Below are 114,871 nucleotides of genomic sequence, written 5' to 3'. Positions count from 1 at the left end.
TGTCCTTACTATCGATCTGCGCGACCTGTTCCGCGTGGATGTGCGCAACGCTACCCAGCGCCGGAACGGCCGCAAGCAGATCCTGAACGCCAAGCGCCCCGGCCTGGTAAGCGGAGGTGCGCGTCGCGTCGGCCGCGCTGCCCGCGATCGTGCCGCCCGTGGCGAGCAGCGCGATGCGCGGCAACTCGCCCGAGGACACGGTGTAATGAGGAATCGGGTTGAATGAAGGCAAAGTCATGCCACCGATTGTATCTAATACTGCTCGGCTTCCCAATTGCTGAAAGTATCGATCCCGGCGCAGCCGGCGAGATCGTGGACATGCCACGCCCAAATGACGCAAGCGCGCAAGCGTGCCGAACAAGGCGCTCAGTTCAAACACGCTCTCGAGCCGAAGCACGGTGGGCTCCCGCCATCGGATATCTCCAGACATCGATCGGAACGCCCGCTCAAACGAGCACTGGCCGAACACCGGCGCGGCGAAATGGGTCACAAGCAATCCCCGGCACAGCGAGAACTTCGCGCTTGACATGAAGTTTTCCCTTGCCTTTTTTTAAACACTGTACAAAAATACAGCCACCTGTGCTTCCATACAGTGATCCCATGATCAAACTTACCGCACGTCAACAGCAGGTCTACGAACTGATCCGACAAGCGATCGAGCGCTCCGGCTTTCCGCCCACACGCGCAGAGATCGCGGCCGAACTCGGCTTCTCCTCCGCCAATGCTGCGGAGGAGCACCTGCGGGCGCTGGCGCGCAAAGGGGTGATCGAACTGGCCGCCGGTCAATCGCGCGGCATCCGTCTCAAGCGTCTGGACGAAGCTGGCGGAGCGCATCAGTTCACGTTGCCCCATATGGGGCTGATGCAACTGTCGCTGCCGCTCGTCGGGCGCGTGGCTGCCGGTAGCCCGATCCTTGCGCAGGAACATATTGAACGCAACTTCCAATGCGATCCGAACATGTTCGCGCGCCAACCCGACTACCTGCTGAAGGTGCGCGGAATGTCGATGCGCGACGCAGGCATTCTCGATGGCGATCTGCTGGCCGTACAGAAGGCCGCCGATGCGCGCGAGGGCCAGATCGTCGTGGCGCGAATCGGCGACGATGTGACCGTCAAACGTTTTCACCGTGTGCCGGGGGGCGTCGAACTGATTGCGGAGAACCCGGACTTCGAGAACATCGATGTCAACGAAGGTAGCGGTGACTTTGCGCTGGAGGGGATTGCGGTCGGCTTGATCCGCAATAACGATCTCTAGGCGCGCCCTCGGGGATTGCGACTCGCGAGTGCATTCATCGCGCAGTCCCTGACGTTCTGAACATTTGCATTTCCGACTGCGCCGGGCTCGGTCCGGCGCCTGTGCCCTGCTTCGCCCGCGATTTGAGAAATACGTGGCAGGACGCGTCCCTCTGACCGGCATTGGAGAAAGGATCGCATCATGGCTCGACTCTTTGGTTTGCTGCGTACGTCATTTGGTCAAACGCGTGTCCGGGTGTCGTCGCAGGCACGGCTCTCGGCCGTGTACGGGCTGTCGGCCTTGTCCGGGCCGTTTGCCGCTGCACCGGCGATTGCGCGCTCCTACACCGTGCCTGCGCGAGCGCGCAGCACCGCCCTGCCCCGGACGCTCGCGGCCGCCGTGGCGTTGGCATCGCGTCGCGCGTGCCCCACCGGGAACGCCGTCAAAACATCGCGCAATGTGCGGGCCCTTCAACGGTGCGAAACGCTCGGCAGGCCGGGCAGGCACGCGGGCTACGAGGGCTTCAAGGACCACAAGGACCACGATGTGCGCGATGTGCGCGTGTATCGCGACGTGTCGCACATCGTGATGGTAGGCAGCATGGCCGATATCTGCCGCAAACTCGATCAGGCCGTCGGCGAGCAGTTCTGCCTGGCGGCGGTGTAGGCACTCAGGCAAGCCTGCCGCCGCGTTTCGCGACGACTTACTTACCGTCCGAGTTCGCGCAACGGATTGTCCGCACCAAGACGCTCGCCGTCGAAGAATCGCGCAACGTCAGCAGGCTTTACCGCTTCGATGCTGGCGTGCTGCCATTGCGGCGCGTGATCTTTGTCGACAACCATCGCGCGTATGCCTTCGACACCTTCCGCGCCTGTACGGCCGTCGAGATTAAAGACGCTGCGCATCATCAGCCACTCTTCACGCAACTCGTCTGCCAACGACAGCTTGCGCGCCCGTCGTACCTGCTCCAGCGTGACGCAAACCATCAGCGGCGAACGCTTGGTGCGCAACAGGTCTTCAGTCTCCTGCGCCCAACCGGAATACTCGCAGCGGGCTTCGCGCTTGAGCGACGCCAGGACAGTCGGCATATCCGGCAAGCCGAAATGCCGATCGATCACGTCGCGCAGCGGTGCGAGCTTGCCCGCGGTCAACCCGGCAGGCGGCAAGCAATCGCGGACAAAGGCCCGCGCAGCATCGAGTACCGCTTCGCTGTTCGACCAAACGCCGTTCGCCAGCAACTCACAAAGCGCAGGCAACGAGCCGCGCGGGACGACCCCGTCGGCCAGACCGATTTCGCACGCATCGACGGCACCAAACACGATGCCAGTCGTGCCAAGGTACTCACCCAGATGGCCCGCAAGATTTGCAAGGAATATTCCGCCACCAACGTCTGGAAACAGGCCGATAGCCGTCTCCGGCATGGCCATTCGCGTGGCCTCGGTGACGATGCGCAGTGCCGCCCCCTGAGAGATTCCCATGCCCCCCCCCATCACCACGCCGTCCATCAACGCAATGTAAGGCTTCGGGTACGTGGCGATCGTGTAGTTGAGCGTGTACTCGTCCGTGAAGAAATCCATGATGTCGGTACGCCCGGCGCTAATGGCCTCATGGAAATGGCGAATATCGCCACCCGCGCACAAACCCTTTTCGCCCTCGCCTTGCAAGACGACACCGAGCACGCTCGGGTCGTCACGCCAAGCATCGAGCGCCGACGCCATCGCACGAATCATGTCGTGCGAGAGGGCATTGAGTGCCTTCGGGCGAGTCAGGGTAATAAAGCCAATGCGGCCACGGATTTCGGTTCGAACAAATTCGGTCATGTCTGGCGTGTGCTTCAGAAACGTCAACGGAACGGACGCGCTAACAGCGCAATCCTCGGGGGCTATCGACAGCATGCGAACGCCGATGCACCGCATTTCAGCGACCGCAACAAAAACAAAAAAGCCGGCGCGAAGCACCGGCTCTTTCTCCAACAGACTGGCGCCGGCGGGCAGCGGAGGGTCATCCGCTACGCCGCTTTGCCATTGCCGGCTTTACTTCTCTTCACGCGAAGCGCGTTTGCGCTCGTGTTCCTTGAGGTAACGCTTGCGCAAACGAATCGTCTGCGGCGTGACTTCGACCAACTCGTCGTCGTCGATGAATTCGACGGCGTATTCGAGGCTCATCGCGATCGGCGGCACCAGACGCACGGCTTCGTCGGTACCCGACGCACGCACGTTCGTGAGTTGCTTGCCCTTGATCGGGTTGACCACGAGGTCGTTATCACGGCTGTGGATACCGATGATCATGCCTTCGTACAGGGCGTCGCCCGGCGACACGAACATGCGGCCGCGATCCTGCAGCTTCCACAGTGCGTAGGCCACCGCAGCACCGTCGTCCTGCGAGATCAGCACGCCATTGCGACGCTCACCCAGCGTACCGTCCTTGAGCGGCGCGTAGGCATCGAAAATGTGGCTCATCAAGCCCGTGCCACGGGTCATCGACAGGAAGTCGCCCTGGAAGCCGATCAGGCCGCGCGCCGGAATGCGGTACTCGAGACGCGTGCGACCACGACCGTCCGACACCATGTCCAGCATTTCGCCCTTGCGACGGCCGATTTCCTCCATGACCGCGCCCTGGTGATCGTCTTCCACGTCGATGGTCAACATTTCGTACGGCTCGTGCTTGACGCCGTCGATTTCCTTGAGCACCACGCGCGGACGCGACACGGCCAGTTCATAGCCTTCGCGACGCATGTTCTCGATGAGAATCGTCAGGTGCAGTTCGCCACGGCCCGACACTTCGAAGATGGAATCTTCATCCGTGTCCTTCACGCGCAGCGCCACGTTGTGATTCAGTTCCTTGTTCAGACGGTCGCGGATCTGACGGCTCGTCACGAACTTGCCTTCACGGCCGGCCAGCGGCGACGTGTTCACGCAGAAGTTCATGGTCAGCGTCGGCTCGTCCACGGTCAGCAGCGGCAAGGCCTCCGGCGTGTCCACGTCGCAAATCGTCGCGCCGATGCCCACGTCTTCGATCCCGTTGATCAGCACGATGTCGCCCGCTTCGGCGCCGTCAGACATCACGCGCTCCAGACCCTGGAACGTCAACACCTGATTGATCTTGCGCTTGAGCACTTCGCCTTCCGGACCGAAACGCATCACCACTTGCTGGCCCGGCTTGATGCGGCCACGCGTGATACGGCCAATACCGATGCGACCGACGAACGTCGAGTAGTCGAGCGAGCTGATTTGCAGTTGCAGCGGCGCGTCGACATCGGCCTCGCGCACCGGAACGTGCTCGAGAATCGCGTCGAACAGCGGGCGCATGGTGCCTTCGCGCGCCTCCGGATCGAGGCTGGCGAAGCCATTCAAGGCCGAGGCATAGACGACCGGGAAGTCGAGTTGCTCGTCGGTGGCGCCCAGCTTGTCCATCAGGTCGAACGTCTGGTTGATCACCCACTCCGGACGTGCGCCCGGACGATCGATCTTGTTGACCACCACGATCGGCTTCAGACCGAGGCCAAGCGCCTTGCGCGTCACGAAGCGGGTTTGCGGCATCGGGCCTTCGACGGCGTCGACGAGCAGCAGCACGCTGTCGACCATCGAAAGCACGCGTTCCACTTCACCGCCGAAGTCCGCGTGTCCGGGTGTGTCGACGATATTGATGTGCGTGCCCTCGTATTCGACGGCGCAATTCTTGGCGAGGATCGTGATGCCGCGCTCTTTTTCGATGTCGTTCGAGTCCATCACGCGTTCAGCGATCTGCTGATTTTCGCGGAAAGTGCCCGACTGGCGCAGCAGTTTGTCGACGAGCGTGGTTTTGCCGTGGTCGACGTGCGCGATGATGGCGATATTACGGAGAGCGCGGGTCATTGAAGAGATGCTCGAAAAAGCCTTTGGAGAATCCGCGATTCTACCACTTGCACGCTACTCACGTCATGGTCTTTCTGCAATGCAGCAACGGCATGCCCTCCTGGATCGACAACCACGCGACATCCGTCGCCGCCTCGCCCCACCCGCTGGGGCATGCACGCCCTTACGCACCGCCTCCAGCGCCTGCCTCCTCAATCCCAGTGAAATAATTGCCTAGTCCACTATTGCATGGCCTTGCATTTAATTAAATAGTCCCTATAATCGTGACTAGTCAACTATTGCAGCAGCACGAAAATGAACGAACCTCCTACCTCCCTTTCCGACACGGTGCCGGCGCCTGCGCCAGACGCGCCGCACAGCGATCCGCCGCGCAATGACTACGACATCGACAATTCCCTCGGGTATCTCGTTGCCCGCGTGCGGCAGTTGATTCTGGCCGAACTGACAAAGGAAACGTCGCAGTACGGCCTGACGAGCACGCAGGCAACCATGCTTTACAAGGTCGCCACGGGCAAGAGCAAGACGGCGGCCGATCTGGCGCGCGATTACTGCATCGACGCGAGCGCTGTCACCCGTCTGCTCGACCGGCTCGAAGCGCAGGGCTTGCTGGTGCGCGAGCGCAGCAAGATGGATCGGCGCACCGTCAATTTGCGCGCAACCGAAGCCGGCAATGCGATGGCGGATCGGATGCCGGATATTTTCGTGCGTGCCGCCGACCATTTGATGGGCGGCTTCACCGTTGAGGAAGTCGGGTTTTTGAAAAGCCTGCTGCGGCGCGTGATTGCCAACGGCGAGGCAGGATGACGGCCAATCGGCGCTCACCCGCGTTAGAAAAGCATGTCGAGTCCACTATTACATGGCCTCGACATTGTGTGATTCCCAATAATAGTCAGTACAAAACATCACTCGTAAAGGTTTTGCGATGAAAGCGGTCTCACCGTTCCTCCCGCGCCTGCGGGCCCGCTCAGCGATTTCCGCCGTATGTTTGGCCGCGCTGACGCTGGGCTTTGCCGGTTGCGCCAACTTCGCCGGCATCCACAGCGACAAGCAGATCAGCACCCCCGACCAGTACGCGACCCAGCGCAGCCTGCCCGCCGAGGGCGGCCAGTGGCCGGGCACCGATTGGGCGCAGCGGTTCGGCGACCCGCAACTCGTCTCGTTGATCGACGAAGCCCTGGCCGGCAACCCCGACCTGGCCATGGCCGCCGCGCGCCTCAAGGCAGCGCAGGCACAGACCGAAGGGGCCGCTGCGGCGCTGCTGCCGTCGGCCGGATTCTCCGGCGATATCTATCGCGAAAAGTTCACCGAAAACACCATCTACCCTCCGGGCTATGGTGGGACATGGTTCACGCAGGGCGACCTCACGGCCTCGTTGGCATGGGAACTCGATCTGTGGGGCAAGAACCGCGCGGCACGGGCACAGGCCACCTCGGCCGAGCGTGCCGAAGCTGCGGACGATCAGGAAGTGCGCCTCGCGCTGGCGACCGCCGTGGCGCGTTCATATAACCAGCTCGCGCAGCAATACGCGCTGCGCGACGTGTTCGAACGCGTCAGCAAACAGCGTCGGACCCTCGGCAATTTGACGGCAGACCGCGTGAGGGCGGGTCTCGACACCCAAGTCGAGCAGAAGCAGGCCGAGAGCAATAGCGCCGATATTCAGACGCAGATCGAACAACTCGATGGTCAGATCCTGCTCACGCGCCATCAACTCGGTGTGTTGCTTGGCAAGGGGCCGGATCGCGGTCTTGAGATTACGCGTCCGAAGCTCGCACAATTGGCAACCCCCGCCCTGCCTGACAATCTGCCGCTCGCCTTGCTCGGACGTCGCCCGGACATCGTCTCGGCACGCTGGGGTGTGGAATCACAGCTCAAAGGCGTGGATGTCGCGAAAGCACGCTTCTATCCGGACGTGAACCTGAACGCTGCGTTCGGTTTCTCCACTTTCGGCCTGGGCAAGCTGATCGATCCGAGCAGTCAGAACATTCAGTACGGTCCGGTGATATCGCTGCCGATCTTCGACGGCGGCCGCTTGCGCGCCAACCTGAAGGGCCAGTACGCGGCGTACGAAAGCGCTGTGGCGAACTACGACTCGACCCTCAACAAAGCGCTCGGCGACATCGCGGATCGCATGTCATCGATCCGCTCGGCCGACAAGCAGATGGTGTCGCAGCGCGTGGCGCAGAACGCCGCGCAGCGTGCCTACGATCTGGCCGTCGACCGGTACCACGCGGGGCTCGCGCCGCAGTTGACCGTGCTCACCGCCGAGTCTTCGCTGCTCGCGCAGGAACAGGCGCGCGTGAACATCGAGGGCGCCCGCCGCGACCAGCAAATCGGCCTGATCAAGGCGCTGGGCGGAGGTTTCGATGCCCAGGCGGCAGGTCTCGTCGTGGGTCAGGAACGCTCGGCCAAGGCCGAAGACAACGCCGTGCAGACCCACTGACCGGCCGCCGCAAGTCACATACGTCACACACACACAACAGACAAGACAACGTCAACGCACATTGAGAAATGAGTACGGAGCGAATGATGAGCGAGAACCAACAACAAGCCGCTGCCCAGCCGGCTCAGGGCAATGGCAAGCGCCGCCGCATGATGCTGACGCTGACGGCCGTGATCGCGATCGCGGCCATCGCCTACGGCGCTTACTACGCGCTGTATGCGCGCTACTACGAAGACACCGACGATGCGTATGTCGCGGGCAACGTGGTGCAGATCACCCCGCAGGTATCGGGCACCGTGACCGGCGTCAAGGTCGACGACACCCAAATGGTCAAGGCGGGTCAGGCGCTGGTCACGCTCGACCAGACCGACGCGCGCGTCGCATTGCTGCAAGCCGAGGCCAATCTGGCGCAGACGGTGCGTCAGGTGCGCACGTACTTCGTGAACAACGACGCGTATGCCGCTACCGTGGCGATGCGCGAGTCGGACCTGGCCCGGGCACAAGCCGATGTGAAGCGCCGTGAGATGGCGATTGCCTCGGGCGCCGTGTCGCGCGAAGAACTCGCCCACGCGCAGGACGCCGTGAAGTCGGCGCAGGCCGCACTCGAGCAGGCTCGCGCGCAGTGGGTGTCGAACCGGGCGCTGACGGACAAGACGTCGGTGACCACGCACCCGAACGTGCAACAGGCAGCGGCAAAGGTACGCGCGGCGTATCTCGACTACGCCCGCACGTCCATCCCGGCACCGGTCGACGGCTATGTCGCCAAGCGCTCGGTGCAGGTGGGACAACGCGTGGCAACCGGCGCGCCGCTCATGGCACTGGTGCCGCTGAACCAGGTCTGGGTCGACGCCAACTTCAAGGAAGTGCAGATTGCGCACATGCGCGTCGGTCAGCCGGTCACGCTCACGGCCGACGTGTACGGGTCGGCGGTGGAATACAAGGGCACGGTAGCGGGCTTCTCCGCAGGCACGGGCAGCGCCTTCTCGCTGCTGCCGGCGCAGAACGCGACGGGTAACTGGATCAAGGTTGTGCAGCGTCTGCCGGTACGTATCGCGCTCGACGCGAAGCAATTGCAGCAGCATCCGCTGCGCGTCGGTCTGTCGATGCAGGTCAAGGTCGACGTGCGCAATTCCGACGGCAAGGAGCTGGGCGAAGCGCCTGCGATGCCGGCGTACTCGACCGACGTGTACGACAAGGTCGGACACGACGCCGACAATATCGTCGCCAAGATCATCACCGAAAACGCGGGTGCTGCGGCTGCCTCTGGGGCAGGCGGCGCCAGCGACACGCGCAACCAGCCGGCTCGCGCTCGTCCCCTGTAAATCGGAGGGGGGTGCCCCCCACCCCCTTTGACATCTCATGGCAACTCAAAACGCTCCTGGCCCTCTTTCGGGGGGTCAGTTGGTACTCGGCACCATCGCGCTGTCGCTCGCCACGTTCATGAACGTGCTCGACACATCGATTGCCAACGTATCGATTCCCGCCATTTCCGGCGACCTAGGCGTCTCGTCGAGCCAGGGAACGTGGGTGATCACGTCGTTCGCCGTCGCCAACGCGATTTCGGTGCCGCTCACGGGCTGGCTGACTGAACGATTTGGCGCGGTGCGGCTGTTCATTTCGTCGATCCTGCTGTTCGTGCTGGCGTCGTGGCTGTGCGGCATGGCGCCAACCCTCGAATTCCTGCTCGCGGCCCGGGTGTTGCAGGGCGCCGTCGCCGGACCGATGATTCCGCTCTCGCAATCGCTGCTGCTCTCGAGCTATCCGAGCGCGAAGAGTTCGATGGCGCTGGCGCTATGGGGCATGACGACGTTGGTCGCCCCAGTGATGGGCCCAATTCTCGGCGGCTGGATTTCCGACAACTATCAGTGGCCGTGGATTTTTTATATCAACATTCCCATCGGCATTGCTGCGGCCTACGTTACCTGGCTGATCTACGCCAAGCGCGAAACGCCTACACAACGCAAGCCGATCGATACGGTCGGGCTCGCCTTGCTCGTGCTGTGGGTGGGTTCGCTGCAAGTGATGCTCGACAAAGGCAAGGAACTCGACTGGTTCAATTCTTCGACCATCGTCGTGCTGGCGCTCGTGGCGCTGGTGTCGTTCTGCTTCTTCGTCATCTGGGAGATTACCGAGAAGCATCCGGTGGTCGACCTGACGCTCTTCAAGCGGGTCAACTTTACCGGTGGCGTGGTGGCCATCTCGGTCGGTTACGGCCTCTTCTTCGGTAACCTCGTGATTCTGCCGCAATGGTTGCAGATCTACCTCGGCTATACGGCAACGCAGGCCGGTCTGGTGCTCGCGCCGGTGGGACTGTTCGCCATCATTTTGTCGCCGGTGATCGGCAAGACGCTGCCGAAGCTCGATGCACGCTGGGTCGTCACCGTCTCGTTCGTGTTGTTCGCGGTGGTGTTCTTCATGCGCTCGCACTTCAACACCCTCGTCGACACACGCACCCTGATGATTCCGACGTTCCTGCAGGGGGTGCCGATGTCGATGTTCTTCATCCCGCTCACGGCGATCATCTTGTCGGGCTTGCCGCCGGAGCGCATTCCGGCAGCGGCGGGTTTGTCCAACTTCGTGCGGATTACGTGCGGTGCCGTGGGTACGTCGATCGCAACGACCATGTGGGATAACCGGATCACGTTGCACCATGCACAGTTGACGGAGCATTTGACGCCGTACGATCCCACGTTCAATGCATCTGTGCAAACGCTCAACCAACTCGGCATGTCGACACCGCAAGCCAACGGTTACATCGACCGGCTGGTGACACAGCAGTCGGCGATGCTCGGTGCCAACGACATTTTCTGGATCTCGGCGTTGCTGTTCGTGCTGATGATCGCGATGGTGTGGATCACCCGACCGATGAAGGGCGGTGGCGGCGGCGACGCAGCAGCGGGTGCGCACTGAAACAACGACTTCCCCCCGAGTGCCCGGCCCTGCGCTGTCCGGCCGGGCACTGCTTGAACCCCGCTGAAGTTGGCGGGGTTTTTTTACAGGGGCAGTCGATAAAGCGGACGGGGCGGACGGGGCGCGGGGGGGCGTGCCGTGCTTGAGCGCCGGCACGCCCCCTCGAATTCGCAGTATCATTGCGCCTTTCCTGGGCACTTTCCCGACCACCGCACTGTGCTCGGGAAAACACCCTTCGCACGCCAACAATCGAACACCATGACGACCCCGCAGACCCCGAACGATCGCTCAGAAGTCACTTTTCGCTTTCTGGCCGAGCCGGCCGCCGTCAATTTCGGTGGCAAGGTCCACGGGGGCTCTCTGATGAAATGGATCGACGAAGTGGCCTACGCATGCGCCGCCACTTGGTCGGGCCGCTATTGCGTGACGGTCAGCGTCGGCAACATCCGCTTCCGCCGTCCGATTCTGGTGGGAAATCTGGTGGAACTGCGCGCGCGTATCGTGGCGACGGGCCGCACCAGCATGCATATCCACGTATCGGTGCACGCGGGCGACCCCAAGTGGGGCGAACTGCGCCAGACGACCGATTGCCTGATGGTGTTCGTCGCCGTCGACGAGAGCAATCACCCGGTCAGCGTACCGTCTTTCGAGCCGAAAACGGACGAACAGAAAGCGCTGGCCAAGTACGCCATGGACGTCAAAGCAGCGCTGGACGCCATCGTCGAACTCAAGCCGGAAAACGTCGCGCAGTAAGCGCTACGCCGCAGCGAGTGTCGTAAAAAAGGCGGCGAACAGCCGCCGAGCACCAGCGGCGGCGCATACCGGCAGCGCCGTACCGGCCGTGCCCTCCCGACATCCGCTGACTGCGTCGGCTTACTGCATCGGCTTACTGCATCGGCTTATTGCATCGGCTTATTGCGTCTTCAGAAGACGTTGCGGCGTCAGCAGTGCCTCATGGTCAAGCCGCGCAACGCCCAACAATCGGGCGCCAGCGTCGCCATCGGCTTCGGCATAAACCTTCACTTCGATAGCCTCGCCCGCAGCGGCACAGGCCCTCAGCGCCTGCGGACAGCGGGTCTCGTCAAGCCGCAGGCGTTGCCCGTGGCTGAAGCGCTTGGCGAGTGTGTCATCGAGCCAGATAGCCGGCAGCGTCTTCAGCAGCGCATCGACGGGCGCCAGCTTCTCCACGCGTTGCGCGTGCTCCATCGCGCCCAGGGCATCCAGCGTCACCGCATCGTCGAGCGTGAGCGGACCGACTGCGGTGCGTCGCAGCGCACGCAAATGCGCCCCACAGCCCAGCGCTTCGCCAATGTCTTCTGCCAGCGTGCGCACATAAGTGCCTTTGCTGCAGGTCACGCGAAACGTGAACTCGGCGACATCGGGCAACGAGCACGCCGTGAGTTCCAGACCATGGATCGTGACCTCACGTGCTTCACGCTCGACGGTCTGCCCCGCGCGAGCGTATTCATATAGCGGCCGGCCGTCACGCTTGAGGGCAGAGTACATCGGCGGCACCTGAGAGATCGCCCCCGTGAAACTCGGCAACACGGCACGAATCGCCGCTTCGTCCACCGTCACCGGACGCGTTTGCAGTACCTCGCCTTCCGCGTCTCCCGTTGTCGTCGTTTCTCCAAGGCGCACGAGCGCCTCGTAGGTCTTGTCGGCCTCGAGCAAGTCCTGCGAGAACTTTGTTGCCTCGCCGAAGCACAGCGGCAACAAACCCGTCGCCAACGGGTCGAGCGTGCCGGTGTGGCCGGCCTTGAGGGCCTGCAATAATCGCTTGGCCTTGATCAGCGCGTCATTGGAGGACAGGCCCAGCGGCTTGTCCAGGAGCAACACGCCATCGAGCGCGAAACGGGGAAGTTTTTGGCGGGGTGCCTGCGAACGCGGGTCCGTCATGATGCGGGGATTGCTCGAGAGATTCTTAAGGGATTCACATCCTGGCACCCATCACAGGTGCGCAGGCATTGCAGACAGCCGGGCTCGCCCTCGGCCAACCCGGCAGACTGCGTCGTCAATCGACGTCTGACTTGCGGTCGCTTTCCTTGCCATCGTCGTCGCCGTCTTGCGCAAGGCCGTCGCTGGCTTCATCACCGGCTTCATCGCTCGCCTCGTCTCTCGCTCGCGTGGCGTTGGCCGTATCGATCAGTCGCGACATCTCGATGGCACGCTCGATCGACTGATCGAAATGGAAATGCAACGTCGGCACGGTGTGGATATGCAACCGCTTGAACAGCAGATTGCGCAGGAAACCCGCCGCCTCGTTGAGCGCCTCGCCGGTCGCTTTCGGATCGCCGGTCAGCGTCGTGTAAAACACTTTTGCATGCGCATAGTCCGGCGTCACCTCCACGCTTTGCAGCGTGACCAGACCAATACGCGGGTCTTTCACTTCGCGCTGAATCAACGCCGACAGATCGCGCTGGATCTGATCGTTGATGCGAAGGTTCCGACCCGGAACGCCACGTTTCTTTGCCATAACATACTCGCTAGTAATGCAATGGCCCACGCCACCGGTTTCCCGGCTTGGTGGGCCATTCCACATCAATTGTGCAGATCGCGTTACAGCGAGCGCGCAACTTCCGTGATTTCGAACGCTTCCAGTTGGTCGCCTTCCGTGATGTCGTTGAAGTTCTTCACCGACAGACCGCACTCGAAGCCCGACTTGACTTCCTTCACGTCATCCTTGAAGCGCTTGAGCGAATCGAGCTCGCCCGTGAAGATGACGACATTGTCGCGCAACACACGCACGTGCGACGAACGCTTGACGAAACCGTCGAGCACCATACAGCCGGCGACCTTCCCGATCTTCGGCACGCTGAACGTCTGGCGCACGTCGATGAGACCCGTGATCACTTCCTTCTTCTCCGGCGCCAGCATGCCCGACATGGCCGCCTTCACCTCATCCACAGCGTCGTAGATGATGTTGTAGTAACGGATGTCGATCCCGTTCGACTCGGCCAGCTTGCGCGCCAGTGCATCGGCACGCGTGTTGAAACCGATGATGACCGCCTTCGACGCCGTTGCCAGGTTGACGTCGCTTTCGCTAATGCCGCCCACCGCCGCGTGCACGATCTGCACACGGACTTCCGGCGTCGAGAGCTTGTTGAGCGACTGCGCCAACGCTTCCTGCGAACCTTGCACGTCCGCCTTGATGATCAGCGGCAGCGACTTGATTTCGCCGTCGGCCATCTGATCGAACAAGTTCTCGAGCTTCGCGGCCTGCTGCTTGGCCAGCTTCACGTCACGGAACTTGCCCTGACGGAACAGCGCGATTTCGCGCGCCTTGCGCTCGTCCTGGACCACCAGCACTTCTTCACCGGCACCCGGCACTTCCGAAAGACCCTGAATTTCCACAGGGATCGACGGACCGGCTTCCTTCGCGCTCTTGCCGGTTTCATCCAGCATCGCACGAACACGACCGTACGCTTGACCGGCCAGCACCATGTCGCCGCGACGCAGCGTGCCCGACTGCACGAGAATCGTCGCCACCGGACCCTTACCCTTGTCGAGCTTCGCTTCAATCACGAGCCCCTTGGCCGGCGCTTCCACCGGCGCCTTGAGTTCCAGCACTTCCGCCTGAAGCAGCACGTTCTCGAGCAGGTCGTCGATGCCCGCCCCCGTCTTCGCCGACACCGGCACGAACGGCGAATCGCCACCGTACTCTTCCGGCACCACGCCCTCGGCCACGAGTTCCTGCTTCACACGATCGAGGTTCGCTTCCGGCTTGTCGATCTTGTTGATCGCCACCACGATCGGCACACCGGCCGACTTCGCGTGCGCAATCGCTTCCTTCGTCTGCGGCATCACACCGTCGTCTGCCGCCACCACGAGAATCACGATATCCGTGGCCTGCGCACCGCGTGCACGCATCGCCGTGAAGGCTTCGTGACCCGGGGTGTCGAGGAACGTCACCGTGCCGCGCGGCGTATCGACGTGATACGCGCCAATATGCTGCGTAATACCGCCCGCTTCGCCCGCCGCGACCTTGGCGCGACGGATGTAATCCAGCAGCGAAGTCTTGCCGTGGTCGACGTGACCCATCACGGTCACCACCGGCGGACGCGGCAGCGCTTCGCTGTCGGTCACTTCGTTGCCCAACGCCAGCAGCGTTTCCGGATCGTCCAGCTTGGCCGCGATCGCACGGTGGCCAAGCTCTTCCACCACGATCATCGCCGTTTCCTGATCCAGCACCTGGTTGATGGTCACCATCTGACCCATCTTCATCATCAGCTTGATGACTTCCGAGGCCTTCACCGACATTCTGTGCGCCAGATCGCCGACACTGATGGTTTCCGGGATATGAACATCACGCACGACCGGCTCGGTCGGGGCCTGGAACGCTTGACGGTCGTCCTGCGAATGACGGTCGCCACGACGGCCGCCACGGCCACCGCCGCGCCAGCCATCCGAGCCACCGCTCGTGTCGCCGCGCGTCTTCATACCGCCACGCTTGTTGCGGTTATCGGCATCCTTCTGCCACGCGCCGGGCTTCTTGTCCTTCTTGTCCGCAGCGCCTGCCGTGGTCGACGCCGGTGCCGCAACCGCCGGCTTCCGGTCCGCCGGCTTGGCGCTCGCCGCACCTTCCGGCTTGGCCGGCTTGTGCAATGTCCCCTTGGCTTCGGGCTTGGCCGCTGCCGCCGCTGCGGGCGCCGGCTCAGGTGCCTTGAGCACGCGACGCGGCGCATTCAGCATCTCGCGAATGGCGCGTGCCTCGGCTTCCGCCGCGGAACGACGCTTGCGGATCGCTTCTTCCTCGGCGCGGGCCTTGTCGGCCGCCGCGCTCGCCTTCTCGGCAGCCGCGCGCGCCGCTTCGCTGGCCTTGCGGGCCTGCTCGCGTTCGGCTTCGGCCTTGGCCGCGGCCGCCTTCTCGGCTTGCTCCGCCTTTTCGGCGTCTGCCTTGGAAGCCTTCTCCGCTTCGGCATCGACCTTGGCTTCGGCGTCGACCTTGGCTTCGGCCTTCGCCTTTTGCTCTTCAGCCACCTTGAGCGCTGCGGCGCGCTCCGCTTCCTCACGCGCACGGCGCTCGGCGGCATCCTTCTCTTCACGCTCGCGACGCTCGGCCTCTTCGCGCTCCAGTTCCTCCTGGCGACGCTTCAGCTCGGCAGCCTCGGCCGCCAGACGCTCCGCTTCACGGCGCGCATCTTCCTCACGCTGGCGCAGCGCTTCCTCTTCGGCTGTAGCCGCCGCGCTGTTCGCGCCTTCCGCGATGTCGTCGCGCTTGACGAAGGTGCGCTTCTTGCGCACTTCGACCTGAATCGTGCGCGCCTTGCCGGTCGCGTCGGCTTGCTTGATTTCCGAGGTCTGGCGACGCGTCAGAGTAATCTTCTTTTTGTCGCCGTCGTCAGCGCCATGCGACCGGCGCAGGTGCTCCAGCAGACGGGCCTTGTCGGCGTCCGTCAGCGAATCGTCGGCGCTGAGTTTGTCCACGCCGGCGGCTTTGAGTTGCTCCAGCAACACGCCGGCCGGCATTTTCAGTTCTGCAGCAAATTGGGCTACGTTGATGCTCGCCATTCAAACCTCTTCAAGCAAGGCCAGGCGCCTTGCGGTTAACTTCAAAGTTCACTGTTCCATATGCGTGCCGGGGCAGGTCATCATTGGAACCAGTGCTCTCGCGCTTTCATGATCAGGACCTTCGCAGCTTCCTCGTCGACGCCGGTCATCTCGGTGAGTTCGTCGACAGCCAGCTCGGCCAGATCATCGCGCGTCTGAATTTCATGCTCGGCCAGTTGGGCCAGCAACTCGGGCGTCATGCCCTCGAGGCTCTTGAGATCGAGCGCAACGCCCTCGACCCGCTCCTCGCTGGCAATCGCCTGCGTCAGCAGTGCGTCGCGCGCACGATTGCGCAGCTCGTGCACCGTGTCCTCGTCGAATGCTTCGATCTCGAGCATTTCGTTCAAGGGCACGTAGGCGATCTCTTCCAGGCTCGAGAAACCTTCCTCGATCAGGATGTCCGCCATTTCTTCGTCAACATCGAGACGCTGCATGAACAACGTGCGCAGCGTGCCGCGCTCTTCGTTCTGCTTCTCGGCCGATTCATCCGGCGTCATGATGTTGATCTGCCAGCCGGTCAGCTCCGACGCGAGTCGCACGTTCTGGCCGCTGCGACCGATCGCCACCGCCAGTTCGTTCTCGTCGACGACGACGTCCATGCTGTGCTTCTCTTCGTCGACGACGATCGACTGCACCGCCGCCGGCGCCAACGCGCCGATCACGAACTGCGCGGGGTCTTCCGACCACAGCACGATATCGACGTTCTCACCGCCGAGCTCATTACGCACCGCCTGCACGCGCGTGCCGCGAATGCCCACGCACGTACCGATCGGATCGATGCGCTTGTCGTACGCCACCACGGCGATCTTCGCGCGCACGCCCGGATCGCGAGCGGCCGACTTGATCTCCAGCAGACCCTGCTCGATTTCCGGCACTTCCATGCCGAACAGCTCGATCAGAAATTCCGGTGCCGTACGCGAGAGTTCGATCTGGGGACCACGCGCCGTGCGGTCGACCTTCGCAATGTACGCGCGGACACGGTCGCCGATACGCAGGTTTTCCTTCGGGATCAGTTGATCGCGGCGCAGCAGCGCTTCGACACGCCCCGACTCGACGATCAGGTTGCCCTTGTCGAGACGCTTGACCGCGCCGGTCATGATTTTTTCGCCGCGATCGAGGAAGTCCGTCAGGATCTGCTCGCGCTCGGCATCGCGGATGCGCTGCAGAATGACCTGCTTGGCCGCCTGCGCGCCGATACGGCCGAACTCGACCGATTCCACGGGTTCTTCCACGTAATCGCCAACCTCGATCGACGGATCGTCTTCCTTGGCTTCGAACGAGAGAATCTGCTTGTCCGGCTCTTGCAGGCCGGCTTCGTCCGGCACGACAACCCAGCGACGGAAGCTCTCGTGCTCGCCCGACTCGCGGTCGATGTGCACGCGAACGTCGACGTCCTCGGTATAGCGCTTCTTGGTGGCCGAGGCCAATGCAGCTTCAAGCGCGGCGAACACGACGTCCTTGTCGACGTTCTTTTCGCGCGCGAGCGCATCGACCAACAGCAATACTTCGCGACTCATCGTTTGCGACTCCTAAAATCAATCTGCGGCACAAGGCGCGCACGGTCAATATCCGCGAGGGTGAAATCGAGCAGCGCCGGGCCGCCCTTGCCTTCGAACTCCAGGCTCAAGTTCTCGCCTTGCGGCGCTTGCAAAATGCCGCGAAACTGCTTGCGGCCTTCAAGCGGCACACGCAACGTAAGACTCACTTCCGCACCGGCAAAACGCTCGAAGTCCGACAGCTTGCGCAGCGGACGATCCAGCCCCGGTGACGACACTTCGAGTCGGTCGTAGTTGACGTTCTCGACCATCAGGACGTGCGAGAGCTGACGGCTCACTGTCTCACAGTCATCGATCGCGATGCCCTCCGGCTTGTCGATGTAGACGCGCAGCAAACCCCCGCCGGCGCGTTCGATATCAACCAGCTCGTAACCCAGGCCTTCGACCGTGGTCTCGATCAGTTCTGGCAATTGCAACTTTGCTCACCCTAGAAAAACTCGCGCGCATTAGCAGCGCCCGACATGTCTGCGCGTCCCGCATGGGACGCCGCACGATACCTACCTCGACCGTCCGGGCCGGCGTGCCGGTGTTGACACGCCCACTCCCCAACGCGGCGGCATCGGCCACGTGCAAAACGCTCGCGGCAAAAAAAAATGGGCGAAACGCCCATTTCTTACAGCCTCATTGCGCATGAGGTGCGCGCCGCAACAGAACCGGTGGCACGCAAACCAGCTTATTCGTTGATTTTATATGATTTTGGGCCGATCTGCAACGCTTGGGGCCCTAAATCCCCACCGCGCAGGTGTCAATTCGACCTTGGTGCAGGGCAAAGTGAGCGAATGACGAAAACCCTCTCATTTTGCCAAGCGGGGCCGTCATACCGAGGCCCCTGCTCGGCCCCGGCCCTGCGACCGGCAGCGCGCAGGCAAAATCAACGCGACCGGTTGCCGCCGCGATTGCCTCGGCTGCCCTGATTGCCACCACCGCCACCACCGCCGACGCTACCGCCAGCACGGTTGCCGCCACGACTGCGATTGCCGTTGACGTTACCGTTGCCGTTACCGTTACCGCCACGCGACTGGCCGCCAAAGCCCCCGCCGCCGGTCGCATTGCCACCGCCGAAGCGCCGCCCTTCCCCTCTGGGCGAAGGCGTTTGATAGCCACCGCTCGGGCCGACAAACGTCGTCAGCGGATTGACCCGGGGACGACGCGATTGACCCGGTTCGCGGCTGAAAACGCCCAGGGCCGTCTGCATCGGATCCGGCTGACGGCGCGGCTCCTTCGGGGCGCCCACCTTGCCGCCACGCCCCCCCTTGCCGCTTTCGTCCGAGCTGGCGCCCGGCACCTTCATCCCCACGGACGCAAACAGGGCGCGCACCTGCGCGTCGTCCAACTCTTCGTAACGACCGCGCTTGAGACCGCGCGGCAGCGTCAGCGAGCCGTATCGCGTGCGAATCAGACGGCTCACCATCAGGCCCGCCGCATCGAACATGCGACGCACTTCGCGATTACGACCCTCGGTCAACGCGACGTGATACCAATGATTCGAACCTTCACCGCCCCCGTCCTGAAGACGCAGGAAGTTGGCCCGCCCATCGTCGAGCTCGATGCCGTGCAGCAGTTGCTGGCGCGACGCCTCGCTCAGTTGCCCCACGGTGCGAACGGCGTACTCACGCTCGATGCCGTAACGCGGGTGCATGAACCGGTTCGCCAGATCGCCGGACGTCGTCAGAATCAACAGCCCTTCCGTGTTGAAGTCCAAGCGCCCGACGGCGAGCCACTTGGCCGTCTTCATCGGCGGCAGACGGTCGAACACCGACGCACGACCCTCCGGATCGGCATGGCTGACGATTTCGCCCGCCGGTTTGTGATACAGCAGCACGCGCGGCGGTTTGCTGGTGATGCGGCGCTTGACGAGCTTGCCGTTGATGCGAACCTGATCGGTCGGCAGAATGCGTTGACCGATGTGAGCGGGTTCGGCGTTGACCGACACGCGCCCGGCGAGAATCAGTTCCTCCATCTCGCGACGCGAACCCATACCGGCTTCGGCCAGCACCTTGTGCAGCTTCGGCGCCTCGTCGTCCGGCGACAGCACGCGACGATCGGCCGGACGGCGGCCGCGCTTGGCAGCCGCCTTGGCATCGCCGTCGGACTCGTCGCTATCGAAGCCGCCGGAGGTCACGAACGCGAACAGATCGTCGTCCCCGCCCTTGCCGCCCCTTGCGCCCTTGCCTGCGCTACCGCCCTTCGCGCCTTGGTTGCTCTTGCTTGCTCTGGCGCCATTACCGTTGGCGCCCTTGCCACCACCGCCGCCGTTACCGTTACCGCCGTTCCCCGCTCTACCGCCGCCACCGCTTCGGGGGCTTCCTGCCGCCTCGTTGCGGCGGCGCCCCTTGGCCCCGTGCGGCGCTTCACCCGCTTGCGCTGCATCATTGGCATCGGCTTGCGCCGGCTGAGCGACCTGAGCGACCTGAGAGGTATCGTCACGCTTGCCGCCGCGCGGCTTGCGTGCCCCATTGCGGCTGCGTCCCTGCGCGGCTGACGGCGCACCGTCGGCCCCCGACGCGCGTGCGTGCGGCGCGTCGCCGGACGGGTCGCCCTGCGGGGCGTCGTCCGCTGCCGTAACTTCGGCGGTGCCGCCGTCCTCGCCTTCACGCTTGGCTTGTTGGGCCGCACGACGGCGGGCGATCAGACTGCGCGGACCACGGCGCAAACCGCGGCGCGATGCCTTGTCCTCGCTGCCATCGCCTTCCGGCGCACGGGATTCGGCACCGGCATCGCGGGCGTGCAGGTCCTGGGATTCTTCGTTTTGTTTCAACACAACCTCATTGGAAAACGGGATCGTGACGGGCAGGCGTAAATGGCTGCTCTGATCCGTGTCCACACCATGAATGCGCGGCAAATCCTTGCCGCGGCTTCGTTCTTATCGCTAACGGCCCTGCGGGTGCGCGACGCTAAGCGCCGGCGCCTCAGGTGCCCGTGACGAGATTCTTGCCGTCCCCGTCGTTCTCGTCGTCTTCCCTCGCACCGGGCATGGGCTGCCCAGTGGCGGGTTCATTCGCTGCCGAGTCGACAGCGTGCGGGGAAACCTCCTGCGTTACCGGCGCTGCGGGATCTGCCGCCTGCGTCGCTACGTCCTGCGCATCTTGCGGCGGATCGTCGCCGACCGACACCGCAGACTCCGATTCTTCGGAATATTCCTTGTCCTGCACCTCACCGTCCGAAAGACCGCTAGCAGCGTCATCCGAAGGCTTGGCGTCGATGAATGCCGGTCCGTCGCCTTGCCTGACGTCGCCAGACATCACACCCGCCGTGTCAGGCGCCTCAATCGTTTCAGGCACCTCAGCCGATTCAGCCGCCTCGGCCGCTACGTCACCTGTCGCGTCCACCCGCTCACTGACGTGCGCCATGTCTGCGAGTTCCGCGACATTCGACGCAATTTCCGCCGATGCCTCGACCGGCAGTTTCGCCGCCTCCTCGCCCTCTGCCATCACAGCGTCCAGCAAGGCGTCGTCGGTTGGCGCATCGTCCGGCGGCGGCAACGGACGCTGATCGGCCGGGAGCCCCTGTGCCAGCGGTAGGTCGTCGGCACGCGACTGCGCCAGGCGGGCCAACGCCTCGACATCCGCGACGGGCATGTCGTCGGACGACGTTTCATCTCCCGCGTCGGCCTCGGCACGCTCGCCGAACTCGATGTTCTGCTGCGCGAGCAGGTCGATCTGCGCTTGCGCGGCCGGATCTTCGAGTGGCGGCAGCGCATCGAGCGCGCGCAAGCCCAGATCGTCGAGAAAGTCCTTGGTCGTCGCATACAGGCCGGGGCGCCCCGGTACATCGCGATGACCGATGACCTCGATCCAGCCACGATCTTCAAGCTGTTTGATGATCTGCGTGTTCACCGTCACGCCGCGAATCTCTTCGATGTCGCCACGCGTGACCGGCTGACGATACGCAATGATCGCAAGCGTCTCCATGACGGCGCGCGAATACTTCGGCGGCTTCTCCGGATTGAGACGGTCAAGGTATTCACGCATGCGCGGACGGCTCTGGAAACGCCAGCCGGTGGCCAGTGCCACCAACTCCACACCTCGGCCATCCCATTGCACGCGGATTTCCTCGAGCAGCGCACGCACCGTGTCACCGGACACAGCGTCATTGAAGAGCTTGCGCAGATCGCCGACCTTGAGCGGCTCCTGCGCGCAAATCAACGCGGTCTCGAGGACGAGTTTCGCCTCTTGGGTATTCATGTGCGACTAAGCAGACCGGGGGCTTGGCGACCCGGTATCAGGAATAAATGGATGCTTGGAACACGAGAAACGGTCGTAACCGCTTCGCATAAGCGCGCGCCCGATTGTGTTCGGTCGTAGTGACGGCGGCGCGACCTGAATGCTTCGAAACGACCTGCCGGGAAAAAACGCCCAGGCCGATAGTGCGGCGAGACGGACGTCCGGTATGTGCGCAATTATTACTGAAACACCGACGCGCGTAAAGCGCCGTCGAAATCCTGACGACTTCGCAGGGGAAAACGATAGGCTAACGCCCCATGGTAGACTCTCAAAAAAAATCGCCAGGGGCCCCCATGACCACAGAAATCGGTCGCATTCCTATCGCTCAGCCCCGTTGTTCCACATGCTCGCTTGGGCAGTTCTGCCTGCCGGTGGGCATTCCGGAGCCCGAGCTGGAACGACTGGATGCACTCGTGAACGAGCGCCGACGCCTCAAGAAGGGCGACGTGCTGTATCACGCCAATGATGATCTGAACGCTGTCTACGGCATTCGTTTCGGCTCACTCAAAAGCTGCATCACCGCGTCCGACGGGCGCGAACAAGTCGTCGGCTTTCATCTTCAGGGCGAACTGATTGGCCTGGACGCTGTCGCCGACAATCGTCACCCGACCGCCGCCATCGCGCTCGAAGACAGCGAACTGTGCATTGCCCGCTTCGGCGAACTGGAGACGCTATCGCGTCAGGTGCCAACGCTGCAACGTCAACTGCACCGTCTCATGAGCCAGGAAATCCGCAACAAGCACCAGCAACTGCTCACGCTCGGCACCATGCGCGCCGAAGAGCGTCTGGCCGTCTTCCTGCTCAACCTCTCCGAGCGGCTTGCCGCGCGCGGCTACTCAGCCAACGAGTTCGTGTTGCGCATGAGCCGCGAGGAAATCGGCAGCTTCCTCGGTCTCAAGCTTGAAACCGTCAGCCGTCTGTTTTCGCGCTTTGCGCAGAACGGCATGATCGAAATACGTCAGCGCCATGTGAAGATCGTCGACGGGGCCGCGCTACGAAGCCTCGCAGGCGTTCCCTGCTGATGCTTGCCGGCGGGGGCGCCCGAGCGCCTTCGCCTGTCGTCGGTGCTCTGCATTTCCGATAAGCTACCGCTTCGGCCCTGGCGTCGCCTTGCGCCAGATCAAGAGTTGCTCGTCGGCGGCGACTCGATCCCAGCGTTCGACAAGCTCGGGCAAACCCTCCATAATCGGCGCGTTCGCCGGCCGGCACACCGGGTGTCCGGCGCATCACCCCGACGGAGGCCGTATTATGCCCGCTGCCATTTTCCTGAGTCCGGAAGACGCCGAACATGCATACTACGAGGCGCTTCGCGCCGGTGATACCGATGCGCTGATGGCGGTCTGGTCGGAAGATGAAGAGATCGCCTGCATTCACCCGTCGGGGCCACGGCATGTCGGCCCGGCGGCCGTTCGCACCAGTTGGCAGCAGATTCTCGCCAACGCCGGGCTACAGGTGACGGTCAGCCAGCTTCAAGTCGCTCGCAACCCGTTGTGCGCGGTCCACAGCGTGCTCGAACAAATTCAGGTCGAAGCGCGTCCGCAAGCGCGCTACGCCTTCGTGCTCGCCACCAACGTCTATATGAAGGAAGCCGACGGTTGGCGGCTCGTGCTGCATCACGCCAGCCCGGCGATCGGTCACGAGGACACCGGCGCGCAACTCGCGCAGACCCATCGCCTGCACTGACGCCCCCCCCGGCACGTTACGGCGACGGACGATGCTCGCCCGACGGCGTCGGCGCGTCATCCCAATACGGCGCAGGCCCGAAGCGCGCCTGCAGGAATTCGATCAGCGCGTGCGTCTTCGGCGGCACGAACGCCCGGCTCGGGTACACGGCCCAGATCGCCACCTCCTCCGCCAGTGGATACGCCGACAGCACCGGCACCAACGCCCCGCGCAGCAGATGGGCGCCAATGTCCCACGTGGACTTGAGCGCGATGCCGCAGCCCGCCAGCACTGCATCGCGAAGCACCTCGCCGTTATCCGACGCAAGACGCCCGCCGACGCGCACGCTCAGCATGCCGCCCGGCGTCACGAATCGCCAGTCGCGTTGCTCCCCCAGAATCAGGCATTCGTGTGCAGTGAGGTCGCCAGGATGCTTAGGCACTCCACGTGCCGCGAGATACGCGGGCGACGCGCACAACGTACGCCGGTTCGACGCCAGCTTGCGGGCGATGAGCGTCGAGTCGCGCAACGCCCCGACGCGAATCGCGAGATCGACGCCCTCTTCGATCAGGTCGACAACGCGATCCGTCAGCCGGAAGTCCAGCGAAATACCTGGGTACCGTTCGAGGAATTCCGGCAACGCGGGAGACACGTGCTGACGTCCGAACGACGACGAACACGACACCCGCAGCCGCCCCTGAGGCGCCGTGCGCCCCTGTCCGACGCTCGCCAGCGCTTGCGCCTCGGCCTCGAGCAAGGTCTGCGCCTGACGCAGAAACACCTCCCCCTCCTGCGTCAGCGCCACGCGTCGCGTTGTCCGATGCAGCAACCGTGCGCCCAGAACTCCCTCAAGCTGTGCGAGACGCGTGCTCGCCGTCGCCGGAGAGAGCCCTCGCTCACGCCCCGCCGCCGACACATTGCCAAGCGCGGCCGCACGCACGAACAACGCCAAAGTATCGAGGTCCAACGCCATTTGATGGATATTCCAAAAGATCTTTTCGTCATTATGCGAATTATCAAAGCAATCGGCCAGGCGTAATCTCTCGCTAACGGATTGGGCACGTGGCCGATCTGCCTCACGCGACGCACCGAACTCTCTGGAGAAACAGGATGAAAGCCATTGGACTGACGCATTACCTGCCGATTGACGACCCGAAGTCGCTCGAAGACATCGAACTGCCGACGCCAACCCCCACGGGGCGCGACGTGCTGGTCAAGGTCGAAGCGATTTCCGTGAACCCGGTCGACACCAAGGTCCGTGCCCCGAAGGCGCAGGTCGAGTCCTCACCGCGCGTACTCGGCTGGGATGCGGCTGGCACCGTCGCGGCCATCGGCCCGGATGTCACGCTCTTCAAGGTGGGCGATGCCGTGTATTACGCGGGCAGCATTACCCGTCCCGGCGCGAACAGCGAGTTCCATCTGGTTGACGAGCGCATCGTCGGCCACATGCCTGCGTCGCTCGACTTCGCGAGCGCCGCTGCGCTGCCGCTCACGACGATTACCGCGTGGGAAGCGCTTTTCGACCGGCTCGGCGTTGCCCCTGACGGCAGCGACGAAGGCAAGTCGGTGCTGATCGTCGGTGGCGCCGGCGGCGTCGGCTCGATTGCCATTCAGCTCGCCCGCCGCCTGGGGCATCTGACGGTCGTGGCAAGCGCATCGCGCCCCGAATCGGCCGACTGGTGCCGCCAACTCGGCGCGCAACACGTGATTGACCACTTCCAGAACATCCCGGCGCAATTGCAGGCGATCGGCATGCCGCAGGTGGATTTCGTGCTCTGCCTGAACGATACCGACAGACACTTCCCCGCCATGGCGCAAGCCGTTGCGCCGCAAGGCAAGATCTGCTCGATCGTGGAGAACGCGGGCCCGCTCGAGATCGGCCTGCTCAAGAGCAAGAGCGCCACCTTCGTCTGGGAATTCATGTTCACGCGCGCGATGTATGAAACGCCGGACATGATTGCGCAGCACAAGCTGCTGACCGAAGTCGCGCGGCAGGTCGACGCCGGCACGCTGCGCACGACCGTGGGCGAGGTCATCGGCCCGATCAACGCGCAAAACCTGCGTCGCGCGCACGCACAGCTCGAAGGCGGACGCACCATCGGCAAGCTCGTGCTCGCCGGGTTCTGATCGGCGTACGCTGCGCTTACCGCGCTTACCGCGCTTACCGTGTAGAACGCGTTGAATGCGTTTAATGCCTTGAATGCGTTTAATGCGCTTAATGCGCTTAATGCGTATAACGCGCGCGCCCACGCAAGAAAAACGGCGCTGGCCCTTCCGCGCGGGCGAGCGCCGTTCCCATTCGGTCGAATTCAGCCCGTCACTTTGCCGACGGCACCGTGCCTTCCGGCAACGCGGCCGCCTCGACCGGATGCACGATCTCGCCGCCCAGCGCCCTCACCCCGGCAAGCAGGCGCTCGAACGCCGCCCCAACCAGCGCGGGATCGCCCTTCACGCCAAGATCGATGTGACGGCGCGCATAGATCTCCCCGCGCTGCGCGTCGCCCACACTGGGCAGGCTGAACACCTTCACACCCCCGTACTCGGCTTCGATGGTCTCCATGAGCGGCGTCAGCGTCGACTCTGCGAGCCCGAACACCAGCACCGATCGCTCGGCGTGCTGGGTCAGGTGATGCAAATCCGCGTAATGCGTGTCGAGCACCCACGCCATCATCGGCCACGCCATGACGGGGAACCCCGGCATGAAGTGATGATGCTCGACCGAGAAACCGGGGATCTTGTTGTACGGGTTCGGCAGCACGCGCGCACCGACCGGAAACTCCCCCATCTTCAGGCGATGGCGGTTGTCGGGCAGGCTCATGTCGGCGCGTCCGTCGGGACTCGTTTCCGCAATACGCGCCATGATGAGCGCCTCGGCCTCCGGTGTGAGGGCGAGTGGGACGTTGAGCGCCGCCGCAGCGCACTGACGCGTGTGATCGTCGGGCGTCGCGCCGATGCCCCCTGTCACGAAAACGATGTCGTCGCTCGCGAACGTGCGTTGAAGCGTCGCGGTGATTCGCGCCGGATCGTCGCCCACATACTCGGCCCAGGCGAGCTGCATGCCGCGCTCGGTGAGCAGTTCGATGAACTTGGGGAGGTGCTTGTCTTGACGGCGCCCGGAGAGGATCTCGTCGCCGATGATGATGATGCCGACCGCCATGATGCTTCCTTTGTTGTCTCGTCAGGGCCTGGGGGAAAGCGCGGCGCCGCCCGGCGGCAGCGCGCAGTGTCAGAATTGTGCCACTTTCACGGCGAACCGTTCGATGGCCCGCTTCCCGGCGCCGGAGGCGTGGGCGCCGGCAAGGCCCGCGGCAGGTCTTCGCTCTCGCGCCAGGGCACGCTCGCTACCGGCAACTCCGTCCCGGCGAGCGTCGGTTCGTGGCGGGCGGCCTCCGCCGCGCGCAACCGCGACAACGCACGCAGGCAATAGTGCGCAAACCACAGCGCAGAGAACACGAAGATCACCACATAGAGCCAGATCGCCAGCAAAGCGATGACCGGGAACAGCACGATCATGATGACGGATGAGACCCACAGCAGCGTTGGCAGCGAACCGAGCAGCCCGGTCGCCACACCGATCACGAGCAGCGGCAGGCGCCGCTCGCGCACGATACGCCGGCGCTCCTCCGCACTCGCGTGATAGGCGAGCGCGTCATACGTCATGACGCGATACGTCAGCCAGCCCCACAACAGCGGTGGCACGATAGCGAAGAATGGCGGCACGAGCCACAGCGGCAGCGTGAGCAGCGCGGCAATGAGAAAGACCAGGGTTGCGCCCAGCGACTGGCCGAGACTGCCCCAGAACGATCCGCCCTGCCGCGCCTCGAGATGAATGAAATGGCGGCGCGAGAGGTGGCGCAACACCGCAGGCATCGACCATCCCGCGATGAGCAGCAGCGCCGTCACGACGATCAATGGGATGAGCAGCGCCACGAGAATGAACGGCGCAAGCGCCATGCGTACGCTGTCCACGCCAAAATAGCCGAAGAAGCGGTAGATCCATTGGGTGAAATGCCACTGCTCGAGCCAGACGCGCAGGAAATCGGTGAACGGCTCCCAGCCAAACCAGATCACGGTGCCCCAGATAAGACCCGAGACGACAAAAGGCATTGCGGTGAGCCACAACATGCGCGGATGCAACAGGCTCACGAGCGCGCGGCCAAGCGCGCGAAGAATATCGTTCATGCAGAGTCGATGCGGTCGATGCCGTCAGTACGAGAAGCGAAATCCATCGAGTTGAGGTCGAAGCGCCAAATCCAGCGCACGCGCGCAGATTTTCGCCCGCACCGCCGCCACGGCGGTGGAGCAACGTCGAGCCGGGCATCGAACACGTTATCGGATCGGGTGCCGCAGCGACGATGCCCCGATGTTACAGCACCGGCGCGCGGTCGAAGAAATAGATGCCGTGCGGCGATCGTCCGACCGGGATGGTGTTGATCAGCTTGCGCTGTGCCAGATCGATGATGCCGACCTTGCGAGCCCAGCGGAACGTGACCCATAGAGTCTTCCGATCGGCCGAGAGTTCCATGTCGTCCGGTCCCGGCAGCAGTCCGGTGATATTGCCGACATTGGTGAGCGAGTCCTGATCGACGATGCTGATGGTGCTCGAGACGCGATTCGAGATCAGCACATGCTTGCCGTCGGCCAGCGACCGGAAGTTGTGCGCGCCCTTGCCGGTCGGGATCGTCTTGATCACCCGCCGATTGCGCCAGTCGACCACGGCCGCATAGTCCGCCCCGGTCATCCCCACGAGCAGATACTTGTCGCCCGGCGTGAGCCACACACCGGCGGGGCTGTCGCCCACCGGCAACGTCCAAAGCACCTTCTGGGTGGCCAGATCGATGGCGGCAATCTCATTGGACTGCTGCAACGAGATGAAAACGAGCTTGCTGTCCTGCGTGAAAACGAGATGGCTCGGCATTTTCTTGAGCGGAATGCGCTGGGCCACACTCAGATTCTTGCCGTCGTAGCGATATACGTCCACGCGGTCCAGGCGCAGGGCGTTGGCGACAAACCACTTCTTGTCCGGCGAGAAACCGATCTGATACGGATCTTCGATGTTCTCGACCTTGCGCTGGATCTGGCCCGTCTTCGGATCGAGGAATACGAGGTTGTTGCCCACCGAGTTCGCCACGATGAGCGACTGATTGTCGGGCGTGGCCATCAGATGATGCGGCTCCTTGCCGACCGGGAACGTCTGGATGACCTTCTGCGTCGCCTTGTCGATCAGGCTGACGCTGGCGTCGGCCGAGTTGAGCACGACGACCACGCTGTCAGGCGTTGTCGCAGCAGCCCACACCGGCCCGAGGAGTGCAGCAAGACCGAAGGAGGCGACGAGGCTGACAGCGATCAGGCGTTTGCGCATTGCATAATCTCTTGGGCGAAAAGGTCGGAAATGGACAGAAAAAGGGCAGAAAAAGCCGACACTGAGGTGGAAACGGGGGCTGAAATGGGGGCGACGCGCGCGGGGACGATGCCTGCGAAAAGTATCGCCATTGTAGGCCGGGAACGCCTCGTGAACGCGGTTCCGGCCTACATTTTTTCATCTGGCGAAACACAATTTCCACACTTTCTGACATAGCGCAAACCGACGCACGGATTGCACGCCCAATGGCGTCCGAAGCCGCCCGCCTTCCGCAGGAGGCCATGGTCAGGCAGGCGGTGCAGCGGTCGCAAAGCGGAACGCCGCTCGTCCCGGCTTCGTCCCGGCTTCGTCCCGGCTACCCCCGGCTCACCCCGGCTCCCCCTGGCTCGTCCGGGCCTCATCCCGTTCGTCAGCGCTGCAACGCTTCCCAGACCTTGTGAAGGCGTTTGACCGACACCGGCATGGGCGTGCGTAGCTCCTGAGCGAAGAGCGAGACACGCAACTCTTCGAGCAGCCAGCGAAACTCATCGAGTCGCGCATCGCCCTGGTCCCGGCGATGCGACGCCGCGCGCTGCCAATTTTGCAGCAATGGCCCCAGTTCGCTCATCGCACGGGCATCGCGTGTCGGATCGGCCTTGAGCTTGTCGATACGCCCGGCCATCGCCTTCAGATAGCGCGGGAAATGCGCCAGTTGCGCGTACGGCGTATCGATCATGAATCGCTTGCCGATGAGCCGTTGCAACTGTGCCGTCAGGTCCGCATACGCTTGTGCAAACGGCTTGGCCTGCGCCAGCTTCTTCTGCAACGCCGCGTACTCGGAGAGAATCTGTCCGGCCAGACGCGCAATTTCCTGCGCCAGCAGCGTAAGACGTCCGCGCCCCTCATCCTTGCGCGCGATGAACGACGCATTGTCGCTGGGCCATGGCAACGCAAGGCACGCACGCTCGAGTGCCAGATCGACGATCTGTGCACGCAACTCCTCTTGCGTTCCCAGATTCATGTATTGCATCGCCATCTGTTGCAGGCCCGGGATGTTCTTCTCCAGATACTTCACCTGCTCACGCAATTCAATCGCGAAGAGCCGGCGCAGGCCCGAGCGATGTTGACGTTGCGCCTCGTCCGGATCGTCGAACACTTCGAGGTCACAGCGATCGCCGCGGTCGACCAGCGCCGGGTAGCCGAACAGCGTCTGGCCGCCGCGACGGATCTCCAGCATTTCCGGCAGTTCGCCAAAGCTCCATGTTGTCAGGTTGTCGTAGCGGCCGGGCTCGGCGCTGGCCGCAGAAGACTTTGCAGGCGCTGCTGGCGTGACCGCCTTCCCCGCGCCGCCGGCCGAAGTACGCGCCGCCTGCGCCGCGCCCGGCAACGCACCGCGCGCTTGCTGCGCGGGCGCGACGCCGCCGGTCGGCGTTGCGCCGCTCTTCGCCGCAATCTGCTGGAACGTGCGCTGCGCCTGCTGACCGAGTTCGGCGCGCAGTTGCGCAAGATTGCGGCCCATGCCGAGTTGGCGGCCGTGCTCGTCGATCACCTTGAAGTTCATCGACAGATGAGCCGGCAGCATTTCGCGCTTGAAGTCGCCGGTTGCCAGCATGACGCCCGTCTGTTCGCGGGCGTCGGCCATGAGCGCGTCGAGCAGCGCGCCCTGCCCGAACGTCGCACGCTCGACAAAGGTCGCCGCGTACTCCGGCAACGGCACGAAGTGACGCCGCAATTTCTGCGGCAGCGACTTCATCAGCAGGTGCGCCTTCTCCTTGAGCATGCCCGGCACCAGCCACTCGCAGCGGCGCGCATCGACCTGATTGAGCGCATAGAGCGGCACGGCGAGCGTTACGCCATCGCGCGGCGAACCCGGCTCGAAGTGATAGGTGAGCGCCATCTCGATACCGGCGATGACCGTCTTCTTCGGAAACAGATCCGTCGTGACGCCCGCCGCTTCGTGACGCATCAGATCATCGCGCACCAGGTAAAGCAGCTTCGGTGTGCCCTTGGCCGCTTCCCGATACCAATGCTCGAAGCTCGCGCCGTCGTGGAGATCCGCGGGTACGTGAGCATCGTAAAACGCATAGATCAACTCGTCGTCGACGAGCACGTCCTGGCGACGCGACTTGTGTTCAAGCTGTTCGATGTCGGCGATCAGCTTGCGATTGTGCGCGTAGAACGGGAGCTTCGTGTCCCATTCGCCTTCCACGAGCGCGCTGCGCAGGAATATCTCACGGGCACGACGCGGATCGCGCGGACCGAAGTTCATCCGGCGGCGCGCATAGATCGTCAGGCCATACAGCGTGCCGCGCTCGTACGCGACGACTTGCGCGGCCTTCTTTTCCCAATGCGCGTCGGAGAGCGACGTCTTCACCAGGTGCTTGCCCGCGCGCTCGATCCATTCCGGTTCGATACGCGCGATGCACCGTGCGTAGAGGCGGCTCGTCTCCACGAGTTCGCCGGCCATGACCCAGCGCCCCGCTTTCTTCACAAGCGCCGAGCCCGGCCAGAGATGGAACTTGATGCCGTGCGCGCCGAGGAAGTGCGGGTCGTCGTCGGCTTTGCAGCCGATATTGCCAAGCAACCCCGCGAGCAGCGACAGATGCAGTTGCTCGTAGGTCGCCTCGGATTCGTTGATACGCCAGCCCTGCTCGCGCACGACCGTGAGCAATTGGCTGTGAACGTCGCGCCATTCGCGCAGGCGCAACTGCGACAGGAAGTTTTCGCGACAGGCCTGCGCCAGGAGTCGGTTGGACTTCTTGTGCGCGATCGCCTCTTCGAACCACCGCCAGATCTTGAGCCATGAGAGAAATTCGGACTTTTCATCGGCAAACTTGCGATGTGCGTTGTCGGCGGCGTCCTGGGCCTCGATGGGCCGATCGCGCGGGTCCTGCACCGCCAGCGCGCTCGCGATAATAAGCACTTCGCGAAGCGCCTGCTGGTCGCGCGCGGCGAGGATCATGCGTCCCACGCGAGGGTCGAGCGGCAGACGTGCCAGTTCGCGCCCGAGCGGCGTGAGCTGGTTGGTGTCGTCGACCGCCCCCAGTTCACCCAGCAACTGATAGCCGTCGGCAACGGCCCGCCCTGGGGGCGGTTCGATGAATGGGAAATCTTCGACTTTCGCGAGCCGCAGCGACTGCATGCGCAGAATGACGGCGGCGAGCGACGAGCGCAGGATCTCCGGATCGGTGAACCGCGCCCGCGCCTGAAAGTCCGCTTCGTCGTACAGCCGGATACACACGCCGTCGGCCACGCGGCCGCAGCGCCCGGCCCGCTGGTTGGCTGCGGCCTGCGAGATCGGTTCGATCTGAAGCTGCTCGACTTTGTTGCGGTAGGAGTAGCGTTTCACGCGCGCCGTGCCCGCGTCGACCACGTAGCGGATGCCCGGCACCGTGAGCGAGGTTTCCGCCACGTTTGTCGCCAGTACGATGCGCCGCGCGTTGGACGGTTTGAACACGCGCTCCTGCTCTGCCGCGGAGAGCCGTGCGAACAGGGGCAGAATCTCGGTGTGCGGCGGATGATGCTTGCGCAACGCCTCGGCTGCGTCGCGAATTTCGCGCTCGCCGGGCAGGAACACAAGCACGTCGCCCGACCCTTCGCGGCAGAGTTCGTCGACGGCATCGACGATGCCGTCCATCAGGTCGCGCTCTCGATCGCGAGCACTCGCGCGGCTGCTCTCACGCCCCTCGGCATTGGCAATGCGCGCGTCGTCCTGTATCGGCCGGTAGCGCACTTCCACCGGATACAAACGGCCACTGACCTCGATGACCGGCGCGGGGCGCAGGTCGTCGCCCTCGCCCGTGCCGAAATGGCGGGCGAAACGATCCGCGTCGATGGTGGCCGACGTGATGATGACTTTCAGATCGGGGCGGCGCGGCAACAACTGCTTCAGGTAGCCGAGCAGGAAATCGATGTTCAGGCTGCGCTCGTGCGCCTCGTCGATGATGATGGTGTCGTACGCGCGCAACAGCGGATCGGTCTGCGTCTCGGCAAGCAGAATGCCGTCGGTCATCAGTTTGACCGACGCGCCATTCGACAGCGTGTCGTTGAAGCGCACCTTGAAGCCGACGATCTCGCCCAGCGGTGTATTCAGCTCGTCTGCGATCCGGCGCGCCGTAGCGGACGCGGCGATCCGCCGCGGCTGCGTGTGCCCGATCAGTCCGGTGCCGCCCGCACCGATACCGCGCCCGAGCGCCAGACAGATTTTGGGAAGCTGCGTGGTCTTGCCCGAGCCTGTCTCGCCGCTCACGATCACGACCTGATGGCCCGCGATGGCGCGTGCGATCTCCTCGCGCCGCCCGGAGACCGGCAGGGCTTCGGGGAAGACAATCTCGGGAACCCGGTTGGCGGCGGCCAGGCGAGCGGCCAGACGTTCGGCCTCGCGCGCGTTGCGCTCGGCCGGCGTCATGCGGCGTGCGCCCGGCGGCTTCGCTGCGCCGCCATGTCCCGCGTTGGCAGCCTTGGCAGGTTGGGAGGGCCCGGCAGCAGGCGCCCGCGTGGACGCGGCGACCGTGGATTGGGTGCGCGTGTGCCCCGGCGCCATCACTTTCGGCTTCGGGGGCTTAGATTGTCGATTTCGTTCGTCACTTGCCATGGGCGCGCATTATATAATCTGCGCATGTTTGCGCACGTACACCCATGCTGACCGAACCCGACCCCGCCCTGCAAGACGAAGAGACCGCCCACCAAGCCCAGTTCGTGGACTGGCTGCGATCGGTCGCCCCTTACATCCATGCGTTTCGCGACAAGACCTTCGTGGTGGCCTTCGGTGGCGAACTCGTTGCGGCCGGCGGACTCGACACCCTGATTCAGGACGTCGCGCTGCTATGCGCCATGGGCATGCACATCGTGCTGGTGCACGGCTCGCGACCGCAGGTCGAAGAGCAAATGCGCCTGCGACACATCGAATCGCACTTCGCCCAACAGTTGCGCATTACCGACGCCGCCGCACTCGAAGCCGTCAAGGAAGCCGCGGGGGAATTGCGCCTGGACATCGAAGCCTCGATCAGCCAGGGCCTGCCGAATACGCCGATGGGCAACGCGCGCATCAGCGTCGTGTCAGGCAACTTCGTCACCGGGCGGCCCGTGGGCATCGTCGACGGCGTCGATTTTCAACACACCGGCGTGGTCCGCAAGGTCGACGCCGAATCGATCCGCCTCTCGCTCGCCAGCGGCAAGATCGTACTGCTCTCGCCGCTAGGCTTCTCGCCCACCGGCCAGTCGTTCAACCTGACGATGGAAGATGTCGCGTCGTCGGCGGCCATTGCCCTGCGGGCCGACAAGCTGATCTTCATCACCGAGACGGCCGGCGTTCTCAACGAATACAACGAGCTGCAGCGCGAACTCACGCTGGAAGACGCCCAACGCCTCCAGTCACAAGGCACGCTCGACCGCGACTCCGCGTTTTATCTGAAATACGCCACTCGCGCCTGCCGGGCAGGCGTCGGGCGCGCCCACATCGTGCCCTTCGCCCTCGACGGCAGCATGCTGCTCGAACTGTTCTCGCACGACGGCGTGGGCACCATGATCTCGTACGAAAACCTCGAGAGCCTGCGCGAAGCCACCATCGACGACGTCGGCGGCATCCTGCAACTCATCGAACCCCTCGAAGCCGACGGCACACTGGTGCGGCGCGGTCGCCACCAACTCGAACGCGATATCGATCATTTCTCAGTCATCGAGCACGATGGGCGCCTCTTCGGATGCGCGGCACTCTATTCCTATCCGTCCGAGCGCATCGGCGAAATGGCCTGCCTGACGGTCGATCCCGAAGCCCAAGGATCCGGCGACGGCGAACGCCTGCTCAAACACATCGAGCAGCGCGCACGCGCTCGTGGCCTGGAACGCCTGTTCGTGCTCACCACGCGCACCGAACACTGGTTCCTCAAACGCGGCTTCGTCAAGGCCGGTGTCGACGATCTACCCGCCGACCGCCGCCGACTCTACAATTGGCAACGCCGCTCACTTGTGCTCATCAAGAAACTATAACCAAGGACCGGCAGGCGGCGCACACTCCCATACCCCCCCATCCCTTGTGCCCCGCCCCCTCCGCCCCCATATCCGGATTTCGGCCGCGTCGCTTCCGCAAGAAGCCCGTCGGTCACTTTGGGTTGACGTCGCCAGCGCGTCATTCATTCACACTACACCAAGCCTACGAAGGAGTTCCCCATGGCTCGCATGGTTCAATGCGTCAAACTCGGCAAAGAAGCCGAAGGTCTCGATTTCCCCCCCATGCCCGGTGACCTGGGCAAGCGCCTCTGGGAAAGCGTCTCGAAGGAAGCCTGGGCCGGCTGGCTCAAGCAACAAACCATGCTCATCAACGAAAACCGACTGAACATGGCCGACCCCCGCGCTCGTCAATACCTCGTCAAACAAACAGAAAAGTACTTCTTCGGAGAAGGCGCCGACGTCGCACAAGGCTATGTGCCGCCTCCGTCTGCTTAATTATTACCCCGTATATCCCGCTTCACCCCGCCTAAACACCTCCCCCCAGACGGATCGGGGCCCCTTTCCGCCACTCAGACATAAACCCCCCTCCCCCCCACACCCACAACCCCCCCCCCCCCCCCACAAAGGGGCCCCGATCCGTCCCCGCATACGCCCCCATCCATCACCCCCACCCTTCCCCCCCTCCTTCCCCCACCCAACCACAAAAATGGGCACGCGACTCGCATCGCATGCCCATTTCCTATTTCCTATTTCTGCTTCCTCACAATCTCAAACCCGCACGCCCCTCCTCACCCCTCCTCACCCCGCCTGCCTCGGCCCGCCCTCAACCTGCGCTCCGCTCGAACGTGCGCCGCAATGGTGACAAAAATGCGCAAAGGCGTTCTTTCGCGCCCCACACCCGCCACACCGGTCAAATAAGCAAATCCCACAATGCACACAAAAGTCCCGCTCTACATCGTCCAGCCTCACCGGCCGCTCACACCCCGGACACACCGACTTCGCCCATCGCGCCTGCGCCAAATCATACGAAAGCGTCTTGCGACGCTCCTCGTCCGGCAACTGCTCCTCCGCCTTTTGTCGCGCCAAATATCGCTGCAATGACACAACGGCATATCGACCAATCAACACCGTCAACCCTATCCCTACGAGATAACGTACGTAACCTCCGTAGTCCGGCAGATACGGCACCAACTCGACAAAGAACGTGAACACCGCAAAGAAGATGAAACCCCACACAAACGGCCACCAGGTGCTCTTTCGCTGACGCACAAACAGCCAGCCAGCAACGACCAACAACGGCAACGTCAACGCAAGCCGAATGCCAAAAACCTTCAACTCCTGCGAACGCGCAATCGCAGCAAGCCGCTCTCCCGCCACCCGATCGAGCGCCTCACGCGCCGCACCGGCCGACTGAACCGCGCGCTGCGCATCCAGCCGCTTCGCCTCCAACGTGTCAATCTGCGTCTGCGCATCACGCTCGGCCGCCTTGAGCCCGTCAAGCGCCTGCGTACGCGCAACGAGCTCCGCATCCTGACTGGCCTGCGCCGTCGCCGTGCGCGTGGCCACCCAATCGTTGAACAACTCTCGCGCATTGCGATACGCTGTAGTGCGCGCCTTCAGTTGCAAACGCGCCGTCTCGAGCTGGCTATCTATGTCCTCTCGCTGCAAGCGCGCCTGCTTGATGGCCGCGTCAGCACGCTCAGCCTGTCCCCGGTCAACGAACGAATCAAGCGTAGGCGCAGGGGCAACCCCCGGCAATCTGTCAACGACCAGCCCGCCAAGACCCATCAGAAACGCCGCAAACAATACGGCGATCAACCACAGGCCACGACGAAACCAGGTTTCGGGTAGACGACGCGATCCAGCCATCCTGCCCTCCCGCGATCAGTTTTTGTAGTCGATGGTACGCACTCCTTCCGGCGTACCCATCAGCGTAATGTCCGCCCCCCGCTGCGCGAAGAGCCCGACCGTGACCACCCCCGGGATCTGGTTGATCCGCGCTTCGAATGCCACCGGGTCCAGTATCTGCAAACCATGGACATCGAGGATCGCGCACCCGTTATCCGTCACGTACGGACTGCCGTCGGCGCGTACACGCGCCTGCGGCTCGCCACCGAGCGCAGCCAGCACGCGCGCCACACTCGCCTGTGCCATGGGAATGACTTCCACCGGCAGCGGGAATACGCCGAGCACAGCGACTTCCTTGGAGGCGTCGACCACGCAAACGAATTCCTTCGCCACGGAGGCAACGATCTTCTCGCGCGTGAGCGCCCCGCCGCCGCCCTTGATCATGTGACCGAGCGCGTTGATTTCGTCGGCCCCGTCAACGTAGACGGGCAGGCTTTCGATCTGGTTGAGGTCGAATACTTCAATACCATGTTTGCGCAAGCGCTCGGTACTGGCTTCGGAACTGGAGACGGCACCCCGGTAGCGACCCTTGTGGGCCGCGAGCGCTTCGATGAAGCAATTGGCGGTGGACCCTGTGCCCACGCCGATCACGCTGCCCTCGGGCACGTGCTGGTTCACATAGTCGGCGGCTGCCTGGCCGACCAAGCGCTTGAGTTCGTCTTGGGTCATGGGATTTCCGGCAAAGTTTGGTAAAGTCGGAAGTTTACCGGAGTCAGGCATGCCGCGCGGTTTTTCGTCGCCCGTGCGCGTCCCGGACTTCATGCCACGCAGTGTATTTCTCGCAAGGGCACGCTCATGAATCAGCTCGATCAGCTCAAACGTCATACCATCGTCGTGGCCGACACCGGCGACTTCCAGGCCATGGACGCCTACAAGCCACAAGACGCCACCACCAATCCCTCGCTGATCCTCGGCGCCGTCCAGAAAGACGCCTACCGCCCCATGCTCACGCGCGTTGTCAGCGAACATCGCACCGACGCCACCGCAGAGATCATCGACCACCTGCTGGTCGCCTTCGGGCGGGCGATTCTCGATATCGTGCCGGGGCGCGTGTCGACCGAAGTGGACGCGCGTCTGTCGTTCGACACGGCCGGCACCGTGGCCCGCGCTCGCAGGCTTATCGCGATGTATGAGGCGCAAGGCATCGAGCGCGACCGCGTGCTCATCAAGATCGCATCGACGTGGGAAGGTATTCGCGCCGCCGAGATTCTCGAGCGCGACAAGATTCGCTGCAACATGACGCTGCTCTTCTCGCTGGTGCAGGCGGCGGCCTGCGCCGAAGCGGGCGCCCGGCTGATTTCGCCGTTCGTCGGGCGGATCTACGATTGGTACAAGAAGTCGGCGGGCGCGAATTGGATCGAGGCTGACCATGCCGGGGAAAACGACCCGGGCGTGCGCTCGGTGGCCGCGATCTATCGCTACTACAAGCACTTCGGCCACGACACGGAAGTCATGGGCGCGAGCTTCCGCTCGACCGGGCAAATTCTGGCACTGGCGGGCTGCGATCTGCTCACGATCAGCCCAGCCCTGCTCGAGCAACTGCGCACGACGCAAGGCGATGTGCACCGCCAGCTCGACGCAAAAGACGCCCGCGCTGCAAGCGTCGAACGCGTGAAAACGGATGAGTCGTCGTTCCGCTTTGCCCTCAACGACGACGCCATGGCAACCGAAAAACTCGCGGAAGGTATCCGCGCGTTCGCCGCCGATGCCGTCAAACTGGAAGGATTGATCGAGGCGGCCCGCTAAGCGAACACGTAAATTTGCCCGGCGCTCTCACGCCGGGCATCACGTTTTTTTCGTTACGCCGCTGTCGTCATGCCGCTGTCGTCACGCCGCTTTCGTTGAGCCTCTCTCGTCACGCCATTTCGTTACGCCATTTCGTTACGCGTTTTCGGCCCACCGTTTCATTTCGCCTTTTGCGTCGCGCCCTTGGCGGCCACGGTGCGCTGGCGCACCGCCTCGTAAAGGCATACGGCGCTGGCCACCGAGACGTTCAGGCTTTCGCAGCCGCCCGCCATTGGAATGCTCATCAGCACATCGCAGTGCTCGCGCACCAGACGGCGCATGCCCTCACCTTCTGCGCCCATGACAATCGCCATCGGTCCGGTGAGTGGGGTGGCGTAGATGTCGGCGGGTGCGTCGTCGGAGGTGCCGACGACCCAGATACCGCGCGCTTGCAATTCGCGCAGCGTGCGCGAGAGATTCGTCACCATGATGTATGGCACGGTTTCGGCTGCGCCGCTGGCGACCTTGGCGGCGGTCGCATTCAGACCGACGGCGCGGTCCTTGGGCGCGATCACGGCGTGAGCGCCTGCCCCATCCGCGACACGCAGGCATGCGCCGAGGTTGTGCGGATCGGTCACACCGTCGAGCACGAGCAGCAGCGGCGGCCCCGAGATGCCGTCGAGGAGTTCGTCGAGGTTCAGCGCCAACGAGACTTCCTGAGCGCGTGCGACGACCCCTTGATGGCGAGACGAACCGGCCATGCCGTCGAGGCGCTTGCCGTCGGCCTGAATGACCTTGATCTTCACGCCCGGTGCGCCCTTGAGCGATTCCACGTACTTCAGAAAGTCGGTCATGCGGCGGTCGCGCCGGCTTGGGTCGTAGTAGATCTCTTCGACGCTGAGCGCATCGTGACGCAAGCGCGCGGTCACGGCGTGGAAGCCGAACAGCAGTTTCAATTGACTCATTTCACATCCTCAAAATAGCGTGCGCCTGCGCGACCCTTCGCAACTGTTGCCGCACAAAGCACGACGGCGGCGGAGCCCGCATGGGCTACCGCCGCCGCAATCCATCGCGGGCGTCAGATGCCGGTCGCTGCCGGCAACAAGGCGCCCATCTTACTGCAAACCGCCCGCAGCTCCCCCAGTCGACGCTGAACCCCGTCGATCACCGGTCGTCTGGCGTGCGCGAATCAACGACGCGGCTTCTTTGTCTGGCCTCCCGGACGCTTCGCCGGCGCCTTGCCGCCAGCTTGTTTGGCAGGCGGCGCAGCGCCGCGCTCGGCACGGGCGGCGTTCACTTTTGCCGATTTCGGCTTGGCGGGATGCTTGCCGGCCGGCGCAGGTTGCACGCCGTTGAGCAGCGCGCCGCCCTTGGGCAATTGGCGAATGCTCGGCCTGGCATTCGCGGAGCCGGCCAGGCCGGGCGCACCTGCGGCCGGCGCCGGTGTCGGCGCTGGCACCGGCGCGCCTCCGCGCTCGGCGCGGCCCGACGTTTTCGCCAGCGTGCGCACGTTCGGTTCGCGTACGAGTCGGAAGTCGATCTTGCGGGCATCGAGGTCCACGCGGCTCACCTGCACGCGAACGCGGTCGGTGAGGCGATAGCGGATGCCGGTGCGTTCGCCGCGCAGTTCGTGGCGGACTTCGTCGAACTGGAAGTAATCGCTGCCCAGTTCCGTGACGTGCACGAGGCCTTCGATAAAGAGATCGTCGAGTTGCACGAAGATGCCGAACGACGTGACGGCGCTGACCGTGCCGCCGTATTCCTCGCCCAGCTTGTCGCGCATGAAGTAGCACTTGAGCCAGGCCTCGACGTCGCGCGAGGCTTCGTCGGCGCGACGTTCGTTGGCGGAGCAATGCAGGCCGAGTTCGTCCCAGACCGCATCGCGCTTCTTGGCACCGACCGACTTCTTGTTCTTCGCGGCGGCGGATTCGTCGTTCTTCTGGAGTTTGCGCGCGTGGGGCGACAGACCGGTCGTCAACTCGACCGTTGCCGGGACTTCCGGCTCGTACTTCTTACCGGCGAGGACGGCCTTGATTGCGCGGTGCGTGAGCAGATCCGGATAGCGGCGAATCGGGCTGGTGAAGTGAGCGTAGGCCGGATAGGCCAGACCGAAGTGGCCGATGTTGTCCGGGCTGTAGACCGCTTGCTGCATCGATCGCAGGAGCATGGTCTGGAGCATGGGCGCATCGGGGCGGGACTCGATCTGCGTCATCAATTCCGAGTAATCGGACGTGGCGGGTTCATCGCCACCGCCGAGCGAGAGCCCGAGGGTTTTGAGGAACGTGCGCAGCACCTGAAGCCGCTCGCCCGACGGTCCGGCGTGAATGCGGTACAGGCCGGGCTGTTTGTGACGCTTGAGAAGATCGGCGGCGCACACGTTGGCCGTGAGCATGCATTCTTCGATGAGACGGTGGGCGTCGTTGCGTGTGCGGGGCAGAATCTGTTCGATCTTGCCTTGCGCGTTGCAGACGATATAGGTCTCGGTCGAATCGAATTCGATGGCTCCGCGAGACTTGCGGGCCTTGGCCAGTACCTTGTAGAGGTCGTACAGATTTTGCAGATGCGGCAGCAGTGCGGCGCGGCGTTGGGCTTCGGCGCCTTTCGTATTACCCAGGACGGCGGCCACTTCCGTGTAGGTCAGGCGTGCGGCCGAGTGGATGACGGCCGGATAGAACTGATAGGCCTTCACTTCGCCGTTCGGCATGACGAGGGCGTCGCACACGAGGACGCAGCGATCCACGTCGGGGTTGAGCGAACACAGGCCGTTCGAGAGCTTCTCCGGGAGCATCGGAATGACGCGTCGCGGGAAGTAGACCGAAGTACTGCGTGTGAGGGCGTCGGCGTCAAGGGGACCGCCGGGGGTGACATAGTGCGACACGTCGGCGATGGCGACGATCAGGCGGAAGCCGTCGGTGCGACCGATCTTGGCGGGTTCGCAGTAGACGGCGTCGTCGAAGTCGCGGGCGTCTTCCCCATCGATGGTGACGAGTGGCACATCGCGCAGGTCGATGCGGTTTCGCAGATCGGGGGCGCGGACTTCGTCGGGAAGCGCGCCGGCGGCGGCGAGCGCTTCGGCGGAGAACTGATGAGGCACGCCGTACTTGCGCACGGCGATTTCGATTTCCATGCCGGGGTCGTCGATATCGCCGAGGATTTCGGAGACACGGCCGATGGGTTGACTATATCGGCTGGGGTAATCGGTGAGTTCGACGGAGACGACCTGCCCGACCTTGGCTTTCCCTTGGGCACGAGGCGGGATGAGGATATCGTGGCCGATGCGTTTATCTTCCGGGGCAACGACCATGACACCGTTTTCGTTGAGCAGGCGGCCGATGACGTGGGTATTGGCGCGGCTCACCACTTCGACGATATGCCCTTCTGGGCGGCCACGGCGATCGTAGCCGGCGATACGCAGGAGGACGCGATCGTTGTTCATCACCTTCTTCATCTCTTCGGTGGAGAGGAAGAGGTCGTCGCCGTCGTCGTCGCGCACGGCGAAGCCGTAGCCGTCGCGGTGGCCGATGACACGGCCGGCGATGAAATTGGAGGGGTGGGTCAGTTGATAGTAGCCACGGCGGTCGAGGCGAATTTGGTCATCGCGCTCCATGGCGGCGAGGCGCTTGAAGAACCCTTCACGTTCCTGCTTTTTGATGGCCAGGGCTTCGGCGATGTCGTTGGCGGACAGTGCGGAGTCGGCGGTGCGCAGGACACCGAGGATTTCTTCGCGGCTCGGGATCGGATAGGGATATTTGCTCAAAGGTCGGTAGCGTTACTGTGCCGGTGGAGTCCGGCCGAGTGGCGCACCATGCGCCCGACGGTCCGTGGTGTTGTGCGATGCCCGCATAGCGGGGGTCGCACGATCAGAGACAATCATACGGCAAACCTTGCGAAAACTGCCACCTATGCGGAATTTGAGCGTGGTGTTGGCGGTGTATGAGAGAAAGCGAAATTTGTTCCGCGCAAGTGTTGACAGTCCCGCACGGCATCAGGATAATCTCATTTCTTCGCAGCGCGCAGGCAGTTGAGCGCGCTGACGGGGCCCAGATGGCGGAATTGGTAGACGCACTAGTTTCAGGTACTAGCGGGTAACACCGTGGAGGTTCGAGTCCTCTTCTGGGCACCAAAAATTTGTTCAAGGCAGTCCAACAAAACCCCGCAAAGCGTAGTCGCCGCGGGGTTTTTTGCGTATATGGCCGATCGTTGCTCCGTTGAAGCGCGTTTCTACGTATGGCGATGAGCGCCACATCGATAGGTCGACCAGACTGGCATGGACTACCATGCCGCTGACTGCCGACAGGTCCGACTGGCCAAACCAGCCGTGACGGCACACTCAAGGGCCGCTGCGGCCTGCCATGCCCTACCAGGCTACGCCCCCCGCCACCTCGATCACCCGGGACGCCGTCTCGGTGAATTCGGCCATGGTCCCCCGCGCGCCAAGCCCAACCGATGTCGCGCGTCGAACACGAAATCGACCTCGCCAAACACCAGCAGGCGGGTGAGTCCGTCGGCGCCAGGTAAGCCGCCTCTGCTCAGGTCATGGCCCGGCGTCGAATGTCGCGCGGACGCTGCCGAGCCCCCCAATCTGCGCAGTGAACGTGCCCGCTTCCTTGACGACCACCATCGGACCAAGCGCACCGGTCATCACGACATCGCCTGCGCGCAGCGGTGTTCCAAGCTGCACCATGCGATCTGCAAGCCAGACGGCTGCGTTGAGCGGATTACCCAGGCACGCACCGCCCTCGCCGCGGGACAGCACCTCGCCGCCGCGCTCCAAGGTCATCGCGCACGCGCCAAGATCCAGTCGCGACAAAGGCACCGGCCGGCTGCCGAGCACAAAAAGCGCGCTCGACGCGTTGTCCGCCACGGTATCGACAAAGCGGATGTCCCAGTTCCGGATGCGGCTGTCGACGACTTCGATCGCCGCCAGTGCGTAAGCACTCGCGCGCAGGATATCGACGAATGTGTGCTTCTCGTCCGTGAGATCGCGATCGAGCACCAACGCGATCTCGGCTTCGACTTTCGGCTGGATCAGCGCCGGAAGCGGCATCGGCTGACCGTCGCCGTATGCCATGCTGGCGAACAGCGTACCGAAGTCAGGCTGGTCCACGCCCAGTTGCTTTTGCACCGCGAGGGATGTGAGGCCAATCTTGCGGCCGACGATGCGCTCGCCGTTCGCGACACGCCTATCGACGTTCGCCTGCTGCACTGCGTATGCCGTCGCGATATCGTCAATCGCGACCTCGCCGCGCACCGGCTCGATCGGCTCGCGCGCTTGTTGCGCATGCCGAAGGCGCGCAGCGATTTGCGCGATTGCGTCGGACATCAGGAACTCTCCTTGTTATACCGTGCCAGGTAGCCCGGCAGCCGATGCAAAGCTGCCGGCTACCTGACGTTCAAACATTGACCGCGAACTGACTCGAACGCCCGAACGCGTCTGCTATTTCACTTCGGTGTACGGGGCCGAACCTTCCTGGAAGTCCACACCGTGCGGCAGCACGACCCCGGCGGACCGCACCTTGTATAGCTCTGCCTGCTTCGCCACCGCGACGTCTCCCGTCGTTTCCAACTCGTCGGAAATGCCAAGCAGCAGGCGCCGGAAGCGCACGATCGCGGCATCACCCGAGCCAAGGTTTTCCAGCGAACGGTTGACGATCGGCCCCATGCTCTCCTGCACGGCGGTGTCCTGCATCCCGATTCCCTCGATGCCGGTCATACTGCGCAGACGCTGCACGTCACGGTCGAGTCCGTAGTCGGCGGCCGCGCCAACAAGCGGCTCGTAGCTACCATCGTCCTTCGTGTCCGAATGCACCGCACCATAGTCCAGCTCGTCTGCGGACAACGGGCGCTCGCCATTCCAGGTCATGGTGAACACCCAGCAGTTGTGGTCGTCGATCGGCGTCCACGAATGCCCCATGACGGTGCCGTCGTTCCTGCTCGGGGCGATCATCGTGTAGAACGGCAGCAGGAACTGCGTGATGCGCCAGTAATACTCGCTCTCCGATGCATTGCGCCGCGCACCAATGGTCATGCCGTGGCGCGTAGGACGCACGAAGAACTTCGGCGCCGTGTCCATTGCCAGGTATGGCACTGCGGACAGCGGAGACACTTGCTTCTGCCGGAAAGGCAAATCTTTCTTGTCCGGATCCAGGAGACTGTGCAGGATGCCAACATGGCTCGAATCGATCCCCCCCTCGACCCCCTGGGCGTAGTTCGTGCGCTGCAAGCGCTTGGTGATATAGCGGTGCGTCGAAGGCACGGTGGCCCACTCCATCAGCGGAGGTTGCGCGGGCTTGTGCGCCGGGTCGCCCATGTACGCCCAGATCACTCCGCCCCACTCGATGATCGGATAGTGCTTGATGCGTGTGTCCTGCAGCATCTGCGAGTTTTCCGGCTCGGCCGGCATTTCGACGATTTTGCCGTCCGTATCGAACTTCCAGCCGTGATACGGGCAACGCAGCCCGCACTGCTCGTTGCGCCCAAAGAACAAATCGACCCGCCGATGCGGGCAGTACCGGTCAAGCAGACCGAGCTTGCCCTCGGTGTCGCGAAAAGCGATCAAATTCTCGCCCAGCAGACGTACGCGCACCGGCGCGCCGTCGGCGCTCAGTTCTTCGGGCAGCAGGAACGGGATCCAGAAGCGGCGAAAGGCCTCGCCCATGGGCGTGCCGGGACCGACCCGACACAGACGCTCGTTATCTTCTCTCGTAAACATGATGTGCTCCTGGGACCTGGATCCCGTTACTCGCCGTACAGACAGTAGACGTCGTCGTTCTCGACCACGACCTCGTACGTCCTGAGCGGTGTGGTGCAGGGTTTCTCTGTGGCTTTCCCCGAGCAAATGTCGAAGGCGCCGCCATGCAATGGGCAATAGACGGTGGTCCCCTCGAGATCGCCGCCCGTCAGCGCGACCATGCCGTGCGTGCACAGGTCGTCGGTCACGTAGATTGAGCCGTTGACCCGGTACACGGCCAGTTCACCGTCGATCCCGCGCGGACAGACCTGGCGCATCGAGCCGTCGCCCATTTCGCTTTTCCGGCACAGAAAAATCTTTTCAGCCATTCCATTCATCTCCCGACCGGTTACATGTGCTCGGGCTTTTGCACGCCCCGCGCATGCTGCTGGCACAGCTCGCGCCATCGGATAATCGGCGCATCGCCTTCGATCAACATCTCGTCCAGCCAGGAACTGTCGTTCCTGTAGTACTTCTGGAGAGCGACACGCGCGGCGATGTCCTGCGCGTTGAAACCCTCAAAGCCAATCGGCTTCCAGCGGGATTGAAATTCGTGCTCGAATGCTGCACGGTCCTCCTCAGACGACACGCGCTTGCCGACGGTCATCACATACAGGTGCTTGTCTGCCGAAACAGGCACATACCATTCGAACTGCGTGATCTCCTGGTCAGGGAAGTTGTCTACGCGCAGCACGCACGGCAGCCAGATCGATGCGGCGGTGGTACGTGTGGGCTTGTCCGACACACGCTTGGTGCCCGTGATGACGGTTTTTCCATCGACCTTCCCTTCCCAGACGCTCACATGGTTGGCGAACAGATCGTAGACCCCCTTCGGCCCCCCCTGCGCATCGATGATTTCCACCTTGGCTGAATCGGACAGGTGACCAATGGGCAGCGAGCGCTGTGTGTTGGACACCAGCTCCGCCGTACGATGGATGTAGACGTGCAGACCGTCGAAGCCGTTCTCTGCCCCCACGCGCCAGTTCGAATCGACGTCGTAGATCGCGCCGTGAACACTCATGTCCTCATCGAGAAAGGTCGGCGGAACATCCTCGGCCAGCGGCGGCACCTTGACGTCATCGTCTCCCACGAAGACAAACACCAACCCCTTCGCTTCCTGCACAGGGTAGGACTTGATCCCGCGTCGCCCGATGGCCTTGCTGTCGGGCGCAGCCAAGATATCGCAGAGCCTGCCGTCATCCCACTTGTAGGTGAAGCCGTGGTACCAGCAGGTGATCGTATCCTTGGTGTAACACTCCACCTTCTCCGAGAATTTCACCCCTCGATGCAGGCAGCGGTCGCGGATCGCCTTTACCTTGCCATCTACCCGCTTCAGGAGAATCTCCTCACCGCACACGGTGACCGACACCACCTGCGCTTCCTCAATATCGCGAGAGAGGTGCACCGGATACCAGTGATTGCGAAAACCAAGCTTGGCTTCCAGGTACTTGCTCCATCGCGGCACACGCTTGAGCAAAGCTTCATCGACGAAACTGTTTTGGGATTCCATGTTCATTCCTGACGATATAAGGATGATTCGTGATTCTTTGTGTACTGTATGCAATGGATCCGTCGAAACGTGGTCCGCATACATCAGTCTCGAAAATAAGTGGCTGATAAATACGCCACAAACGATTTCTTCGAAGGATATGAATGCATGAAACTCATGCATCGGATCGGCAAGACAAAAAAAGCAAAGCGGACCGGAGTCCTTCCCGGTCCGCCTCACGCACCAAGCCCTGCACGACGATCAGAAGTCGTGGCGTATCCCCGTTGCAGCGTCAAGCTGCCGGTTCGTGCCGGATAGTTCCAGGGGGAGCCGCACGCCCACCTGCGCGAAGGGCATGGAAGTCATGGACACATGGCCCGTTGGTGCTTGCCCATGCGTGCTTCCAGCCAGTCGCCAACCTGCTTATTGAAAGACTCGGGTGCCTCGAAATAGGCAGAATGCCCCGCCCTGTCGAGCATTATCCAATCTGCCCCGGGCACTTCCCGCCATGCCTTGCGCATCAATTCCGGGGGAAAAAGCACATCTTCCTCGCCGACCACGAACAGCGTCGGGACGCCGGTCAGCGCCAACGCCTGCGGCCGATAGCGGGTCTGAGTGCCGATAAGCGACGCGACCGTATAGCGGTTGAAACCTGCAATCTGAAGATACAGTTCGCTGAGCGCAGGCTGTGCGGCCCGGAAAGTCGCGCCAAGCACACGTTCGAGTTGGTTGAGGTTGCGCGTTCGCTCCTGTACAGCCGAGAATTCTGCAGCCATCTCGGGCGGCGGATCAAGCCACACAAGCGTATCGGCGAGCACCAGCGCCTCCACACGCTCGGGGAAGCGGCACGTGACGTCAACTGCGGTCCCGCCCCCCATCGACTGGGCAACCAGCGCAACACGCGCGATTCCCAGATGATCAAGCAGCCGGATGAGGTCATCGGTAAAGGCGCTGCGCCCGAGTGACTCCGCATCTGTCGATCGGCCGAATCCACGAGCGTCAAAGGTAATCAACTGGAAACGCTCAGCCCACTGCGCCAACTGGTAGAACCAACTGGCGTGATTGCCGCCAACCCCGTGCAACATGACAATTGGATCGCCGCTGCCGTGGATTTCGTAATAGATGCTACTGCCGCCTGTCTGAAAATATGGCATGGAACTCCTTCGGTCGTGATGCCGGTACGCGGTCCGCTTACAACCACCCCGCGCAGCCGGAAATCATTTGGATCTGAAACGTGACGGTGCATATGGAACGAGAAGCGCATGGCGGCGTCCGAAGACGATCTCATCGGCGATCAGTTGCCCCATCAGCGGGGCCATCGTGACGCCACTCATCATTACCGCCACATAACAATTGGCAATGCCGTCCAGAAAACCCGTAATCGGCTGCGTGTCCTCCGGGATCGGCACACGGCCGTGCGTGACCCGATGGAGCTCAAGTTCCGGCAAACCGGGCAACAATCCACGCGCCTCTGCAAGCAACGCCTTGCCATAAGCCTCGCTCGTGTCGTCGCAAGCTGCATTCGGCGCGTAATCGAGCCCCGCGACGATGCGGCCGTCTGCGTTCTGTTTTACGGAAATTCCTGGGCCGACAAGCGCCGGCAGCGCGCGCCACGGTATGGGCTTACTGTGCGCCAGGCTCCCCGACGCGATCGTATAGGCGACTTCGGCGCCCTGGGTTGCAGCGAGTGCCGCCGTACCTTCACCGGCCGCGAGCACGAGGACTTCAGGCACTGGCAGGCCCTCGACATAGGCATGCGGTAGGCCGCTGCCTGTCGCGCGCACATTGATCTCGCTGACCGTGCGAGTCACAAACGTCACACCGAGCGCGATACAGCGGGCACGCATGATTTTCCACACGTGCGCCGGATCCACCACGCCGTGACGTGTTGAGCAGTAGCCGGCGGCAACCGGTCCCGTCTCCACACCGTCGCAATACGACGCGAAATTCCGGGCGTCGATGCGCTCGACCGCACTGCCCCATTGTGAAAGCCGCGCATACTGTTCGTCCAGATGCCGCGCGGCGTCGCCTCCCGCAGCCCACATCAGCGCGCCTTCCCAACGCACGTCAAGTGCGCCGTCGAATTCGTCATCGAAGCGATGCCATGCGTCGATGGCGTGGCCATACAGCGTATTGAACTCGGGAGGACCGTCAGGCTGCGTGGCAATCAACATTGCAAAGGCACCATCGGTGCAGGGCGAAATACTGTCCCTCTGGTCAAGCACCGTGACATGAGCACCGCGCTGCGCGAGGTGCAGCGCAATCGACATGCCGACGATGCCCGCGCCCACCACCGCGACCGTCTTCGCGCCGTCCGTGTGACGGCAAGGCGTTGTGACGCTCATGACGCGTCTGGGCGCAGGCCGAGTTTGCACAGCAGCCGTCCGGCTTCCAGCGCGCGATGTGCGTCTGCCACGCACGACATCGGAAATACTTCTCCCAACGCCAATAGCGGACGCGTGGCGAGCCATTCCAGCATCGCCTCGGTCGCCGCCGAAAAATAAGGCGTACTCAGATAGTCGGTTGCGGAAAAGAGCTTCAGCGTCCAGGTTTTATCGACGTCGAACGGCTCCAGGGGCGTCTTTCCCGCCACGTAACCATAAAGGATCACTTCGCCGAACGGCTTGACGATCAGCGGATCCCGGTTGATGGTCGGGCCACCCACACCATTGAATGCGAAATCGACACCTTCGCCATCCGTTGCTTTGAGCACCGCCTCGACATAGTCGCAGCCCAATGTATCGATAGCGCGCGTTGCACCGTTCTCCAGACAGAATGCGACTTCTTCGGTCCCCCGGCACAGCGCCGTTATCGCACAACCTAGCGAGGCGGCAATCTGCGTAATCATCGTGCCCATGCCACCTGCCGCGCCATGAATCGCAATGCTGGCGCCCGGCGGCACTTTCGCGAGCGCGTGTACGACAAGGTGAGCAAGACGGAAGTTGACGAGATAAACAAGCCCCTGTTCGAACGCGACGTTATCCGGCAGCTTCACGATATCCGCACCAGGCGCGCGCACGCCATTGTCGGAAACGTGTTCGTGTGGCGATGCGAGCACGTATTCCGCGTAGCAGCCGCCCGCAAGCACCAGTGCCATCACGCGGTCACCCGGCGCGTATCCTTTGACCTCCTCGCCGCACGCCACAACGGTACCGGCGACCTCGCGGCCAGGGAACCAGGGCAGAGGCGTGGCATTGAAATAGGTGCCTTTCCGGGCTTCGGCATCAGCGTAGATCATGCCGGACAGCGCCGTACGGATCAGCACGTCACGTGGCCCGACCGAAGGGACCGGACGATCGACAACGCGCAGATTCTCTGGCGGACCAACTTCGTCGAGGCGCACCGCGCGCATCATCGACGGCAGAGCTTCGTCGTATTTCATGGTAACGGAATCCAGATATTGCAGTGAGTTGGAACGGGATGCGTCATGGCCGGGTGCGACCTCGCCATGACGCGACAGCATACGGACGGTGGAAGCAGGTATCCCGCTTCGTCAGCGCGTCACCTCGGTCGCACCAAGCAGCGCGCGCCGTGCGACGCTACTGTCACCGAACGTCCGGCGCATCGCGACCCAGCGCACGACGCCGATCACGCCCCAAGCGGCAAGAATCTGCCACGAGAGTGGGATGCCGCCGTTCGAAAGCATGAAGGGCTGCACGCAAGCGACAAGCGAGAGCGAAAGCGTGCTCACGAGTGCGATCACTATCGTCGGCACACCACCCGGCACGCTCCAGGCGGGAGCCTTGGCACGCGGGGCGTGTTTGTCTCGCTTACGCAGCACCAACAGCGCAATCGGCGCGCTCGCGATGACGATGCCGACACACACGGCGGCCGCATCGAGAATCGGCAGAATCGCCCCCGGTCCGAGGCAAATGCCCGCGAAGCTCACGAGGCCAACGAGCCACACGGCACGGGTCGGCGTACCGTACTTCGGATGCACCCTGCTTAGCGAAGCAGGAAGGAAACGCGCACGTGACTGCACCAGAATCACACGTGTCGCCCACACGAATGCACCGTTCCAGACCTTGAGAATGGAAATCGTACCCGCCACCAGCACAGCCTTCGCAAGCCAGCCGCCCGGCGTCAGGCTGCCAAAGGCAGTGGCCGTCAGCATGTCAGTCTTGAGCATACCGACCCACGGCTGTGCCATGCCGACCGCGACGATCACAAGTGCATAGAACACCGCAGCGAACAGGATCGAGATCACCATGACCCGTGCTACCAGAGCGAACGACACATTGTCGTTACGCTCTTCGATCACGGGCGGAATCGACTGGAACCCCGAGAACCAGATGAGACCCGACGAGAAAATCGCGAGTGCCCCCGACCACCAATGCGCGCCTGGGTGGGCCGAGTAGAAGAGTGGCGCAAGATTTGCAACATTGCCCTTCGAGAGGGCAATGAAGACGGCGCCGAGTGCAATCAACAGGAACGAAACGGTGAGCAGCTTCTGCGAACCCGCCGCAAACTTCGCGCCAAAGTAGTTCTGCACCATCATGAATACGGTAATGGCCGCGCCCAGGCCCACCTGCCCAACCGACACATCGTGGCCGAGGACATGGTAGAGCACGGTACTGCCGAACTGCGGCACGAGGGTATTGACCATCCACGTAAGCGCGATGCCTTCGAACGCAGTGACGGTGAGAATCGGCACCGTGTAGATCCACGAGACCCAGAACGCGCTCGATGCGCCAAACGCCTCGAATGTGTAGACGATCTCGCCGCCCGAAGCCGGAATGCGTGCAGCGAGCTCGGCATAGACGAGGCACACAATACACATCATCAGCGCCGCCGCAGAGAGCCCGACGATTGCACCAAGTGGACCCGCCTTTCCAAACCAGTCGCCGATGATGACGATCCAGGCGGAACCGACCATCACGCCGAACGACAGCGTGAAGAGCGACATCGAACTGAATGTTTTCTTCAACGAACCCGTCTCTTCGACGTGCTCGAACGCAGTGGAAGACATATCGTTTCCTTTGACAGATTGAATGTGGCGCATGCGCCGACCGGACTCAGAACGCATGGAAAATTCCGCTGAGCACCGAAACCTGATTCTTCGAGCTGCTCGCCTCGCATGACGAACCCGCACATTCGATGTTGGCGTTGGTTGCGTCGCCAGCGGCACGCTGATAAATGCCTGCGAGATACAGGATGGTGCGCTTCGAGAGGAAGTAGTTCACGCCCGCATTCACCTGGTGATACTGCGGCGCGAAGCCCGTCGTGTTGACCTTGCCGATGGTGTAGGTGTAGGCGCTCACAAGTTGCACCTGCGGCGTGACGTTGTATGCGACGTTGGCTTCGATGTTGTCGAAGCGCACGTTCGTGTCGGCAAGACCGCCTGCGGCATCGCCGATCTTCTTGTAGTCGCTGTGACTCCACAGCAGGCCGAGCGTCGTCTTGCCGACCTGATACGTCCCCCCGATGCCGTAAATGTCCATGCTCGACGGGTTCAGTGCGTCGTTATTGAGTGGCGAAGTCGGCGAGATCTGCGGAAACAGAATCGTGCTCCAGTTCCCCTCGGAAGCCGCGAGCGCCGGGTGATTCATGTGGAAATACGCGGCCTGGATCTTCGCGGGCCCGCGCTCGTACTTCGCGCCGAAGCTCATCGCGCTCTGGTTACCGAAGCTGCCCGCTACCCCACCCAAACTGTACATCGCGCCGAACTGCAAGCCGTTCAGATCCGGGCTCACGTACTTTGCCCCGTTATTCACGCGAAACTGGTAGTTGAAGTTGTCGTTGTCGCCCGGGTGCGCAAAGTAGCCGTTCCAGCGATACGTCGCACTCGTCTGCGCGAGCCAGCTAGCGGCAAAGTCGTATTGCCGGCCAAGCGTGAGCGTGCCCCATGCATCACTGCTCAACCCGACATAAGCCTGGCGCCCGAACAAACGTCCGCCCTGAAACGACTGCCCCGTACTGGGCGCGAAGCCGCTTTCCAGTTGAAACACGGTCTTCATGCCACCGCCCAGATCTTCCTTGCCTCGCAAGCCCCAACGGCTCGGCCCTTCGGCCATGCCGATGCTCTTGCCACCTGCCACGTTGTTCGTCCAGATCACGCCACTCATCACAATGCCGTAGAGATCGACACTGCTCTGTGCGTGCACTGTTGGCAGGTAGCCCAGGATCGCTGCGGCGGCAACGCCGGTTTTCGCCATCGCGCACTTGATGTGCATGTTTCTCCGAGTATGTTTTGTTTGCATGATTTCAGTGTTTAGGGAAGGAAACGGCGCCGTCTGCTGCTCTTCACTGGCGTTTTTTTTCCGTGCGTGGCCGCACCGGAGTCGGGTCGGATATTCCCCCAACATCGGGGAATCCCGTTGTGCTCTGCGTTGATCGCGCTGCGTGTTTCACCGGGTCATCTACGCCGGGCCGCCCAGCGCGGGACCACCGGGCGAGCCGGAACGGGGAGATGTCCATATCCGGAACGCTCCCCGTCACGAGGGAAGCGATGAGTCTGCCCGCTGCGAGACCGGTGCCGAGTCCGCTACCGTTCAATCCGGCGACGACGTATAGCCCGGGCGTTCGCTCAGCCGCGGAAATCACCGGCAAGCCGTCAGGCGTCATGTCGAGGTAGCCAGCCCAGCTCTCAAGCAGTTCGATATTGCCCAGCGATGGGAAGAGCTCGGCAAAGCGGCGTGTCGTCAGTTGGGTCAACGCTTGCCCGGGCTCGGGGCGCAAGGTGCGTTTTTGCTCGTAGACAGACGTCTGATCCTGATAGCGCTGATGGCCGACACGCAGTTCGTCGAAAAACGCCCGCCCGAACGACGATTTGATTTCCCCGCGATGTGCCCACCACATCGGCAGATATCGCGACGCGAAACGCAATGCGTCGGGCGTCACCTCCAGCCGGTTGTTGCTCTCCAGTCCAACGACAAAGGTGCCGTCCGGCGCCGCTCGATAGCCAACGCCCGCCACACCGGCGCAGCCAATGCATCCCGGCGGCAAATGAGCGGAAGTGCGAATACGCACGAGAGAGGAACGTACCTTCACTGACGGCAACGTGTACCCCGCATCGCGCAGCATCAGACGTGTCCATGCGCCGGTTGCCAGAACGACGGACGCGCCGCGCTCGATTCCCCACTCAGTGATAACGCCGCGGACTTCCCCCGCTGCCATGTCGAGTGCGCGCACCGCACAGCGGGTGCGAATCTCGACACCCAGCGCGGCCGCGCGCGAGAGGAGCACCTGCACGAGGTGTCGTGGATCGATCGACGTGTCCACTTCAGTCAGAAGGCCGCCCACCGCTCCTGCGGTGCAACCCGGCAGGCGTGCGGCCGTATCCGCAGCGTCAAGCAGGCGCGTCTTCACGCCGTACCGGGCCGCACCATCTGCCCATTGCTCGAGCCTAGCCAATTGGGCCTCGTCCTTCGCGCAAAACAACACGCCGTATGCAAGTTTGGCGGCATCCGGCATCAATGCATCGAAGCGATGGCGGTTAAGCAGGCTTAACGGAATTTCGACGGGTTGGCGGCCCGTTGTTCGCACCCATCCCAGGGCAAACTGACTCTGCTCACCGCCGACATCGCCCTTTTCCACGACCAGGACCGGCACACCTGCTTCTGCAAGCTCAATCGCCGCTGACAGGCCGGTCAGGCCCGCCCCCACGACAATCACGCGAGATTCACTCGAGACGGAGAAGGCGTTGGAATATTCCGGCATGGGGACGTAATTTAATAAATTCATTTCACAGGATGGGCGAAATCTAGCCCCGCCGAAATTGGTGGACAACAGAATTAAAGTGTCATCATGGATTACGTTGAGTCATGCATCAAAATCGACGTTTCGCGTGAACCCGCGCAGTGCATAATTCCCTGGTTTTTATTGATACCCGAGCTTCGCTCATGCGTAATACGTGCATAAATCGTTTGTACGTGTGAGGTGCGAAAGATTAGGGTTGGGAGAGCAGGCTGCTGACCAATCCGGCCATCTGCTTCTCCACTCATCTACGGGTATTTTTTTATGGATAGCGACGTCTCCCAGAAGCTGTTTTCTTCACGCCGTCTCGCGCACGCGAATTTGTTTGTCTCCGATTATGTCAAGGCGTGCGATTTCTATCGCAATGTATTCGGCTTTGCCGAGGCTTACCGGCAACCGGATAACCTCGCCAGTTTCCTGAGCAACGGCAACACCTATCACGACTTCGCGCTCGTCGATATTCAGAGCAAATACGCGAAAGCAGGCCAGCAGCCGGGCCTGAATCATCTGGCTTTCGAGGTCGACTCGGAGGCAAATCTCGTCCACGCATACAAGGCGGCACTTGCTGCCGGCATCCGGTTCATCGGCCCGGCCGACCACGACGTCGCCCACTCGATCTATCTGAAGGATCCGGACGGAAACGAGGTTGAGTTCTATGCCGACGTGGTAGAAAACTGGGAAGAAGCGCGCAAGGGGATCATCGTCAAGCAAAAGCCGAAGTGGGTGCCTGGCGAGACGAACGTGCCCGACACGCGGCACCTCTACAACCCGAACCCGAACCTCAAACGCCTTGCGGACACGCTGATCCACGGCAAACGCGTCACCCACATGGCACTGGTCACGCGGGATTTCGCAGCCATGTTCCGGTTCTATACCGAGGTGGCCGGCCTGCAGCCGTTCTTCAGCAGCCGGGATGGCACCTCGGTACTGCTGGCGGGGACGGTGAGTACCGGTGACATCGCACTGATCCGCGACGAACGGGCCACCCCCGGCCTACGTCATGTCGGCGTGGAAGTCTGGTCGGAGGAAGATCTTCGGGCAGCGGTGGAAGGTGTCGCCGAATTCGGCGGGAAGGTCGTCCGTGACGTGAATCACGCATCGCGTCACGCGGTCTGCGTCAAGGATGCCGACGGACTCGTGATGCAGTTGTACGTCAACAAGGACTGGACGCCGGGGACCATTGCCACGGCCAGCAGCGAGGATCTGCCGTTCCTGCTCTGACGCGCCCCTCAATGCAAAAAAGCGCCGCCATCCCCTTGAAGGGGTGACGGCGCCGGCTGCCGTATCCGGCCTAAGCCGTTCTATTCCGCCCAGTTCTCGAGCAGGAACTTCGTCGTCACGCCGACGAATACTTTGGGCGCCTCCAGCATGACCCAGTGACCCGCGTGTGGAATGAAAAAGCCCCACGAGTTTTCGATCAGCTCGAGATAGCGGAAATTTCGCGCAGGCACTGCGATCTTGTCCTCCTTCCCGCCTACCACGAGCGTCGGTGTCGTGACGCTTGCGATGCGCTCCTCGGGGTAGCTCAGGTCCGAGCGAACGATCCTGACAATCGCCGCTTGGGCGGCCGGGTCCTGCATCAGAGCATGCCGGTATTGCAATACATGCGCCTCCACCTTGAACCGGGATCCGGTCAGCGTCTCCATCACCGCTCGCATCGCCCCGAGCGAGTAGTCATACTGCTTCAGGATCTCCTTGGCGCCCGGGTCCGGATTATTGACCGCGAGTCCTGCGCTGCCCATGAGAATCAGCTTGTCGACCAGATCCGCACGCTCGATGCACACGCCTAGTGAAGTCGCCCCCCCCATCGAATTGCCGATCAGGTTGACCGGCGCCAGCTTGAGCGCCTCGATAAGGCCGATCAGATGCCGGTTGCGGCTCGCCTGATCATATGGGTAGAGCTCCGGCGACGGTTTGGACGAGCGCCCGAAACCTGGCATGTCGTACGCGATGACCCGGAAGTTCTTCGCATATTCCTGCAAGCACCCATGCCAGTTGCCCCAACTGTCCGCGCCCGGACCGCCGCCGTGGATCAGGATCAGGGTCGGCCCGCTGCCGAGTTCAAAGTAATGTGTCTCGATCCCGTCCACGGTGATCGTTCGGGAAGCACTCTCTGCCCAGGCTGGCAGTTTCAGTTCATTCATCGCACTCATGTCCAGAAAATTAGTTCCTCGCTTGTACCGACCGTCAGGCGGCCTCGCTACCGAGGTTCATCAATACGCCACCCATGCCTGTCCACCACGAAGCCAGCGGTTCGTAGTAAACCTCGCGGCCGTTCGCATTCCCCGCCACACCTGCCGCAAATGCCCAGGCGGCAATTTCGAGTCCCCCATTACCGCCCTCCTCGAGAATGTCGGATCGCGTGAGCCCTGCGAGCTCAGCGCCCTGACCAGAGACCATGCTGGCGATCACGCGCCGGTCCCACGCCTCGTTGACCTCGCCGGAGCGGGGATGACAGACCCAGTGCGACAACCCGCCGCTGCCGATAACGGCCACCCGCTCCGCTTCCGGACGACACGTCTGCACGAATCGCCGCAGCGCCAGACCCAATGCGTATCCGCGCGCGCAAGATGGCGCCGGCGACATCACGGTATTCAGATAAAGCGGCACCAGTGCGGCTCGCCCGTTCGGGTTGCTTAACGCGTTGGGGAATGCAATGCCATGGTCGGGGAGAATGTTCTCGACCGGCGTGAGGTCGAAACCGGCTTCCGCACAGAATTCGGCAAAGCCAGCACCGAACTCGCGATTGCCACGCAGACATGTTCGCGGCACCCCCATATCACCGAGCGGCTGATACTCGTCAGCAATCCCCACCGCCAATGCGATCTGCGCATCCAATGTGAAGTTGTTCAGATGATCGCTCGATGCGATCACCAAGACATCCGGCCGACTATCGGCAACCGCCCGCCCGATCTCCGCCATGCCGGCACTCACTCGTTCCACGGCCTCTGGAGCATCCTCCGATGTCCCGAATGTATGAGAGGTAGCCGCTACACCAACGATTCGTCCCATGGCGTTCCTTCAGTGGCGCGCTTTCAGCGAGTCGAGAAAAGATGCTACCGAGACGGACTTCAATTGAAGCTGTCCCTGCAGCGCGAGAAACTTGAAGCGCAGATTCGGATGAACGCCAATCTGCTCCATGGCCTCGGACAGACCAGCGCCCAGCAGCGCCTGCTGCCAGTCCGGTACACGATAGGCCGCGTACACTTCGCCCGGGTTTGCACGAAGCCGGGCCGTCAAATCGCTGTCTCGGAGCGCCGCCGAGATGAGGCGATGAAGTTCGACAGGAGGTCTCATGGAGCAAGCCTCCTCAGGTGCCCACGCGAAGCGGCGCACCCATCTTGCGCAGCGCTGCCAGCACGCTTTGCGCCGTGATGCGTCCGGTCTTCGGGTTTTCGGTCGGTATGTTCTCGATCGTCATCTCGAAGCGAGCCGAATCGGAGTCGACCACGATCGTATGGGTATTCCGCGTCAATGCCGGATCCGCCCAGATTTCGAGCCGCGTCTCGTCCGGGCCAATGCCAGCCAGCGAAAGCGCCACCGCAACGTTGAGGTTGGCGGGGAAACCCACTGCCGCCTCGCGAGCCGTACCAGCGAAGATCTGCATCGGCGCCCGGATGTCGCTGATGTCGATGTTGTTTTCCTCAAGGAACGGCGCTCCGACCAGGCCCTTCACAGGCTTGCGCGTGATCATCCGGACCGAGGAGATCTTGCCCTCCGCCGCTGCGGTCACCGCGTCGAGGCCGAGCAAGGCACCGGTCGGCACCTGAATATGCCCCCCCGTCTCGCGCGCGAGGTCGATCAGGTCCGGGCGAGCCAGCAGCGCACCGCAACTGAGCACAACAACCGTCTTGCCGGCACGCAGAGCCGGTTCGACGATATCGGGCAGCAGAACCGACGGCGCGCACTCGACGATGACGTCGCACTCCTGCGCCATTTCCTCAAAGGACATCAGGCGAGGCTTGCTGTCCAGCTGCGCGAGCCACGCCCGTGCCGCCTCGGTGTTGCGCGCTGCCGCGCCCACCAGACTGACGCCTGGCACGCCCTGATCGATTGCGGCGGCCACCTTCTTGCCAACCGTACCCAGCACTGCGATCCCAACCTTCGTTACCTGTCTTTGCATGTTCTTCCCACATCCAGAAAATAGGATCCGTTCCCCGATACGCTCTCCGGGAACGCGTGCAGCGATGGTAGAAGCGCGCAAACAGGGCGACAAACCATTTGTTGGTCGTGATGCATTCCTCCCAGTCATGGATCAGATCGGGACTTTCCCCAATGCCACCCCAATGAGTCAATTTTCCACTTTTCCTTTTATTGTGTGCTGTATACAGTGACATGCATGGCGGCACGATTTCGCGTGCATACCCTGGAATCCCCACGCTAGAGGCTCACCATGGCGCAACGTCTTCCACCACTTCTTGCACTACGTGCGTTCGAGGCGGCTGGCCGCCTGCTCTCCTTCACGCTGGCTGCAGACGAGTTGCACCTGACGCAGGGCGCCATCTCCCGGCAGGTACGCCAGCTCGAAGAGTTCCTGCGCCAGAAGCTGTTTATCCGCCTCACTCGACGCATCGAGCTGACGGACGCCGGGCGAGACTACTTGGAATCGGTGCAGCTCGCGCTCGGCGTGGTCGAGAACGCGACGCGGCGGTGCCTGCGGGACAAGCACCGGATCCTCACGATCGACGTGCTGCCGACCCTCGCGTCATACTGGCTCATGCCGAGGCTCGCCAGGTTTACGAAGATGCATTCCGATATCGAGGTGCGACTGGTTTCGTCGATCGAACCGGCAAACCTGCAGAACAAGGAGATCGACATCGCCATCCGGGTGGGTAGGCTGCCAGGGAAGCGCTACAATCCGTCCTGCCCGCGCATTGATCTGGTCATGACAGACCACTGGCGGGGCCTCGACGCATGGCCGCTGTTCGACGACACGCTGGTGCCTGTCATGTCGCGCCACCTCGCGACTCAGATGTCTCCGATAGTCGAGCCTCTCGACCTGCTGAGATTCCGGCTGATCAACAATGCCACCCGCAAGAACGCCTGGCACGACTGGTTTGCCTTCCATGGGGTCGGCCCGCTACCCTCGCTCAACATGGTCGACTATGGCCATTTCTTCATGGCACTGCAGGCCGCACGCGAAGGCGAAGGCGTTGCACTGGTCCCTAGCATCATCTACGAGAGCCTGGACGACAGGGAACACCTCTGTAGTCCTATCCAGACGCGTGTTCCGAGTGCAGGCGAATACTATCTGCTCATGCGGGAAACCAGCCAGCACGATCCGGCTGTCGTCGCGATGCGTGACTGGCTGCTCGAAGAGGCGCACCCGCGCCCCGGCGAAACGCTCGTGGAGCCCGTACCGGTCATGTTGTGCCCCGAAGCCGGGCGGATGGAGCAGGTGGTCTAGACCTGCCCCTGCACGCTTCAGTATCCTCGACGGAAATCGAGGCCTGCGAGCGTCTCGCCCCGTTCGCACCGGGCGATCTTTTCTGCGACCTGTGCAACGCTTTCGGCAAGCAACGTTCGCGCGGAGATATGGGGTGTGATATCGATGCCCGGGTGCGACCAGAACGGGTGGGCTGCATCGAGGGGTTCGGCCCGAAACACGTCGAGCACGGCCCGGGCCAGCTTGCCGCTGTCGAGCGCGGCAATGAGTTCTTTATCGTTGACGTGGCTGCCGCGCGCAAGGTTCACCATATAGCTGCCGTCGGCCATCACATCGAACAATCGTTTTCCCAGGATCCCTTCAGTCTCAGGGGTGTTCGGCAGCAGGTTGACAATGAGGCGTGCACCCGTTGCGAACGCCATGAGTCGCTCCGGGCCGGCATAAGGGGTGACGCCAGGCGCCCCCTTCTCGCTCCGGCTATAGACGCGAACCGGGAAACCGAGTCCGGCCAATGCCGTAGCCACGGGTAGCCCAAGCTTGCCCGCACCCAGCACGCCGATGGGAAACGCGTCGAACGAGCAGGCATCGAGCGGTTGCCAGACACGCTCACGCGCCTGAGCCTCGTAAATGTCGAAACGCCGGGCGAACCGAAGCGCCCAATAGAGCGCATATTCAACCATCTGGCGAGCCATGCCCGCATCTTCAAGCCGAATCACTGGCACGCGGTCGTCGATCAGGCCCGGATGCTCGCTAACCAAGCGCATCAGCGCATCAACACCAGCCCCCATGTTGAAGATCGCCTTCAGACCCGTGCGCGCGGATAACGCGACTGGATCGCCCTTCCAGAAAAGGACATAGTCCGCAGGTGCACGGTCGCCCGGCAACCAAGTCCGAATCTTCGCGACCGGCATCGCCTTCCGTAAAGCATCAAGCCAGAGGGAGGAATTCACCCCGTTCATTGCAAACAGAATTTCCATGCCCCACCTTACGTCGCGAACAACTGGCTCATGTCGGTGAATGCCTTGAATTCGAGCGCGTTGCCCGAGGGGTCCTTGAAGAACATGGTCGCCTGCTCGCCCGCCAGCCCCTTGAAGCGCGTCTGCGGCTCAAGCTCGAACCTGATACCGGCCGCTCTCACACGTTCAGCCAGGGTATGGAATGCGTCCATCGACAACACCACCCCAAAGTGCGGAATCGGCACGCCATGGCCGTCGACATCGCTCTTCGACGAATTGCCGCCGTCTGCACACAGGTGGGTCACGATCTGGTTGCCGAACAGGGAAAAGTCGATCCAGTGATCGGTACTGCGACCTTCCTCGCATCCCAGGACCGTGCCGTAGAAGTAACGCGCCGTGGCGAGATCATGAACGGGAAACGCGAGATGAAAAGGTGCTGCCTGCATGGTTCACACTCCTGGTGCCTGAAGGGATGGGATAACGCGAGCCCGTCGTTGATGGATGATGGCGGGGATCAGCCGTATTGATAGGGGTCTGCGGCCGGATCCGCGATGACTTCTCCAGGGACTACCGCGCCTTTCATGACCAACGGCCGGCTTTTGCGCATCTCACGCGCCGCATTGACCGTCGTGACGCCGCAGATAGCAGACTGATTGAGATGGAAGATTGAAAACGAACCCGTGGCACAATCCCCGCGAACGACTTCGCTTGTCCCGTGGGGATTGCCGAACACCAACACGCTGAAATCGTACTGATCCGTCCAGTACGACATCATCGCGGCGTAGGGATGCTCGCAGAGACCAATCATGCACCGAGCAACATGTGTCCCATGATCGGCGGCATGCTGCCACGTCTCTTCGCGACGATGTCCACCGGTACGTTCGTTAAAGTGGAAGGCGACCTCTCCCGCCGCAAAGATGTCTGGCGCACTGGTGCGCCCCTGACCATCGACGAGAATCCCCTCTGGCCGGGTCTCGATCCCGGCATCCCGCGCGAGCTCGATGTTCGGCACTGCACCGATGCCGACGAGCACGAGATTGACGTCCAGCGTTGAATCGTCGGAAAGGGTCACACGATATCCCCCATCCCGTGCGTCGACACGCGACAGTTGTATCCCGCACCGGATATCGACACCGTTGAGCTCGTGAGCGCGGGTCAGGAAGGCGGAGAGTATCAGGCTCGCCGAGCGACCGAGCGGCCGCGCACCCGGTTCGATCACACTTACCCGAAATCCGGCCGCGCGCGCGGCGGCAGAAACTTCCAGACCGATGATACCTGCACCGACCACCAGTAAATGGCCAGTGCCGCCCAACTCCGCCATCTCTCGACGCAAGGCCTGCGCATCCGCCAGCGTGCGCAGATAATGGACGTGCGGAGTTCCACCCGGAGGAAACATGTCGAGGGCTCGGGCGCGAGATCCTGTTGCCAGCAGCAACTGGTCATAGTCGATCCGGCGACCGTCGGACAACGCAACGCAATGACCTGGCGCGTCGATGGATGCCGCTTTGGCACCGAGCACAAGTTCGATTCCCTTCGCACGATAAAAGGCCTCATCGCGCAACCAGACGTTTGCTGGAATTTCGTCGGCACGCAGCACATCTTTCGAAAGGGGCGGCCGGTCGTACGGGGCAACCGCTTCGTCGCTGAGCAGTACGATGCGCCCCTCGTACCCTGCGTCCCGAAGCGCTTCTGCCGCCGAAACGCCGGCCACTCCCCCACCAACGATGACAATCGGGCGATCCATGATTCCGTACTCTCTGCTCTTTAGATTTCAGACGAAGCAGCGTACCGGGCAGCCGCAAGTGTTATCAAATCATTTTTCGATCCGACACCCATGAGCAAAAATCATGCATATCCGCCGACTCCCGGTCGCCGCCCGTCAGAAATTGCGCGATATACTGGGCCGAAATTCAGATGTATCGGCGAGCCAGCCTGGTCATCTTTTCTCTCAGTCGAATACGGGTATGAATAGTCCACGACGCGTTGTGCACAGCGATCGTTTGCGTGATCAAGTCTATCGGATGCTTCGGGAAGATCTGCGCAACGGCAGTTTCTATGCCGGCCAGCGACTGGTCGAACTTGAACTGGCCGCCCATTATGGTGTCTCGCGCACGCCGGTACGGGAAGCACTCTTCCAGCTCGCGCGCGAAGGCCTCATCACCGATTCCGATCGTGGCTACAGCTTGCCCGTTGACACGCATGATGACTTTCTCGATCGACTGGCGGTGCGCAGGAATCTGGATCCACTTCTTGCCGCGCACGCGGCGCTGCGTGCAACACCTTCGCAGGTCCGCGAACTTGAACTGTTCCTCGCAAGGATGCGTGAGTCACATGAAGCAAACGATTTCAAGGAATTCGCCAATCAGGCGCATCTGTTCCGCATTACCCTGATCGAGGCGGGACACAACATTGCGCTCGATCGTGTATGCAGGGTCATCGAGGATCAATCTCTCATCATGAGGAACAAGCAGTATCGGGACGAGGACAATCGGGCATTGGCCATGCAGTTCGAAGAGAAACTATTCGACGCCATCAAGCAATCGGCCCCAGATGCTGCGGCTCGCGTCGCGCGCGAGTATATGGAAGCGGTAATCTGCCTGCTCGGAGAGTCCATCACCAACGCCCCGGCGCTCTGGATTGCCCCTCGGCAGCCGTCCCATGGCGGCGGCACGATAACCGCCTGACCACGCAGTCGGCGCATGATTGCCCCCGGGGCACGCATGCAGCGCTCCCCGCTGCGATACGGTCACGGCGCGACGCTCGCGATATGTGCCCCATTCGATGTCTGCAGAGCTCAAGACAACCGCGAGAAACGCGGAAACCACGAACTGTCTCCGGCCCAGCGCCGACTTGCAAACATTGAACCCTGCAGCGGCTGTGGCGGCCATTCCGGGCGCGGTGAAAAATACGGCCGCAGCCAAAGCCACTCCGATGACGCCCCCTACACGCAGGCCGAGTTGGGTAACTGATCGTGCAACGCCAACGTAAATGGTCGCGACTTCGGAATGCACCAGGCTCGGCTTCGGCGAACATCACGAATCCACCGCCGGTGCCGATAAGCATGTTCATCGGCGATAGCGGCGCCCCTTCGACTTGGCGAGCGCGGATTCTGCCAGTGTCTTGCGCCACCTCTCGAGCGTGGCGGCAGAACGCCGGTGCACGGCGCACCGCCTCTTCCAACCGCCCCGCCCCATAGACCGACTGAACATCGATCCAGTGCATGTCGCGCTCGAAGGCGTGATGAATCGCAGCGCTGGACTCCGCATCGTCCGCCCCTCCCCCGCATCCCCACAGAAAGCCTAAGCACCGGGTCCGTTACCGCCCTCCGGTGTCTCGACACTGAGAATGTGTCGCATTTCTGTCACGCCGCGAACGAAGCCTCTCCAGAATCAAAACGAAATCGGTAGAATTTGCCTCACAACGAATTGAATGATACTCAATGGACGCCTGATACTTTGCGCCTGTCGGGTATTTCTGGATTTTGTCGCTTGATTTTTGTCGCTTGATACTTGTTGGGAATGCCATGCCTGCCTTTACTCGCGGCGAGCTTGCCGATTTGAACGTTTTCGTGACCATTTGCCGCCGGCAGAGTTTTCGCGAGGCTGCTGCCGAGTTGGGCGTGACGACCTCGGCCTTGAGTCATGCGATGCGCAATCTTGAGGCGCGTCTGGGCGTGAAGTTGCTTAACCGCACGAGTCGCTCTGTGTCGCCGACGGCGGCGGGGGCGACCTTGGCGAAGGAATTGGAACAGGGACTTGAGCAGATTGCGTCGGCGATAGGTGCGTTGGACCGTTACCGGGCGTCGCCCGCTGGGCGTTTGCGTCTGAACGTGCCGCGCGATGCGGCGCGATTGCTGCTTGACCCGATATTGCCGCGATTTGTGGCGTCGTATCCGGACATCGAATTGGATGTGACGGTGGACGATCGGATGTTGGACATTGTGGCGGAGGGTTTTGATGCGGGGATGCGTTACGGCGACACAGTGCCGGGCGACATGATCGCGACGCCGCTGACGCCGGCGCTGAAGTGGATCGTCGTGGGTTCGCCTGCGTACCTGATGCGACACGGACGGCCGAAGGTGCCACAGGATCTGATGTCACACAATTGCATTCGGATGCGATTGGGCGACAACACGTTGTACAAGTGGGAGTTGGGCAATGGGCCGACGGCGGTTGAGCTCGATGTGCCTGGGGCGTTGAGCATTAACGAGAGTGATGGCGTGATTGCGGCGGCGGTGGGGGGGTTGGGGTTGGGCTATGTGTTGGAGCGCAATGTGTCGGAGGCGTTGTCCAATGGCACGTTGGAGGCGGTATTGACGGATTGGGCGGTCGACGGGCCGCCGTTGTCGATGTACTACCCGAGTCGGCGTCAGACGCTGCCGGGCTTGCGGCATCTGATCGATATGATTCGATTGGAGCATATGGGGCGAGCGGCGTGATGAGGGCGGGTGATGAGAACGGATGATGAGGGAGCGCAATGAGGGGGCGGGATGGGCAGCGGGCGAGTGCGGTATGGATGCTTGTAATTTTTCCGCGCCCCTATTGACAGTCTCCGAGACGCTCGGCATAATCTTACTTCTTCGCAGCGAGCGGAAATTTAGCGAGCTGACGGGGCCCAGATGGCGGAATTGGTAGACGCACTAGTTTCAGGTACTAGCGGGTAACACCGTGGAGGTTCGAGTCCTCTTCTGGGCACCAAAAAATTCAAAAAGCCGATGATCGAAAGATCATCGGCTTTTTTCATGCTTGTCCAGAAAGCCATGTGCTTGAGAGCACTGCGTGAGGCGGCGAAAGGCATCGCGTGCTGCCGATGCCGGGGTCGCGGAACGTTGATCGAGTCCTCGCGGCGCAGGGCGTCGTAGGGGCAATGGCATCGTCAACTTCAATCCACCTTTTGGAGAAAGCATCATCGAGCTAGATCGTTTGCTGCAATCGCAGGGTTTCGGCAGTCGCAAGATGTGTCGCAGGCTCATCGAATCCGGTGCATTTGCCATCGATGGCGTGGTGCATGACAATCCGCGCGAATCGTTGGACGCGCGCGGTCTGACGTTCACACTCGACGGCGATCTGTGGGAATACCGCGAACACGTGTACTTGCTGCTCAACAAGCCGGAGGGGTACGAGTGCTCCACGAGTCCGACGCATCACGAGGGGGTGCATTCGCTGCTACCGTTGCCGCTGGCGGTACGCGGCGTGCAGCCGGCCGGCCGTCTCGATCACGATACGACCGGCATGCTGCTGCTCTCCGACGACGGCGCGTTCCTGCATGCGATGATGTCGCCGCGTCGCCATGTGCCCAAGCGGTATGTGGCCCGGACCAAGCATCCGGTCACCGAAGCAATGTTGCAGGCATTGCGCGATGGCGTATTGCTGCGCGACGAAACCGAACCGGTCGCGGCGACGGACGTCACGCAAGCGTCGTCCCACGAAATTGCGCTGACGATCACGCAGGGCAAATACCATCAAGTCAAACGGATGGTTGCCGCGGCAGGCAATCGCGTGGAAGGACTGGTCAGAACGGCCATCGGCGGCTTGCCGATGGGGGATCTCGCGATGGGTGAATGGCGCTATCTAACGCCGGAGGAACTGCTGTTGCTCCCCTACGAAGCCCCGGCCTCGGGCAAGTAAGCGCTGCAGGCCGATGCCGTCGGGAACCACGCGTCAGCTTTGCTTGCCTTCGAGCAGGAAATGCGCGCCCTTGTCCTGCCCGAGCGCCTTGACCAGATACGGCAGGGTCGTTTTGAGGGTGTCCTGGAGCATGTACGGCGGATTCACGATGAACATGCCGCTGCCATGCAGGCCCAGGCCCCCTGGTACCGGATTGCACACCGTCAGCGCGGCATTCACCCAATTCTTGATCGGTTGCCCGTTGATCGTGAGCCGCTTCATGCGCTCCGGCAATTGCGCCGCCTCGCGACGCTGCACCAGCGGATACCACACGGCGTACATCCCCGTCGGAAAGCGGTCGAGGCCTTCCTGGACAGTCTGCGTGGCGCGCGTGTAATCGCGCTTGTCCTCGTAAGACGGATCGATGAGCGTGAACGCACGGCGCGGGGCCGGCGGCAGAATCGTCTTGAGTCCCGCAAAACCGTCGGCGCCGAAAATCATCGTACGACGCGCCACGTCCCGGCCTTGCGCTTCGAAGTTTTCGCGCAGCACGTCCTGCTCGGTCGGATGCATTTCGAACAAACGCAGCCGGTCCCGGTCCCCGAGCAGTTGCAGGGCAAAGTAAGGTGAGCCAGGGTAGTAGCGCAGCTTGCTGTCCGAATTGAACTCGCGCACCAGCGCAACGTAGTCCGCAAGCGGCGGCGGCAAATCGTCGCGCGCCCAGAGACGGCCGATACCGGTTTCATACTCCCCTGTCTTGTCGGCCCACTTGCCGTCGAGCGCATAGCCGCCTGCGCCCGCATGCGTATCGATGTACCAGAACGCCGAACCCTTCTGGCGCAGGTAATCGATGCATTCAACGGCGATGAAGTGTTTCAGCACGTCGGCGTGATTGCCGGCGTGAAAGGCGTGGCGGTAGCTGAACATTAGGTAGATCCGGATTCGTCAGGCGCGATTGTAGCCGACGACGCGTTCGCACGGCGTTTCCGGCCCGGCGCGATGCCGCTTTTCCCACCCGGCAACGCACCGGCCTTCAACACCTTGTGACGCGGACAGCCGACGAGATGGTCGTTCACCATGCCCGCCGCCTGCATGAACGAATAGCAGATGGTCGAGCCCACAAACGTAAATCCCGCCTTCTTGAGCGCCCGGCTCATCGCGTCGGAGACGGCGGTGCTCGCCGGCACCTCGCCAAGCGCCGTCCAGCGATTCTGTAACGGCTCGCCACCGACGAACTGCCAGACGAAATCGCCAAAGCGCGTGCCGGCAGCTTCCATCGCCAGATAGGCCCGCGCGCCCTTGATGACGCCACCGATCTTGAGACGATTGCGCACGATCCCAACGTCGGCCATCAAGCGTGCTTCGTCCTGCGGGCCGAACGCGGCGATACGCACCGGATCGAAGTTCTCGAATGCCTTGCGGTAGTTGTCGCGCTTTTTGAGGATGGTCGACCAGGACAATCCCGCTTGGGCGCCTTCCAACATCAACAACTCGAACAACGCGCGCGAATCACGTAGCGGCACGCCCCACTCTTCGTCGTGGTACCGACGGTACTGCTCGAAGCCTTCGCTCCACGGACAACGTTCCATTTGCCTCTCGATGGTTGCGTCCGCGCGCAAGCGCGGCGGACTTGTGCAGACGAATGAGACAAGTGTGCCAGTAATTGCAGGCGAAGCGAACCCGCAAGCCCATAGCGCATGCGACTTTGTGTCGCCCGGCAATGCCGATACAGAATTTTCCGAGCCGCATGCGGGAAAAGACCCAGCAGACTCAGCAGACCCAGCAGGCAGATTCCAGTGGGAAGGCGTCAGTGGGAAAACGTCGGCGGGCAAACCGCATTGGGCACACGTCAGCAAGCGGACGACGGCACGCCGACTTCGGCCTGCGGCCTGCGCAGCCCACGCGTGCCGTGACGTCGATCGCCCTACCCGCCGTCACGGCGCACGTCGAACGCCGTCAGACCATCAACTGACCGCCATTGACCTCGATGATCTGGCCGGTGACATAGCTCGCCAGCGTCTCCGAGGCCAGGTACAGGAACGCGCCCGAGCACTCGTCCGGATCGCCAAGACGCCCCATCGGAATGCTCTGACGGAATGCTTCCATCTGCGCTTCGGTGCTGAATTGCTCGTGGAATGGCGTCATGATGACGCCCGGCGACACGGCGTTCACACGAATGCGGTCGGGCATCAGTTCCTTGGCCATCCCACGCGTGAGCGTACTCACGAACCCCTTGGCCGCCGCGTAGATCAGCGCGCCCGGACCGCCGCCATGACGCGCGGCGATCGAGGTCACGTTGACGATTGCGCCCCCGCCCTGCTTGCGCATCGCGGGCACAACAGCGCGCGAGAAGGCCACGACCGAGCGCGCGTTGACGTTCAGTACATCGTCGAAATAGGCATCGGAAACTTCGGTAAACGGCGTGCGTTTGACGAGACTGCCCGCATTGTTGATGAGTACGTCGATGCGCCCGAAGCCATCGAGCACGTGTGCCACAGCGGCATCGATGGCGCCGGTATCGGCGACGTCGGCGGCCACCGTCATCGCTTTCACACCGTAGGCGCGCACGGCGTCGGCAACCGCTTCGGCCTTGTCTGCCGACCGGTTGTAATGCACCGCGACGTGCGCACCCTGCGCGGCAAATGCCTTCGCCGCCGCAGCGCCGATTCCGGTGCTCGCGCCCGTAATCAGAACGCATTTACCTTTCAGGTCTTGCATGATGAATCGCTCCCAATGCTGCCATCGATGGATACGCCGGCGGGCAGCGCCGCCGCCGGACATCCGTCACGATAACGGACGGATATGAAAGGAATTCGTCACGCGCTCAATCGAGCCAGCGTGTGTCGTACGCATAGACTTCCTGCGTCTGCTCGCCAAGACCGTCGATACCCAGGCGCATGACGTCGCCCGGCTTGAGGTACACGGGTGGCTTCTGACCCAGGCCGACGCCCGGCGGCGTGCCGGTCGTCACCAGATCGCCCGGCTTGAGCGTGGCGAACTGGCTGATGTAATGCACGAGATAGGCGACGCTGAAGATCATCGTCGACGTGTTGCCCGTTTGACGGCGCACACCGTTCAGGTCGAGCCACAGGCCCAGTTGTTGCGGATCGCGAATCTCGTCGGTCGTCACCAGCCAGGGGCCGACCGGTCCGAAGGTATCGAAGCCCTTGCCCTTGTCCCACGTGCCACCGCGCTCGATCTGGTACTCGCGCTCGGATACGTCGTTCACGATGCAATACCCCGCCACGTAATCGAGCGCCCGCTCAAGCGGCACGTACCGCGCCGTGGTGCCGATCACGAACCCCAGCTCCACTTCCCAATCGCCTTTGACGGCATGCTTGGGCAGCACCACGGGATCGTTCGGACCGTTCAGGCAGTTCTCCCACTTGGTGAAGAGCACCGGCTCGGACGGCGCGTCCAGGCCGGCCTCAGCCGCGTGATCGCTGTAGTTCAGGCCCACGGCCAGGAACTTGCCCAACCCGGAGAACGGCACCCCCAGACGCCCCGGGGAAGCCACCACCGGCAGCGCATTCACATCGAGCGCACGCAACGCCGCCAGCCCCTGCGGACTCAGCGTCTGCGGCGTGATATCGGCAAGTACGCCGCCGAGGTCTCGCACGTTGCCATCGGCATCGAGCAGACCGGGTTTTTCCTGGCCCTTCGGGCCGAAACGCAGCAGTTTCAAAACAAGTCTCCTTGCAAAATCAGTTGGACCAGCCGCCGTCGATCAGGTGGATGGCGCCCGTGGTGAAAGCGGATTCGTCAGAACCCAGGTAGACAGCCAGTGCCGCAATCTCGTCGGGGGAGCCGATGCGACCCATCGGCTGACGCGCCACGAACTGCTCGCGCACCGTCGTGAGGCTCGTGCCCGCCGCGTCGGCTTGCGTGGCGATGCGCTGGCGAAGCGACGGCGATTCGACCGTCCCCGGACAAATGGCATTGCAACGAACGCCGCGTGCCACGAAGTCGGCGGCGATCGACTTCGTCAACCCGATCACGGCCGCCTTGGTCGTGCCGTAGACACAGCGATTGGCGACGCCCTTCACGCTCGACGCCGCCGACGACATGTTGATGATCGCGCCGCCGCCGGCGCTCAGCATGGCGGGCAGAAAGGCGCGAATCGTCCGGTACATGCTCTTGACGTTCAGATCGAACGAGAAGTCCCACGCCGCGTCGTCGCACTCGAGAATCGAGCCGTGGTGCACATAGCCCGCGCAATTGAACAACACGTCGATGGCGCCGAGTTCGTGGGCGAGCGACGCGACCGCCGCTGCGTCGGTGACATCGAGCGCTCGTCGCAGCAGGTTCGGGTGATCGTCGAGTTCGGCGAGCGCTTCGACGTTCCGATCGGTCGCGACCACGCGCGCGCCTTCGCGCAAATAGGCCTCGACGCTTGCGCGTCCGATGCCCTGCGCGGCTGCGGTGATGACGGCGGTCTTACCCGCCAGCCGACCTGTCATGGGTGTCTCCTCGTGGGACTGTGTATGTGGGACTTTGTATGTGCATTTGGGAAGCGACAATGCGATCTGCGGATCAAACCTCGGGGGGCCCCGCCTCCCCCTGCGCCGGGCCGACCGACGTCGCGTAGGCGTCGCGCACACGGCAAAGATGACGGCGCATGGCTTGCGCCGCCTGGCCGGGGTCACGCGCCGCCAGGGCGTTGAGAATGCCGCGGTGGTCCTGCAAACTGCGCGCCAGCGTGCCGTCCACGCGCGACGTCACACGCCGGCTCTTTTTGCCGAGCAGATACAGGCTGTTCGCGATGCTTTGCAGAAACGGGTTTTCGCAGGCATCGACGATCGCCTCGTGAAAGGCCATGTCTGCCGCCGAGAAAGTCTCGGGATCGCCCAGGAGCGCTTGTTCGTCGTCGACGAGCGAATGCAGACGGGCGATGTCCGCATCGGACATATGCGTGGCGGCCAGTGCCGCGACCCCCGGCTCGATGACTAGACGCGCGTCGAACAGCGCGTCGAGTGTGCCCGGGTTGAGTTCGATGACGAGTTCCAGCGGCTCGAGCAGCTCACGCATCTCGAGCGATCCGACGAACGTCCCCTCTCCCTGGCGAATGCGCAGCAGGCCAAGCAGCGCCAGCCCCCGAATCGCCTCGCGCACCGCCGGACGACCGACACCCAGCATGCTCGCGAGATCGCGCTCGGGCGGAAGCTGCTGCCCCGGCGTGAGCAGCCCGGTGCGAATCATGGTGAGCAACCGCTGCGCAACCTGCTCGGAAACGGAAACCTGCACGATGGGATCGAAGGACATGGCGCCGTGATAAGCGAAGGCGGCCTCACCTGGCATTGACCGTTCAGTGGTAAGACCAATAAACGGAACGTTACGCCAGTCACCCATCGGACGTCAACGACAAAGCAACGGCTGGGCAATGCTTCGGCAACGTAGGGGGCAATGCCTTGGGTGCTCGTTGTTCATCCTATGGAATTTCTTCACGGATTCCGAATCGGAGTCAAAAGCACTTTCGCGGAAGATCGTTTGTTCATGCGCTTCCTGGCAGACAAACGTAGCGCGCTTCATCGTGTGGCAGTTCAACGCCTTTCTGTTGTCGGGGTGTCGCATTTCTGCGACCATGATTCGCCGCTCCGACGTTCTCACTCGGGTAACGTTCCCGCCGTCGCTCGATCTGCTGACCTGCCAGCCCTATCCGTTTCCCGAATTCTGGAGTCTCCGACGATGTCCTCCTTAAAGACCGCCACGCTGGGCCACTGGACCACGTACATGCCCATCGTGGCCCTGATTGCCCTTGGGTTGGCTGGCTTCATGCCCTACGGGGCAGCGCTTGCGTTATGCGCAGCGGCGCTGGCCGGGGCCGTATTCTGCGCCGTGCATCACGCCGAAATCGTCGCCCACCGGGTCGGTGAGCCGTTCGGCACGCTCGTGCTCGCCGTAGCTGTCACCATCATCGAAGTGGCGCTGATCGTCTCCGTGATGCTCTCGGGGGGACCCGACAAGGCCGGATTGGCGCGCGACACGGTGTTCGCGGCTATCATGATCGTCTCAACGGGGATCGTGGGGTTGTGCCTGCTGTTCGGCGGCGTGCGCCATCACACGCAGGGGTTTCATGTCGAAGGCGCGAGTACTGCGCTCGCTGTGCTGTGCGCACTGTCGGTGCTGACGCTGGTGCTGCCGAACTACACGAGTTCCGTGTTGGGCCCGGGACTCACGGCATCGCAACTGGCCTTTGAAGGCGTGATTTCGCTCGTGCTGTATATGGTGTTCGTATTCGTGCAGACGGTGCGCCATCGCGATTACTTCCTCGCGCAAGCGCCGAGCGAAGAGGTGCATGCGCCGCCGCCGTCGCGCGGCTCGGCCCTGCTGAGTCTTGGACTGCTGGTGGTGGCACTGCTTGCCGTGGTCGGACTCGCGAAAAAGCTCTCGCCCGCCGTGGAACATGCCGTCGCGCAGGCGGGCGCGCCCAAGGCGGTCGTCGGCATCGTGATTGCCGCGTTGGTGCTGTTGCCGGAAGGACTGGCGGCCTTGCGTGCCGCGCGCGCGAACAAGCTTCAGACGAGTCTGAATCTGGCGCTGGGCTCAGCGCTGGCGAGTATTGGGCTCACGATCCCGACCGTGGCGGCAGTCTCACTGCTGCTCCACCAGCCGATCGAACTCGGTCTCGCGCCGAAAGAAACGGTATTGCTCGCCGTCACACTGCTCGTTGGCGTAACGACGCTCGGGACCGGGCGCACGACCGTATTGCATGGCGCGGTCCATCTGGTGCTCTTCGCCACCTTCCTGTTCCTGGCGATCGTGCCCTGATTTGCGGCGACGTCACGCGCGGCCGGGCGACCTCGGCCGGCTCACGTAGCCGGTGCACTTTGCCGACGCACGTTGCCGCCCTACCTCGCCAGCTTGCTCTGGCGCCCCACGTGGCGGGCGGCCTGACGGGCGCGGCACGCTGTGCGCTATGGCAATCGTTGCGCGTCCGAGTCCGCTCAGGACTCGTTGGCGTCTTGTTTCTTCGCGTCGCTTGCGGGGGTGCCGGTCGTGTCGACGGCACTCGCCTGGTCCGCCGGCGCGCCGAGCAAGGCGCCCAGCAGCTTGCTGCCGCGGGGGTTGCGTTTGCCTTGCGTGCCGATCTGCTTGCCTGATGGCGGGCCGCGACGCACGCCGGAATCGATCTGCAGGCCCTTGCGCTTCTCAAGTTCGAATTTTGTCTGGGTCATGATGCTGTCCGTGGTGGGCTTGCCCTTCGGGCAGGCCGCATAAGAGTCAATCGTTCAAAGATCGATCCCGAGGCTGCCGTCGGCCACCAGCGTCTTTGCCAGTGTGTGGGCGGCTTCGAGCGCGTCGCCCGCCCAGCGGTACGCTTCGGGCGCAGTGTAGGTGAGCGGCGGGTCCAGCGTTTCGATGACGTCGTCCACGTCGCGCCAGCCGGTGAAATGCACGACGCCGTAGAACTGCCCATCTGGCGCGGACGACGTTTCCGCCCAGTAATAGAAGTTCTCCGCCAGCAGGCAACCTTCGAAACGCATGTCGATCCTGTGAAAAGGCGGCATCGTAGCACGTTGCACAGTGTGCGGCATACCGGCATGAGGCAGTAGAATACTGCGGGATAGCAACCCACGACTCTAGTCACCGACAACACGATGTTTACCGGAATTGTTCAAGGCACGGCCACGCTCTCGTCCATCGAAGACCGCGACGGCATGCGCACCCTCGAGTTGGCGTTTCCCGAAGGCTTTTGCGAGGACCTTACCCTCGGGGCCAGCGTTTCGGTCGACGGTGTCTGCCTCACCGTGACCCAACTGCGCTCACCGACCAGCGCGTCGTTCGACGTCATTCTCCAGAGCCTGAACGTCACAACGCTTGGCAGCTTCGGCACGGGCGCGCAGGTCAATGTCGAACGCGCCGCGAAGGATGGCGCCGAAATCGGCGGACATCCGCTGTCGGGGCATATCGACTTCTCGACTGAAATTCTGAGCGTGCGCACGTCGGACACCAACCGCGTGTTGCGCATTGCGATTCCCGAAGCGTTCCGCAAGTATGTCTTTGCGAAGGGATATATCGCGATCAATGGTGCGAGCCTGACGGTCTCGGAAGTCAACCGCCAGCAAGGCTGGTTTGAAGTGTGGCTGATTCCGGAGACGCGTCGCATGACGACGTTCGAAGAGAAGCTTGCGGGCACACGCGTCAATATCGAGATCGAACGCAGCACGCAGGTCGTGGTCGATACGGTGCGCGAAGCGGTGCAGGAGGGTCTGGGTCGTCTGCAACCGGTACTTGAAGCCCTGCTCAGGGAAAAGGGGCTCTCGCTCGACGACTTCGTTGGCGTGCCGCAGTTGCCCTCAGGCAACCCGGACGATACCCCCGCTTCCAAGGCGTGAGCCTGTTGCCACCCACATCGAAGGACATTCATGCAACTCGCCACCTGGAACGTCAATTCGCTCAAGGTTCGTCTCGGTCATGTGCAGGATTGGCTGCGCAGCCATCCGGTCGACGTGCTCTGCCTTCAGGAACTGAAACTCACCGACGAGAACTTCCCGATCACCGAGATTGCCGCACTTGGCTATACGGCGCACTTCACGGGCCAGAAGACCTATAACGGAGTCGCGCTGCTGGTCAACCACGCCAAAGTGGGTGAAGCCACTGAGCTCATCAAGAATCTGCCGAACTTTGCCGACGAGCAGCAACGTCTCATCACCGCAACCATCGGCGGCGTGCGCGTGGTCTGCGGCTACTTCCCCAACGGTCAGGCCGTCGGCTCCGACAAGTTCGCCTACAAGCTGAATTGGCTCGATGCCCTCACCCATTGGCTCTCCGACGAAATGGCGCGCCACCCGCAACTCGCACTCCTCGGCGACTTCAACATCGCCCCCGAAGACCGCGACGTGCACGACCCCGCGAAATGGGAAGGCCAGAATCTGGTGTCGCCACAAGAGCGTCAAGCCTTCGCACGTCTGCAAGGACTTGGTCTGCGCGATACGTTCCGCATGTTCGATCAGCCCGAGAAGACCTTCAGTTGGTGGGACTACCGCATGGGTGCGTTCCGACGCAACGCCGGACTGCGCATCGATCACATTCTCGTGTCGTCCGCAATGGCCGAACGTTGCACCGCTTGCGAGATCGATCGCATCCCCCGTACGTGGGAACAGCCGTCCGATCACACACCGGTCGTCGCCACGTTCAAGGACTGACACGCTCTCCCCCGGCACCCGCTCAAACAAAGCAAAACGGCACCTGAATCGGTGCCGTATCGCTTTCTTCGACGCCCCGACAGATCACTGGCTACTGCGCGGATCCGTCAGACGGCATTCATAAACGAAACACCGAATGGCCGCCTTGTTGCGCGCGTCCATCCGCATGAACTCCAACCCATAGGCCCACGTGCCATCGGCGCGCGGACCTTCCACGCCACGCACCGCCGCCACACCCAGAATCGGCACAACGTCTGCACCGATCGACACACGGAACTGCACGGCGACGTGATGACAGCCCTCGGGCAACGGCGCCTTTGCCACGATACCCGCCCCATCGGCGCTGATGTCTCGCATCAGCACCAGCCACTCAGGTGTGTCTTGCGGGTCGGCCAACATGCGCGTGAACGAAGCACGCGACGTCTCGTCAAGCGGCGACAGTCGCGCGACCAGCCGCGTGTCGACGCGCGGCGTGCGGCGCACGGGTGTCTCACGCACATTCGACGGACGCGAGAGCAGTACATAATCGAACGGGCCATGATGCACGCTATGCACGTCGCACGTGAATTCGTACAGGTTGTCGCCCGGAAACGTCCAGAGCGCGAGCCGATCATTCGCCGCCATCGGCAGACGCGTATCGCCCGACGCAGGCGGCGTGACGATCAGCATGCCGTTGGGTGCCCTCCCGATCAGGCGAGCACGCACGCGCGTGGTCTCGGCGTCGGGCGCGACGCGCACTTGCAACCACGCGCCAATAGGTAACGGGACGGGCAAGCCCTGCAAATAAACGGCCGACGCCCCCGTCCCCAACACCGAAGCGGAATTGGCCGCCTCCGTACGGCACGCCGCCTCGCCCGTTGCGGCAATTTCGGGAAGCGGCCGGTGCGGCGCGAACGTGGTAAAGAGCCAATCGAGATCGGCCTCGGACGGCAAACGCTCACCCGCCGCCAGCAATGGCGTGCCGTCTGCGTCGAACAATGGCCACGAAAGCGGCAAACGTGCGTCAAGCTCGCGGCGGTTGACCGCCACGAACCCCGGATAGCCTGACGCAATACAAGTCGAGTGCATAGTGCCTGAGTGGGTACGAAACCCGTGAGAGCCTGGGAACAAGGCATTGACCTGCCGCGCATTCCAGCACGAGCACAACTTGGGCGCCCCCGCTTCGCGCCGGCATCCGTGGCCAAAACCTCACAAACGTCGCCAACTGCAGAATCGCAACACCGCTGCCCCGCCGGATCGCCGGATCGCCGGAATTGCCGCCATCAAAGGCAGCGTATTGCGTGTCCGTATTATTACCACGAAAGCACGCATACGCTGACGGCGGAATATCGGGCAAAAAGCCCGTCAATCCCCCTGCGTTCCAGCCGGGACGACATCGGCAGCGCCACGCCACCTATCCATGGCTTGACGAATCGCGTCCGGCCCAAGCGGCAAACGGATCGCCCAGAACCACGGAAGCGTCTGACGGCATGCCTGCGCCAAGCCCGGCAAGTGCCGTATTTCCGGGCACATCAACCAATCGACCAGCCGCTGCGCCAGTTGCCCTGCCGGACAATGCTCGTCTGCCAGACACGTTCGCAGCGCGAGCGCCTGCGGCAGCTTGCGCCACGCGACATCCCCCCTCATGGCTTCGTTGAGGGTTGCAAGGGCGTAACCGCGATAATCGCCAATTCCGGCCGCCGAAGGGGCCGCGCCCGTCGGTGCACTCGCGTCGTCATGTGCCGTCGGCCACACGCGGTGCCACGCCGGCTGCGTGGCCAGCCAACTCAATCCGGCCGCGACGGAAACCAATCGAACTCGCCGCGACATGGCGACGCTCAGCCCCGCCTCACCAGCCGGCGCAACCAACGGCGCGTCTCGGAAGACGTCCTCAATATCAGCGTGTCCGTCCCTTCGCAACTGCACTTGGCCTGGCGAGCGTGAACCGCTCACCAGTGCGCCGAACCTGTCGGCCGCGCTCAACGACGCGTGCGCGTCATTCGTGTCCCCCGCACCGACCGCACCATGCAACGGATCCCACGTCCCATGGCATGCAGCGTTCGCATGCTGCGCGCCCGCCTTGCCGGACCAACGACCGACCAGCCGGACGAACGTGTCGAGCGGACGCTCCACTGGCCAGAGCTCGGCAAGAAATCCGAACTCTCGGAGCAGCCCCTGGAGCTGCGACATGGTCCCCGGCACAAAGTCGTCGGACGACACGCCATCGCGCACCACCACGCGCGTGCCAAGCCATTGCCAGCCCGGTATTGTGTCCCCCGCGAGGGACACGTCGTCCGCCGTCGCAGGGGCACCGCTACGTGCGCCCAGAACGCCTGCCAGCAAATGCCTCGGCAGACGCGCCGCAACGTCACCGTCCGAACGAATCAGCACGACGTACGCCGAATCATAGGCATCGACCCCATCCGCCGAAAGCGCCACACACGCCTGTGGCGGCAACGCATCGAACCACGCCGCCCGCAACACCTGCGCCCGCAGGGCACCTACACCGCCCACCCCTTCCGCGGCCCAGTAGAGCGTCTGACACATCGCCCCCGCAAACGGCCAGACCGCCTCCGGCAGGTCATCGCTACAGTGCCGGTGCAGTGTCGTCATGAGCGATTCCATGCCCCACGCCGCCCGTGTGCGTGGCAGCCGTTCATCCGCCAACGCGTGAAGCGTGTGTTTCAGCCATTGCGCACGCAGTTCGGCAAAGCCGTCGTACTCGCCGACACCGCCCGCCTCGCTGCCCGCCGCCAGCAAACGGCCAAGCCAGTCGCTGCGCTGAACATGCTCCGGCAACCTCTGAAGCGGTGGCGCCACTTCGCCTCCCATGCACATGAGTCCCGCCTGACGCCCAATCGCGGCCAACAGTTGCATGAAAACGCCAGCGCGCACGGCCGGCTGATCGAGCGGAAACGTTGCCCACGATTGGACGACCCGATCGAGTTCGGGCGGTGTCAGGTTGCGTAGCCATGCGGCGTCGAGGCGAACGCGCGCGTCCTGCCACTGCGTACCGGCCAGATTGCAATCCGCGCCAATGCGCACCTGCTTCAAGCTCGCGCCGCAGAAGCGGGCGTTGCGCAGATCGCAAGCCTCGAAGAACGCGCCATTGAGCTTCACACCGCCGGCGTCCCATCCACGCAGTTCGCATTGGCGGAATTCCGCGCCTCTCAGATCTGCGCCAGAGGCCTGCACGTTATGCATGGCGACCGAAGTCCATTGCGAACGCTTTGCCTGGGCGCCAATCAATATCAAGCCATGCGCGCTCCCCCCGGCGAAACACGCGCCATGCAACTTTGCCCGCTGGAACGACGCCCCATCGAGGCGCACCCGCGTGAACATCAGCCCCTGACATCGGGCTTCGCTCAGGTCAGTCGCACACATCACCGTATGCAAAAAGGTCGCGCAACGAAGATCGGCGCCCACGAGCCGCGCGAGGCTCACATCTGCCGCGCGGAAACATGCGCCCCGTAAATCGGCCCGCTCGAAGTCGGCGTTGACCTGATTCGACAGCGCAAACACCGAGTTCGGCAACGATGCCCCGGTCCACCACGCCCCACTGAAGTGTCCGCCGCAAAACTGAGCGCCTGGCGCCATCACACCGCGCAAGTCGCCGTTCGGCATCGACAAATCGGGAAGCACCGCGTTGCGCAGATTCGATAGCGTCAGCGCCACGCTCAGCACAGAAACCGGCCATTCGCGCATGGGCAGACGCGCGCATGCCCGCACGTCGGACGCGGCCTCGTCGGCCGACGACAGCCAATGCCATTGCGCGGCACCCGGCGACTGGCCGCCACTCGCCGCACACCACTTGGTCAGGTCGCGCGCGACGTCCCGGACGCGCGCACCTTCGAGCAGGTGCGAAAAGCGGGTACGCCATGCCTGCTTCAAGGCGCCTTTATCGAATGACAATTCACCTTGCGAGGCGTCCGCCTGGGCCTTCAATCGCTCGTCGCACGGATGTCGAACGCCCGCGCCGGACTCCAAAGCGAACACATGCGCCAGCCATGCGACCTGGTGCGAGATTGCACGCCGCTCGTCTTCATTCGCGCGCAAAACCACACGACGCAGAACTTCGGGTGGCGCGGCACTACGCGCCGCCAGATCGGAGGTGGACAACGCACCCTCGCCAACCGCACCGCCCTCGACATGGCGAGCCCCCATGTCCGCCTGTCCCCGGCCTGAAATCCCGTTCTGAACCGACATCATGCGCCGCTCCTTGGCGCGCGCTCGTAGGCGCGCGCGAAAAAGCCACCATGTTGCCGAAGGAATTCGACGCTGCGTGCTGAGGAAATTCCGATTTAGCGCACTGCCCCGTCAGAATGGGGGCTGCATCAGCCGAGACAGAGTGCGAGCGCGTCGCGCCAGCCGGGCGCGCGAACACCGAAGGTGCGTGCGAGCTTGTCGTTGTCGAGAATCGAATACGCCGGGCGCTTGGCCGGCAATGGATAGGAAGAAGTCGGAATCGCCACAACGTTTGGACGCTTTTCCGGTGCGCTCAGATCGAGTATCGCCTCCGTGAACCCGTGCCAAGTCGTTTGTCCGGCCGCCGTCAGATGGTAAAGGCCGCCGTGCTCGCGCCAGAAGTCGGCGTCGACGCCCGTCTGCGTCAACCCTTGCACCAACACCTGCGAGGTCAGTTCGGCAATCGTGCGGCACCACGTCGGCGCGCCGTGTTGGTCGGCAACGATACGCAACTCGTCGCGCTCGCGGGCCAACCGCTGAACGGTGAGCAGGAAATTGGCACCTCGCGCGCCATACACCCAACTTGTACGCAGCACCAGGTGATTCGCCCCGCTCGCCGCAATCGCCGCTTCGCCGGCCAGCTTGGTGCGACCATATGCGTTCTGCGGGTTGGTAGGTTCTTCCTCGCGATACGGCGACGACGACGTTCCGTCGAAAACGTAGTCGGTGGAGTAATGCACGACGAGCGCGCCAACGCGCCTGGCCTCCTCCGCCATGACGCCCGGCACGACCGCGTTGACCTGATAGGCCGCCGCCTCATCGGTCTCGGCCCGGTCGACCGCCGTATAGGCCGCCGGGTTGACGATCAGATCGGGCGCGAAATCGCGCAGCGTACGCACCACACTGTCGGTATCGAGCAGATCCATCTCGTTGCGCCCGGGGGCGTGCACGTCGCCCATGCCCTGCAGGCTGCGGGCAAGCTCCCAGCCCACCTGACCGGTGGCGCCCGTCAACAGGATGCGTCTTGCCATGGTACGGCTCCCTTGTCGCTGAATGGTCAAACCAGGGAGCCTACCGTGATTAGCGTCAGGTTTCCAGCCCCAACTCCTGGATCTTGCGTGTGATGGTGTTGCGGCCAATGCCAAGGCGGCTCGCTGCCTCGACCTTTCGCCCGCGCGTGAAATCGAGCGCCTCGTTGATAAGCGCGGTCTCGAAACGGCGTGTCAACTGGTCCATGACATCGGGCGATGCCGAGCGAAGCAGGCGCGCTACCTCACGGCGCAGGATCGGCTCCCAGCTCTCGGCGCCGGCCGTATCGGCCGCGTGCCCGGCCGGGCTCGTGGCCGCAGATGCACCGCCCGTTCCCGCAGCGGCACCGGAGGTCGCGGGTCCGACACCACCGAAGCCGGGCGTCGAGGGCACCGACGCGGTGGCCGCGGGGGTTGACACGGTGGCGTACGCAGACAGGCTCGCCGCCGCACCGGCGCCGACCGCCGTCGACAATGCCGGCGCCTGAAACTCCGGCGGCAGATCCTTGATCTCCACCGTCTGGGCCGGGGCCATGACCGTCAGCCAGTTGCTCAGATTTTCCAGTTGGCGTACGTTGCCGGGAAACGGAAAACGCGTCAGGTGCACCAGCGCCGCTTCGCTGATCCGTTTCGTCTCGACACCCAGTTCGCGCGCGCTTTTCTGCAGAAAGTGGCGCACCAGAAGCGGAATATCCTCACTGCGCTCACGCAGCGACGGCAGACGCAGCCGAATCACGTTCAAGCGATGATACAAATCCTCGCGAAACAGCCCCTGACGCACGCGATCTTCCAGATTCTGGTGCGTCGCGGCGATCACACGAACGTTCGCCTTGATCGGACTGTGCCCACCCACGCGGTAATAGTTGCCGTCCGATAGCACCCGGAGCAAACGCGTCTGCAAATCCAGCGGCATGTCGCCGATTTCATCGAGGAACAGCGTGCCGCTCTCGGCCTGCTCGAAGCGTCCGCGCCGCGTAGCCTGTGCTCCCGTGAATGCACCACGCTCGTGACCGAACAGTTCGGACTCCAGTAAATCCTTCGGAATGGCTGCCGTGTTGAGCGCAATGAACGGTCCCGAAGCGCGCGGCGAATGGCGATGCAGTGCACGCGCGACCAGTTCCTTGCCCGAACCCGACTCGCCGGTGATGAGCACCGTCGCACTCGAATGCGACAGACGACCGATCGCCCGGAACACGTCCTGCATCGCGCTCGCCTGTCCGAGAATCTCGGGTTCTTCCGTGATGCGCTCGTCGTCGGTCGCCTCGCGCAGGCTCTCTTCGACCGCGCGCAGAATCAGCTCCACCGCACGATCCACATCGAACGGCTTGGCCAGATACTCGAACGCACCGCCCTGAAACGCCGCCACGGCGCTATCGAGATCCGAGAATGCGGTCATGATGATGACCGGCAGCCCGGGGTGCCGCTGCTTGACCGTTTGCAGCAGTTCGAGCCCGGACCCGCCCGCCATGCGGATGTCCGAGACCAGCACCTGCGGCGAGTCGTGTTCGAGCGCGGCGCTTGCTTCGCGCGGGCCTGTAAAGCTGCGCACCGGCAGATTGGCACGCGTGAGCGCTTTTTCCAGCACCCATCGAATCGATTGGTCGTCGTCTACTATCCAGATCGGCTTCATTGTTCACCGTGTAACGTCTATGCCCGGCCGCAGGTGTACGGCCGACGGCGTGAGGGCCGCATCAGCCCAGGGGCAGCAGGATTCGGAAATCCGTCCGTCCGGGCCGGCTTTCGCATTCGATCAGACCGTCGTGGCGCTGCACGAACGATTGCGCCAGAGTGAGTCCAAGACCACTTCCGCCATCACGCCCGGAAACGAGCGGATAGAAAATGCGATCGCGAATATCGGCGGGAATGCCGGGCCCGTTGTCGATCACATGCAATTCCAATGCCAGCTTGTGCAATCGTTTGGCAATCGTGATCTTTCGCGCGACCCGCGTGCGCAACACGATGCGCGCGTCGCCCCGCGCGATCTGCTCGCGCAGCGCTTCGGCACCGTTGCGCACAATGTTGAGCAGCGCCTGAATGAGTTGCTCCTTGTCGCCGCGAAAATCGGGCAGGCTCACGTCATAGTCGCGCTCGATCGACAGACCCTGCGGGAACTCGGCGAGCACCACCGAGCGCACGCGCTCGCAGACTTCGTGGATATTGACGTCGGTGGCGATGTACGGGTGGCGATGCGGTTCGAGCAGGCGATCGACCAGCGTTTGCAGCCTGTCGGACTCCTTGATGATGACCTGCGTGTACTCGCGCAGCTCACGCTGATCGAGCTCGAACTCCAGCAACTGCGCCGCGCCACGAATCCCGCCCAGCGGATTCTTGATTTCATGCGCCAGATTGCGGATGAGCTGCTTGTTCATCAACGCCTGATCGATGATGCGCTCTTCACGCTCGTTCTTGAGCTTCTGCTCGTTCTCGATCAACTCGACGATCACGAAGTCTGGCGCAGCCTCGGGGGCCGCAACGATCGCGTGCGTGTGCAAAGGCTCCTGCGCGGTGCGCTCAAGCACCAGATCGAGGCGCGTTGTCTGAAAGCGATTGGCGATGAGATCGACCATCGTCGATGCCAGCACGTCGCCGTTCGTGAACACGTCGTTCCACGTCATCTGCGAGAGTGAGCGGCGCGAGAGCGCAAGCAACGCCTCGGCGGCCGGGTTGGCGAACACGATGCGAAGCGTGTGCTTCTCAAGTACCAGCAATACGGTCGGCAGCGCCTCGAGACCAGGCAGGATGCCGGTCGCCGCGAGACTCACCTCCCACGGGTCGACGCTCACCTGCGGCGTGGACGTAGGGCCGGTCGCGTCGGTCATCATATCGGTGGCATGGGTATCGTCAGCGGCAACGGCGTGCGAAGCGCGCGTTGTCTGCCCTTTCGCACCAGCGCGGACACTTTTCATCAAGGATCGAGGCGATAGATTCATGGCTGGCTACGTGGCGAATGCGCGCGGCGGATAAAAAAGGGGGACGGCCGCGGCCATCCCCCTTGCCTGTCGAGCATGACGGTCGGCCGCTGGCGTTCCGTCATGCCGGCGCATTCCCTGCGCAGCGATTCGATTACAGCGAGTAGTACAGTTCGAACTCGAGCGGGTGCGTGGTCATGGCCACACGGCGCGCTTCTTCCGTCTTGAGTGCGATGTACGAATCGAGCATGCCGTCCGTGAACACGCCGCCCCGGGTCAGGAACTCGCGGTCTTCGTTCAGGTACTCCAGCGCCTGTTCGAGGCTCGAGCACACGGTCGGGATCTTTGCATCCTCTTCCGGCGGCAGGTCGTACAGGTTCTTGTCGGCAGCCTCGCCCGGGTGGATCTTGTTCTGCACGCCGTCCAGACCGGCCATCAGCATCGCCGAGAAGGCCAGATACGGGTTGGCCATCGGGTCCGGGAAGCGCGCTTCGATGCGGCGGCCCTTCGGATTGGCAACGTACGGAATGCGGATCGAGGCCGAACGGTTCCGGGCCGAATAGGCCAGTTTCACTGGGGCTTCGAAGTGCGGCACCAGACGCTTGTACGAGTTGGTCGACGGGTTCGTGATCGCGTTCAGCGCGCGTGCATGCTTGATGATGCCGCCGATGTAGTACAACGCGAACTCCGACAGACCGCCGTAGCCATTACCGGCGAACAGGTTCTGACCATCCTTCCAGACCGACTGGTGAATGTGCATGCCCGAGCCGTTGTCGCCGACGATCGGCTTCGGCATGAACGTCGCCGTCTTGCCATAGCTATGTGCAACGTTGTGCACAACGTACTTCAGGATCTGCGTCCAGTCGGCGCGCTCGACCAGCGTCGAGAACTTCGTGCCGATTTCGTTCTGCCCCTGGCCCGCCACTTCGTGGTGGTGCACCTCCACCGGCACGCCGAGTTGCTCGAGCAACAGGCACATTTCCGAGCGCATATCCTGGAACGAGTCGACCGGTGCCACCGGGAAGTAGCCGCCCTTCACGCCCGGACGGTGACCGGTATTGCCGCCTTCGAAGTCCTTCGACGACGACCACGGGGCTTCTTCCGAATTCACGCGCACAAACGTGCCCGACATGTCCGTGCTCCACTGGACCGAGTCGAAGATGAAGAATTCCGGCTCCGGACCGAAGTAGGCCGTATCGCCCAGGCCCGTGCTCTTCAGGTAGGCTTCGGCGCGCTTGGCGATGGAACGCGGATCGCGGTCGTAGCCCTTGCCGTCGGCCGGCTCGATCACGTCGCAGGTCAGCACCAGCGTGTTCTCTTCATAGAACGGATCGATATAGGCAGTGTTCGCGTCCGGCACCAGCAGCATGTCCGAGGCTTCGATGCCCTTCCAGCCGGCAATCGACGAACCGTCGAAAGCATGGCCGCTCTCGAACTTGTCAGCGTCGAAGTGCGACACCGGCACCGAGACGTGTTGCTCCTTGCCGCGCGTATCGGTAAAGCGGAAGTCGACGAACTTGACGTCTTCTTCCTTAACCAGATTCATCACATCTGCCACAGATTTGCTCATGCTATCTCCAGAAAGATTCAATCTGGCGCTGCTGGCGCTTATCGCCCGCGTCGCCGCACCCTCTTAACGAACTCCGTGTTCGGATTCGCCAATGTTAAGCAGGAAGCGTGCCAACGCCCCGCCAATCCATCCAGCCCCACCCCCGCCCTCTGATTTCTAAGGAAATAATCGATTCTGGTGCGTCCAGCATCGAATTCCCGCTCACGGGCTCTATTTCTCCATCATGGTGCAATATCACCCCAAACATCACTTTATTGGTGCATCGGTGGATTATGCACCTTTTGTGTGCTTTCGAGCGACGCCCAGGAGCCGAAGTTGTGCATCGCCATGCACCGCCGTAATGCGCGGCAATGCGCGCCGTGATGCGCCGTCACAGTCTGCAGCCAAACACCGTCACATGCCATGCACGTCGCGCGGCCAAGGGCCGCGACGTCACGTAAAGCGCATCTCGCTCAAAGTGCACGCTAGAATGAGACATCACCTTCGACTCACGAGATCACAGCAATATGACAAGCGCCAAATCCATTCTCGAGCAAGCTGCCCAACGCCGAGCCAGCGCCCAACTTGCCTACTCGGGCGCCGTCACGCCTGAAGAAGCCCTGGCGTTGCTCGACGCCAATGCCAACGTTCGCCTGATCGACGTGCGCACGCGCGCGGAACTCGACTGGGTCGGTCGACCGCAAGTGCCCGATGGCCAGTACGCCAATGTCGAATGGGTACGGTACCCGGGCGGCGTACCGAACGAGCATTTCCTCGAGCAACTCGCCACTCAGACGCCCGACAAGAACGCACCGTTGTTGTTCTTGTGCCGTAGCGCCGCCCGTTCGAAGGCGGCGGCGAAAGTCGCCTTTGAGGCCGGTTACACGCAGTCGTTCGACATTCTGGAAGGTTTCGAAGGCGACAAGGACAGCGAAGGTCACCGCAAGACGGTGAGCGGCTGGTGCTTCCGCGGGCTTCCATGGCTGGGTGCCTGAGCGGCTGCACGTCAGCGGCAGGATCGCACCACTTTTCAGACAAGACGGATCGTCATCAACGCGAGGAGACGCCGAGATGGACTGGACACATTTGCTCACTTTCGCCCTGGCCTTGTTCGTGGGCGCCGGCACGCCGGGGCCGGGCATTGCGGCCATCGTGGCGCGCGTGCTCGGACGCGGCACGCAGGGCGCGATCGCGTTCACAGCGGGCGTTGCCATCGGCGACGTCGTGTGGCTCACGCTCGCCGTGCTGGGCGTCGCCGCGCTTGCCCATACGTTCTCTGGCGTGTTCATGGCGATCAAATACGCCGGTGCGGCCTACCTGCTCTATCTGGCGTGGAAGATGTGGCACGCGCCGGGCATTGCACCCACGCAGCCCATGGCCGCCGTGCCGCGCGAGAAGTCGTGGCGCCTGTTTCTCGGTGGCCTATCGGTCACGATGGGCAACCCGAAAGTCGTCGTGTTCTATTTCGCGCTGCTGCCCAACCTGCTCGACCTGCAACAGGTCACGGCGCTCGGCTATCTGGAAGTCGTGGGTGTGACGCTGGCAGTGCTCACGGTCGTGTTCGGCACTTACATCGCGCTCGCTTCCCGCGCACGCCGACTGCTCAGTTCCGCACGTGCGGTTCGACGCCTGAATCGCGCAACCGGCACCGTCATGGCGGGCGCCGCCATCGCCATCGCGACCCGCTGAACCGGGCGCCGATATCGCTTTCAGCCTCATCGCCAACGCCACCTGCGGGTGGCGTTGCTTCGTCCGCTGCGAGCACCATGGCGACGGTTTCCGGTCGGCAAATCGCCGAGCGCCCAGCGTTTTCGCGCGGCCGCGCAGGCCCTTGGAACCGTCGTGCACCCGGCCTCAAAGCGCCGGCTTTTTCTCGATCCGCACAAGCTGCGTGCTACCATGCAGCCGTTTCAATTTGCATAGACAGGATCATCCGGTGAGTCAGATCGAATTCGATATCGAGTGGACCGAGCGCGCAGCGAAGAAGGCCGAACGGCTCGTCCCCAAGGGCACCCCTCTCGCGCTACCGCCGATCGAATGCATGCCGGCCGAAGGCGACGTACTTTTCCTCGGGCAGGGTGACAAGAAGCAACCGTTTATCGTGGTCGAGCGTCAGTACCATCACGAAGGCGAAGACGCGTGGACCATCGTACTGATTCTCGATCTGCCCGAATGACGTTGATGCCCAATTGCAGCGTCCGCGTCGACTGAATCGGACGGATCGCAAAGTAGCAACGCACGGCGCGGTCACTGGGGAAATCCCGGTGGCCGCGCCTCTTTGCTTCGGCGGGGCCATTTTCTATACTTGAGTCGCGTTCCCAATCGCGTGATATCGGCAGGGAAATCGACCATGATCATGCCCCATCTTTCCAACGCCCAACTTCTGAGCATGTTCGCGATCGCGGCATTCGGTGCGATCGCCGTCGGCGCAATGCCCTGCAAGGGGGCCATCCGAATGTGCTGGCGCTCGCTGCTCATCGTGGTCGGCGCCGTCGTCGCCGTCTTGGCGTTCGAGCTGGTTCCCCTGCTCGCCTGAGCCATTTTTGCGGATTTTCGCCATTTAGGGTTGACCCTCTGCGGAAGAGCCGATATTATCTCGGTCTCGTTGGGGCGTTAGCTCAGTTGGTAGAGCAGCGGACTCTTAATCCGTAGGTCGAGTGTTCGAGTCACTCACGCCCCACCAAACGAATTCTGAAAAGGCTGCGGCGCCGTGCAGCCTTTTTTGTGCCCGGTAGCACCGGGGCGTTAGCTCAGTTGGTAGAGCAGCGGACTCTTAATCCGTAGGTCGAGTGTTCGAGTCACTCACGCCCCACCAGATGCATCGCGAGGTCCGCACAAGGTGCGGCCCTTGCTGTTTCTGCCCCCCACCTCGCCTCTCGCCCGTCTGTCATCCCATTCCTACAGTCGATTCAGCAGCGACCGATAGTGCATGGACCGCCTGCCAACTAAGCTGGACTCATATCGCCGCGCGACAGGCCGCCGGCACTTGCCTCAGCCTCAGGAGACGCATCATGAAAACGACGAAAGCGATTCTCGTTGTCATCACCGCGCTCGCGATGGGCGCGTCCCTCGTCGGGTGCACCCTCGGCGGCGCCGCCGCTGGCGGGGTCATCGGCCATGAAGCCACCGGCGGCAGCACCGCCGGGACCATCGGCGGCGCCGTCGTCGGCGGGGTCATCGGGCACGAACTGGGCAAGTAACGCCAGCCCTCGGACCAGCGCACGCCGTCATCGCCCAACGACGTACAGCGGGGTATTGGCGGCGTAGCCATACAGGATCAGCACGCCCCCGACCAACGCGTCCCCCGCGGCTCTTGCCTGCGCAACGCTTGCGTAGCGCTTCGCCTGCGCCGTACACGTCGCGTAATGGCGCCCGCCTCCGCTCGAAGCACCGTCGTGTCGGCCGACAAACGCCGCCTGACGTACGCTCCAGACGAAGTAACCTTCGCGCTTCGCGATCTCCGGCGGCCGCTTGACCATCGAGTCCTCCGTCTGCGAGGCCTCGCCCGCCTTGTGCAATCGCCACTGACGCTTGATCGCCGCGTCCGACCAACGTCCCATGCCAATGTCTTTCCCTCGGTTTTTTGCCATTGCTCCCTCCTGGAATTTGCCAGCGGCACTGCGCTCGCGGGCACTCCGATAATGGTGAACAATAATGCGGTGAAGTGGATTGGGGAGTGTCCGATATGCGAGGCCATACCCTGCGACGACGCTTCACACGCGTCGATCCTCGAAGCCCGTCATTCAAAGGACGCACAACAGCGCCCCTTGCTCGGCACCAGGCCGTCATATGCGTTGATCGCAGACGTCCATCGCGCGGCAAACCTGCAACAGTGCTGCAATGCACGCTGTGAGAACGATCCTCATTGTCTACACTGGAAACCTCACACTCACGGCGTTGCGGCCCGTTGGCCGCGACGGCCAGCGCACGACAGGGTCATGACAACCGTCACTTTCGCACCCGCCATCCGGCGTCACGTCGATGTGGACGAGCAGACCATCGACGGACTGACCGTCCATGACGTGCTCGCGCAATGCGTCGCACACGCGCCAGCGTTGCGCGGCTACCTGTTCAACGATCAGGGACGCTTGCGTGCGCACGTGGCGGTCTTTGTCGATGGCCGGTTGATCCGCGACCGCCACACGCTAAGCGACACGCTGACCGATGCCAGCCGCGTGTACGTTGCGCAGGCGCTCTCGGGCGGGTAAGGACGATGAAGCCGATGCGACCGACAATGCTGACGGGATGGATGCGGCGGATGCGGTGGATGCGGCGGATGCGGTGGATGCGGTGGATGCGGTGGACAACTCGGGCAAGGCGGACGAAGGCGCTGAACACGCAAGCATTGGACAAGACTCGCGCCAGCCAAGGAGAATGATCGTGGAACATGTCACCGGAGCAACGCTGCTGGTCGCCACCCGCAAGGGATTGTTCACCTGGCGGCGTGAGAGCGCGACTTGGCGCCTGACGTCGAGCACGCCCGATTTCCCTGGCGAGCCGGTCAGCATGGTGTTGCACGACGCGCGCGACGGCACCGATTACGCCGCACTCAATCTGGGCCATTTCGGCGTCAAGCTCTGGCGCCGCGCGCGCGATGCGAGCGCCTGGGTCGAACTCGCCCCACCCGCGTTCGCGCGGCAAACCCAGCAGTCCGACGCACCCGCCACCGACCCTCACGCGCCATCGGTAGAACTTCTCTGGTCGCTCGAAGCAGCGGGTGCCGACGCCCCCGGCGTCCTCTGGGCCGGTACGATTCCCGGCGGCCTGTTCCGCTCCAGCGACCACGGACAGCATTGGGACCTCGTGCAGAGCCTGTGGGAGCGGCCTGAGCGCGCTGAGTGGATGGGCGGTGGCTACGATCACGCGGGCATTCATTCGATCTGCATCGATCCGCACGATAGCCGTCAGGTCACGATCGCGGTATCGACAGGCGGTGTCTGGCGCACGCGCGATGACGGCCGCACCTGGGCGCTCGCGGCTAGCGGCATGGAGGCCGATTACATGCCGCCCGAGCGCAGGTTCGATCCGAATGCGCAGGACGTCCACCGTCTCGTGCAATGCCGCGACGCCCCCAACGCTTTGTGGGCACAGCATCACAATGGCATCTTCCGCACCCTCGATTACGGCGCGTCCTGGCGACGAATTCAGGCGTCACCGTCGAGCTTTGGCTTCGCCGTCGCCGTCGACCCGCACGACCCCGATGTCGCGTGGTTCGTCCCCGCGCAGCGCGACGCGTGTCGCATTCCCGTCGACGCTCGCCTTGTGGTCATACGCACGCGCGACGGCGGCGAGTCGTTCACAACCCTCTCGAACGGGCTGCCGGAGCTGCCGTCCTACGATCTCATCTATCGCCACGGACTGGATATCGACGCCACCGGCCGCACGCTCGCAATGGGCTCGACAACGGGTGCGCTGTGGATCAGCGACAATGCGGGCGATCAGTGGGAATGCCTGTCCGCGCACTTGCCTCCCATCTATGCCGTTCGCCTCGTCTAGCGAACGTCCAGCGAACGGTCCGGCATTCTCGGCACCGCTCGTCTTGCTGCCCTTCCGCCCTTCTGGCCTTCTGCCCTTCTGCCAGGCTCGACGCAGATGCGCGACGGCGATAATCGTACACGACGTGCAGCGCGTGACCGGCATACGGGGGACGTGCGCCGCGTCGCGCAGGGCAACATCTTCGTCACGCCGATGGTGAGCGTGCCTCGGAGAATGCCGCACTCGTCGAGCGGGCGACGGCGGCGCAAATCCCCGTGTCTGCTGGACTTCCGGCCGATGTCACCGCCTGCGCGGCGTTGCGCCGTTGGAGTATGATGGCTGCTGCTATGCTTTCTCCCACCGTCTGGAAAAGAGGTGCACCGTGGCCCGAAAGACCCCCATCGAGCGCTACCGAAACATCGGCATCAGCGCTCACATCGACGCAGGCAAGACAACGACGACCGAGCGCATCCTGTTCTACACAGGCGTCAATCACAAGCTGGGCGAAGTCCATGAAGGCGCCGCCACGATGGACTGGATGGAGCAGGAACAGGAGCGCGGCATCACCATCACGTCAGCGGCGACGACCTGCTTCTGGCGCGGCATGGCCGGCAACTATCCGGAACATCGCATCAACATCATCGACACGCCCGGCCACGTCGACTTCACCATTGAAGTCGAGCGTTCGATGCGCGTGCTCGACGGCGCATGCATGGTCTACGACTCGGTGGGCGGCGTGCAGCCGCAGTCCGAGACGGTCTGGCGGCAAGCCAATAAGTACAAGGTGCCGCGCATTGCGTTCGTCAACAAGATGGACCGCGTGGGCGCCGACTTCTTCCGAGTGCACAAGCAGATTCACGAGCGTCTGCGCGGCAATGCCGTGCCCATTCAGATTCCGATCGGCGCCGAGGACAACTTCCAGGGCGTGGTCGATCTCGTGAAGATGAAAGGCATCGTCTGGGATGAGGAATCGAAGGGCGTGAAGTTCGAGTACGTCGACATTCCCGCCCACCTCGTGGACACCGCCCAGGAATGGCACGAGAAGATGATCGAAGCCGCCGCCGAGGCCGATGAAGCGCTGCTCGAGAAGTATCTCGGCGGCGAAACGCTGAGCGAAGCGGAGATCCGGGCCGGGCTGCGCAAGCGCACCGTCGCGGGCGAGATCGTGCCCATGCTGTGCGGCACCGCCTTTAAGAACAAGGGCGTGCAGGCCATGCTCGACGCCGTGATCGATTACCTGCCTTCGCCCGTCGACGTGCCCGCCATTGCCGGTCACGACGAGGACGACAAGGAAATCGAGCGCCATCCGTCAGACGACGAACCGTTCTCCGCCCTCGCCTTCAAAATCATGACCGACCCGTTCGTCGGCCAACTGATCTTCTTCCGCGTGTATTCGGGCGTGATCGACTCGGGTGGCACCGTCTTCAACCCGACCAAGGGCAAGAAGGAACGCCTGGGGCGCATCTTGCAGATGCACGCCAACCAGCGCATCGAGATCAAGGAAGTTCGTGCCGGCGATATCGCGGCGGCGGTCGGTCTGAAGGAAGCCACGACCGGAGACACGCTGTGCGATCCGAACGCCGTGATCATTCTCGAGAAGATGGAGTTCCCGGAGCCGGTGATCTCGCAGGCCGTCGAGCCCAAGACCAAGGCAGACCAGGAGAAGATGGGGCTCGCCCTCAATCGGCTGGCACAGGAAGACCCGTCGTTCCGCGTGAAGACCGACGAAGAGTCCGGTCAGACGATCATCTCGGGCATGGGCGAGCTGCACCTGGAGATTCTGGTTGACCGCATGCGCCGCGAGTTCGGCGTGGAGGCGACGGTCGGCAAGCCACAGGTCGCGTATCGCGAAACCGTGCGCAGGAAAGTCGAGGACGTTCAGGGCAAGTTCGTCAAGCAGTCGGGCGGGCGCGGCCAGTATGGCGACGTGGTCATCACGCTCGAGCCGGCCAAGGACAAGCCGTACGAATTCGTCGACGCGATCAAGGGCGGCGTGGTGCCGCGCGAGTACATCCCGGCCGTGGACAAGGGCATTCGCGAGACGCTCAACAGCGGCGTGGTGGCCGGCTATCCGGTCGTCAACGTGAAAGTCACGCTCACGTTCGGCTCATACCACGATGTGGACTCGAACGAGAACGCGTTCCGCATGGCCGGTTCGATGGCTTTCAAGGAGGCCATGCGCAAAGCCGAACCGGTACTGCTCGAACCGATGATGGCCGTGGAAGTCGAGACGCCCGAGGAATTCATGGGCAACGTGATGGGCGACCTCTCCGGACGTCGCGGCATCATGCAAGGGATGGACGACATCGTGGGCGGCGGCAAGATCGTGCGCGCTGAAGTGCCCCTGTCCGAAATGTTCGGCTACTCGACATCGTTGCGCTCGCTCACCCAAGGGCGCGCCACTTATACGATGGAGTTCAAGCATTACGCCGAAGCGCCGAAGAACGTGGCCGACGCCATCATTTCGGCCAAAAAGTAACGCGTCGAACCTCGGGGGCGGCGGCCATCGTGCCGCCGAACCCCCGATGCGGGGCACCGGCGCCGGTGCCGGCGTCCACGATCGTCGGAACAACACCGCAGTTCTCATCGCAGCGTCGCGTCGGCACGTTCGGGCCTTTCGGCGACACGCTCGCGTCGTTCGGCCGGGCGGATCAGTACGCGCGCAAATGCTCGGCGTGATGCGACAGATGATCCGCCATGAAGGTCTGAATGAAGTAGTACCCGTGATCGTAGCCTTGATGGCGTCGCAGGTTGAGCGGCTGGCCGGCCTCGCGGCAGGCGCGCTCGAAGATGTCCGGATGCAATTGCGCTTCGAGAAACGCGTCGTTCAAGCCCTGATCGATCAGGATACCCCCCGGGAATACCGCTTCTTCGGCCTTCGCCATGAGTTCGCTCGCGTCATATTGACGCCACGCCTCGCGATCCGGCCCCAGATACCCCGTGAACGCCTTCTCGCCCCAGGGGCAATGCATCGGCGCCGCAATCGGCGCGAATGCCGACACCGAACGGAACTTGTCAGGGTTGCGCAATGCGAGCGTCAACGCGCCGTGCCCGCCCATCGAGTGACCGAAGATGCCAATGCGTCCAGCATCGATCGGCAACGACTGCGTCACGCACCCATAGAGCTCGTCGACGATATAGCTGTACATGCGATAGTGCGCCGACCACGGCGCTTGCGTCGCATCGAGGTAGAAGCCCGCGCCGACGCCGAAATCCCATGCGTCGGTCTCACCCGGCACCCCCGCGCCACGAGGACTGGTGTCGGGCGAAATCAGCGCCACGCCGTGTTCTGCGGCGAGCCACTGCGCCCCGCCCTTGATCATGAACGTCTCTTCCGTGCAGGTGAGCCCCGCGAGATAGAACAGCGCAGGTACCGAACGTCCATCGCGCACCTGCGGCGGCAGGAAGACCGAGAAACGCATCGGCAGACCGATGACGGTGGACGTATGGCGATAGAAGCGCTGCGCACCACCGAAACAGCGGTGTTCGGAAATGAGTTCGAGCATGAAGGAATCCGGGAGAGTTCGGAAAATCGGTCGTGACGCCGTGTCGCCGCAACACCGTGTCGCCGGCGGGCCCGGCCACGGTTGCAAGCGTCGTTGCCACCTATGGCCGCTATGTTACCTCGCGAGACGACGCGTGACATCGCCAAGGCACTCGATGCGCGCAGCCGTCGTCCTGGCGCATCGAATGACGGCATCTGTGTCGCGCTTGTCGCCTTGTGACAGTCGCGCGCGCATCGCTACGGTTGGCGTCCCTGACTCATTACAAGGAACGCCTCATGCCTACGTCACCGTTCGACCTCGACGAGGTCACCAATCTCGTGCAGCACGGCGGCATTTCCGCACGCCTGTCGGAGCAGGAAAAGCGTTTGTTGGTCCTGCTCTCGGCCCGCGCCGGCACGGCCTTCGACAAGCGCGCACTGATGGAAGCGCTGTGGGGGACGCGCGCGCAATGGATGGAAGACGCCGCACTCGTACAGCTTGTCTCGCGACTCCGCCGCTCGCTCGCCCCGCTCGGACTGCAACGGTCCATCGTGACCGTGGCTCGCGTGGGATATCGCTTCGATGCCCCCACCGCCACCGCACACTGCGTCAGCCTGAAGGACGACACCCCGCCGCAGGTGAGCGAACCCTCCGGCACCGTACAACGCGCAGTTCCCGGACCTCGCAATGGGGCGTCAGCCAAGGGCCTGAGCGTCACTGACGCCGTCGACACGTCATGGCACGCCGCCCGGCTTCAGCACGGCGTTGCGCGTGACGGCTACGGCGAGGTGCATCGAAACGGCGTGGTCGTGCGCATTCCGCAGCTCGAATATCGCTTGCTGTGCGCGTTGCGCTGCCCCGCGAACGTCGTTCATGACAAACGTACGTTGATCGCGCTTCTGTGGCCCGCGCGCCCCGATCAGGACGACACGAATCTGATGCAGGTCGTCTCACGCCTTCGCCGCAAGCTCATTCCGCTCGATCTGCATCGCCACATCGTCACCGTGCCCCGGACCGGCTACCGATTCGAGCCGTGCGATGCCCCGGCCCCGAACACGACACCGGCATCGCCCTCCCTCGCGCATCGCACGATCGCGTGGGTCGCGGCCCGGCTGCCGCGCGCCCTCTCCACCCTGACACGTCATTTGCGCTGGCGCGAGCCTTGAGCGGACACGACGCTGGTAACGCCGAAGCCGTGGCGGCAAGCACCGCCCGGCGACGGCATCCGTCCATTCACTCTCAGGAGCCTCATCATGTCCGACACCCCTACGCAGCGCACTCCGATGGCCGCGCCCGCTTCTCTGACGACGCCCCTCTCGACGAACGCAACGCAGTGTGCCGCCCCAGACGCACCAAGCGACCTCGTCTATTCCGGCGACCCGCACGACGGCGCATCGGAGACGACCTACGCACAGAACGGTTTCGATCCGGCGACCAGCACGACGCAACTGTCGTATACGTCGGCACGCGTTGCTCGCCGCGTCTACAACCGTTACGCGAAGAACAGCTTCGAAGTCTCGGGCTATTACACCGACTGGTCGCAGTACGACGGACGGCTCGATGGCGACTTCAGCAACGAGGCGGCGGGGCGCGGCGTCGACCTGATGTTGCTCGATCCCTTTGCTTATGACCGTCTCATCGTCGGCTTCGCGGGCATCGTCGGCGATCAGGGTGAGAAAGCCCAGACGATTGCGCGCGCCGCCACCGACTTCGTGCGCCGTGCCGATCAGGCCACGTTCGTCGACAGTTGGGGGGACGTACTGTCGTATCGCAATTGCGGATTCGACGGCTGGGTCAGCAACGACGTGATGCCGATGTTCCAACAGTCGCGCGCCCAGGGCCTGCTCGGCGGCCTGCGGCAGCTCCACGCAAAGAACCCGGCGTTGAAGTTGGCGCTTGCGATCGGTGGCTGGACAATGAGCCAGGCGTTCCACGGCATGGCCGCAAGCGCCGCGCGTCGCAAGACGTTCTGTGCGAGCGTCGTGGACTTGTTCAAGCGTTTTCCGATGTTCGTCGAGGTCAACATCGACTGGGAATATCCCGGGGCGCCGGGCAACACCGGCAATACCTACGACGATCACGACGGTGCGAACTACGCCGCACTGGTTGGCGATCTGAAGAAGGCGCTCGCGGCCGCCGGGCGCAAGGACGTCGAGATTTCGCTCGCGGCGTCGGCCAACGTCGACGACATGGCGAAGGCCAATCTGCCCGGCCTCATTGCGGCGGGCGTGTCGCGTCTCAATCTGATGACCTACGACTTCTTCGGCACGCCGTGGGCGCCGGCGCTCGCGCACCATACCAACCTGCACGACACGGACCCGACCGCCGCCAGCGGCTTCTCCATCGATCGGGCGGTCAACTGGCTGCGCCAGGCAGGCGTGCCGCTCGCCAAGGTGCATATCGGTTATGCGGCCTATTCCCGTAACGCGCTTCAAGCGGACATCGCGCAGGTGTCGGCGCTCTCGGGCACCTACTCTCCGGGCGATGGCATCACCACCGGCACCTTTGAATCGGGCACTACGGAGTACTACGACGTGCTGTACAACTACCTCGATCTCGAGAACGGTGCGGCGCGCAATGGCTTTGTCCTCTATACCGACCCGGTCGCCGACGCCGACTTCCTGTATCAGCCGTCGAGCGGAATGTTCATGTCGCTCGACACGCCGCGCACGGTGCGCGCCAAGGGCGAGTATGTACGTCGCAACGGGCTGGGCGGACTCTTCACCTGGACCATCGATCAGGACAACGGCGTGCTCGCCAACGCGGCGCATGAGGGCCTCGGGCAGACGGCGACCGTGTCGAATATCGACATGACACCGTTCTACTTCGGCGGCAAGACCACACGCGACGACACGACGCCAGGAGGTTGATCATGCGATTTCTTCTCTCCCGTCTGCTCGAACCGTCGACCTGGGCCGGCCTGACCGGTCTCGCCGTCGCGCTCGGGACGTCGCCGGACGTGATGCATGAGGTCGCGCAGGCGGGCGCCGCACTGGCGTCGCTCGCGGCCATGGCCTTGCCCGAGAGCGGCGCACGCCGCACCGGTCAAGCCAGCGCATCACACAACGACACCTCCTGTCAGCCGTAAGCCGACGGCCACCACGGTACGGGCCGAGACGCCGCATGAAAGCGTCTTCGGCCCGTGTCGAAATAAGCGTCAGGACCACTCAACTTTTCGCCGCACGCGTCGCTATACGTTACAAGACGTGAAGCGACGTGTCGCGCAGCGCACGAGGCAATTTCAGGCGCGCTCAGCCGAGTTGTCACAATCGTAGGCTATCCTGTGTCGCGCCATGGGCGACGCGCGTTGAGATTGCGCCGCGTCCGGCAGACCCGGCGGCGTCGCGACAGGCAGTCGTGCGCACCCAGGTAGTCCGTGAGCAGTGCACCACCGACGCATCTCGCCACCATCGCCGGCACGGTCCGCCCTTCGAGGGCCGGTCAGGACGAGGACGATGCATGGCATCGACCCGATTCACCCATGTTCGACCCCGGGGGCTCTATGAAGCTGATTCTATTGGCGCTTGCCGCCTCACTCCTGACGCTCGTCTTGATGGTACAAACGCGCGGTGAAGCGAACGACGTTGCCCTCGCCACCGCCAGCGCCAGCGCCCATCCTGCCGGCGTTGTTGCCGGCGAACGCGTACGCACACGCAAGGACATGGCACTGTGGAATGCGCGCCGCAAGATGCACGCTGTGCGCCAGGACGACTGACACCGCCCAGACCCACCGTTCCGGCATCGCTGCATACTGCATCGCAGCAAACTTGGGCATCCTCCGCAACCGTCCTATAGTGGAAGGGCAATTCAGGTGAGGAGACAAAAACGATGCCCGCATTTCACTTCAATTTCTACGACCTGACGTTGTTCCTGCCGATGGCGGTGGCCGGTGCGTTGCTCGTTGGCGGCATTCCGGTGAGCACGCGTGCCACGCGCTATAGTCTGCGTGCCGTCGGTGCGGTGATCGGCGCCCTCGTGGCGCTGCTGGTCATGGAGGCGTTGCCGGTGTTCGTGTAGCCGGCGAGCGCGTCAAGCTGCACTGAACGAAGGCAAGTCATCGGCGTGCGTCTCGCACGCGGTGAAAGGCTTTCGTCCGACGTTCTCTGAGTATCGCATTGCAATCCCGCGTCGGATTGCGTGCCGCGCCGCCTGACGCGTGCGCACCGCTCATGACGTCGTCATCGCGGCGAACGCGATTTTCGGTTGTTTCGTCCCCCGCTCTGTTGCGCCGCCGAACCGCTCGGCGGCTTTTTTTGTAGCGGCGCGGGCTCGCTGCACTGAGATGGCCCTCTCCGGCTTTGACCTCCCACACACATCGGCCATCGCCTACAATCTCCGGAAGTGCAATGCTCGCGCGGACCCCCGACGGTCGTCGTCCCGGGCTTGGCGCAACGCCGACAGAGGAGGTTTCCGCATGTCCGACGCGTTCTCCCGCGCCTTTGCCGTTGTCATCAATCAGTACCGCTCGCCACGTCAGTACACCGTCTCCGTCGAGCGCGCGAGTGAGATGATCGCCAAGAATATCGGCCTGTTTTCCGATGGTTTTGCCGCGGAGCCTCATCTGATCGTCGGTCTGTTCGACTCCGAAGCCGACGCCTGGGCCCTCGCTCGCCGTCTGCAGCGCACTCGAACGACGGTGCAGGCATTACTCCAGACCCCCGCCCGCGCCACCCCCGTTTCGCCCCCCGAACTGGATCCGAGCGACTGACGAACGCCACCGCTCGACGCCGCTCGACGCCGCCAAACGCCGCCAAACGCCGCCCGACATCGCGCCTTCCGAGCGAAACCCGGCGATTAAAAATACGTGCCCCTGACGCTCGCGCTCTCGCGTAGAATTCGGAATTCCATATATCACCGATGCCAACCGGCTCCGGAAACCCATGCCACCCGCCGCCGCTTGCACCGATTCGCCAGCCGCCGACCTGCCACTCACCCCTGCGGCGTCCTTGGCCCCCCTCCCGACCCTTGCGCCGCTGGCCAGCACGCCAGTGCTGATCGATCTGGTGTATTCGCGCCTGCGCGACGCCATTGCCGATCTCACACTGCCCCCGGGCGAGCGCATCCGCCAGGCCGAGCTGGCCGAGTCACTGGGTGTATCGCGTCAACCTGTCAGCCACGCCTTGCAGTTGCTCAAGCGCGACGGGTTGGTCTGCGATAGCGGGCGCCAAGGGCTGGAAGTCGCCGCCATCGACGCCGATCACCTGCGCCAGCTCTATCAGGTGCGCACGGCGCTCGACGGCCTGGCCGCCCGGCTGGCGGCCGAACGCATGGCGCAAGCGGCATTGCCGCAGCCCGAACTTCGCCGGCTGCAAGACGCCGTCGCCGCCGGGATGGCCCTGACATCACAAGCGCCGGTAGCGCATCAGGTAAGGGTCGAGGTGGCGTTCCACACGGCACTTCACGACGCGTCGGGCAACCCGCTGATCGCGCAGACGGTTGCACCGCAATGGCCGCATATCATGCGGGCGATGGCGGCAACGCTCGACGCAATGCCGAGGCGGGAAGTCGTCTGGCATGAGCATGGCGAGATTGTCGCGCGCATCGTTGCGGGCGACGCGAATGGCGCCGAAGCGGCCGCCCGCGAACATACCGAAGCCGACGGCGGCAACGCGCGCCGCGAGTGGCTCGCCCGCCTGGCGGAGTCGCACTGACGATGCAAGCCGTCATCTCTGCCGCCCTCCCCGTCTTCGCGCTGATCTTCGTCGGCTATCTCTGCGCACGCCGTGCCTGGCTCGGCGACACCGCCCTGGATGCCCTCAATCGCTTCGTCGTATATCTGGCCCTGCCTGCCGTGCTATTCCAGTCGATGGCGCAGATTACGTGGGCGGAACTGGTCAATCCAGGCTTTCTGGGGGCCTTTGGGGGCGGCATGGCTGCGACCTTCACGCTCTCGTTTCTGCTCGATCGCTCGGTGCGCGGACGTCTGACCGACGCGAGCATCGAAGGCATGGGCGCGGCCTATCCAAATGCCGGGTTCATGGGGCTGCCGCTGTGCCTCGTGGCCTTCGGCCCGGCGAGCGTTCCGGCGGTGGTCGTCGCGATGCTGCTCACCGCCACGGTACTCTTCGCCATCTCCATTGCGATCATCGAGACGGATCTGCAAGCCACGCCGAGCTGGCATCGGACCGCGCGCCTGGTTGCGCGTGCGCTCGTGCGCAACCCGCTGGTGGTCTCGCCGTTTGTCGGCATGGCGTTTGCAGCCACCGGTATTGCGTTGCCCGCGCCAGTGCTGCATTTCACGACACTGCTTGGCGGCGCCGCCAGCCCGTGTGCCCTGGTGGCGATCGGCATGTTTCTCGCGCAGCGTCCGGGCGCGGCAAGGGCGCCCGGAATTGCCCGTGCGGTGGGGCGTCTCGTTGGTCTGAAGCTGGTGTTCCAGCCGGCGGTCACCGCGTTTCTGGCGTTCCGCGTTTTCGAACTTCCGACGATCTGGGCACACAGCGCATTGCTGCTCTCGGCCCTGCCCATCGGCACCGGCCCGTTCATGCTCGCGCAATTGTATGGACGAGAAGCCGCCGTCGCGTCGCGTGCCATTCTGCTCTCGACAGTGCTCTCGGTGGTGACGGTGTCGCTGTTGATCGGCTGGTTCAGCGTGCGATAGCCGCCCCTGCGCAGGGGGCGTCAGGGGCCAGGGACGACACCCTTGGCGCAAACAAAGCCTTAGCGCAGGCTCACGGCAGGCGCGATGGCCACGCGGTCGCGCCCAGAGCGCTTCGCGGTGTATAGCGCGGCATCAGCGGCGCCGAGCAGCCGCATCGGGAGCGTGTCGGGGTCGGCAACGTCGCGCGGATGCACGCTCGCCAGCCCGATGGAAATCGTGAGCGGCACGCGTATGCCGTCATCGTCGGGCACCTCCAGGCGCGCCACCGCCCGGCGCACACGCTCGGCGACCGTGCCCGCCCAGTGGTGCTCCGTCTGCACGAGCAGGGCGGCAAATTCTTCCCCCCCATATCGCGCGAGGGTATCCGTCACCCGGAGTTGCGCGCGCATGCACGCGCTTGCCGCCCGCAAGGCGCGATCGCCCGTGGCGTGCCCATGACTGTCGTTGACACGCTTGAAGTGGTCGATGTCGATGAGCAGGCATGCGAGCGACGCACCGTAACGCGCGCCTCGGATCACTTCTTCGTGCAAACGCTGATCGAAATAGCGGCGGTTCGACAACCCGGTGAGCGGATCGGTCAGGCCGATTCGTTTCAGGCGCTCGCGATTCCACATGTTCTCGAGACACACTGCGACCACTGCGCCGAAACGATCGAGAAAATCGGTGGCCATCTCCGGCGCGAAGCGGCGAGCGTCGCCGCTGCCCAGTGCGATCACGCCAAGCCACCGGCCATTGCGCGCGAGCGGCATGATGACGGCGCTCGCGGGGTTACGCCCCCCGAAGAGCGGAGCGTGACGCTCACGCGGCGCGCCGATCCAGAGTTGCCCATCGCCGCAGACGGCCGCGAACGTGCCGGCATCCTGCGCGATGCACAGACCGGCGTCGAGTGCGCGAATCCCTTCGGCCGTGTCGATGAGATCGCGCAACGTATCGTCGACCTCAGCGAGCATCAGTCGCACGCCCAGCAGATCGAAGTCGTGACGCAGACGGTTGAACACCACTTCCAGAAACTGGCCGAAGTCCGGAGCGCCCATGAGCGCCAATTCGATGTCCTGAAAGCGTTTTAGCGAGCGCTCGTTGCGCTGAACGGTCGCGAGCAGCGATTGCAGAGCGTCGAGCGTCGGTGCTTGGTTGGTTGCCACGTAAGGTCTCGAGAGACACGCGGCACTTCGCGGCCGCCTAGCGTGTTTGCCTTGCATCGTGCCTTGGCGCCTCGGCTGCGCGCCCCTTCTGCGCGCCAAGGCGCAAGCGCCGGACCGGAACGCCCCATCGAACGCGTTCGCCAGCCCGGAGATGACGCCTTCAATGAGACTGTCATGAAGCGGTTAACGGCAATTGCCGATCGAATTGAAGGGTCGCAGGGTTGCATTATGCAAGCCGAGAAATGGAACTGCAGCACGTCTTTTTAACGGACTAGGGAAAACACTTAGTCCCCATTTGTCCCACGGGGCGGCGCACCAAAACCGCGCGACGCAACGTGCGCTGTTTCGCGGACGGTCGGCCGACCATATTGACGCATCCTGTCGTGGGGCCGGCAAGCCGTGGCATCGCAAGTCGACCGGGGCCGGATGCGGCCGATCGACGCGCGGGTTGCCGATCAGGCGTGGGGACACCTGGGTGCTTGCGTTGCGCCCGCGCCACAGAACATCCCCTCTAACGCAGTGCTGGCCACCGTGGTTGCGACGCCATTTTCCCGCGACCTGGGCGCGCTCATCGCCTGGCGGACTTTTCCGGCATGACATTCCGATGTGCTTGGACCGGTCGCCCGGTATTGCCGAATTCATGTCGCGATGCAGCGAGAATGGCCGAAACCGGGAGTGAATCAGCAATCCAAAAGTTTCCCCGCTTGACACCTTCCCACCTTTCCCGTAAAAAAACGGGTGCATGAACGTTGTATGGCGAGTCTTGTGTTCATCTAATGTCGCCCTCTGCGTCACCTCGGTTGTACCTGATCAGCTTTAATGTCATGCGCTCGCTGAGCTTCTCGCTCGCTCATTTGAAAACTTTAAGGATTTAAGAAATGGCAACTGGTACCGTCAAGTGGTTCAACGACGCCAAGGGTTTTGGTTTTATTACGCCGGACGAAGGTGGTGAAGATCTCTTCGCTCACTTCTCGGAAATCCAATCGAAGGGTTTCAAGTCGTTGCAAGAAAACCAGAAGGTCACCTTCGAAGTGAAGATGGGACCGAAGGGCCGTCAGGCCAGCAACATCCAGCCGGTTTAAGCGACGGATGTTTCGCGGCTGATCGCCTACGCGATCGGCGCGCCTCGGGCGGTGCAACAGCGCCCGCTCGAATTGAAAACCCCGCTCCGGCGGGGTTTTTTCGTTATGCCGTTGCACGCAACCGTTCGCCGGGCTCAGGCCACGCGCGGTCTCACCCGATGCGCGGCTTCGACGGCATTGCGACGTGCGACGTCCAGATCGTCGTCGTACGCGAGCGCTACCCCCATACGGCGCTTCACGAAGCTCTCGGGCTTGCCGAACAAGCGGATATCCGTTTGCGGCACCTGAAGCGCGCGGTCGATGTCGTCGAACACGATACCCGCGGCATCCACACCGCCGTAAATCACGGCGCTCGCCCCCGGCGTCTTCAACGTGGTGTTGACCGGCAAACCCAGAATCGCCCTCGCATGCAGCTCGAATTCGTTCTGCCATTGCGTAATCAGCGTGACCATACCGGTATCGTGCGGACGCGGGCTGACTTCGCTGAACCAGACCTGATCTCCCTTCACGAAGAGCTCCACCCCGAAGATGCCTTGCCCGCCGAGGTTGTTCGTCACCTCGCGCGCAATCCGTCGAGCCCGATCGAGCGCCACGGGCGACATCGGATGCGGCTGCCAGCTCTCGACGTAGTCGCCGCTCACCTGCTTGTGGCCGATCGGTGCGCAGAAGTGCGTTTCGACCTGCCCCTCGGCGCCGCGTGCGCGCACGGTCAGCAGCGTGATCTCGTAATCGAAATCGATGAAGCCCTCGACAATGATGCGCCCGTGACTCACACGTCCACCGGCCATCGCGTAATCCCATGCCGCCTTCACGTCGGCGGGGCCGTCGATCTTGCTCTGCCCCTTGCCTGAACTGCTCATCACCGGCTTGACGATGCACGGATAGCCGATCCCGCCATCGATGGCGGCCTGCAACTGCTCCAGCGAATCGCAAAATTGATACGGACTCGTCGGCAACGCCAGCGTCTCGGCCGCCAGGCGACGAATGCCCTCGCGGTCCATCGTCAGGCGCGCGGCGCGGGCCGTGGGAATCACGCGGACCACGCCATCGGCTTCCAGCGCTTCGAGCATCGGTGTGGCGATGGCTTCGATTTCCGGCACGACGAGATCCGGGCGCTCGGCTTCGATCAGCGCCTTGAGCTGCTCGGGATCGGTCATCGCGATGGTGCGCGCATGATGCGCGACCTGCTGCCCCGGTGCGTTCTCGTAGCGATCGACGGCAATCGTCTCGACGCCGAGACGCTGCAACGCGATCAGCACTTCACGGCCGAGTTCACCGGCGCCCAACAACATGACCTTCGTCGCGCTCGGCGACAGAGGTGTTCCGATAGTGGTCATTTGCGACCCTTGGAGAGTAAAGAATCTGGGGAATCGGCGCCCAATGGCGTCGTACGCGAAAGCCGTATTGTAGCGAGCCTGTTCGGCGATGCGGTATCAGGCCAGCGCGCCGCGCAGCACGCGACGGCAGCTCGCCACCATGCACGCCTCACTGTCCTGATAGCCCATGAGCACCCATGCGGTGCCGGCGTTGGTCATCGCGCCCACGAGCGCCAGCCCGACGATCCGCGCCTGCGCTTGCGCATCGTCATCGGATGGCGGCGGGGCATCGGCCATGCCCAGGATCAGCTTGGCGAACTCGAAGATGTAGCACTGATAAGTCTGGTCGGTCTCCGCACTCACGCCCATCACTTCGAGCAGCAGAACGCGCGCCGCATGCGCATTGCGCACGAACGCGAAGAAGGTGTGCAGCCCGGCGTCGAGTCTCGCATCGAGCGTCGGTGCGCTGGCGGCTACGGACGCTTCCAACTGACCGAGCAACGTTTGTGCGTGATGGGCATACGTCGCCCGCAGCAGATGCTCCATGTTCTCGAACGCCGCGTAGAAATACCGATCGTTGAGCTTGGCGAGTCGGCACACCGAGCGCACCGTGGCACGCCGGAAACCTACGGTACCGAAGATTTCGGTGGCCGCGTCGATCAGCGCGGCGCGACGCGCCTGCTCTCGCTGGGCCGGCGCGACGCCGCCATAGCGTCGCCCCCCCGCTGCGGGGAGCGTCTTCGCGGGCGGGCCGACAGACGTCGATGCTGTCGATACCGCCTTCCTCGATTCGAGTCCTTGTTCCATTTCGCTATTTGACATCACTCGGACGGAAAACTAAATTGGTGACACACATCACCAAATTATAGACAACGCGATCGCCATCGCAATCGTCATCCGGCGCATTGCCACATCGGCGCATCGACGCGGCATCGATGGGAGACAACACAATGAAGACGTTCACCGACAAGGTGGCAGCCATCACCGGCGCAGGCTCCGGCATGGGGCGCACGCTGGCGCTCGAACTCGCTCGCCGAGGGGCGCATCTCGCGTTATCCGATATCGACGAAGCGAGCGTGACGCAGACCGCCATCGCCTGCCGCGCCTTGGGCGTGCGCGTCACATCGCAGGGGCTCGATGTGGCCGATCGCGACGCCGTCTTCACGTGGGCGCGCGAGACGGCCGCCGCGCATGGCAAGGTCAATCTCATCTTCAACAATGCCGGGGTCTCGTTATCGGTGCCGGTCGCCACCGCGCGCCAGGCGGACTTCGAGTGGCTGATGAACATCAACTTCTGGGGCGTGGTGCACGGCACGCAGGCATTCCTGCCTTTCCTGGCTGCGTCCGGCGACGGTCACGTCGTCAACACATCGAGCCTGTTCGGCATCATCGCCATGCCAACGCAATCCGCATATAACGCAAGCAAGTTTGCCGTGCGCGGCTTCACCGAAGCGCTGCGCATGGAGCTTGATCTGGCGGGCTCACCGGTGTCGTGTACTTGCGTGCATCCGGGGGGCGTTGCGACCAATATCGTGGCGTCGTCGCGTATCGACGACAGCATCGCCGCGCTCACCGGCGTGGACGCACAAACCCATCGGCAGCGCGCCAGCAAGCTCATCGACGTGACGTCTGCGGACGCCGCCGCGCGGCAGATCCTCGCGGGTGTCGAGCGCAATGCGCGGCGCGTGCTCGTAGGCGCCGACGCGCGCCGCGTCGATAAGCTGGCCCGCGTGCTCGGTGCGCGCTATCAGGCGATGGTCGTCTGGTTCTACCGTCGCACCGCCATGTCCCGCAAGCGCTCGTCGAACGGGCGCGACGCGGCGGCACGCCCCACGGCGACCAAATAACCGGCGACCGGAGGACATCGTCATGCAGACAGACACGACCGCCGCCGACATCGCCAGCGACAGCACGGATCTCGACGTTATCGTGGTCGGCGCCGGGCTCTCCGGCATTGCCGCCGCGCATTACCTGCGCGAGCGCTGCCCGGGCACACGCTTTGTCATGCTTGAAGCGCGGGCATCGCTCGGCGGTACGTGGGATCTCTTCCGCTATCCCGGCGTGCGCTCCGACTCCGACATGTTCACGCTCGGCTTCAGCTTCCGTCCCTGGGCGAGCGAACAGGCCATCGCCGACGGCGGCGAGATCCTCGACTATCTCAGGGACACCGCCCATGCGGAAGGTCTGGACGATCGCATCCGCTACGGCCACAAGGTCCGTGAAGCGCGCTGGGATTCAAGCATCGCGCGCTGGACGCTGGACATCGAACGCACACACGCCGATGGCCATCGGGACACGCAGTCCCTCACCTGCCGCTTTCTTTTCATGTGCAGCGGTTACTACGCCTACGAGGCCGGACACGCGCCGACCTGGCCGGGCATGGAAACCTTCGGCGGCACCGTCGTCCACCCGCAACATTGGCCTGCCGATCTCGACTATCGCGACAAGCGCGTCGTCATCATCGGCAGTGGCGCCACGGCGGTGACGTTGCTGCCGAGCATGGCCGCGACGGCTGCGCACGTCACCATGCTGCAGCGCTCCCCAAGTTACATCCTGTCCATGCCACAGCGCGACAGCATCGCGCAACGCTTGCGGGCGTGGCTACCGGCGGGCGTCGCCCATCGCATCGTGCGCATGAAGAACGTGCTGATCACACTCGGCTTCTACACGGCAGCGCGACGCTGGCCCCAGGCCATCCGGCGTGTGCTGATCCGCCGGGCGGCACAGCAGGCCCAAGGCCATGCCGACGTCGCATGCGATCTCACGCCGCGCTACAACCCTTGGGATCAACGCCTTTGTCTCGCGCCGAACGGCGATATCTTCAAGGCGCTGCGCGGCGGGCGTGCCGCCATCGTGACCGACGAAATCGCATCGTTCACGCCGGGCGGCCTTGCCCTCAAGAGCGGCAAGACGCTCGATGCCGACGTCATCGTGACCGCCACAGGTCTGCGCGTGCAATTGATGGGCGGCGCGCGCCTGCGGGTCGACGGCAAACCGGTGGTGCTCGCCGAATCGGTCGCCTACAAGGGCATGATGTACAGCGACGTGCCCAATCTGGCGTCCATCTTCGGCTACACCAATGCGTCGTGGACGCTCAAAGCGGAATTGATCGCGCAATACGTTTGCCGCCTCATCAATCACATGAACGCGCACGGCGCAGACACCTGTGTGCCGCGTCTGCGCGACGGCGAGCACGGCGACTTGCCGGCCATTGGTCTGACGTCGGGCTATATTCAACGCGCCGCAGGCGTATTGCCGAAGCAAGGCGGACGCAAGCCGTGGGTGTTCTATCAGAGTTACCTGCGTGACTGGCGATTGATGCGCTGGGGCAGCGTCGACGACGGCGCCATGCGCTTCGAGCGTCGTGCCACGCGCTCGGTTGCGCCGGACGCGGACGCCGCCACCAACGCCACCAACGCCGCCAACGCCACCAATGTCGTGGCGGCGGCAACGCAATAGCCCCCATCGCCCCCTCGCTCCGAGGCCTCCGCATCGGTGGAATGCGCCTCCGTAGCGAACCCGCGCCCCGCGTTGTTACGATGCGGTTATGTCCGATGTTGCCCGGTTATCGACACGACACTATGTTCATCGCCTACTTGCTTGGTTGCCTCGTCATTGCGCTTGCCGCCATTGGGTTTGTCCTGATGCGATTCACCCGACGCATCGCGCGCCGTGCGGAAGCGGCGGTGCCCCCGGACGGCCAGTACCTCGACATCGACGGCGAACGCCTGCATTACGTCGACTTCGGACACGGTCCCGCCATCGTATTCATCCACGGCCTATGCGGTCAGTTGCGCAACTTTGCCTACCTGCCACTGGCGGCATTGGCGCGCACCCATCGTGTGGTGCTCGTCGACCGTCCCGGGTCCGGTTACTCGACGCGTGCTGCGCAGCGCGATGGCACGCTCGCTTCGCAAGCCGACGCCGTCGCCCGGTTGATCGACGCGCTCGCCCTTGAGCGTCCGCTTCTCGTGGGGCACTCGCTGGGCGGTGCGATCGCGCTGACGTTGGCACTCGATCATCCGCAGCGGGTGGGCGCGCTAGCGTTGATCGCGCCGCTCACGCAACCGGCGTCCGATGTACCGGCGCCGTTTCGCTCGCTCACGATTCGCAGTGACCGATGGCGTCGCTGGATCGCACGCACCCTCGCCGTCCCCGTAGGCATGATGACGGGCCGCAAGGCGCTCGCGTATGTCTTCGGGCCGGAAAACGCCCCGAAGGACTTCCTCATTCGCGGGGGGGCCGTGTTGGGCTTTCGCCCCGGAAACTTCGAAGCGGGCTGTGCCGACATTCTCGCCGCCGAACGCGACATGCCGGGCCTCGCCGCGCGTTACGCCGCGTTGAGCGTGCCCGTCGACATCCTTTACGGACGCGAAGACCGCATTCTCGATTACCGCGTGCATGGCCAGTCGATGCCCGCCGCGAGCGATCGCGTGCACCTGACGGTGGTCGATGGCGGACACATGCTCCCCGTCACGCAACCGGAAGCGACGATGCAATGGCTGCGTGACATTGCGGCACGTACGCCGCCGCAGTATGGCGGTTCGCAGCCTGCCATGACAGTGTCCACGCACGCGGCGAACGACACCGCGTAATCGCTTAGCGCCCTGCTTTCGCAGGCGCCGCACGTCGGGTGCATTCCGCGTGCGGCGGCGGCTGTCCGATGGCAAACTGGTGACTTTCCGATTTCGAGCGGGCTTACGTCCCAATGCCTCATGTCCGATCGTTCTGACGCGCAACCCGCGCCCTCCAGCCTCCGGATGGCCGCCAGCATCGTCACGCTGCGCGAGCGGGCAAGCGGCATGGAAGTCTTGCTGCTGCGGCGTGCCGTGCGGGCCAACGACTTCAGCTCCGACGCCTACGTTTTTCCCGGCGGCGTACTCGATGCGGCCGATCAACGGGGCCACGTCACCTGCAGCGGACTCGACGACACGCTTGCCAGCCAGCGCCTGCAACTTCCCCGAGGCGGCCTCGATTACTACGTCGCCGCGATGCGCGAGTGCTTCGAGGAAACCGGCGTGTTGTTTGCCGACGACGTCTGCGGCACGCCAATCGACCCACCTCGCCTCATCGCCATGCGTGCGCAACGCGAAGCGCTGCACGACGGGCGGATCGACATCGCGTCGTTGTGCCAGTCGTTCGACGTACGACTCGCGCCGCAACGTCTGCACTACGTGAGTCATTGGGTCACCCCGCTGGGACTGCCGAAGCGCTTCGACACACGTTTTTTTCTCGCGATGTTGCCCGACGGGCAGCACGTGGAAGTCGACCAGATCGAGACGGCAGCGCACCGCTGGATGCGTCCGCAATATGCGCTCAAACATGCCGATCAACTGCGGCTACTGCCGCCTACCCGCAAGCTGCTACAGTGGCTCGACGGCTTCGCAACCGCAGATCGCGCCTTGGCGGCCGCCCGTGCGCTGGATGCGATTCTCCGGATTCAACCGCGTCTCGCCCACGGCAAACGCGGCCGCTGGCCTGTCACGCCAGACGAGCCGGCCTGGGCTGAGCTGACACTGACCGATCCGCAGGAACAGGGCATCGGGAGCTATGACATCGTGCCTGGGCGCGGGGTGATGCTGATGCCCGGGGTGCTGCGTCTGAGCGCACCGAATCCCGGCATGATGACGGGCCCGGGCACCAATACGTACCTCGTGGGCGGCGGGCCTGACAATGCGTGGGCCGTCATTGATCCGGGGCCCGACGATCCGGCGCACATTGACGCCATTCTACGTGCGGCGCCCGGTGACATCCGGCAGATTTTCGTCACGCATACGCACCGCGATCATTCGCCCGGCGCACGTCGACTCAAGGCAAAGACGGGCGCGACAATGTACGGCATGCGCGCGCATCATGCCGAAGGGCAAGACACAACGTTCGTTCCGGACGTCGCGCTCGCCGACGGCGACGTGGTGACGTTGCCGGACGGGCGTATGTTGCGGGCAATTCATACGCCGGGCCATGCGGCCAATCACCTATGCTACGGGCTCGACGATGCGACGCTGGTCTTCACCGGCGACCACGTCATGCAAGGGTCGACGGTTGTCATCAACCCGCCCGACGGGCATATGGCGACGTATCTGGCGTCATTGGAGAAGCTCGCGGCGCTCGCGCCGACGTGGCTGGCGCCGGGGCATGGCTTCGTGATGGACCGGCCGGCACAGCGAATTGCGCGGCTCATCGCCCATCGGCTCGCTCGCGAGTCCCGCACGCTCGATGCGCTCGCGCAGATCGGTCCTGCGACCATCGAAGCGCTCACGCCATGGGTGTACGCCGACGTGCCGGCGGCACGTCACGCGGTCGCACAGCGCACTTTGCGAGCCCATCTGGAGAAACTTGCGGAGGACGGCCTGGCTGCGGTGGCGCCAGACGCTCGGTGGCGGCGGGTCGTCACGGTCGCGGCGTCTTGATGCACGCGACTGTGGATTGACGTCAATCGTAGGTGTCGCCGAGCAACTCGTCGACGATGCGCTCGCCGGCCTTGAGCCCGGCCATCTCGGCGTCGACGCGATTATCGCGATGTCCGTCGGGGGATCGCACCTCGGGCCCCTCTGGACTACCGTGCCGAATGACCTGCACCAGGTAGTCCCACGGCCCGGCGTACTCACTCTGGAAGGCGCGCACGCGAATGTGATAGCCCGCGCGATATTCGTAGACTTGCTCATGCGATGTGTAGCTCATGACAGACTCCGGTTGGCGAGATACGGGGATGAACGCGTTTGCGCACGATCGGACACGCTCCGGCGGGCGCTGGGCACATTGACCACGCCAGGACCGATGCCAACGCCCTTGGCAATGCGCCGCGCGGCACACGCGCCGCCTTCGAAAAGCGTAGCACGTTCGACTTGGATAGGTGCAGTGGAGACGTCTCCCAACGCAGGACGCAGAGCATGGATAGGTGAAAAAAAACCCACCTGAGCGAGGTGGGTTCCGAAGCCGGGACGCATGGGGCACCATGAAACGCCCGGGAAGACAGGGTCATGTGAACATGACGAGTTCATTATGGACTGGCGCGCTGACGCTGGCGGCATGCGTCGAACGCGGAATTAGACATAGATCAAACTTTGCGATGGTGAGCGCGCCGCTTCGCGAGCCGCGACCGGTTCTCAGGCAAAATGGGGATGCGGCGGACGGCGGGCGTCCTAAAACCCGCTCGCCAACGTGCCGAGGCCCCCTCAAATGCGCCGGGCATCGGTCATTTGTCAACGAGAGCGTGGTGGCTTCACGAAATTCGGCTATGCTGGCGCTCAAACAAGCCGGGAAGCGGACAATACGACGCTACATGCGAATGACGATCGGGGTATCGGGTCATATTGTCTGGCAGCTACTGCTGTACCGGAATCATAAAACTTTGTCACGCCGCCATGCCTATCTCGGCAGTTTTCATCAGCATTGCGACCCTATCGTGCGTCATGAGCGTCGCGATTCTGGGCTCGCTGTTCGGGGCGAACGTCCCGGGGGTACGCCTGTGGAGCGTCGCGAGTGGCATGTTGGCGGTCGTGGCGGCGCTGGTCCTCGCTGGAACATCGGACATCGTCGTGGCGGTGGCAAGCAGTTTGCTGGTGATCGCTTCGCTTCTCGGCCTTCGTGGCTTCCGCCAGTTTCTCGACACCCGGTCGGCGTCGGCCTGGGAATATGGTGGGCTCGGCGTCATCTTGTTCATGCTGATTTACTGGACATTCGTCTCACCCCACGTAAACGCCCGCAGCGCCATGATCTCGGGGTTTATTGCCTACGTTCGCTTCAGCATCGGCTGGGCGGTGCTGAAATACCGCCCGTCGGAACGGCCTAAATACGCGTATTACTTTGTATCGATTGCGGCGACGCTTGGTGCCGTCGTGCACGCCATTCGTTCCGTTGCTTATGGATTGGGTCTTGCGCAGGAGACCACCTTCCTGCAACCGACCCCGTTGAATGTCGTATTTCTCGGCATGGCAACACTGACGTTGCCGTGTTTATCGGTCGGGATGGTGCTGTTGGCACATGACCGGTTGTCGGAGCGAATGGAGCGCCTGGCGACTTTTGACGATCTGACGGGCGTACTCTCGCGAAGGGCGTTCATCGCTCGCGCTGAAGCGATCACCCGGGCGACAGCGGCGGCGAAGTCGACGTTTTCCATCGCGATTCTGGACATCGACAACTTCAAGAGCATCAATGATCGTTATGGTCATGCGGCGGGCGATGTTGCGCTTGCACACGTTGCATCGCTGATATCGCGTGCGGTTCGGGCGAGCGATGTGGTTGGCCGCATTGGCGGGGAGGAATTTGCATTGTTGCTGCCGTCTGAGACAAAGGAGGCGGCGGGCCATCTCGTCGACCGGTTGCGCGCGATCATTGCGGCATCGGGCTCGTGTGTGCCGGACAGAGACGTGGTGTCGACACTCAGTGCGGGCGTTGATGCGTTTCGCGAGGGTGACACCCTGGCGTCCGTGATGGCAAGGGCCGACGCCGCGCTCTATGCGGCAAAGGCTAACGGCAGAAATTGCGTGGTGGTCGCGCCCGCGATGGAGACGCTGACTCTCGGCCACCAGGATGGCGCCGGTTTCGGGGGCAAGATCATGAATGGGTGATACCCACGTCATGGAAGGGACTGTGAACGTCGCTCGAGCGAAGCCAGAAATTGCGAAACTTACCGGGAGAAAATTCCCCGAAGCGGGGGATGGGCGACGCTGAAAAGCTTGAACTACGAGGGATTTTTGGGGTGACCGATGGGACTCGAACCCACGACGACTGGAATCACCATCCGCTTATCAAATTGCAATTTTTCTTTGTTTTTTAGGCTGTTAGGGTGTCCCGATTGTCAATTCCCATAGCCGGACATGCAACGGTGCGATAAGGCTTTCCGGCCGCCCGTTGACAAGAAATCGATAGCAAGGGGCCAACGCTTGAAGCCGTATTTGCCAGTGCGTCCCAAAGATACTCCCCAATAGTCTGCGCAAAAATTAAGCACGAAAATTCGGGGCACTGCGAGGAGTTTACGAGCCGGTATTAGGCGCGATTGAGAAGCAGCGCGATCCTCGCCCTACGTGCCCCACCGGCATCGACTCACGGGAACAGAATTGCGGCGTAGTTGCGAGCGCTGCGGAGGATATGGACGACGTCAATTCGGTCGTTCGACTCGACCACACGATAGAAGATCTGGTAGTTGCCATAGATGCGATGGCGGATACCGTAACGCTCGTAACGCGGTACCACGGGGAACGCTAGCGGCATCTCAGCAAGACTCAAGCACTTGTCTCGCAGTTCCTGAATGAGCGTCACGGCACGGTGCGGATTGTCCCGCACGATGTAGTCACCAATGGCTTCGAGGTCGACGATGGCTTCGGGCAGTACGTGAACGATCATGCCTTATCGTTCACCATTGCCTGATACTTCTTTTCGAGACGGTCGAACACGTCGGCGGCAGGTTGGCCCCGCCCTGCTTCCGCGTCGGCCATGCCCTTCTCAACGATGGCATCGAGCGCAGCAAGCTGGGTCTCACGATCCTGAATGAGTCGCACGCCTTCGCGCAAAACCTCACTCTTCGAGCCGTAACGGCCCGTCACCACAAGCTCGGCGATGTAGCTCTCAAGCTGTCGCCCAAGTTCAGCGCTAATCATGATTTCCTCCGTTAGGGGGCTTGGCTGGATAGGTGGAATTTTATCATCATTGATAATAGTTATCAAATTGCATGCCCGACCCGATGTCGGGAACGGGAGTTGCTTGTCGAGTCCCGACCGAGCGCTCAGAATATTCGGAAGTTACTGAAACTCAGGGCACAGCACTCCTGCGATGATGAATTCAGCCGCAAACACGGCTAAATCCACTGGCATCTAAGGAGACTTTGATGAGCGATTCAAACGACAATGGCGGAAAGGATGGAGGAAACGGCGGACTCGACCTCCCCAAGTCGTTGACGCGTGAAGGGCACGTTATCTGGTTCCACGAATACAGGAAGTACCTCGGTTACGCCTGGGACGAGACAGCAGGAGAAATCAGGCGAGCGCATGTGTCCGACCCTGAGCATGCGATTTACTTCGAGACGTTCGCAGAGGCGATGGTGGCGACGGATAGGTTGATGGGACCTCACGTCATTCTTCACGCGGCGAAGCGGGGCGAGAAACCGCGATTGGTGCGGTAACCGCTGCTGCGGCCCATCCGATGCGGTGGGCCGTTTCACTGCGACATTGGCTGATGAATGTCGGTTGTACTTTTCGCGCTAGGTACGACGTCGAAATTGTTTCGGGTCGTAGTACGTCTTCGCGCGATTCAAGCGCCCCAAGGCGCGTCCTCGCCGACGCTCTTTCCGCGAGAGCGCCCGGAGCAGACGAGCAATGAGTGAGCGTCTCTTGAATTGAATTACGGGCATAAGTGATTTGAGAAAAAGGACCAAGCTCGGCGTCACACGAAAATAGAGGGCATGTGTCTGGTGTTCGCTCGACCAAATGCCTTCGCCGATCGTCGTTCCAATTTTCGGAGGAATTCACCGTGCTCAAAGGTTCGATATCTCTTCTATTATTTTTCTCACTTCCAACGAACCCGGGGGGCGACGAACATCCCAGTGGATCATCGGCACACCGACAGCTTGCATGAGTGCTTCCTGCACAACATCAATCGAGGGGGCTGACCGTGAGCGAACAAAGCGCACGCGTGCTGGGGCCTGTCGGAAATTTCGTGTTTGAGGCATAACATGTCGCCAAGGAGTGACGATGCCTCGCAAACCCAAAACCCCACCGGCAGAGCTGCCGACGATCCCCGCCGAGCTGCTTGAGCAGTTCGGCA

Annotated in this window: 102 protein-coding genes, 4 tRNA genes and 1 pseudogene (1 of these 107 cut by a window edge); 48 read left to right on the top strand and 59 right to left on the bottom strand. The window is 63.1% G+C overall.

Annotated features, from left to right (window positions below):
* On the bottom strand, window positions 1–238 hold the 5' end (the start) of the coding sequence (locus ACE3UG_RS13870; protein ID WP_374624776.1) for an asparaginase. Its footprint begins 803 nt before the window's first position; the window shows 238 of its 1,041 coding nt (coding positions 1–238); it begins with the start codon at window positions 236–238; the stop codon falls past the left edge of the window.
* Between the two features lie 362 nt (window positions 239–600).
* Between ACE3UG_RS13870 and lexA the strand changes: the two genes are divergently transcribed.
* On the top strand, window positions 601–1,254 hold the full coding sequence (lexA, locus tag ACE3UG_RS13865) for a transcriptional repressor LexA (protein ID WP_374624774.1): 654 nt from the start codon (window positions 601–603) through the stop codon (window positions 1,252–1,254).
* Window positions 1,255–1,434: 180 nt separating this feature from the next.
* Window positions 1,435–1,899: a hypothetical protein gene (locus ACE3UG_RS13860; RefSeq protein ID WP_374624772.1), complete on the top strand. Its 465-nt coding sequence runs from the start codon at window positions 1,435–1,437 to the stop codon at window positions 1,897–1,899.
* Window positions 1,900–1,940: 41 nt separating this feature from the next.
* Here the strand turns inward: ACE3UG_RS13860 and ACE3UG_RS13855 are convergent, their stop codons facing one another.
* Together ACE3UG_RS13855 and typA are read right to left on the bottom strand one after the other, a co-directional pair.
* Window positions 1,941–3,053, bottom strand: coding sequence for an enoyl-CoA hydratase/isomerase family protein (locus ACE3UG_RS13855; RefSeq protein WP_374624770.1), 1,113 nt, complete (start codon window positions 3,051–3,053; stop codon window positions 1,941–1,943).
* 213 nt (window positions 3,054–3,266) lie between these two features.
* Window positions 3,267–5,087 carry a translational GTPase TypA gene (typA, locus tag ACE3UG_RS13850; RefSeq protein WP_374624768.1) on the bottom strand — a complete coding sequence of 607 codons (1,821 nt, stop codon included), beginning with the start codon at window positions 5,085–5,087 and terminating at the stop codon, window positions 3,267–3,269.
* A gap of 294 nt (window positions 5,088–5,381) precedes the next feature.
* On the opposite strand from typA, the gene ACE3UG_RS13845 reads away from it, so the two are divergent.
* From ACE3UG_RS13845 to ACE3UG_RS13825, 5 genes are all read left to right on the top strand, one after another.
* Window positions 5,382–5,891, top strand: a complete 510-nt coding sequence (locus tag ACE3UG_RS13845; protein ID WP_374624766.1) for a MarR family winged helix-turn-helix transcriptional regulator — start codon at window positions 5,382–5,384, stop codon at window positions 5,889–5,891.
* A gap of 118 nt (window positions 5,892–6,009) precedes the next feature.
* Window positions 6,010–7,527: an efflux transporter outer membrane subunit gene (locus ACE3UG_RS13840; protein WP_374624764.1), complete on the top strand. Its 1,518-nt coding sequence runs from the start codon at window positions 6,010–6,012 to the stop codon at window positions 7,525–7,527.
* 86 nt (window positions 7,528–7,613) lie between these two features.
* Window positions 7,614–8,849 (top strand): HlyD family efflux transporter periplasmic adaptor subunit, encoded by a 1,236-nt coding sequence (locus ACE3UG_RS13835; RefSeq protein ID WP_374624762.1) that lies wholly within the window; start codon window positions 7,614–7,616, stop codon window positions 8,847–8,849.
* 37 nt (window positions 8,850–8,886) lie between these two features.
* Complete coding sequence (locus ACE3UG_RS13830) at window positions 8,887–10,437, top strand: DHA2 family efflux MFS transporter permease subunit (protein WP_374624760.1); 1,551 nt, start codon at window positions 8,887–8,889, stop codon at window positions 10,435–10,437.
* A 258-nt stretch (window positions 10,438–10,695) separates the two neighbouring features.
* On the top strand, window positions 10,696–11,190 hold the full coding sequence (locus ACE3UG_RS13825; RefSeq protein WP_374624758.1) for an acyl-CoA thioesterase: 495 nt from the start codon (window positions 10,696–10,698) through the stop codon (window positions 11,188–11,190).
* A 159-nt stretch (window positions 11,191–11,349) separates the two neighbouring features.
* Here ACE3UG_RS13825 and truB read toward each other — a convergent pair whose 3' ends face one another.
* From truB to scpB, 7 genes are all read right to left on the bottom strand, one after another.
* Window positions 11,350–12,336: a tRNA pseudouridine(55) synthase TruB gene (truB, locus tag ACE3UG_RS13820; protein WP_374624756.1), complete on the bottom strand. Its 987-nt coding sequence runs from the start codon at window positions 12,334–12,336 to the stop codon at window positions 11,350–11,352.
* 115 nt (window positions 12,337–12,451) lie between these two features.
* A complete protein-coding gene (gene rbfA / locus ACE3UG_RS13815; protein WP_374624754.1) occupies window positions 12,452–12,913 on the bottom strand; it encodes a 30S ribosome-binding factor RbfA in 462 nt (153 codons plus the stop codon).
* Between the two features lie 83 nt (window positions 12,914–12,996).
* Window positions 12,997–15,948, bottom strand: a complete 2,952-nt coding sequence (gene infB / locus ACE3UG_RS13810; RefSeq protein WP_374624752.1) for a translation initiation factor IF-2 — start codon at window positions 15,946–15,948, stop codon at window positions 12,997–12,999.
* 80 nt (window positions 15,949–16,028) lie between these two features.
* Window positions 16,029–17,504: a transcription termination factor NusA gene (gene nusA / locus ACE3UG_RS13805; protein ID WP_374624750.1), complete on the bottom strand. Its 1,476-nt coding sequence runs from the start codon at window positions 17,502–17,504 to the stop codon at window positions 16,029–16,031.
* Window positions 17,501–17,959: a ribosome maturation factor RimP gene (rimP, locus tag ACE3UG_RS13800; protein WP_374624748.1), complete on the bottom strand. Its 459-nt coding sequence runs from the start codon at window positions 17,957–17,959 to the stop codon at window positions 17,501–17,503. The genes nusA and rimP overlap by 4 nt, the downstream gene beginning before the upstream one ends.
* Window positions 17,960–18,414: 455 nt before the next feature.
* Complete coding sequence (locus tag ACE3UG_RS13795) at window positions 18,415–20,304, bottom strand: pseudouridine synthase (RefSeq protein ID WP_374624746.1); 1,890 nt, start codon at window positions 20,302–20,304, stop codon at window positions 18,415–18,417.
* 148 nt (window positions 20,305–20,452) lie between these two features.
* Window positions 20,453–21,727, bottom strand: a complete 1,275-nt coding sequence (scpB, locus tag ACE3UG_RS13790; RefSeq protein ID WP_374624744.1) for an SMC-Scp complex subunit ScpB — start codon at window positions 21,725–21,727, stop codon at window positions 20,453–20,455.
* 332 nt (window positions 21,728–22,059) lie between these two features.
* On the opposite strand from scpB, the gene fnr reads away from it, so the two are divergent.
* Both fnr and ACE3UG_RS13780 read left to right on the top strand, forming a co-directional pair.
* Window positions 22,060–22,788: a fumarate/nitrate reduction transcriptional regulator Fnr gene (gene fnr, locus ACE3UG_RS13785; protein ID WP_374624742.1), complete on the top strand. Its 729-nt coding sequence runs from the start codon at window positions 22,060–22,062 to the stop codon at window positions 22,786–22,788.
* A 226-nt stretch (window positions 22,789–23,014) separates the two neighbouring features.
* Window positions 23,015–23,449, top strand: a complete 435-nt coding sequence (locus ACE3UG_RS13780) for a nuclear transport factor 2 family protein (protein ID WP_374624741.1) — start codon at window positions 23,015–23,017, stop codon at window positions 23,447–23,449.
* Window positions 23,450–23,465: 16 nt separating this feature from the next.
* On the opposite strand, the gene ACE3UG_RS13775 is transcribed toward ACE3UG_RS13780, so the two are convergent.
* Window positions 23,466–24,401: a LysR family transcriptional regulator gene (locus ACE3UG_RS13775; protein WP_374624739.1), complete on the bottom strand. Its 936-nt coding sequence runs from the start codon at window positions 24,399–24,401 to the stop codon at window positions 23,466–23,468.
* 137 nt (window positions 24,402–24,538) lie between these two features.
* On the opposite strand from ACE3UG_RS13775, the gene ACE3UG_RS13770 reads away from it, so the two are divergent.
* Window positions 24,539–25,555, top strand: coding sequence for a zinc-binding alcohol dehydrogenase family protein (locus ACE3UG_RS13770; RefSeq protein WP_374624737.1), 1,017 nt, complete (start codon window positions 24,539–24,541; stop codon window positions 25,553–25,555).
* 190 nt (window positions 25,556–25,745) lie between these two features.
* Here ACE3UG_RS13770 and ACE3UG_RS13765 read toward each other — a convergent pair whose 3' ends face one another.
* From ACE3UG_RS13765 to hrpA, 4 genes are all read right to left on the bottom strand, one after another.
* Window positions 25,746–26,585 (bottom strand): competence/damage-inducible protein A, encoded by an 840-nt coding sequence (locus ACE3UG_RS13765; RefSeq protein WP_374624735.1) that lies wholly within the window; start codon window positions 26,583–26,585, stop codon window positions 25,746–25,748.
* Window positions 26,586–26,671: 86 nt separating this feature from the next.
* Complete coding sequence (locus ACE3UG_RS13760; protein WP_374624733.1) at window positions 26,672–27,610, bottom strand: EI24 domain-containing protein; 939 nt, start codon at window positions 27,608–27,610, stop codon at window positions 26,672–26,674.
* Window positions 27,611–27,794: 184 nt separating this feature from the next.
* Window positions 27,795–28,790, bottom strand: coding sequence for a beta-propeller fold lactonase family protein (locus ACE3UG_RS13755; protein WP_374624731.1), 996 nt, complete (start codon window positions 28,788–28,790; stop codon window positions 27,795–27,797).
* 409 nt (window positions 28,791–29,199) lie between these two features.
* Window positions 29,200–33,312 carry an ATP-dependent RNA helicase HrpA gene (gene hrpA, locus ACE3UG_RS13750; RefSeq protein WP_374624729.1) on the bottom strand — a complete coding sequence of 1,371 codons (4,113 nt, stop codon included), beginning with the start codon at window positions 33,310–33,312 and terminating at the stop codon, window positions 29,200–29,202.
* Window positions 33,313–33,407: 95 nt separating this feature from the next.
* Between hrpA and argA the strand changes: the two genes are divergently transcribed.
* Both argA and ACE3UG_RS13740 read left to right on the top strand, forming a co-directional pair.
* Window positions 33,408–34,757, top strand: a complete 1,350-nt coding sequence (gene argA / locus ACE3UG_RS13745) for an amino-acid N-acetyltransferase (protein ID WP_374624727.1) — start codon at window positions 33,408–33,410, stop codon at window positions 34,755–34,757.
* A gap of 180 nt (window positions 34,758–34,937) precedes the next feature.
* Window positions 34,938–35,213 (top strand): oxidative damage protection protein, encoded by a 276-nt coding sequence (locus ACE3UG_RS13740; RefSeq protein ID WP_374624725.1) that lies wholly within the window; start codon window positions 34,938–34,940, stop codon window positions 35,211–35,213.
* 303 nt (window positions 35,214–35,516) lie between these two features.
* Here the strand turns inward: ACE3UG_RS13740 and ACE3UG_RS13735 are convergent, their stop codons facing one another.
* Window positions 35,517–36,587 carry a serine endopeptidase gene (locus ACE3UG_RS13735; protein WP_374624723.1) on the bottom strand — a complete coding sequence of 357 codons (1,071 nt, stop codon included), beginning with the start codon at window positions 36,585–36,587 and terminating at the stop codon, window positions 35,517–35,519.
* Window positions 36,588–36,602: 15 nt separating this feature from the next.
* Window positions 36,603–37,295 (bottom strand): ribose-5-phosphate isomerase RpiA, encoded by a 693-nt coding sequence (gene rpiA, locus ACE3UG_RS13730; protein ID WP_374624721.1) that lies wholly within the window; start codon window positions 37,293–37,295, stop codon window positions 36,603–36,605.
* 126 nt (window positions 37,296–37,421) lie between these two features.
* Between rpiA and tal the strand changes: the two genes are divergently transcribed.
* Window positions 37,422–38,372: a transaldolase gene (gene tal / locus ACE3UG_RS13725; protein WP_374624719.1), complete on the top strand. Its 951-nt coding sequence runs from the start codon at window positions 37,422–37,424 to the stop codon at window positions 38,370–38,372.
* A 158-nt stretch (window positions 38,373–38,530) separates the two neighbouring features.
* Here tal and rlmB read toward each other — a convergent pair whose 3' ends face one another.
* Together rlmB and rnr are read right to left on the bottom strand one after the other, a co-directional pair.
* Window positions 38,531–39,316, bottom strand: coding sequence for a 23S rRNA (guanosine(2251)-2'-O)-methyltransferase RlmB (gene rlmB / locus ACE3UG_RS13720; RefSeq protein WP_374624717.1), 786 nt, complete (start codon window positions 39,314–39,316; stop codon window positions 38,531–38,533).
* A 224-nt stretch (window positions 39,317–39,540) separates the two neighbouring features.
* Complete coding sequence (gene rnr, locus ACE3UG_RS13715; protein WP_374624715.1) at window positions 39,541–42,108, bottom strand: ribonuclease R; 2,568 nt, start codon at window positions 42,106–42,108, stop codon at window positions 39,541–39,543.
* Between the two features lie 281 nt (window positions 42,109–42,389).
* Here rnr and ACE3UG_RS13710 point away from each other — a divergent pair.
* Window positions 42,390–42,474, top strand: a tRNA-Leu gene (locus ACE3UG_RS13710).
* Window positions 42,475–42,885: 411 nt separating this feature from the next.
* On the opposite strand, the gene mhpD is transcribed toward ACE3UG_RS13710, so the two are convergent.
* The 10 genes from mhpD to ACE3UG_RS13660 all read right to left on the bottom strand — a co-directional run bounded on the left by mhpD (window position 42,886) and on the right by ACE3UG_RS13660 (window position 54,298).
* Entirely contained in the window at window positions 42,886–43,674 is a 789-nt protein-coding gene (gene mhpD, locus ACE3UG_RS13705) for a 2-keto-4-pentenoate hydratase (RefSeq protein ID WP_374624713.1), read from the bottom strand.
* Window positions 43,675–43,788: 114 nt separating this feature from the next.
* On the bottom strand, window positions 43,789–45,063 hold the full coding sequence (locus ACE3UG_RS13700) for a Rieske 2Fe-2S domain-containing protein (protein WP_374624711.1): 1,275 nt from the start codon (window positions 45,061–45,063) through the stop codon (window positions 43,789–43,791).
* Window positions 45,064–45,089: 26 nt separating this feature from the next.
* A complete protein-coding gene (locus tag ACE3UG_RS13695) occupies window positions 45,090–45,410 on the bottom strand; it encodes a non-heme iron oxygenase ferredoxin subunit (RefSeq protein ID WP_374624709.1) in 321 nt (106 codons plus the stop codon).
* A gap of 20 nt (window positions 45,411–45,430) precedes the next feature.
* Window positions 45,431–46,591 carry a Rieske 2Fe-2S domain-containing protein gene (locus ACE3UG_RS13690; protein WP_374624707.1) on the bottom strand — a complete coding sequence of 387 codons (1,161 nt, stop codon included), beginning with the start codon at window positions 46,589–46,591 and terminating at the stop codon, window positions 45,431–45,433.
* A gap of 341 nt (window positions 46,592–46,932) precedes the next feature.
* A complete protein-coding gene (locus tag ACE3UG_RS13685) occupies window positions 46,933–47,724 on the bottom strand; it encodes an alpha/beta fold hydrolase (RefSeq protein WP_374624705.1) in 792 nt (263 codons plus the stop codon).
* A 63-nt stretch (window positions 47,725–47,787) separates the two neighbouring features.
* Window positions 47,788–48,915, bottom strand: a complete 1,128-nt coding sequence (locus ACE3UG_RS13680; protein WP_374624703.1) for an NAD(P)/FAD-dependent oxidoreductase — start codon at window positions 48,913–48,915, stop codon at window positions 47,788–47,790.
* Window positions 48,912–49,952 carry a zinc-binding alcohol dehydrogenase family protein gene (locus ACE3UG_RS13675; RefSeq protein ID WP_374624701.1) on the bottom strand — a complete coding sequence of 347 codons (1,041 nt, stop codon included), beginning with the start codon at window positions 49,950–49,952 and terminating at the stop codon, window positions 48,912–48,914. Before ACE3UG_RS13675 ends, ACE3UG_RS13680 begins: the two co-directional genes overlap by 4 nt.
* Before the next feature lie 111 nt (window positions 49,953–50,063).
* Window positions 50,064–51,539 carry an APC family permease gene (locus tag ACE3UG_RS13670; protein WP_374624699.1) on the bottom strand — a complete coding sequence of 492 codons (1,476 nt, stop codon included), beginning with the start codon at window positions 51,537–51,539 and terminating at the stop codon, window positions 50,064–50,066.
* 46 nt (window positions 51,540–51,585) lie between these two features.
* Window positions 51,586–52,743, bottom strand: a complete 1,158-nt coding sequence (locus ACE3UG_RS13665) for a porin (protein ID WP_374624697.1) — start codon at window positions 52,741–52,743, stop codon at window positions 51,586–51,588.
* A 70-nt stretch (window positions 52,744–52,813) separates the two neighbouring features.
* On the bottom strand, window positions 52,814–54,298 hold the full coding sequence (locus ACE3UG_RS13660; protein ID WP_374624695.1) for an NAD(P)/FAD-dependent oxidoreductase: 1,485 nt from the start codon (window positions 54,296–54,298) through the stop codon (window positions 52,814–52,816).
* A gap of 231 nt (window positions 54,299–54,529) precedes the next feature.
* On the opposite strand from ACE3UG_RS13660, the gene ACE3UG_RS13655 reads away from it, so the two are divergent.
* Entirely contained in the window at window positions 54,530–55,486 is a 957-nt protein-coding gene (locus ACE3UG_RS13655) for a VOC family protein (protein ID WP_374624693.1), read from the top strand.
* Between the two features lie 80 nt (window positions 55,487–55,566).
* On the opposite strand, the gene ACE3UG_RS13650 is transcribed toward ACE3UG_RS13655, so the two are convergent.
* Genes ACE3UG_RS13650 through ACE3UG_RS13635 form a run of 4 tightly spaced genes read right to left on the bottom strand, consistent with a single transcriptional unit; the run spans window position 55,567 to window position 58,388 of the window.
* A complete protein-coding gene (locus ACE3UG_RS13650; protein ID WP_374624691.1) occupies window positions 55,567–56,409 on the bottom strand; it encodes an alpha/beta fold hydrolase in 843 nt (280 codons plus the stop codon).
* A 43-nt stretch (window positions 56,410–56,452) separates the two neighbouring features.
* Window positions 56,453–57,277, bottom strand: coding sequence for a hypothetical protein (locus ACE3UG_RS13645; protein ID WP_374624689.1), 825 nt, complete (start codon window positions 57,275–57,277; stop codon window positions 56,453–56,455).
* Between the two features lie 9 nt (window positions 57,278–57,286).
* The gene (locus ACE3UG_RS13640; protein ID WP_374624687.1) at window positions 57,287–57,562 is read right to left on the bottom strand and encodes a hypothetical protein; all 276 of its coding nucleotides are present in this window, start codon (window positions 57,560–57,562) and stop codon (window positions 57,287–57,289) included.
* A 13-nt stretch (window positions 57,563–57,575) separates the two neighbouring features.
* Window positions 57,576–58,388: an aspartate dehydrogenase gene (locus ACE3UG_RS13635; RefSeq protein WP_374624827.1), complete on the bottom strand. Its 813-nt coding sequence runs from the start codon at window positions 58,386–58,388 to the stop codon at window positions 57,576–57,578.
* 270 nt (window positions 58,389–58,658) lie between these two features.
* On the opposite strand from ACE3UG_RS13635, the gene ACE3UG_RS13630 reads away from it, so the two are divergent.
* Window positions 58,659–59,672, top strand: a complete 1,014-nt coding sequence (locus tag ACE3UG_RS13630) for a LysR substrate-binding domain-containing protein (protein ID WP_374624685.1) — start codon at window positions 58,659–58,661, stop codon at window positions 59,670–59,672.
* 17 nt (window positions 59,673–59,689) lie between these two features.
* Here ACE3UG_RS13630 and ACE3UG_RS13625 read toward each other — a convergent pair whose 3' ends face one another.
* The 3 genes from ACE3UG_RS13625 to ACE3UG_RS13615 form a co-directional block, all read right to left on the bottom strand.
* Entirely contained in the window at window positions 59,690–60,628 is a 939-nt protein-coding gene (locus ACE3UG_RS13625; protein WP_374624683.1) for a 2-hydroxyacid dehydrogenase, read from the bottom strand.
* Window positions 60,629–60,636: 8 nt separating this feature from the next.
* The gene (locus tag ACE3UG_RS13620; RefSeq protein ID WP_374624681.1) at window positions 60,637–61,053 is read right to left on the bottom strand and encodes a VOC family protein; all 417 of its coding nucleotides are present in this window, start codon (window positions 61,051–61,053) and stop codon (window positions 60,637–60,639) included.
* Window positions 61,054–61,121: 68 nt separating this feature from the next.
* The gene (locus tag ACE3UG_RS13615) at window positions 61,122–62,351 is read right to left on the bottom strand and encodes an NAD(P)/FAD-dependent oxidoreductase (RefSeq protein ID WP_374624679.1); all 1,230 of its coding nucleotides are present in this window, start codon (window positions 62,349–62,351) and stop codon (window positions 61,122–61,124) included.
* Between the two features lie 103 nt (window positions 62,352–62,454).
* On the opposite strand from ACE3UG_RS13615, the gene ACE3UG_RS13610 reads away from it, so the two are divergent.
* From ACE3UG_RS13610 to ACE3UG_RS13595, 4 genes are all read left to right on the top strand, one after another.
* Window positions 62,455–63,291: a GntR family transcriptional regulator gene (locus ACE3UG_RS13610; RefSeq protein ID WP_374624677.1), complete on the top strand. Its 837-nt coding sequence runs from the start codon at window positions 62,455–62,457 to the stop codon at window positions 63,289–63,291.
* A gap of 839 nt (window positions 63,292–64,130) precedes the next feature.
* Entirely contained in the window at window positions 64,131–65,045 is a 915-nt protein-coding gene (locus tag ACE3UG_RS13605) for a LysR family transcriptional regulator (RefSeq protein WP_374624675.1), read from the top strand.
* Between the two features lie 174 nt (window positions 65,046–65,219).
* Window positions 65,220–65,304, top strand: a tRNA-Leu gene (locus ACE3UG_RS13600).
* Between the two features lie 258 nt (window positions 65,305–65,562).
* Complete coding sequence (locus ACE3UG_RS13595) at window positions 65,563–66,234, top strand: pseudouridine synthase (RefSeq protein ID WP_374624673.1); 672 nt, start codon at window positions 65,563–65,565, stop codon at window positions 66,232–66,234.
* 33 nt (window positions 66,235–66,267) lie between these two features.
* Here ACE3UG_RS13595 and ACE3UG_RS13590 read toward each other — a convergent pair whose 3' ends face one another.
* The 6 genes from ACE3UG_RS13590 to ACE3UG_RS13565 all read right to left on the bottom strand — a co-directional run bounded on the left by ACE3UG_RS13590 (window position 66,268) and on the right by ACE3UG_RS13565 (window position 71,511).
* Window positions 66,268–67,140, bottom strand: a complete 873-nt coding sequence (locus ACE3UG_RS13590) for a 23S rRNA (adenine(2030)-N(6))-methyltransferase RlmJ (protein ID WP_374624671.1) — start codon at window positions 67,138–67,140, stop codon at window positions 66,268–66,270.
* Window positions 67,140–67,802: a DNA-3-methyladenine glycosylase I gene (locus tag ACE3UG_RS13585; protein WP_374624669.1), complete on the bottom strand. Its 663-nt coding sequence runs from the start codon at window positions 67,800–67,802 to the stop codon at window positions 67,140–67,142. The genes ACE3UG_RS13590 and ACE3UG_RS13585 overlap by 1 nt, the downstream gene beginning before the upstream one ends.
* Window positions 67,803–68,169: 367 nt before the next feature.
* Window positions 68,170–68,931, bottom strand: coding sequence for an SDR family NAD(P)-dependent oxidoreductase (locus tag ACE3UG_RS13580; protein WP_374624667.1), 762 nt, complete (start codon window positions 68,929–68,931; stop codon window positions 68,170–68,172).
* A 106-nt stretch (window positions 68,932–69,037) separates the two neighbouring features.
* Entirely contained in the window at window positions 69,038–69,898 is an 861-nt protein-coding gene (locus ACE3UG_RS13575) for a fumarylacetoacetate hydrolase family protein (protein ID WP_374624665.1), read from the bottom strand.
* Between the two features lie 19 nt (window positions 69,899–69,917).
* Window positions 69,918–70,673: an SDR family oxidoreductase gene (locus ACE3UG_RS13570; protein ID WP_374624663.1), complete on the bottom strand. Its 756-nt coding sequence runs from the start codon at window positions 70,671–70,673 to the stop codon at window positions 69,918–69,920.
* Between the two features lie 73 nt (window positions 70,674–70,746).
* Window positions 70,747–71,511 carry a FadR/GntR family transcriptional regulator gene (locus ACE3UG_RS13565; protein ID WP_374624661.1) on the bottom strand — a complete coding sequence of 255 codons (765 nt, stop codon included), beginning with the start codon at window positions 71,509–71,511 and terminating at the stop codon, window positions 70,747–70,749.
* 387 nt (window positions 71,512–71,898) lie between these two features.
* On the opposite strand from ACE3UG_RS13565, the gene ACE3UG_RS13560 reads away from it, so the two are divergent.
* Window positions 71,899–72,981, top strand: a complete 1,083-nt coding sequence (locus tag ACE3UG_RS13560; RefSeq protein WP_374624659.1) for a calcium:proton antiporter — start codon at window positions 71,899–71,901, stop codon at window positions 72,979–72,981.
* Window positions 72,982–73,157: 176 nt separating this feature from the next.
* Here ACE3UG_RS13560 and ACE3UG_RS13555 read toward each other — a convergent pair whose 3' ends face one another.
* Together ACE3UG_RS13555 and ACE3UG_RS13550 are read right to left on the bottom strand one after the other, a co-directional pair.
* Window positions 73,158–73,388, bottom strand: a complete 231-nt coding sequence (locus tag ACE3UG_RS13555) for a hypothetical protein (RefSeq protein ID WP_374624657.1) — start codon at window positions 73,386–73,388, stop codon at window positions 73,158–73,160.
* A 54-nt stretch (window positions 73,389–73,442) separates the two neighbouring features.
* Window positions 73,443–73,697 carry a hypothetical protein gene (locus ACE3UG_RS13550; RefSeq protein ID WP_374624655.1) on the bottom strand — a complete coding sequence of 85 codons (255 nt, stop codon included), beginning with the start codon at window positions 73,695–73,697 and terminating at the stop codon, window positions 73,443–73,445.
* Between the two features lie 114 nt (window positions 73,698–73,811).
* Here ACE3UG_RS13550 and ACE3UG_RS13545 point away from each other — a divergent pair, with 114 nt between their 5' ends.
* Together ACE3UG_RS13545 and xth are read left to right on the top strand one after the other, a co-directional pair.
* Window positions 73,812–74,549 (top strand): riboflavin synthase subunit alpha, encoded by a 738-nt coding sequence (locus ACE3UG_RS13545; protein ID WP_374624653.1) that lies wholly within the window; start codon window positions 73,812–73,814, stop codon window positions 74,547–74,549.
* A 30-nt stretch (window positions 74,550–74,579) separates the two neighbouring features.
* A complete protein-coding gene (xth, locus tag ACE3UG_RS13540; RefSeq protein WP_374624651.1) occupies window positions 74,580–75,359 on the top strand; it encodes an exodeoxyribonuclease III in 780 nt (259 codons plus the stop codon).
* An 84-nt stretch (window positions 75,360–75,443) separates the two neighbouring features.
* On the opposite strand, the gene ACE3UG_RS13535 is transcribed toward xth, so the two are convergent.
* From ACE3UG_RS13535 to glnA, 6 genes and pseudogenes are all read right to left on the bottom strand, one after another.
* Window positions 75,444–76,427, bottom strand: a complete 984-nt coding sequence (locus tag ACE3UG_RS13535) for a flagellar brake protein (RefSeq protein WP_374624649.1) — start codon at window positions 76,425–76,427, stop codon at window positions 75,444–75,446.
* A 276-nt stretch (window positions 76,428–76,703) separates the two neighbouring features.
* Window positions 76,704–79,547 carry a pentapeptide repeat-containing protein gene (locus ACE3UG_RS13530; RefSeq protein WP_374624647.1) on the bottom strand — a complete coding sequence of 948 codons (2,844 nt, stop codon included), beginning with the start codon at window positions 79,545–79,547 and terminating at the stop codon, window positions 76,704–76,706.
* Window positions 79,548–79,672: 125 nt separating this feature from the next.
* Window positions 79,673–80,554 (bottom strand): dTDP-4-dehydrorhamnose reductase, encoded by an 882-nt coding sequence (gene rfbD, locus ACE3UG_RS13525; protein ID WP_374624645.1) that lies wholly within the window; start codon window positions 80,552–80,554, stop codon window positions 79,673–79,675.
* A 55-nt stretch (window positions 80,555–80,609) separates the two neighbouring features.
* Entirely contained in the window at window positions 80,610–82,181 is a 1,572-nt protein-coding gene (gene ntrC, locus ACE3UG_RS13520) for a nitrogen regulation protein NR(I) (protein WP_374624643.1), read from the bottom strand.
* Window positions 82,182–82,242: 61 nt separating this feature from the next.
* Window positions 82,243–83,307 (bottom strand): annotated as a pseudogene (glnL, locus tag ACE3UG_RS13515) (nitrogen regulation protein NR(II)); the annotation flags it as partial.
* Window positions 83,308–83,614: 307 nt separating this feature from the next.
* Window positions 83,615–85,030: a type I glutamate--ammonia ligase gene (gene glnA / locus ACE3UG_RS13510; RefSeq protein ID WP_374624641.1), complete on the bottom strand. Its 1,416-nt coding sequence runs from the start codon at window positions 85,028–85,030 to the stop codon at window positions 83,615–83,617.
* 506 nt (window positions 85,031–85,536) lie between these two features.
* Here glnA and ACE3UG_RS13505 point away from each other — a divergent pair.
* The 7 genes from ACE3UG_RS13505 (at window position 85,537) to ACE3UG_RS13475 (ending at window position 88,209) form a co-directional block, all read left to right on the top strand.
* The gene (locus tag ACE3UG_RS13505; protein ID WP_374624639.1) at window positions 85,537–86,004 is read left to right on the top strand and encodes a rhodanese-like domain-containing protein; all 468 of its coding nucleotides are present in this window, start codon (window positions 85,537–85,539) and stop codon (window positions 86,002–86,004) included.
* 76 nt (window positions 86,005–86,080) lie between these two features.
* Entirely contained in the window at window positions 86,081–86,698 is a 618-nt protein-coding gene (locus ACE3UG_RS13500; RefSeq protein ID WP_374624637.1) for a LysE family translocator, read from the top strand.
* 247 nt (window positions 86,699–86,945) lie between these two features.
* On the top strand, window positions 86,946–87,185 hold the full coding sequence (locus tag ACE3UG_RS13495) for a DNA-binding protein (RefSeq protein WP_374624635.1): 240 nt from the start codon (window positions 86,946–86,948) through the stop codon (window positions 87,183–87,185).
* 174 nt (window positions 87,186–87,359) lie between these two features.
* The gene (locus ACE3UG_RS13490; RefSeq protein WP_374624633.1) at window positions 87,360–87,545 is read left to right on the top strand and encodes a hypothetical protein; all 186 of its coding nucleotides are present in this window, start codon (window positions 87,360–87,362) and stop codon (window positions 87,543–87,545) included.
* A gap of 71 nt (window positions 87,546–87,616) precedes the next feature.
* Window positions 87,617–87,692, top strand: a tRNA-Lys gene (locus ACE3UG_RS13485).
* Window positions 87,693–87,748: 56 nt separating this feature from the next.
* Window positions 87,749–87,824, top strand: a tRNA-Lys gene (locus ACE3UG_RS13480).
* A gap of 196 nt (window positions 87,825–88,020) precedes the next feature.
* A complete protein-coding gene (locus tag ACE3UG_RS13475; RefSeq protein ID WP_374624631.1) occupies window positions 88,021–88,209 on the top strand; it encodes a glycine zipper 2TM domain-containing protein in 189 nt (62 codons plus the stop codon).
* A gap of 27 nt (window positions 88,210–88,236) precedes the next feature.
* Here ACE3UG_RS13475 and ACE3UG_RS13470 read toward each other — a convergent pair whose 3' ends face one another.
* Window positions 88,237–88,599, bottom strand: coding sequence for a hypothetical protein (locus ACE3UG_RS13470; protein ID WP_374624629.1), 363 nt, complete (start codon window positions 88,597–88,599; stop codon window positions 88,237–88,239).
* Between the two features lie 348 nt (window positions 88,600–88,947).
* Between ACE3UG_RS13470 and ACE3UG_RS13465 the strand changes: the two genes are divergently transcribed.
* The 3 genes from ACE3UG_RS13465 (at window position 88,948) to fusA (ending at window position 92,963) form a co-directional block, all read left to right on the top strand.
* The gene (locus ACE3UG_RS13465) at window positions 88,948–89,217 is read left to right on the top strand and encodes a MoaD/ThiS family protein (protein WP_374624627.1); all 270 of its coding nucleotides are present in this window, start codon (window positions 88,948–88,950) and stop codon (window positions 89,215–89,217) included.
* Window positions 89,218–89,383: 166 nt separating this feature from the next.
* Window positions 89,384–90,505 (top strand): exo-alpha-sialidase, encoded by a 1,122-nt coding sequence (locus tag ACE3UG_RS13460; RefSeq protein ID WP_374624825.1) that lies wholly within the window; start codon window positions 89,384–89,386, stop codon window positions 90,503–90,505.
* Between the two features lie 361 nt (window positions 90,506–90,866).
* A complete protein-coding gene (gene fusA, locus ACE3UG_RS13455) occupies window positions 90,867–92,963 on the top strand; it encodes an elongation factor G (RefSeq protein ID WP_374624625.1) in 2,097 nt (698 codons plus the stop codon).
* A 172-nt stretch (window positions 92,964–93,135) separates the two neighbouring features.
* On the opposite strand, the gene fghA is transcribed toward fusA, so the two are convergent.
* Window positions 93,136–93,990 carry an S-formylglutathione hydrolase gene (gene fghA / locus ACE3UG_RS13450; protein WP_374624623.1) on the bottom strand — a complete coding sequence of 285 codons (855 nt, stop codon included), beginning with the start codon at window positions 93,988–93,990 and terminating at the stop codon, window positions 93,136–93,138.
* 275 nt (window positions 93,991–94,265) lie between these two features.
* On the opposite strand from fghA, the gene ACE3UG_RS13445 reads away from it, so the two are divergent.
* The 8 genes from ACE3UG_RS13445 (at window position 94,266) to ACE3UG_RS13410 (ending at window position 100,570) form a co-directional block, all read left to right on the top strand.
* Window positions 94,266–95,135, top strand: a complete 870-nt coding sequence (locus ACE3UG_RS13445) for a winged helix-turn-helix domain-containing protein (protein WP_374624621.1) — start codon at window positions 94,266–94,268, stop codon at window positions 95,133–95,135.
* Window positions 95,136–95,222: 87 nt separating this feature from the next.
* Window positions 95,223–96,839 (top strand): glycoside hydrolase family 18 protein, encoded by a 1,617-nt coding sequence (locus ACE3UG_RS13440; protein ID WP_374624619.1) that lies wholly within the window; start codon window positions 95,223–95,225, stop codon window positions 96,837–96,839.
* 2 nt (window positions 96,840–96,841) lie between these two features.
* Window positions 96,842–97,057, top strand: coding sequence for a hypothetical protein (locus ACE3UG_RS13435; protein ID WP_374624617.1), 216 nt, complete (start codon window positions 96,842–96,844; stop codon window positions 97,055–97,057).
* Between the two features lie 414 nt (window positions 97,058–97,471).
* A complete protein-coding gene (locus ACE3UG_RS13430) occupies window positions 97,472–97,684 on the top strand; it encodes a hypothetical protein (protein ID WP_374624615.1) in 213 nt (70 codons plus the stop codon).
* A gap of 113 nt (window positions 97,685–97,797) precedes the next feature.
* Entirely contained in the window at window positions 97,798–97,986 is a 189-nt protein-coding gene (locus ACE3UG_RS13425) for a hypothetical protein (protein ID WP_374624613.1), read from the top strand.
* Between the two features lie 397 nt (window positions 97,987–98,383).
* Entirely contained in the window at window positions 98,384–98,677 is a 294-nt protein-coding gene (locus ACE3UG_RS13420; protein ID WP_374624611.1) for a hypothetical protein, read from the top strand.
* Between the two features lie 172 nt (window positions 98,678–98,849).
* Window positions 98,850–99,620, top strand: a complete 771-nt coding sequence (locus ACE3UG_RS13415) for a GntR family transcriptional regulator (protein WP_374624609.1) — start codon at window positions 98,850–98,852, stop codon at window positions 99,618–99,620.
* A gap of 2 nt (window positions 99,621–99,622) precedes the next feature.
* Window positions 99,623–100,570: an AEC family transporter gene (locus ACE3UG_RS13410; protein WP_374624607.1), complete on the top strand. Its 948-nt coding sequence runs from the start codon at window positions 99,623–99,625 to the stop codon at window positions 100,568–100,570.
* Window positions 100,571–100,629: 59 nt separating this feature from the next.
* Here ACE3UG_RS13410 and ACE3UG_RS13405 read toward each other — a convergent pair whose 3' ends face one another.
* Window positions 100,630–101,712 carry a DUF484 family protein gene (locus ACE3UG_RS13405; RefSeq protein ID WP_374624605.1) on the bottom strand — a complete coding sequence of 361 codons (1,083 nt, stop codon included), beginning with the start codon at window positions 101,710–101,712 and terminating at the stop codon, window positions 100,630–100,632.
* Window positions 101,713–102,590: 878 nt separating this feature from the next.
* On the opposite strand from ACE3UG_RS13405, the gene ACE3UG_RS13400 reads away from it, so the two are divergent.
* On the top strand, window positions 102,591–102,794 hold the full coding sequence (locus ACE3UG_RS13400) for a cold-shock protein (RefSeq protein WP_017232339.1): 204 nt from the start codon (window positions 102,591–102,593) through the stop codon (window positions 102,792–102,794).
* A gap of 134 nt (window positions 102,795–102,928) precedes the next feature.
* On the opposite strand, the gene purT is transcribed toward ACE3UG_RS13400, so the two are convergent.
* Together purT and ACE3UG_RS13390 are read right to left on the bottom strand one after the other, a co-directional pair.
* Window positions 102,929–104,131 (bottom strand): formate-dependent phosphoribosylglycinamide formyltransferase, encoded by a 1,203-nt coding sequence (gene purT, locus ACE3UG_RS13395; RefSeq protein WP_374624602.1) that lies wholly within the window; start codon window positions 104,129–104,131, stop codon window positions 102,929–102,931.
* Between the two features lie 96 nt (window positions 104,132–104,227).
* Window positions 104,228–104,932: a TetR/AcrR family transcriptional regulator gene (locus ACE3UG_RS13390; protein WP_374624600.1), complete on the bottom strand. Its 705-nt coding sequence runs from the start codon at window positions 104,930–104,932 to the stop codon at window positions 104,228–104,230.
* A 128-nt stretch (window positions 104,933–105,060) separates the two neighbouring features.
* On the opposite strand from ACE3UG_RS13390, the gene ACE3UG_RS13385 reads away from it, so the two are divergent.
* The 4 genes from ACE3UG_RS13385 to ACE3UG_RS13370 all read left to right on the top strand — a co-directional run bounded on the left by ACE3UG_RS13385 (window position 105,061) and on the right by ACE3UG_RS13370 (window position 110,520).
* The gene (locus ACE3UG_RS13385) at window positions 105,061–105,957 is read left to right on the top strand and encodes an SDR family NAD(P)-dependent oxidoreductase (protein ID WP_374624598.1); all 897 of its coding nucleotides are present in this window, start codon (window positions 105,061–105,063) and stop codon (window positions 105,955–105,957) included.
* Window positions 105,958–105,979: 22 nt separating this feature from the next.
* Window positions 105,980–107,569: a flavin-containing monooxygenase gene (locus ACE3UG_RS13380; RefSeq protein WP_374624596.1), complete on the top strand. Its 1,590-nt coding sequence runs from the start codon at window positions 105,980–105,982 to the stop codon at window positions 107,567–107,569.
* Between the two features lie 122 nt (window positions 107,570–107,691).
* Window positions 107,692–108,705 carry an alpha/beta fold hydrolase gene (locus ACE3UG_RS13375; protein WP_374624593.1) on the top strand — a complete coding sequence of 338 codons (1,014 nt, stop codon included), beginning with the start codon at window positions 107,692–107,694 and terminating at the stop codon, window positions 108,703–108,705.
* Between the two features lie 120 nt (window positions 108,706–108,825).
* Entirely contained in the window at window positions 108,826–110,520 is a 1,695-nt protein-coding gene (locus ACE3UG_RS13370) for an MBL fold metallo-hydrolase (RefSeq protein WP_374624591.1), read from the top strand.
* A 22-nt stretch (window positions 110,521–110,542) separates the two neighbouring features.
* On the opposite strand, the gene ACE3UG_RS13365 is transcribed toward ACE3UG_RS13370, so the two are convergent.
* Window positions 110,543–110,791 (bottom strand): hypothetical protein, encoded by a 249-nt coding sequence (locus ACE3UG_RS13365; protein ID WP_374624589.1) that lies wholly within the window; start codon window positions 110,789–110,791, stop codon window positions 110,543–110,545.
* Between the two features lie 818 nt (window positions 110,792–111,609).
* On the opposite strand from ACE3UG_RS13365, the gene ACE3UG_RS13360 reads away from it, so the two are divergent.
* Window positions 111,610–112,680: a GGDEF domain-containing protein gene (locus tag ACE3UG_RS13360; protein WP_374624587.1), complete on the top strand. Its 1,071-nt coding sequence runs from the start codon at window positions 111,610–111,612 to the stop codon at window positions 112,678–112,680.
* Window positions 112,681–113,155: 475 nt separating this feature from the next.
* Here the strand turns inward: ACE3UG_RS13360 and ACE3UG_RS13355 are convergent, their stop codons facing one another.
* Window positions 113,156–113,455 carry a type II toxin-antitoxin system RelE/ParE family toxin gene (locus ACE3UG_RS13355; RefSeq protein ID WP_374624585.1) on the bottom strand — a complete coding sequence of 100 codons (300 nt, stop codon included), beginning with the start codon at window positions 113,453–113,455 and terminating at the stop codon, window positions 113,156–113,158.
* A complete protein-coding gene (locus tag ACE3UG_RS13350) occupies window positions 113,452–113,709 on the bottom strand; it encodes a type II toxin-antitoxin system ParD family antitoxin (protein WP_374624583.1) in 258 nt (85 codons plus the stop codon). The genes ACE3UG_RS13355 and ACE3UG_RS13350 overlap by 4 nt, the downstream gene beginning before the upstream one ends.
* A gap of 227 nt (window positions 113,710–113,936) precedes the next feature.
* On the opposite strand from ACE3UG_RS13350, the gene ACE3UG_RS13345 reads away from it, so the two are divergent.
* Window positions 113,937–114,230, top strand: coding sequence for a hypothetical protein (locus tag ACE3UG_RS13345; protein ID WP_374624581.1), 294 nt, complete (start codon window positions 113,937–113,939; stop codon window positions 114,228–114,230).
* Between the two features lie 351 nt (window positions 114,231–114,581).
* Here ACE3UG_RS13345 and ACE3UG_RS13340 read toward each other — a convergent pair.
* Window positions 114,582–114,871, bottom strand: a 290-nt coding sequence (locus ACE3UG_RS13340) for a hypothetical protein (RefSeq protein WP_374624579.1), incomplete at its 5' end; no start/stop codon positions are given.

It is taken from the genome of Pandoraea sp. (assembly GCF_041919235.1).
In the GTDB taxonomy this organism is placed as follows: domain Bacteria; phylum Pseudomonadota; class Gammaproteobacteria; order Burkholderiales; family Burkholderiaceae; genus Pandoraea.
The sequence above is the reverse complement of the archived record's forward strand: the minus strand, read 5'-3'. Positions and strand labels throughout refer to the sequence as shown.

Bases quoted from the DNA above. Each gene is read 5' to 3' on its own strand.
- lexA (WP_374624774.1), top strand. From the start codon at position 601: ATGATCAAACTTACCGCACGTCAACAGCAGGTCTACGAACTGATCCGA.
- ACE3UG_RS13860 (WP_374624772.1), top strand. From the start codon at position 1,435: ATGGCTCGACTCTTTGGTTTGCTGCGTACGTCATTTGGTCAAACGCGT.
- ACE3UG_RS13855 (WP_374624770.1), bottom strand. From the start codon at position 3,053: ATGACCGAATTTGTTCGAACCGAAATCCGTGGCCGCATTGGCTTTATT.
- typA (WP_374624768.1), bottom strand. From the start codon at position 5,087: ATGACCCGCGCTCTCCGTAATATCGCCATCATCGCGCACGTCGACCAC.
- ACE3UG_RS13845 (WP_374624766.1), top strand. From the start codon at position 5,382: ATGAACGAACCTCCTACCTCCCTTTCCGACACGGTGCCGGCGCCTGCG.
- ACE3UG_RS13840 (WP_374624764.1), top strand. From the start codon at position 6,010: ATGAAAGCGGTCTCACCGTTCCTCCCGCGCCTGCGGGCCCGCTCAGCG.
- ACE3UG_RS13835 (WP_374624762.1), top strand. From the start codon at position 7,614: ATGAGCGAGAACCAACAACAAGCCGCTGCCCAGCCGGCTCAGGGCAAT.
- ACE3UG_RS13830 (WP_374624760.1), top strand. From the start codon at position 8,887: ATGGCAACTCAAAACGCTCCTGGCCCTCTTTCGGGGGGTCAGTTGGTA.
- ACE3UG_RS13825 (WP_374624758.1), top strand. From the start codon at position 10,696: ATGACGACCCCGCAGACCCCGAACGATCGCTCAGAAGTCACTTTTCGC.
- truB (WP_374624756.1), bottom strand. From the start codon at position 12,336: ATGACGGACCCGCGTTCGCAGGCACCCCGCCAAAAACTTCCCCGTTTC.
- rbfA (WP_374624754.1), bottom strand. From the start codon at position 12,913: ATGGCAAAGAAACGTGGCGTTCCGGGTCGGAACCTTCGCATCAACGAT.
- infB (WP_374624752.1), bottom strand. From the start codon at position 15,948: ATGGCGAGCATCAACGTAGCCCAATTTGCTGCAGAACTGAAAATGCCG.
- nusA (WP_374624750.1), bottom strand. From the start codon at position 17,504: ATGAGTCGCGAAGTATTGCTGTTGGTCGATGCGCTCGCGCGCGAAAAG.
- scpB (WP_374624744.1), bottom strand. From the start codon at position 21,727: ATGAATACCCAAGAGGCGAAACTCGTCCTCGAGACCGCGTTGATTTGC.
- fnr (WP_374624742.1), top strand. From the start codon at position 22,060: ATGACCACAGAAATCGGTCGCATTCCTATCGCTCAGCCCCGTTGTTCC.
- ACE3UG_RS13780 (WP_374624741.1), top strand. From the start codon at position 23,015: ATGCCCGCTGCCATTTTCCTGAGTCCGGAAGACGCCGAACATGCATAC.
- ACE3UG_RS13775 (WP_374624739.1), bottom strand. From the start codon at position 24,401: ATGGCGTTGGACCTCGATACTTTGGCGTTGTTCGTGCGTGCGGCCGCG.
- ACE3UG_RS13770 (WP_374624737.1), top strand. From the start codon at position 24,539: ATGAAAGCCATTGGACTGACGCATTACCTGCCGATTGACGACCCGAAG.
- ACE3UG_RS13765 (WP_374624735.1), bottom strand. From the start codon at position 26,585: ATGGCGGTCGGCATCATCATCATCGGCGACGAGATCCTCTCCGGGCGC.
- ACE3UG_RS13760 (WP_374624733.1), bottom strand. From the start codon at position 27,610: ATGAACGATATTCTTCGCGCGCTTGGCCGCGCGCTCGTGAGCCTGTTG.
- ACE3UG_RS13755 (WP_374624731.1), bottom strand. From the start codon at position 28,790: ATGCGCAAACGCCTGATCGCTGTCAGCCTCGTCGCCTCCTTCGGTCTT.
- hrpA (WP_374624729.1), bottom strand. From the start codon at position 33,312: ATGGCGCCGGGGCACACGCGCACCCAATCCACGGTCGCCGCGTCCACG.
- argA (WP_374624727.1), top strand. From the start codon at position 33,408: ATGCTGACCGAACCCGACCCCGCCCTGCAAGACGAAGAGACCGCCCAC.
- ACE3UG_RS13740 (WP_374624725.1), top strand. From the start codon at position 34,938: ATGGCTCGCATGGTTCAATGCGTCAAACTCGGCAAAGAAGCCGAAGGT.
- ACE3UG_RS13735 (WP_374624723.1), bottom strand. From the start codon at position 36,587: ATGGCTGGATCGCGTCGTCTACCCGAAACCTGGTTTCGTCGTGGCCTG.
- rpiA (WP_374624721.1), bottom strand. From the start codon at position 37,295: ATGACCCAAGACGAACTCAAGCGCTTGGTCGGCCAGGCAGCCGCCGAC.
- tal (WP_374624719.1), top strand. From the start codon at position 37,422: ATGAATCAGCTCGATCAGCTCAAACGTCATACCATCGTCGTGGCCGAC.
- rlmB (WP_374624717.1), bottom strand. From the start codon at position 39,316: ATGAGTCAATTGAAACTGCTGTTCGGCTTCCACGCCGTGACCGCGCGC.
- mhpD (WP_374624713.1), bottom strand. From the start codon at position 43,674: ATGTCCGACGCAATCGCGCAAATCGCTGCGCGCCTTCGGCATGCGCAA.
- ACE3UG_RS13700 (WP_374624711.1), bottom strand. From the start codon at position 45,063: ATGTTTACGAGAGAAGATAACGAGCGTCTGTGTCGGGTCGGTCCCGGC.
- ACE3UG_RS13695 (WP_374624709.1), bottom strand. From the start codon at position 45,410: ATGGCTGAAAAGATTTTTCTGTGCCGGAAAAGCGAAATGGGCGACGGC.
- ACE3UG_RS13690 (WP_374624707.1), bottom strand. From the start codon at position 46,591: ATGGAATCCCAAAACAGTTTCGTCGATGAAGCTTTGCTCAAGCGTGTG.
- ACE3UG_RS13685 (WP_374624705.1), bottom strand. From the start codon at position 47,724: ATGCCATATTTTCAGACAGGCGGCAGTAGCATCTATTACGAAATCCAC.
- ACE3UG_RS13680 (WP_374624703.1), bottom strand. From the start codon at position 48,915: ATGAGCGTCACAACGCCTTGCCGTCACACGGACGGCGCGAAGACGGTC.
- ACE3UG_RS13675 (WP_374624701.1), bottom strand. From the start codon at position 49,952: ATGAAATACGACGAAGCTCTGCCGTCGATGATGCGCGCGGTGCGCCTC.
- ACE3UG_RS13670 (WP_374624699.1), bottom strand. From the start codon at position 51,539: ATGTCTTCCACTGCGTTCGAGCACGTCGAAGAGACGGGTTCGTTGAAG.
- ACE3UG_RS13665 (WP_374624697.1), bottom strand. From the start codon at position 52,743: ATGCACATCAAGTGCGCGATGGCGAAAACCGGCGTTGCCGCCGCAGCG.
- ACE3UG_RS13655 (WP_374624693.1), top strand. From the start codon at position 54,530: ATGGATAGCGACGTCTCCCAGAAGCTGTTTTCTTCACGCCGTCTCGCG.
- ACE3UG_RS13650 (WP_374624691.1), bottom strand. From the start codon at position 56,409: ATGAATGAACTGAAACTGCCAGCCTGGGCAGAGAGTGCTTCCCGAACG.
- ACE3UG_RS13645 (WP_374624689.1), bottom strand. From the start codon at position 57,277: ATGGGACGAATCGTTGGTGTAGCGGCTACCTCTCATACATTCGGGACA.
- ACE3UG_RS13640 (WP_374624687.1), bottom strand. From the start codon at position 57,562: ATGAGACCTCCTGTCGAACTTCATCGCCTCATCTCGGCGGCGCTCCGA.
- ACE3UG_RS13635 (WP_374624827.1), bottom strand. From the start codon at position 58,388: ATGCAAAGACAGGTAACGAAGGTTGGGATCGCAGTGCTGGGTACGGTT.
- ACE3UG_RS13630 (WP_374624685.1), top strand. From the start codon at position 58,659: ATGGCGCAACGTCTTCCACCACTTCTTGCACTACGTGCGTTCGAGGCG.
- ACE3UG_RS13625 (WP_374624683.1), bottom strand. From the start codon at position 60,628: ATGGAAATTCTGTTTGCAATGAACGGGGTGAATTCCTCCCTCTGGCTT.
- ACE3UG_RS13620 (WP_374624681.1), bottom strand. From the start codon at position 61,053: ATGCAGGCAGCACCTTTTCATCTCGCGTTTCCCGTTCATGATCTCGCC.
- ACE3UG_RS13615 (WP_374624679.1), bottom strand. From the start codon at position 62,351: ATGGATCGCCCGATTGTCATCGTTGGTGGGGGAGTGGCCGGCGTTTCG.
- ACE3UG_RS13610 (WP_374624677.1), top strand. From the start codon at position 62,455: ATGCATATCCGCCGACTCCCGGTCGCCGCCCGTCAGAAATTGCGCGAT.
- ACE3UG_RS13605 (WP_374624675.1), top strand. From the start codon at position 64,131: ATGCCTGCCTTTACTCGCGGCGAGCTTGCCGATTTGAACGTTTTCGTG.
- ACE3UG_RS13595 (WP_374624673.1), top strand. From the start codon at position 65,563: ATGTGTCGCAGGCTCATCGAATCCGGTGCATTTGCCATCGATGGCGTG.
- ACE3UG_RS13590 (WP_374624671.1), bottom strand. From the start codon at position 67,140: ATGTTCAGCTACCGCCACGCCTTTCACGCCGGCAATCACGCCGACGTG.
- ACE3UG_RS13585 (WP_374624669.1), bottom strand. From the start codon at position 67,802: ATGGAACGTTGTCCGTGGAGCGAAGGCTTCGAGCAGTACCGTCGGTAC.
- ACE3UG_RS13580 (WP_374624667.1), bottom strand. From the start codon at position 68,931: ATGCAAGACCTGAAAGGTAAATGCGTTCTGATTACGGGCGCGAGCACC.
- ACE3UG_RS13570 (WP_374624663.1), bottom strand. From the start codon at position 70,673: ATGACAGGTCGGCTGGCGGGTAAGACCGCCGTCATCACCGCAGCCGCG.
- ACE3UG_RS13565 (WP_374624661.1), bottom strand. From the start codon at position 71,511: ATGCCAGGTGAGGCCGCCTTCGCTTATCACGGCGCCATGTCCTTCGAT.
- ACE3UG_RS13560 (WP_374624659.1), top strand. From the start codon at position 71,899: ATGTCCTCCTTAAAGACCGCCACGCTGGGCCACTGGACCACGTACATG.
- ACE3UG_RS13555 (WP_374624657.1), bottom strand. From the start codon at position 73,388: ATGACCCAGACAAAATTCGAACTTGAGAAGCGCAAGGGCCTGCAGATC.
- ACE3UG_RS13550 (WP_374624655.1), bottom strand. From the start codon at position 73,697: ATGCGTTTCGAAGGTTGCCTGCTGGCGGAGAACTTCTATTACTGGGCG.
- ACE3UG_RS13545 (WP_374624653.1), top strand. From the start codon at position 73,812: ATGTTTACCGGAATTGTTCAAGGCACGGCCACGCTCTCGTCCATCGAA.
- xth (WP_374624651.1), top strand. From the start codon at position 74,580: ATGCAACTCGCCACCTGGAACGTCAATTCGCTCAAGGTTCGTCTCGGT.
- ACE3UG_RS13535 (WP_374624649.1), bottom strand. From the start codon at position 76,427: ATGCACTCGACTTGTATTGCGTCAGGCTATCCGGGGTTCGTGGCGGTC.
- ACE3UG_RS13530 (WP_374624647.1), bottom strand. From the start codon at position 79,547: ATGATGTCGGTTCAGAACGGGATTTCAGGCCGGGGACAGGCGGACATG.
- rfbD (WP_374624645.1), bottom strand. From the start codon at position 80,554: ATGGCAAGACGCATCCTGTTGACGGGCGCCACCGGTCAGGTGGGCTGG.
- ntrC (WP_374624643.1), bottom strand. From the start codon at position 82,181: ATGAAGCCGATCTGGATAGTAGACGACGACCAATCGATTCGATGGGTG.
- glnA (WP_374624641.1), bottom strand. From the start codon at position 85,030: ATGAGCAAATCTGTGGCAGATGTGATGAATCTGGTTAAGGAAGAAGAC.
- ACE3UG_RS13505 (WP_374624639.1), top strand. From the start codon at position 85,537: ATGACAAGCGCCAAATCCATTCTCGAGCAAGCTGCCCAACGCCGAGCC.
- ACE3UG_RS13500 (WP_374624637.1), top strand. From the start codon at position 86,081: ATGGACTGGACACATTTGCTCACTTTCGCCCTGGCCTTGTTCGTGGGC.
- ACE3UG_RS13490 (WP_374624633.1), top strand. From the start codon at position 87,360: ATGATCATGCCCCATCTTTCCAACGCCCAACTTCTGAGCATGTTCGCG.
- ACE3UG_RS13475 (WP_374624631.1), top strand. From the start codon at position 88,021: ATGAAAACGACGAAAGCGATTCTCGTTGTCATCACCGCGCTCGCGATG.
- ACE3UG_RS13470 (WP_374624629.1), bottom strand. From the start codon at position 88,599: ATGGCAAAAAACCGAGGGAAAGACATTGGCATGGGACGTTGGTCGGAC.
- ACE3UG_RS13465 (WP_374624627.1), top strand. From the start codon at position 88,948: ATGACAACCGTCACTTTCGCACCCGCCATCCGGCGTCACGTCGATGTG.
- ACE3UG_RS13460 (WP_374624825.1), top strand. From the start codon at position 89,384: ATGATCGTGGAACATGTCACCGGAGCAACGCTGCTGGTCGCCACCCGC.
- fghA (WP_374624623.1), bottom strand. From the start codon at position 93,990: ATGCTCGAACTCATTTCCGAACACCGCTGTTTCGGTGGTGCGCAGCGC.
- ACE3UG_RS13445 (WP_374624621.1), top strand. From the start codon at position 94,266: ATGCCTACGTCACCGTTCGACCTCGACGAGGTCACCAATCTCGTGCAG.
- ACE3UG_RS13440 (WP_374624619.1), top strand. From the start codon at position 95,223: ATGTCCGACACCCCTACGCAGCGCACTCCGATGGCCGCGCCCGCTTCT.
- ACE3UG_RS13435 (WP_374624617.1), top strand. From the start codon at position 96,842: ATGCGATTTCTTCTCTCCCGTCTGCTCGAACCGTCGACCTGGGCCGGC.
- ACE3UG_RS13430 (WP_374624615.1), top strand. From the start codon at position 97,472: ATGAAGCTGATTCTATTGGCGCTTGCCGCCTCACTCCTGACGCTCGTC.
- ACE3UG_RS13425 (WP_374624613.1), top strand. From the start codon at position 97,798: ATGCCCGCATTTCACTTCAATTTCTACGACCTGACGTTGTTCCTGCCG.
- ACE3UG_RS13420 (WP_374624611.1), top strand. From the start codon at position 98,384: ATGTCCGACGCGTTCTCCCGCGCCTTTGCCGTTGTCATCAATCAGTAC.
- ACE3UG_RS13415 (WP_374624609.1), top strand. From the start codon at position 98,850: ATGCCACCCGCCGCCGCTTGCACCGATTCGCCAGCCGCCGACCTGCCA.
- ACE3UG_RS13410 (WP_374624607.1), top strand. From the start codon at position 99,623: ATGCAAGCCGTCATCTCTGCCGCCCTCCCCGTCTTCGCGCTGATCTTC.
- ACE3UG_RS13400 (WP_017232339.1), top strand. From the start codon at position 102,591: ATGGCAACTGGTACCGTCAAGTGGTTCAACGACGCCAAGGGTTTTGGT.
- purT (WP_374624602.1), bottom strand. From the start codon at position 104,131: ATGACCACTATCGGAACACCTCTGTCGCCGAGCGCGACGAAGGTCATG.
- ACE3UG_RS13390 (WP_374624600.1), bottom strand. From the start codon at position 104,932: ATGTCAAATAGCGAAATGGAACAAGGACTCGAATCGAGGAAGGCGGTA.
- ACE3UG_RS13385 (WP_374624598.1), top strand. From the start codon at position 105,061: ATGAAGACGTTCACCGACAAGGTGGCAGCCATCACCGGCGCAGGCTCC.
- ACE3UG_RS13380 (WP_374624596.1), top strand. From the start codon at position 105,980: ATGCAGACAGACACGACCGCCGCCGACATCGCCAGCGACAGCACGGAT.
- ACE3UG_RS13375 (WP_374624593.1), top strand. From the start codon at position 107,692: ATGTTCATCGCCTACTTGCTTGGTTGCCTCGTCATTGCGCTTGCCGCC.
- ACE3UG_RS13370 (WP_374624591.1), top strand. From the start codon at position 108,826: ATGTCCGATCGTTCTGACGCGCAACCCGCGCCCTCCAGCCTCCGGATG.
- ACE3UG_RS13365 (WP_374624589.1), bottom strand. From the start codon at position 110,791: ATGAGCTACACATCGCATGAGCAAGTCTACGAATATCGCGCGGGCTAT.
- ACE3UG_RS13355 (WP_374624585.1), bottom strand. From the start codon at position 113,455: ATGATCGTTCACGTACTGCCCGAAGCCATCGTCGACCTCGAAGCCATT.
- ACE3UG_RS13350 (WP_374624583.1), bottom strand. From the start codon at position 113,709: ATGATTAGCGCTGAACTTGGGCGACAGCTTGAGAGCTACATCGCCGAG.
- ACE3UG_RS13345 (WP_374624581.1), top strand. From the start codon at position 113,937: ATGAGCGATTCAAACGACAATGGCGGAAAGGATGGAGGAAACGGCGGA.